This window comes from Pseudomonas sp. NGC7 (assembly GCF_047159675.1).
GTDB classification, from domain to species: Bacteria; Pseudomonadota; Gammaproteobacteria; order Pseudomonadales; family Pseudomonadaceae; genus Aquipseudomonas; species Aquipseudomonas kermanshahensis.
The window spans coordinates 1,132,259-1,244,963 of the sequence record NZ_BAAFZY010000001.1; the positions used below are offsets into that span (position 1 = coordinate 1,132,259).

Annotated in this window: 97 protein-coding genes and 1 pseudogene (2 of these 98 cut by a window edge); 39 read left to right on the forward strand and 59 right to left on the reverse strand. The window is 62.8% G+C overall.

The window, feature by feature from the left end:
* From ACMCNM_RS05155 to ACMCNM_RS05165, 3 genes are all read right to left on the reverse strand, one after another.
* Positions 1-353, reverse strand: the beginning of a protein-coding gene (locus tag ACMCNM_RS05155) for a glucose/quinate/shikimate family membrane-bound PQQ-dependent dehydrogenase (RefSeq protein WP_412764043.1). The gene continues 2,059 nt to the left of window position 1, outside the view; the window shows 353 of its 2,412 coding nt (coding positions 1-353); the start codon lies at positions 351-353; the stop codon falls past the left edge of the window.
* A 31-nt stretch (positions 354-384) separates the two neighbouring features.
* Positions 385-1,719, reverse strand: coding sequence for a carbohydrate porin (locus ACMCNM_RS05160; protein ID WP_186702549.1), 1,335 nt, complete (start codon positions 1,717-1,719; stop codon positions 385-387).
* 320 nt (positions 1,720-2,039) lie between these two features.
* Positions 2,040-4,085: a TonB-dependent receptor gene (locus tag ACMCNM_RS05165; protein ID WP_412764044.1), complete on the reverse strand. Its 2,046-nt coding sequence runs from the start codon at positions 4,083-4,085 to the stop codon at positions 2,040-2,042.
* Between the two features lie 164 nt (positions 4,086-4,249).
* Between ACMCNM_RS05165 and ACMCNM_RS05170 the strand changes: the two genes are divergently transcribed.
* Both ACMCNM_RS05170 and ACMCNM_RS05175 read left to right on the forward strand, forming a co-directional pair.
* Positions 4,250-4,471, forward strand: coding sequence for a VF530 family DNA-binding protein (locus ACMCNM_RS05170; RefSeq protein WP_027594165.1), 222 nt, complete (start codon positions 4,250-4,252; stop codon positions 4,469-4,471).
* Position 4,472: 1 nt separating this feature from the next.
* Positions 4,473-5,114, forward strand: coding sequence for a Pr6Pr family membrane protein (locus ACMCNM_RS05175; protein ID WP_186677498.1), 642 nt, complete (start codon positions 4,473-4,475; stop codon positions 5,112-5,114).
* Positions 5,115-5,285: 171 nt separating this feature from the next.
* On the opposite strand, the gene ACMCNM_RS05180 is transcribed toward ACMCNM_RS05175, so the two are convergent.
* From ACMCNM_RS05180 to ACMCNM_RS05190, 3 genes are all read right to left on the reverse strand, one after another.
* Positions 5,286-6,047, reverse strand: a complete 762-nt coding sequence (locus tag ACMCNM_RS05180; protein ID WP_085273569.1) for a siderophore-interacting protein — start codon at positions 6,045-6,047, stop codon at positions 5,286-5,288.
* Entirely contained in the window at positions 6,040-6,585 is a 546-nt protein-coding gene (locus ACMCNM_RS05185) for a PadR family transcriptional regulator (protein ID WP_027594168.1), read from the reverse strand. The genes ACMCNM_RS05180 and ACMCNM_RS05185 overlap by 8 nt, the downstream gene beginning before the upstream one ends.
* Positions 6,586-6,672: 87 nt before the next feature.
* On the reverse strand, positions 6,673-9,810 hold the full coding sequence (locus ACMCNM_RS05190; protein WP_027594169.1) for a transglycosylase domain-containing protein: 3,138 nt from the start codon (positions 9,808-9,810) through the stop codon (positions 6,673-6,675).
* Between the two features lie 418 nt (positions 9,811-10,228).
* On the opposite strand from ACMCNM_RS05190, the gene ACMCNM_RS05195 reads away from it, so the two are divergent.
* Complete coding sequence (locus ACMCNM_RS05195) at positions 10,229-11,647, forward strand: amino acid permease (protein ID WP_099455156.1); 1,419 nt, start codon at positions 10,229-10,231, stop codon at positions 11,645-11,647.
* 38 nt (positions 11,648-11,685) lie between these two features.
* On the opposite strand, the gene ACMCNM_RS05200 is transcribed toward ACMCNM_RS05195, so the two are convergent.
* Both ACMCNM_RS05200 and ACMCNM_RS05205 read right to left on the reverse strand, forming a co-directional pair.
* Positions 11,686-13,305 carry an FMN-binding glutamate synthase family protein gene (locus tag ACMCNM_RS05200; protein ID WP_412764045.1) on the reverse strand — a complete coding sequence of 540 codons (1,620 nt, stop codon included), beginning with the start codon at positions 13,303-13,305 and terminating at the stop codon, positions 11,686-11,688.
* Positions 13,306-13,415: 110 nt separating this feature from the next.
* Positions 13,416-17,696 carry a DEAD/DEAH box helicase gene (locus tag ACMCNM_RS05205; RefSeq protein ID WP_412764046.1) on the reverse strand — a complete coding sequence of 1,427 codons (4,281 nt, stop codon included), beginning with the start codon at positions 17,694-17,696 and terminating at the stop codon, positions 13,416-13,418.
* A 127-nt stretch (positions 17,697-17,823) separates the two neighbouring features.
* On the opposite strand from ACMCNM_RS05205, the gene ACMCNM_RS05210 reads away from it, so the two are divergent.
* Entirely contained in the window at positions 17,824-18,237 is a 414-nt protein-coding gene (locus ACMCNM_RS05210) for an NUDIX domain-containing protein (RefSeq protein ID WP_339551352.1), read from the forward strand.
* On the opposite strand, the gene metR is transcribed toward ACMCNM_RS05210, so the two are convergent.
* Entirely contained in the window at positions 18,221-19,138 is a 918-nt protein-coding gene (gene metR / locus ACMCNM_RS05215) for a transcriptional regulator MetR (RefSeq protein WP_027594174.1), read from the reverse strand. The two genes, ACMCNM_RS05210 and metR, sit on opposite strands and share 17 nt — an antisense overlap.
* Positions 19,139-19,334: 196 nt before the next feature.
* Here metR and ACMCNM_RS05220 point away from each other — a divergent pair, with 196 nt between their 5' ends.
* Positions 19,335-20,330, forward strand: a complete 996-nt coding sequence (locus ACMCNM_RS05220; protein WP_412764047.1) for an alpha/beta fold hydrolase — start codon at positions 19,335-19,337, stop codon at positions 20,328-20,330.
* Between the two features lie 36 nt (positions 20,331-20,366).
* Here ACMCNM_RS05220 and ACMCNM_RS05225 read toward each other — a convergent pair whose 3' ends face one another.
* The 6 genes from ACMCNM_RS05225 to ACMCNM_RS05250 all read right to left on the reverse strand — a co-directional run bounded on the left by ACMCNM_RS05225 (position 20,367) and on the right by ACMCNM_RS05250 (position 26,873).
* Complete coding sequence (locus tag ACMCNM_RS05225; protein WP_412764048.1) at positions 20,367-21,695, reverse strand: sigma-54-dependent transcriptional regulator; 1,329 nt, start codon at positions 21,693-21,695, stop codon at positions 20,367-20,369.
* Complete coding sequence (locus tag ACMCNM_RS05230) at positions 21,692-23,596, reverse strand: sensor histidine kinase (RefSeq protein ID WP_186702556.1); 1,905 nt, start codon at positions 23,594-23,596, stop codon at positions 21,692-21,694. Before ACMCNM_RS05230 ends, ACMCNM_RS05225 begins: the two co-directional genes overlap by 4 nt.
* A 67-nt stretch (positions 23,597-23,663) precedes the next feature.
* Positions 23,664-24,398 (reverse strand): amino acid ABC transporter ATP-binding protein, encoded by a 735-nt coding sequence (locus tag ACMCNM_RS05235; RefSeq protein ID WP_027594178.1) that lies wholly within the window; start codon positions 24,396-24,398, stop codon positions 23,664-23,666.
* Positions 24,395-25,066, reverse strand: a complete 672-nt coding sequence (locus ACMCNM_RS05240) for an amino acid ABC transporter permease (protein ID WP_027594179.1) — start codon at positions 25,064-25,066, stop codon at positions 24,395-24,397. The genes ACMCNM_RS05235 and ACMCNM_RS05240 overlap by 4 nt, the downstream gene beginning before the upstream one ends.
* Positions 25,067-25,813: an amino acid ABC transporter permease gene (locus tag ACMCNM_RS05245; protein WP_027594180.1), complete on the reverse strand. Its 747-nt coding sequence runs from the start codon at positions 25,811-25,813 to the stop codon at positions 25,067-25,069.
* 142 nt (positions 25,814-25,955) lie between these two features.
* The gene (locus ACMCNM_RS05250; RefSeq protein ID WP_027594181.1) at positions 25,956-26,873 is read right to left on the reverse strand and encodes a glutamate/aspartate ABC transporter substrate-binding protein; all 918 of its coding nucleotides are present in this window, start codon (positions 26,871-26,873) and stop codon (positions 25,956-25,958) included.
* Positions 26,874-27,192: 319 nt separating this feature from the next.
* Here ACMCNM_RS05250 and ACMCNM_RS05255 point away from each other — a divergent pair, with 319 nt between their 5' ends.
* Complete coding sequence (locus ACMCNM_RS05255; RefSeq protein WP_412764049.1) at positions 27,193-31,590, forward strand: NEL-type E3 ubiquitin ligase domain-containing protein; 4,398 nt, start codon at positions 27,193-27,195, stop codon at positions 31,588-31,590.
* Positions 31,591-31,629: 39 nt separating this feature from the next.
* Here the strand turns inward: ACMCNM_RS05255 and glpD are convergent, their stop codons facing one another.
* The 4 genes from glpD to ACMCNM_RS05275 all read right to left on the reverse strand — a co-directional run bounded on the left by glpD (position 31,630) and on the right by ACMCNM_RS05275 (position 36,968).
* Positions 31,630-33,168, reverse strand: a complete 1,539-nt coding sequence (gene glpD, locus ACMCNM_RS05260; protein ID WP_186677483.1) for a glycerol-3-phosphate dehydrogenase — start codon at positions 33,166-33,168, stop codon at positions 31,630-31,632.
* A gap of 451 nt (positions 33,169-33,619) precedes the next feature.
* On the reverse strand, positions 33,620-34,375 hold the full coding sequence (gene glpR / locus ACMCNM_RS05265; protein ID WP_186677481.1) for a DNA-binding transcriptional repressor GlpR: 756 nt from the start codon (positions 34,373-34,375) through the stop codon (positions 33,620-33,622).
* A gap of 190 nt (positions 34,376-34,565) precedes the next feature.
* Positions 34,566-36,065: a glycerol kinase GlpK gene (glpK, locus tag ACMCNM_RS05270; RefSeq protein WP_339551345.1), complete on the reverse strand. Its 1,500-nt coding sequence runs from the start codon at positions 36,063-36,065 to the stop codon at positions 34,566-34,568.
* A gap of 51 nt (positions 36,066-36,116) precedes the next feature.
* Positions 36,117-36,968, reverse strand: a complete 852-nt coding sequence (locus ACMCNM_RS05275; RefSeq protein ID WP_027594186.1) for an MIP/aquaporin family protein — start codon at positions 36,966-36,968, stop codon at positions 36,117-36,119.
* A 303-nt stretch (positions 36,969-37,271) separates the two neighbouring features.
* Between ACMCNM_RS05275 and ybaK the strand changes: the two genes are divergently transcribed.
* Complete coding sequence (gene ybaK, locus ACMCNM_RS05280; protein ID WP_054899441.1) at positions 37,272-37,742, forward strand: Cys-tRNA(Pro) deacylase; 471 nt, start codon at positions 37,272-37,274, stop codon at positions 37,740-37,742.
* 224 nt (positions 37,743-37,966) lie between these two features.
* Here the strand turns inward: ybaK and ACMCNM_RS05285 are convergent, their stop codons facing one another.
* Positions 37,967-39,076, reverse strand: coding sequence for an ABC transporter ATP-binding protein (locus ACMCNM_RS05285; RefSeq protein WP_186682767.1), 1,110 nt, complete (start codon positions 39,074-39,076; stop codon positions 37,967-37,969).
* Positions 39,073-39,993 (reverse strand): ornithine carbamoyltransferase, encoded by a 921-nt coding sequence (gene argF / locus ACMCNM_RS05290; RefSeq protein WP_085273557.1) that lies wholly within the window; start codon positions 39,991-39,993, stop codon positions 39,073-39,075. Before argF ends, ACMCNM_RS05285 begins: the two co-directional genes overlap by 4 nt.
* Positions 39,994-40,357: 364 nt before the next feature.
* Between argF and ACMCNM_RS05295 the strand changes: the two genes are divergently transcribed.
* Together ACMCNM_RS05295 and grxD are read left to right on the forward strand one after the other, a co-directional pair.
* Positions 40,358-42,466 (forward strand): molybdopterin-dependent oxidoreductase, encoded by a 2,109-nt coding sequence (locus ACMCNM_RS05295; RefSeq protein WP_412764050.1) that lies wholly within the window; start codon positions 40,358-40,360, stop codon positions 42,464-42,466.
* Between the two features lie 91 nt (positions 42,467-42,557).
* On the forward strand, positions 42,558-42,893 hold the full coding sequence (grxD, locus tag ACMCNM_RS05300) for a Grx4 family monothiol glutaredoxin (RefSeq protein WP_012313029.1): 336 nt from the start codon (positions 42,558-42,560) through the stop codon (positions 42,891-42,893).
* A gap of 56 nt (positions 42,894-42,949) precedes the next feature.
* On the opposite strand, the gene bfr is transcribed toward grxD, so the two are convergent.
* Positions 42,950-43,423, reverse strand: a complete 474-nt coding sequence (gene bfr / locus ACMCNM_RS05305) for a bacterioferritin (protein WP_027594191.1) — start codon at positions 43,421-43,423, stop codon at positions 42,950-42,952.
* 200 nt (positions 43,424-43,623) lie between these two features.
* A complete protein-coding gene (locus tag ACMCNM_RS05310) occupies positions 43,624-43,842 on the reverse strand; it encodes a bacterioferritin-associated ferredoxin (RefSeq protein ID WP_099455144.1) in 219 nt (72 codons plus the stop codon).
* Positions 43,843-44,052: 210 nt separating this feature from the next.
* Between ACMCNM_RS05310 and ACMCNM_RS05315 the strand changes: the two genes are divergently transcribed.
* Positions 44,053-44,655, forward strand: coding sequence for a peroxiredoxin (locus tag ACMCNM_RS05315; protein ID WP_027594192.1), 603 nt, complete (start codon positions 44,053-44,055; stop codon positions 44,653-44,655).
* A 177-nt stretch (positions 44,656-44,832) separates the two neighbouring features.
* Here ACMCNM_RS05315 and rnt read toward each other — a convergent pair whose 3' ends face one another.
* Complete coding sequence (gene rnt / locus ACMCNM_RS05320; RefSeq protein ID WP_371097688.1) at positions 44,833-45,444, reverse strand: ribonuclease T; 612 nt, start codon at positions 45,442-45,444, stop codon at positions 44,833-44,835.
* 59 nt (positions 45,445-45,503) lie between these two features.
* The gene (gene pyrC / locus ACMCNM_RS05325) at positions 45,504-46,550 is read right to left on the reverse strand and encodes a dihydroorotase (protein WP_186682762.1); all 1,047 of its coding nucleotides are present in this window, start codon (positions 46,548-46,550) and stop codon (positions 45,504-45,506) included.
* A 130-nt stretch (positions 46,551-46,680) separates the two neighbouring features.
* Here pyrC and ACMCNM_RS05330 point away from each other — a divergent pair, with 130 nt between their 5' ends.
* Positions 46,681-47,637, forward strand: a complete 957-nt coding sequence (locus ACMCNM_RS05330; protein ID WP_186702564.1) for an OmpA family protein — start codon at positions 46,681-46,683, stop codon at positions 47,635-47,637.
* A 295-nt stretch (positions 47,638-47,932) separates the two neighbouring features.
* Positions 47,933-49,150, forward strand: a complete 1,218-nt coding sequence (locus ACMCNM_RS05335) for an argininosuccinate synthase (RefSeq protein WP_027594196.1) — start codon at positions 47,933-47,935, stop codon at positions 49,148-49,150.
* Between the two features lie 69 nt (positions 49,151-49,219).
* Here the strand turns inward: ACMCNM_RS05335 and ACMCNM_RS05340 are convergent, their stop codons facing one another.
* Complete coding sequence (locus ACMCNM_RS05340; protein WP_186682757.1) at positions 49,220-49,654, reverse strand: hypothetical protein; 435 nt, start codon at positions 49,652-49,654, stop codon at positions 49,220-49,222.
* A gap of 368 nt (positions 49,655-50,022) precedes the next feature.
* Here ACMCNM_RS05340 and ACMCNM_RS05345 point away from each other — a divergent pair, with 368 nt between their 5' ends.
* Positions 50,023-50,649, forward strand: a complete 627-nt coding sequence (locus ACMCNM_RS05345) for a response regulator transcription factor (protein ID WP_027594198.1) — start codon at positions 50,023-50,025, stop codon at positions 50,647-50,649.
* 43 nt (positions 50,650-50,692) lie between these two features.
* Here the strand turns inward: ACMCNM_RS05345 and ACMCNM_RS05350 are convergent, their stop codons facing one another.
* The 7 genes from ACMCNM_RS05350 to metG all read right to left on the reverse strand — a co-directional run bounded on the left by ACMCNM_RS05350 (position 50,693) and on the right by metG (position 56,385).
* Complete coding sequence (locus ACMCNM_RS05350) at positions 50,693-50,869, reverse strand: PA3496 family putative envelope integrity protein (protein ID WP_027594199.1); 177 nt, start codon at positions 50,867-50,869, stop codon at positions 50,693-50,695.
* A gap of 104 nt (positions 50,870-50,973) precedes the next feature.
* The gene (gene nth, locus ACMCNM_RS05355) at positions 50,974-51,612 is read right to left on the reverse strand and encodes an endonuclease III (protein WP_027594200.1); all 639 of its coding nucleotides are present in this window, start codon (positions 51,610-51,612) and stop codon (positions 50,974-50,976) included.
* Positions 51,613-51,616: 4 nt separating this feature from the next.
* Positions 51,617-52,141, reverse strand: a complete 525-nt coding sequence (locus ACMCNM_RS05360) for an Rnf-Nqr domain containing protein (RefSeq protein WP_412764051.1) — start codon at positions 52,139-52,141, stop codon at positions 51,617-51,619.
* Entirely contained in the window at positions 52,134-52,733 is a 600-nt protein-coding gene (locus tag ACMCNM_RS05365; protein ID WP_412764052.1) for an RnfABCDGE type electron transport complex subunit G, read from the reverse strand. Before ACMCNM_RS05365 ends, ACMCNM_RS05360 begins: the two co-directional genes overlap by 8 nt.
* Entirely contained in the window at positions 52,730-53,713 is a 984-nt protein-coding gene (locus ACMCNM_RS05370; RefSeq protein ID WP_412764053.1) for an RnfABCDGE type electron transport complex subunit D, read from the reverse strand. Before ACMCNM_RS05370 ends, ACMCNM_RS05365 begins: the two co-directional genes overlap by 4 nt.
* The gene (locus tag ACMCNM_RS05375; protein ID WP_186682751.1) at positions 53,710-54,258 is read right to left on the reverse strand and encodes an Rnf-Nqr domain containing protein; all 549 of its coding nucleotides are present in this window, start codon (positions 54,256-54,258) and stop codon (positions 53,710-53,712) included. The genes ACMCNM_RS05370 and ACMCNM_RS05375 overlap by 4 nt, the downstream gene beginning before the upstream one ends.
* An 87-nt stretch (positions 54,259-54,345) precedes the next feature.
* On the reverse strand, positions 54,346-56,385 hold the full coding sequence (gene metG / locus ACMCNM_RS05380; RefSeq protein ID WP_027594205.1) for a methionine--tRNA ligase: 2,040 nt from the start codon (positions 56,383-56,385) through the stop codon (positions 54,346-54,348).
* A 158-nt stretch (positions 56,386-56,543) separates the two neighbouring features.
* Here metG and apbC point away from each other — a divergent pair, with 158 nt between their 5' ends.
* Complete coding sequence (gene apbC, locus ACMCNM_RS05385; protein WP_412764054.1) at positions 56,544-57,638, forward strand: iron-sulfur cluster carrier protein ApbC; 1,095 nt, start codon at positions 56,544-56,546, stop codon at positions 57,636-57,638.
* Positions 57,639-57,780: 142 nt separating this feature from the next.
* On the opposite strand, the gene ACMCNM_RS05390 is transcribed toward apbC, so the two are convergent.
* A complete protein-coding gene (locus tag ACMCNM_RS05390; protein WP_027594207.1) occupies positions 57,781-57,990 on the reverse strand; it encodes a cold-shock protein in 210 nt (69 codons plus the stop codon).
* Between the two features lie 340 nt (positions 57,991-58,330).
* On the opposite strand from ACMCNM_RS05390, the gene dcd reads away from it, so the two are divergent.
* On the forward strand, positions 58,331-58,897 hold the full coding sequence (gene dcd, locus ACMCNM_RS05395; protein ID WP_012313046.1) for a dCTP deaminase: 567 nt from the start codon (positions 58,331-58,333) through the stop codon (positions 58,895-58,897).
* Between the two features lie 95 nt (positions 58,898-58,992).
* Entirely contained in the window at positions 58,993-59,220 is a 228-nt protein-coding gene (locus tag ACMCNM_RS05400; RefSeq protein ID WP_099455137.1) for a hypothetical protein, read from the forward strand.
* Positions 59,221-59,232: 12 nt separating this feature from the next.
* On the opposite strand, the gene pdeM is transcribed toward ACMCNM_RS05400, so the two are convergent.
* The 10 genes from pdeM to ACMCNM_RS05450 form a co-directional block, all read right to left on the reverse strand.
* Positions 59,233-59,886, reverse strand: coding sequence for a ligase-associated DNA damage response endonuclease PdeM (pdeM, locus tag ACMCNM_RS05405; protein WP_027594209.1), 654 nt, complete (start codon positions 59,884-59,886; stop codon positions 59,233-59,235).
* The gene (locus tag ACMCNM_RS05410; protein WP_412764055.1) at positions 59,883-62,336 is read right to left on the reverse strand and encodes a ligase-associated DNA damage response DEXH box helicase; all 2,454 of its coding nucleotides are present in this window, start codon (positions 62,334-62,336) and stop codon (positions 59,883-59,885) included. Before ACMCNM_RS05410 ends, pdeM begins: the two co-directional genes overlap by 4 nt.
* Before the next feature lie 67 nt (positions 62,337-62,403).
* Complete coding sequence (locus ACMCNM_RS05415) at positions 62,404-63,519, reverse strand: succinylglutamate desuccinylase/aspartoacylase family protein (RefSeq protein ID WP_027594211.1); 1,116 nt, start codon at positions 63,517-63,519, stop codon at positions 62,404-62,406.
* Positions 63,520-63,617: 98 nt separating this feature from the next.
* Entirely contained in the window at positions 63,618-65,276 is a 1,659-nt protein-coding gene (locus tag ACMCNM_RS05420; protein WP_412764056.1) for an ATP-dependent DNA ligase, read from the reverse strand.
* A complete protein-coding gene (locus ACMCNM_RS05425) occupies positions 65,273-66,289 on the reverse strand; it encodes a ligase-associated DNA damage response exonuclease (protein ID WP_027594213.1) in 1,017 nt (338 codons plus the stop codon). The genes ACMCNM_RS05420 and ACMCNM_RS05425 overlap by 4 nt, the downstream gene beginning before the upstream one ends.
* Before the next feature lie 174 nt (positions 66,290-66,463).
* On the reverse strand, positions 66,464-68,905 hold the full coding sequence (locus ACMCNM_RS05430) for a penicillin acylase family protein (protein WP_412764057.1): 2,442 nt from the start codon (positions 68,903-68,905) through the stop codon (positions 66,464-66,466).
* A 428-nt stretch (positions 68,906-69,333) separates the two neighbouring features.
* Positions 69,334-69,537, reverse strand: a complete 204-nt coding sequence (locus ACMCNM_RS05435) for an SEC-C metal-binding domain-containing protein (RefSeq protein WP_033694179.1) — start codon at positions 69,535-69,537, stop codon at positions 69,334-69,336.
* 7 nt (positions 69,538-69,544) lie between these two features.
* Positions 69,545-70,021, reverse strand: coding sequence for an LEA type 2 family protein (locus tag ACMCNM_RS05440; RefSeq protein WP_186682779.1), 477 nt, complete (start codon positions 70,019-70,021; stop codon positions 69,545-69,547).
* Positions 70,022-70,023: 2 nt separating this feature from the next.
* On the reverse strand, positions 70,024-70,500 hold the full coding sequence (locus ACMCNM_RS05445) for a YchJ family protein (protein ID WP_027594220.1): 477 nt from the start codon (positions 70,498-70,500) through the stop codon (positions 70,024-70,026).
* Positions 70,501-70,502: 2 nt separating this feature from the next.
* Positions 70,503-70,997: a DUF6231 family protein gene (locus ACMCNM_RS05450; protein ID WP_264311890.1), complete on the reverse strand. Its 495-nt coding sequence runs from the start codon at positions 70,995-70,997 to the stop codon at positions 70,503-70,505.
* A gap of 159 nt (positions 70,998-71,156) precedes the next feature.
* On the opposite strand from ACMCNM_RS05450, the gene ACMCNM_RS05455 reads away from it, so the two are divergent.
* From ACMCNM_RS05455 to ACMCNM_RS05465, 3 genes are all read left to right on the forward strand, one after another.
* On the forward strand, positions 71,157-71,849 hold the full coding sequence (locus tag ACMCNM_RS05455) for an OmpA family protein (protein WP_027594222.1): 693 nt from the start codon (positions 71,157-71,159) through the stop codon (positions 71,847-71,849).
* Between the two features lie 181 nt (positions 71,850-72,030).
* Positions 72,031-72,306, forward strand: coding sequence for a DUF1145 domain-containing protein (locus ACMCNM_RS05460; protein ID WP_027594223.1), 276 nt, complete (start codon positions 72,031-72,033; stop codon positions 72,304-72,306).
* Complete coding sequence (locus ACMCNM_RS05465) at positions 72,299-73,057, forward strand: hypothetical protein (RefSeq protein WP_099430253.1); 759 nt, start codon at positions 72,299-72,301, stop codon at positions 73,055-73,057. The genes ACMCNM_RS05460 and ACMCNM_RS05465 overlap by 8 nt, the downstream gene beginning before the upstream one ends.
* A 34-nt stretch (positions 73,058-73,091) precedes the next feature.
* Here the strand turns inward: ACMCNM_RS05465 and ACMCNM_RS05470 are convergent, their stop codons facing one another.
* A complete protein-coding gene (locus ACMCNM_RS05470) occupies positions 73,092-73,556 on the reverse strand; it encodes a CopD family protein (RefSeq protein ID WP_186682740.1) in 465 nt (154 codons plus the stop codon).
* 97 nt (positions 73,557-73,653) lie between these two features.
* On the opposite strand from ACMCNM_RS05470, the gene dinG reads away from it, so the two are divergent.
* From dinG to pdxH, 5 genes are all read left to right on the forward strand, one after another.
* Positions 73,654-75,798 carry an ATP-dependent DNA helicase DinG gene (gene dinG / locus ACMCNM_RS05475; protein ID WP_027594226.1) on the forward strand — a complete coding sequence of 715 codons (2,145 nt, stop codon included), beginning with the start codon at positions 73,654-73,656 and terminating at the stop codon, positions 75,796-75,798.
* An 81-nt stretch (positions 75,799-75,879) separates the two neighbouring features.
* On the forward strand, positions 75,880-78,117 hold the full coding sequence (locus ACMCNM_RS05480) for a beta-galactosidase (RefSeq protein WP_412764058.1): 2,238 nt from the start codon (positions 75,880-75,882) through the stop codon (positions 78,115-78,117).
* Positions 78,118-78,237: 120 nt separating this feature from the next.
* On the forward strand, positions 78,238-79,383 hold the full coding sequence (locus ACMCNM_RS05485; protein ID WP_085273542.1) for a serine hydrolase domain-containing protein: 1,146 nt from the start codon (positions 78,238-78,240) through the stop codon (positions 79,381-79,383).
* A 99-nt stretch (positions 79,384-79,482) separates the two neighbouring features.
* Complete coding sequence (locus ACMCNM_RS05490) at positions 79,483-80,469, forward strand: OmpA family protein (protein ID WP_027594229.1); 987 nt, start codon at positions 79,483-79,485, stop codon at positions 80,467-80,469.
* A gap of 19 nt (positions 80,470-80,488) precedes the next feature.
* Positions 80,489-81,136, forward strand: a complete 648-nt coding sequence (gene pdxH, locus ACMCNM_RS05495; RefSeq protein WP_027594230.1) for a pyridoxamine 5'-phosphate oxidase — start codon at positions 80,489-80,491, stop codon at positions 81,134-81,136.
* Positions 81,137-81,276: 140 nt separating this feature from the next.
* On the opposite strand, the gene ACMCNM_RS05500 is transcribed toward pdxH, so the two are convergent.
* Positions 81,277-81,510, reverse strand: coding sequence for a hypothetical protein (locus ACMCNM_RS05500; RefSeq protein ID WP_412764059.1), 234 nt, complete (start codon positions 81,508-81,510; stop codon positions 81,277-81,279).
* A 151-nt stretch (positions 81,511-81,661) separates the two neighbouring features.
* Here ACMCNM_RS05500 and ACMCNM_RS05505 point away from each other — a divergent pair, with 151 nt between their 5' ends.
* Complete coding sequence (locus tag ACMCNM_RS05505; protein ID WP_027594232.1) at positions 81,662-82,126, forward strand: glycine zipper 2TM domain-containing protein; 465 nt, start codon at positions 81,662-81,664, stop codon at positions 82,124-82,126.
* 78 nt (positions 82,127-82,204) lie between these two features.
* On the opposite strand, the gene nhaA is transcribed toward ACMCNM_RS05505, so the two are convergent.
* The 8 genes from nhaA to ACMCNM_RS05545 all read right to left on the reverse strand — a co-directional run bounded on the left by nhaA (position 82,205) and on the right by ACMCNM_RS05545 (position 91,280).
* Positions 82,205-83,380 carry a Na+/H+ antiporter NhaA gene (nhaA, locus tag ACMCNM_RS05510; RefSeq protein WP_339550789.1) on the reverse strand — a complete coding sequence of 392 codons (1,176 nt, stop codon included), beginning with the start codon at positions 83,378-83,380 and terminating at the stop codon, positions 82,205-82,207.
* A 325-nt stretch (positions 83,381-83,705) separates the two neighbouring features.
* Positions 83,706-85,319: an NAD(P)/FAD-dependent oxidoreductase gene (locus ACMCNM_RS05515; RefSeq protein ID WP_186682734.1), complete on the reverse strand. Its 1,614-nt coding sequence runs from the start codon at positions 85,317-85,319 to the stop codon at positions 83,706-83,708.
* Positions 85,320-85,422: 103 nt separating this feature from the next.
* Positions 85,423-86,097 (reverse strand): COG3650 family protein, encoded by a 675-nt coding sequence (locus ACMCNM_RS05520; RefSeq protein ID WP_027594235.1) that lies wholly within the window; start codon positions 86,095-86,097, stop codon positions 85,423-85,425.
* Between the two features lie 237 nt (positions 86,098-86,334).
* Entirely contained in the window at positions 86,335-87,036 is a 702-nt protein-coding gene (locus tag ACMCNM_RS05525) for an ABC transporter ATP-binding protein (protein ID WP_085273538.1), read from the reverse strand.
* Positions 87,037-87,804, reverse strand: a complete 768-nt coding sequence (livG, locus tag ACMCNM_RS05530; protein WP_027594237.1) for a high-affinity branched-chain amino acid ABC transporter ATP-binding protein LivG — start codon at positions 87,802-87,804, stop codon at positions 87,037-87,039.
* Positions 87,801-89,057, reverse strand: a complete 1,257-nt coding sequence (locus ACMCNM_RS05535; protein WP_085273537.1) for a high-affinity branched-chain amino acid ABC transporter permease LivM — start codon at positions 89,055-89,057, stop codon at positions 87,801-87,803. Before ACMCNM_RS05535 ends, livG begins: the two co-directional genes overlap by 4 nt.
* Complete coding sequence (gene livH, locus ACMCNM_RS05540; RefSeq protein WP_008097482.1) at positions 89,054-89,977, reverse strand: high-affinity branched-chain amino acid ABC transporter permease LivH; 924 nt, start codon at positions 89,975-89,977, stop codon at positions 89,054-89,056. Before livH ends, ACMCNM_RS05535 begins: the two co-directional genes overlap by 4 nt.
* A gap of 187 nt (positions 89,978-90,164) precedes the next feature.
* Positions 90,165-91,280 (reverse strand): branched-chain amino acid ABC transporter substrate-binding protein, encoded by a 1,116-nt coding sequence (locus ACMCNM_RS05545; RefSeq protein ID WP_085273536.1) that lies wholly within the window; start codon positions 91,278-91,280, stop codon positions 90,165-90,167.
* 360 nt (positions 91,281-91,640) lie between these two features.
* On the opposite strand from ACMCNM_RS05545, the gene ACMCNM_RS05550 reads away from it, so the two are divergent.
* Positions 91,641-91,952 (forward strand): DUF2288 domain-containing protein, encoded by a 312-nt coding sequence (locus ACMCNM_RS05550; protein ID WP_027594241.1) that lies wholly within the window; start codon positions 91,641-91,643, stop codon positions 91,950-91,952.
* A 205-nt stretch (positions 91,953-92,157) separates the two neighbouring features.
* A complete protein-coding gene (locus tag ACMCNM_RS05555; protein ID WP_027594242.1) occupies positions 92,158-93,045 on the forward strand; it encodes an NAD(P)-dependent oxidoreductase in 888 nt (295 codons plus the stop codon).
* Here ACMCNM_RS05555 and ACMCNM_RS05560 read toward each other — a convergent pair.
* Both ACMCNM_RS05560 and rapA read right to left on the reverse strand, forming a co-directional pair.
* Positions 92,945-95,209 carry a putative bifunctional diguanylate cyclase/phosphodiesterase gene (locus ACMCNM_RS05560; protein ID WP_412764060.1) on the reverse strand — a complete coding sequence of 755 codons (2,265 nt, stop codon included), beginning with the start codon at positions 95,207-95,209 and terminating at the stop codon, positions 92,945-92,947. The two genes, ACMCNM_RS05555 and ACMCNM_RS05560, sit on opposite strands and share 101 nt — an antisense overlap.
* Before the next feature lie 281 nt (positions 95,210-95,490).
* Positions 95,491-98,337, reverse strand: a complete 2,847-nt coding sequence (gene rapA, locus ACMCNM_RS05565; RefSeq protein ID WP_027594243.1) for an RNA polymerase-associated protein RapA — start codon at positions 98,335-98,337, stop codon at positions 95,491-95,493.
* Between the two features lie 151 nt (positions 98,338-98,488).
* Here rapA and ACMCNM_RS05570 point away from each other — a divergent pair, with 151 nt between their 5' ends.
* From ACMCNM_RS05570 to ACMCNM_RS05605, 8 genes are all read left to right on the forward strand, one after another.
* Positions 98,489-99,184, forward strand: a complete 696-nt coding sequence (locus ACMCNM_RS05570) for a M949_RS01915 family surface polysaccharide biosynthesis protein (RefSeq protein WP_027594244.1) — start codon at positions 98,489-98,491, stop codon at positions 99,182-99,184.
* A 61-nt stretch (positions 99,185-99,245) separates the two neighbouring features.
* The gene (locus ACMCNM_RS05575; protein WP_085273530.1) at positions 99,246-99,575 is read left to right on the forward strand and encodes an aspartate-semialdehyde dehydrogenase; all 330 of its coding nucleotides are present in this window, start codon (positions 99,246-99,248) and stop codon (positions 99,573-99,575) included.
* Positions 99,576-99,642: 67 nt separating this feature from the next.
* Positions 99,643-99,804, forward strand: coding sequence for a hypothetical protein (locus ACMCNM_RS05580; protein ID WP_077068735.1), 162 nt, complete (start codon positions 99,643-99,645; stop codon positions 99,802-99,804).
* Between the two features lie 135 nt (positions 99,805-99,939).
* Complete coding sequence (gene ccoM / locus ACMCNM_RS05585) at positions 99,940-100,056, forward strand: cytochrome c oxidase subunit CcoM (RefSeq protein WP_003254862.1); 117 nt, start codon at positions 99,940-99,942, stop codon at positions 100,054-100,056.
* A gap of 181 nt (positions 100,057-100,237) precedes the next feature.
* Positions 100,238-102,226 (forward strand): FUSC family protein, encoded by a 1,989-nt coding sequence (locus ACMCNM_RS05590; RefSeq protein WP_412764061.1) that lies wholly within the window; start codon positions 100,238-100,240, stop codon positions 102,224-102,226.
* Positions 102,213-102,419 (forward strand): DUF1656 domain-containing protein, encoded by a 207-nt coding sequence (locus tag ACMCNM_RS05595; protein ID WP_186682724.1) that lies wholly within the window; start codon positions 102,213-102,215, stop codon positions 102,417-102,419. Before ACMCNM_RS05590 ends, ACMCNM_RS05595 begins: the two co-directional genes overlap by 14 nt.
* Before the next feature lie 35 nt (positions 102,420-102,454).
* Positions 102,455-103,324: an HlyD family secretion protein gene (locus ACMCNM_RS05600; protein WP_027594248.1), complete on the forward strand. Its 870-nt coding sequence runs from the start codon at positions 102,455-102,457 to the stop codon at positions 103,322-103,324.
* Positions 103,325-103,484: 160 nt separating this feature from the next.
* Positions 103,485-103,805: a DUF2025 family protein gene (locus tag ACMCNM_RS05605; RefSeq protein ID WP_186682722.1), complete on the forward strand. Its 321-nt coding sequence runs from the start codon at positions 103,485-103,487 to the stop codon at positions 103,803-103,805.
* A 45-nt stretch (positions 103,806-103,850) separates the two neighbouring features.
* On the opposite strand, the gene ACMCNM_RS05610 is transcribed toward ACMCNM_RS05605, so the two are convergent.
* Positions 103,851-106,439 (reverse strand): EAL domain-containing protein, encoded by a 2,589-nt coding sequence (locus ACMCNM_RS05610; protein ID WP_186682720.1) that lies wholly within the window; start codon positions 106,437-106,439, stop codon positions 103,851-103,853.
* Positions 106,440-106,495: 56 nt separating this feature from the next.
* Complete coding sequence (locus ACMCNM_RS05615; RefSeq protein WP_412765902.1) at positions 106,496-107,569, reverse strand: diguanylate cyclase; 1,074 nt, start codon at positions 107,567-107,569, stop codon at positions 106,496-106,498.
* 130 nt (positions 107,570-107,699) lie between these two features.
* Between ACMCNM_RS05615 and ACMCNM_RS05620 the strand changes: the two genes are divergently transcribed.
* Positions 107,700-108,794, forward strand: coding sequence for an MBL fold metallo-hydrolase (locus ACMCNM_RS05620; protein ID WP_412764062.1), 1,095 nt, complete (start codon positions 107,700-107,702; stop codon positions 108,792-108,794).
* A 3-nt stretch (positions 108,795-108,797) separates the two neighbouring features.
* On the opposite strand, the gene ACMCNM_RS05625 is transcribed toward ACMCNM_RS05620, so the two are convergent.
* Complete coding sequence (locus ACMCNM_RS05625; RefSeq protein ID WP_186682716.1) at positions 108,798-109,694, reverse strand: formate/nitrite transporter family protein; 897 nt, start codon at positions 109,692-109,694, stop codon at positions 108,798-108,800.
* A 638-nt stretch (positions 109,695-110,332) separates the two neighbouring features.
* Here ACMCNM_RS05625 and ACMCNM_RS05630 point away from each other — a divergent pair.
* From ACMCNM_RS05630 to ACMCNM_RS05640, 3 genes and pseudogenes are all read left to right on the forward strand, one after another.
* Positions 110,333-111,976: an acetolactate synthase large subunit gene (locus ACMCNM_RS05630; RefSeq protein ID WP_186681032.1), complete on the forward strand. Its 1,644-nt coding sequence runs from the start codon at positions 110,333-110,335 to the stop codon at positions 111,974-111,976.
* A gap of 164 nt (positions 111,977-112,140) precedes the next feature.
* Positions 112,141-112,427, forward strand: a pseudogene (locus tag ACMCNM_RS05635) (FAD-dependent oxidoreductase); the annotation flags it as partial.
* 173 nt (positions 112,428-112,600) lie between these two features.
* A protein-coding gene (locus tag ACMCNM_RS05640) for a nitrilase family protein (protein WP_412764063.1) crosses the window boundary here: on the forward strand, positions 112,601-112,705 show its start. It continues 792 nt past the right edge of the window; only the first 105 of its 897 coding nucleotides appear in the window; the start codon lies at positions 112,601-112,603; its stop codon lies off the right edge, out of view.

The following is a 112,705-nucleotide window of genomic DNA, read 5'->3' on the forward strand; positions in this document are numbered from 1 at the left end:
GCCGGGCCGATCAGTGGGCGACGTGCCCAAGGCAGCAGCAGGACCACGCCAATGGCGAACCAGATGGCCAGGCGCGGCACCAGTTGCCACCAGTCCAAGCCCACTTCCAGCAATGCCCAGGCGGTGCTGCCGAGCAGCACCAGGCCGTACAGCCCGAGGGCGATGCGGCGCTGGGCCAGCAGCAGGATACCGGACAGGGCAAAGCCGATGCCGGCGATCAGGTAATACAGCGACCCCCCCAGCTGGCTCAGCTTGATGCCGCCAGCCAGCAGCGCCAGGCCCATCAGCAACAGCAGCACGCCCAGAAGGCGCGGTAGCCAGCGGGTTCCATTCTTGGCACTGTCAGTGCTCATCGTAGGTTCTCCGTTATGTCAAAAAGTTGATTCAGAAAGTGCTTTGGATCTTCAGGCCGCCGATCAGCGCATCGTCAACCTGCGACACCCCGCCCGGGTGGCGGATGTACTGCAGGTTGGGGCGCACTGTGAGCCAGTCGGCCAAGTGAATGCCGTAGTACAGCTCGGCGCTGTACTCCGTGTCCTGCACGGGCAGGAAGCCAGGGTTGTCGTAGTCGTCGAGGCCGGCGGCCTGGTTGGCCAGGCGGGCGTTCTTGCGGTAGGCCGGGTTGACGTGCACGCGGGCGAGGGCGAAACCGATGTCGTCCTTGGCGCGGGCATCGAAGGGCCCTTTGTATACCAGTCCTGCCTGAACATAGTTGTCGATGGCATTGGTCTTCTTGTCGTGCAAGGTGGCGTTGGCGAACAGGCTCAGGCCACGCGACTGGTCGGATGCCAGCGAGGTGACCTGCTGCTGGGCGCCGAGCCACATGCCGTGCTTGCTCGAACGGCTGCGGTAGGCGGCGCCACTGAGCGCGGCCGGCTGGCCGTTGCTGTCGTCGAGCACATCGTGTGCCTTGGCATTACTGTAGTAGTAGCCGGCGCGATATTCCCCTTTCAGGCCATTGACCTGTGGGCTCCACACCAGTTCGACCGGCAAGATGGCGCCCTGGGTGCCGCTGCCACTGAGCTTGAAACCGTTACCCGACTCCAGGTTGGAGGGGTTTTGCTCGTACACGCCGACCTGGGCATAGAGTGCGTCGGTGAGGTTGTAGCGCACGCGCAGGGCCCATTGGCTGACAGGCCAGTTGTACCAGATGCCGCCCACCCAGTTGCCTACCTGCGAGCCACAGAAGGCCAGGTTCTGGAAATCGCAGGGGAAGCTGTTGAAGTCTTCGCCTTCGCCGAAACGGCCGAATTTGACGTCCAGCGCGCCGTCGAAGTACTTCTGCTTGACCCACAGTTGCGTGAGCCGCCAGGTTTCACCGCGACCCCAGACTTCCTGAGCAGAAGTGAAGCCGCCGACACGCGGGTCGTTGATGCGGTCGTTGCTGATGTTGTCGCCGTGGCGCTCGGTGAGGGTCAGCTGGAATTCGGTGTCGTTCCAGCCGAGGATCTTTTCCAGGTCCAGGTGGCTACCGAAGGTGAACTGATCGCTGTAGCGCGCGGTACGGTCGTGGTCGAAGCCGCCGTGCAGGTTGCTGCCCATCTCGCCGGTATAGCCGAGGGTGAAGTCGTAACCTTTTGCCAGTAATTCACTGCGGGTGCCGCCCCAATCGCCCAGCATCCACGGGGAATCGCTGGCGAACATTTCGCTGGCGCTGGCAGGGGTTGCACAGGCGGTGAGGGCAAGGCCGATGAAACAGGTTTTGGGCAGCTGGAACATGAGATAGCGCTATCTTTTGATTATTGAACAAACGACAAGGGCATCGAAGGGCGGGCCCTTCAATGGAGTAGACAACAAGGTGGAGTCGATGAAGCGATTCAGCTTGCGGCGGGGAGGATATAGGGGAAGTTGTAAGAAAAAAAGACAAATTGTCGCAGTTGATTGTTGTCGATCCGGTAACAGTGCCGTTTGTAGGAGCAGCCTTGTGCTGCGAAGAGGCCGGTGAAATCAGTGAAGATTTGCTGTGTTATCTCCGGCCTCTTCGCAGCACAAGGCTGCTCCTACACGCGAATGGGGGCGCAGGGCGCCCCAATGGCAGCTCAAAACGTCGTACGCAGCCCCACTTCCACACTGCGCCCCGGCGCTGGCGCAATATCCCGCAGAATCGAACTGGCATAGCGCACCGTCTGATCCGTCAGGTTTTCACCCCGCACGAAGGCCAGCCACTCGCTTTGCCCGATGTCGAAGCGATAGCCCACACTCGCGCCCAGCGTGGTGTAGCCATCGGTGCTGGTTTCGTTGGCCGGTGTGCGATGTTGCGACGCGGCATGCTGCACATCGACCCGCGCCTGCCAGCGGTCCAGCGCCCAGACCAGGCCGCTGTTCAACCGCAGCGGTGCGATTCGTGGCAATGGCTCGCCACTGTCGAGGTTCTTGGCCCGGGTGTAGTCGCCCGACAGCTCCAGCGCGAAGCTGCCATAGCGGTTCTCGACCAGTTGCCAGCGGTCTTGCGCCTCGATGCCATAGAAGCGCGCCCGCACGCCCTGATACTGGTATTCCGGGAAGCCGTCATGGTCGTGATCATGATCGTGGTCATGCTCGCCATGGTCGTGGTCATGGCCCTCACGCAGGTTGCCTGTGCCGATCAGGCCAATGTAGTTGCGAAAGTGGCTGTAGAAGACCCCGACGCTGCCTTTGTGGGTGCCGTTGTCGAAGCGCAGGGCCAAGTCACCGGAAATGGCCTTTTCCTTGTTCAGGCTGGCATCGCCCACCTCGTAAGCCCCGGTGGCCACATGCGCACCGTTGGCATACAGCTCATAGAAGGTTGGGGCGCGCTCGGTGTAGCCAAGGTTGGCGGCCAGTGCCCAGACCGGGTCGAGCTGGTACACCGCCCCGGAGGACAGGCTGAAAGCATTGAAACTGCTGGCGCTGTCGGCCGCGGCAAACGTCTCGTTGCCCTTGGCATCCGGGTCGACGCGGGTGTGCTCCAGGCGCGCGCCCAGGCTCAGGTTCAGGCGCTCGGTGGCCTGCCATTGCTCAAGCATGAACAGCGCCAGGCTGTCGGTATCGGTATGCGGGACGAACGCTTCCTCCCCCAGTGCCGAGAACTCGTTACGGCTGACCTGGGCACCGATCACCCCTTCAACCGGCCCGAGGGGCTGATGGCGCGCCTCGATGCGTGCCTCGTAGCCCTTGTTCTTGAAGGTGGTGTGCACCTCGCCTTCTTCGATTTCGCTGTGCTCGTAGTCGGTATAGCCGGCATCGACCTTGACCGAGCTGAACGGGCCTTCGAGGTCACGCAGTTCAGAGGCGAATGCGTAGTGGTCTTGCTGCATGTCCAAGCGTACGCCGGGTTCGGCCACCGAGCCGTAGTTGCTGTCGTAGCGGCTGTAGGACAGGCCGGCATAGCCATGGTCCCACTGGTAAGAGCCGCCGACGGCGCCCCCGTCCTGACGCCCGTCGCTGTTCTCCAGGCGGTGTTTGCTGCCCGGCTCGTCGGCGTCACGCACCTTAGAGCTGCGCGCGTAACCAGGGATGCGCAAATCGTTGAACTGGCGGCTGTTGGCGTCCAGGTGCAGGGCGAAGGCGCCGTTGCCGGCTTCCAGTTTACCGGCGCTGCTGCGGGTGGTGTCGGCGCCGCCATAACGCAGCTCGCCCGCCCCGTGGATGCCTTCGATCGGCGCATCGGGGATGCGGTTATCGAAGGTATTGACCACACCGCCAATGGCATTGCCGCCGTAGAGCAGGGCAGCGGGCCCGCGGACGATTTCGACCCGCTCCACGGTTACCGGGTCGAGCGGTACGGCGTGATCGTAGGACAGTGACGAGGCATCCAGTGCACCGACGCCGTTGCGCAGGATGCGGATGCGGTCGCCGTCCAGGCCGCGGATTACCGGGCGGCTGGCGCCAGGGCCGAACCAGGTAGAGGCGACGCCGGGCTGTTTGTTCAGGGTTTCACCGAGGCTGCCGTGTTGCTGTTGCAGCAGGTTGTCACCTTCGAGGACCGTGCTCGGGGCGGCCAGTTGGCGATTGCCCAGCGGGTTGGCAGTGATGACCTGTGGTTCGAGTTCAACGGCCTGGCTGGGTGATGAGGCCAGCCACAGCGCGACGGCGAGGGGGGAGAGGCGGAGCGGGATGTACAGCATGGGGATGGGGCGTTCCTTGGCAGAGGCTTTTGTATTGTTACTGTATAACATTTCTATTTCAGCATAAGGCTTTCGCCTCTGGCCAGCGGTTTTTCAAGCGACCTGAGTCCCCTGGCCACTACACTCGTGTAAGGTGCGCACCTTTCCCACGCTGGAGCACTGGCATGAGCACGGCCCAACACAACGCGCTGCACGGCAAGACCCTGGAGCAGATCCTCACCGAACTGGTGGCTCACTACGAATGGCAGGGTCTTGCCGAGCGCGTCGATGTGCGTTGCTTCAAGAGCAACCCGACCATCAAGTCGAGCCTGACTTTCTTGCGCAAGACGCCTTGGGCGCGGGAGAAGGTCGAACAGCTGTACGTAAAGCTGCAGCGCAAGGCCTGAGGTGCGGCGCCATCCGTGGCTGAGCCTGGCCGCCGTGCTCGGTTGGTTCGGCCTAGCGGTGCAGGTGTATCTGGTGCTGTTGGCGCGCTGGCAGGAGCAGGCCAGCCTGATTGGCGGCCTGGTCAACGTCTTTGGTTATTTCACCGTGCTGACCAACACCCTGGTAGCAACGGTTTTGAGCTATGCCGCGTTTGGCCGGGAGGGCAGCGCCAGGCGCTTCTTTCTGTTGCCGTCGGTCAGCTCCGCCGTGGCGGCCAGCATCGTGCTGGTGGCATTGGCCTACAGCGTGCTGCTGCGCCACTTGTGGCAACCTGAGGGCTGGCAATGGCTGGCAGACGAGTTGCTGCATGATGTGATGCCGGCGTTGTTCGTTCTGTACTGGTGGTGCGCGGTGCCCAAGGGCCATTTGCGGCTGTGGCACCTGGCGGGCTGGGCGCTGTACCCGGCGGGGTACTTTGCCTATGCGCTGTGGCGGGGCAGTGAGATTGGTGTGTATGCCTACCCCTTCATCGATGTGGCGAGCCTCGGGTATGGGCGGGTGATGCTCAATGCCCTCGGGGTGTTGGCGGGGTTCTGGGGTATCGGGCTGGTGTTGCTGGGGTTGGACCGCTGGCGCGGCCGGCAGTTGGCGGTCAGCGTGTAGGAGCAGCCTTGTGCTGCGAAGAGGCCAGTGGTACCTCTGAAGAACTGGGGTGATGCTACTGGCCTCTTCGCAGCACAAGGCTGCTCTACAGAAAGCTGAGCTGCGCCCCAGATGTTGGGCACCCGTCCATTATCTGGGGCGAAGCTCGAGCGCGTTAGGCGAGAGCGGCGCTTACTCGTCGTCCGCAGTACCGTCCGCCCGCCAGTAGGCTGCTGCCTTCAAGGCATCGTCAGGCACGCCTTTTTCCAGCAGCAACGCCTTGGCCTGGCGGGTCAGGGCTTTTTCCAGCGCCACCCAGCCGTACAGCCTGCCTTGTGGCAAGGTCAGGTTCTTCAGCAGGGCGAGCAGGTCCTCTTCCTGGCGCCGGACCCAGATCACATCTACCTGCGCCTTGCTTGGCAGCGGCTGGCGTTCCTGTTCGTCTTCGATCTGGATTACCGCCAGCACGTGCCGGCCCGCGGGCAGTTCTTCAAGGCGGCGGCCGATAGCGGGGATCGCCGTCTCGTCACCGATCAGCAGGTAGCTGTCGAAGATATCCGGTACCACCATCGAGGCCCGTGGGCCGGCGATGTTCAGGTGTTGGCCTGGCGCAGCCTGGGCGGCCCAGGTGGAGGCAGGGCCATCACCGTGCAGGACGAAGTCGATGTCCAGTTCGTTGGCCACCAGGTCAATGCGCCGTGGCGTGTATTCGCGCATGGTGGGCCGTGCGCCGCCGTCGCGGCCCAGGTTACGGGCGTCGATGGCCTGCTGTTGTGCTGGCGTTTCGGCAAACAGCAGCTTCACATGATCGTCGGTACCGACGCTGGTAAAGCCCGCCAGTTCCGCACCGCCCAGGGTGATACGGCGCATGCGTGGGGTCAGGTCGGTGACGCGCAGCACGTCAAGGCGGCGCTGGCGGATTTCGTGGTTGACGCGGTGAATAGTGTCACTCATGGGTGTTCTCCGTAACGGCATCGTCCGGCCCGGAGGCAATGGCCTTGGCCGTGTTGTTGAGCAGGTCGCGGACCCGTTCGATTTCTTCTGGTGTCCAGCGCCCGCTGTGCATGTGCAGCGCATGGCGCAGGTTGCCGACCGCTTCGTGGATCTCGGGTGGGCGGTCGTGCCCGCGCAGGGCGCGTTTGCTGACTTCAATGCGCATGCGCACGCCGTCGAGGGCGACCGCTTGCTCGGCCAGGGCGGTGCGGCCGGCATCGGTGATGGCGTACAGGCGTTTGCTGCCCTGGACCTGGCCGCTGATCAGCTCGGCCTCTTCAAGGAAGTTGAGGGTCGGGTAGATGACGCCGGGGCTTGGGCTGTAGCTGCCGTCGAACAGGTTCTCGATCTGGCGGATCAAGTCATAGCCGTGGCCAGGTTGCTCAGCCAGCAGGGCCAGCATCAGCAGCTTGAGGTCGCCGGGGGCGAATACGCGAGGGCCGCGTTCGCCGCGGCCGGGGCGGCGTTCAAAAGGATCGTGGGGTGCAGGGTCGCGCATCAACATGGGCTCCGTCTTGTGCGATATATCTTAAGATATTACTCAAGATATATCTAAAGACAAGCCTTTAATGCCAATGATTATCATCTAAATGTTAGATGAGTCACTTCCGTGCATCGCAACCTGCGGCGCTTTGCATTCATTCGGATTGCCCGGCTGCAGGTACGGCATGAGGATCGGCGCCATGCCCTTGAGCACTTGCACGGGCAGCGCCGAGGTGAATTTGAACGCTTCAGCCGAGCGCCCCGGCACGAATGCGGTCAATGTGCCGAAGTGGTTATCGCCCAGGAAGAACACGAAGGTGGCGGTGCGGTTCAGCGAACGCGAGCCGATCAAGCGACCCCCGGCACCGAAGCTTTCGATGCGGTTGTCGCCGGTACCGGTCTTGCCGCCCATCACCAGCGGTGTACCGTCCTGCAGCTTGAAGCTGCCAGAAATACGCCGGGCAGTCCCCGCGTCGACCACTTGCGACATGGCGCCTTTGAGGGCCCGCGCGACCTCTACCGGGAGGATCCGCTGGCCGCGATCGGGGTCACTTACCAGCTTGGTCTCGTAGGGGGTGTTAGCGGCGAAGTGCAGGGTGTCGATGCGCAAGGTCGGCAGGCGCACGCCGTCGTTCTGAATGATGCCGACCAGTTCGGAAAGGGCGGCGGGGCGGTCACCCGAGCTGCCGATGGCGGTGGCCAGCGACGGCACCAGGTGGTCGAACGGATAGCCCACGCGCTTCCAGCGCTGGTGAATGTCGAGGAACGCTTCAATCTCGACCATGGTGCGGATACGGCTGTCGCGTGCGCCCTGGTGGCGGCTCTTGAACAGCCAGCCATACACCTCCTGGCGTTCGAAGCGGCTGGCATTGACCATTTCGGTCAGCGTGGAGCTTGGGTGCTTGAGCAGGTAACCGAGCAGCCACAGGTCCAGCGGGTGGACCTTGGCGATGTAGCCCTGGTCGGGCAAGTCGTACTTGCCCGGGCCGTAGGCGTCGTACATTTCCGACAGGCGACCGTCGGTGAGTTTGCCCAGGGCACTCTTGTCGTCCTTGCTGTGCGCGCGTACGAAGGCGTTGAAGGTTTCCTGGCCGGCTTCGGGGAACAGGTAGCGGTGCACCGCCGCCAGGCGCTGCGGGGTCACGCGCATGCTGTCGAGGAAGGTGTCCAGGCGTTGTTGCGAGGTTTTGCGCTGGTACTTCTTCCAGAAGCGCATCAGGTAGTTGGTGCCCTCCTTGTCGGCGAAACGGGCCAGGTATTCCTGGCGGCGGGGGTCGGCGTCGTCCTTGAGCAGCGGTACCCGATTGAACGGCTGTTGATAGGTGACGTAGCGCACCAGGTCGCGCATCAGGCGGATGAACGGCAGGTTGATCGATTCGCGCAGGGCGATCTTCAGCGTTGGGTTGCGGCTGTTGTCTTCCTTGCGGAAGTTGTTGAACACGTGCATGCCACCCCCGGTGAAGAAGGCTTCGCCGGTGTTGGCCGAATACTTGCGTTCCAGGGCGGCGTCGAGCATGGCATCTAGGTTCTGGTCCTTGCTGTTCTGCATCAGCCATTCCAGTGACCACTGGGTGATGCGGTCCAGTTCGGCCACCTCGACCTTCTTCAGTTCGGCAGCGGGCTTGCCGGCATACTTGTCGTGCAGCTCGGCGATGATTTCCAGGTAGGTGGTGAGCACCCGCAGCTTGGCCGTCGAGCCCAATTCCAGCTTGCTGCCTTCGTTGATGTCGAACGGCTGGTCGGTGCTGTCGGTCTGCACCCGCACCCTCGAGCCATCGGCGGTGCGCTCGAACAGTGTGAAGCTGTAGCGCACCTGGTCGGTGGTCTTGGTGGTCAGCAGGCGTTCGCCGATCAGCCCGATCTGCGCCGCGAACTCAGGGTCCGAGAGGTTCTTCAGGTACTGGCTGACCTGCATCTGCAGGTCGGCCTGCAGGGTGCTGGTGGCCGACAGGTCGAGGCGGTCGAGGTCGTACAGCGGGCGGTTGAGCATGGCCGCCAGGCGATTGCGGGCCAGGCTGATGCCCTTGTTGGTGATGATCGGCACGATGGTCGGTTGTGCCACCCAGTCGCGATACACCGCCTTGCTGGCCAGCGCCGCATCGGCCAGCGGCTGGTCGATGACTTTGTTGGCGGCGAGCACACGCACATGGGAGTCGGTGAGTTCGGCCAGTTCGACCCGGCCTTTGGACAGGTAATGCGAGGGGCGGCGCTGGGCGATCATCAGCGACAGTACCTGGCGCAGGGCAAGGCCACGCGCGGCCAGGCTTTCGGGGTCGCTGGCGGTCGACAGCAGGGCCTGGTTGACCTGGTCGAAATCGGCGCCGTACCACACCCGCAAGCCTTCAGCCATGCCATGCACTTCACCGTGGCCGGGCACCGCCGAGAGCGGCACGCTGTTGAGGTAGTCGCGCACGATGCGCTGCCGGGCCTCGGTGGTGTCCGGGCCGCCCTGGTAGGCACGCACGCTGGCGGACACCATCTGGCGGATCTTCTCGGCGCCGGACACGGTCAGGCCGTCCGGCGAGTGGCGGTACTTCTCCAGCTGCGTCGCCAGGGTACTGCCACCGGCCGACTGGCCGGGCAAGGCAAAGTACTTGGCCACCTGGCTGTAGGCGGCCTTGGCGAAGCGCGGCCAGTCGACGGCCGGGTTGTTGCGCGGGTCGGTGGTGTCGAGCAGGTCGCGGTTTTCGATGAACAACAGGCTGTTGACCATCACCGGCGGGATCGCTGCAAAGTCCGGGTACAGGTGTTGCGGGTAGTTGTACTGGTAGAGCGTGTCGCCACGGCAGTCGGTAATCGACAGGCCAGCCTGAATTTTCTCGATATAGGGGGCGAACAGGCCGTGATCGACGTAGTCCATCAATGCGGGCGAGAACTGCACCTGTTCGCTGATCAGGTAGTCGCGTTTGAGCAGCCGCGGCAGGAATTCGCCCAGCGCGCTGTAGCCCAGGCGTTTGTCGAACGGGCCTTCACCGGGGTAGACGATGGCATCGCTGGGGCCTGGCTGCAGCGAGTAGGTCAGGGTGGTGGCGAGCTTGCTGAACTCCCGCGATTGCAGGTTGGAGGTGCGGAATTCGTCATAGGCGGCAAAGCCCAGGGCGATGAGGGCCACCAGCAGGATCAGAATGATCAGCCGCCACCAGAGCCGACGCTGACGTGGGGACTTTGCAGGTGGCGTCTCGGCCGGAGGGGTTGCGGGTGCTTCCGTTCTGGTTGGTTCCGATTGCCACAGTGCGCCCATAGTCTTCAATCCGGCCAGGTATTTTCGTCTTGCTTGTCTGAAGCTTAGACGTTGACCGGGTTAGGTGAAAAATTTGTAGGAAGGCGAGAAAAGTGGCGTAGGGATATGCGGCTTTGGTGTGGGTTTCGGGGCCAGGTGATGTTGATAAGGTGTCGCCCTGAGTCTGCGGCGTGTAACAGCCTCAGAACCCTATCAGCGGTGAAATAGACCCGAGATTTCTCGCCAAATTTCCCCGTTTATACAGTGAAAATCCCTACAGGTAGCTTCCTATACTGCTCGCCCCTTCGGCCTGCCGGACGCTCTACTTCGGCACACGGGCCGGCCCACAAGGCCAGCCCGGCCAGTCACCGCCCCGCCTATCGGCGCGGCAGTTGCGGCACGAAGGTCAAATCCAATAACAAAATGAGGTTGTATTGCTATGCCAGTCGGCAACCACCCTGCCCATGCCGAGACCGCACAAGGCGGCCCTCTCAAGCGTGAACTGGGCGAACGGCACATCCGTCTTATGGCGCTGGGCGCCTGTATCGGTGTCGGTCTCTTCCTCGGTTCGGCCAAAGCCATCGAAATGGCCGGCCCTGCCATCATGCTTTCCTACATCATCGGTGGCCTGGCCATCCTGGTCATCATGCGCGCCCTCGGTGAGATGGCCGTGCACAACCCCGTTGCCGGCTCGTTCAGCCGCTACGCCCAGGACTACCTTGGCCCATTGGCCGGTTTTCTCACCGGCTGGAACTACTGGTTCCTGTGGCTGGTGACCTGCGTGGCGGAAATCACCGCGGTGGCCATCTACATGGGCATCTGGTTCCCCGACGTACCCCGCTGGATCTGGGCCTTGGCAGCGCTGGGCAGCATGGGCGCGGTCAACCTGATTGCGGTCAAGGCATTCGGTGAGTTCGAGTTCTGGTTCGCCCTGATCAAGATCGTCACCATCATCGCCATGGTCCTGGGGGGCATCGGCATCATTGCCTTCGGCTTGGGCAACGACGGCGTGGCAGTGGGTATTTCCAACCTGTGGAGCAATGGCGGCTTCATGCCCAACGGCGTGACCGGTGTGCTGATGTCGCTGCAGATGGTGATGTTTGCCTACCTGGGCGTGGAAATGATCGGCCTGACCGCCGGCGAAGCGCGCAACCCGCAAAAAACCATCCCGCAGGCCATCGGCTCAGTGTTCTGGCGCATCCTGCTGTTCTACGTGGGCGCGCTGTTCGTGATCCTGTCGATCTACCCATGGAACGAAATCGGCAGCCAGGGCAGCCCGTTCGTGATGACCTTCGAGCGCCTCGGCATCAAGACTGCGGCCGGCATCATCAACTTCGTGGTCATCACGGCGGCCCTGTCGTCGTGCAACGGCGGTATTTTCAGCACTGGGCGCATGCTCTACAGCCTGGCGCAAAATGGCCAGGCCCCGGCGACCTTTGCCCGCACCTCGAAAAACGGTGTGCCGCGCAATGCGTTGCTGCTGTCGATTGGCGCGCTGTTGCTGGGCGTGCTGGCCAACTACCTGGTGCCGGAGAAAGTCTTCGTCTGGGTGACCTCGATCGCCACTTTCGGCGCGATCTGGACCTGGGTGATGATCCTGCTGGCGCAGCTCAAATTCCGCGCCGGGCTGTCGACTGCCGAGCGCAAGGCGTTGAAATACCGCATGTGGCTGTGGCCGCTGAGCTCCTACCTGGCACTGGCTTTCCTGGTGCTGGTGGTGGGGCTGATGGCGTATTTCGAGGATACCCGCGTGGCGCTGTACATCGGGCCGGCGTTCCTGGTCTTGCTGACCGCCTTGTACTACACCTTCCGCCTGGCGCCGAAGGAGGCGCAAGGGGTAGCGAGCACCGCATCCTGATGTGAACTGGCTGGGGCCGCAGAGCGGCCCCAGCCATGTCAGGCTGCCACCTCACTGTTCGGCTCGAAGCTGTCCGCCCTGGCCAGCTGCCACATCCGCGAATAAAACTGCCCATTCACCTCGCCGGTCAGCAACTCGCCCGGCTTGAGGAATATGTGCATTTGCGAGAACAGCTTGATCTCCGTGGCCGAAACGCGCCGCACCAGGTGCTTGGCCTCCAGTTGCGCGGGGTGGTCCAGGCCGGCCGCTGCCAGCATTTCGGCCAGGGCGCGCAGGGTGTTGTGGTGGAAGTTCAGCACCCGCTGGGCTTTGTCCGGCACCACCAGCGCACGCTGGCGCAACGGGTCTTGCGTGGCCACGCCAGTCGGGCACTTGTTGGTGTGGCAGCTTTGCGACTGGATGCAGCCAATGGCGAACATGAAGCCGCGCGCCGAGTTGGCCCAGTCGGCGCCGATGGCCAGCACGCTGGCGATATCGAACGCGCTGACGATCTTGCCGCTGGCGCCGAGCTTGATCTTGTCGCGCAGGTTCAGCCCCACCAGGGTGTTGTGCACGAACAGCAGGCCTTCGCGCAGGGGGACGCCGATGTGGTCGGTGAACTCTACCGGCGCAGCGCCGGTGCCGCCTTCCTTGCCGTCGACGACGATGAAGTCGGGCAGGATGCCGGTTTCCAGCATGGCCTTGGCGATACCCATGAACTCCCACGGGTGGCCCAGGCAGAACTTGAAGCCGACCGGCTTGCCGTCCGACAGCTCACGCAGTTGGGCGATGAACTGCATCATTTCTATCGGCGTGGAGAAGGCGCTGTGGCGTGACGGCGAGATACAGTCCTCGCCCATGAGCACGCCGCGGGTTTCGGCAATCTCCTGGGTCACTTTGTGCTTGGGCAGGATGCCGCCGTGGCCTGGCTTGGCGCCCTGGCTCATCTTGATCTCGATCATGCGCACCTGCGGGCTGCGTGCCTGGGCGGCGAAGCGCTCGGGGTCGAAGCGCCCGTCAGGCGTGCGGCAGCCAAAGTAGCCGCTGCCCAGCTCCCAGACCAGGTCGCCACCGTGTTCCCGGTGGTAAGGGCTGATGCTGCCTTCGCCGGTATCGTGGTGGAAGTTGCCCAGCTTGGCGCCCTGGTTGAGGGCGCGGATGGCGTTGGCGCTGAGTGAGCCGAAGCTCATGGCGGAAATGTTGAAGATCGACGCCGAATACGGCTGCCGGCACTGCGGCCCGCCGACGATGACGCGGAAGCTCGCCGGGTCGGTCAGCGGTGCCGGGCGCATGGAGTGGCCGATGAATTCGAAGCCGGACTCATACACGTCGATCAGGGTACCGAAGGGTTTGTCCGAGGCTTCGTTCTTGGCCCGGGCATAGACCAGCGAGCGTTGCGCGCGGGAGAAGGGCAGGGCGTCGCTGTCGGCTTCGAGCAGGTACTGGCGAATCTCTGGGCGAATGCCCTCGACCAGGTAACGGATGTTGCCGAGGATCGGGTAGTTGCGGCGTACAGCGTGGCGTTGCTGCAGCAAGTCGAACACACCGATCAGGCTGAGCACGGCAGTGGTCAGGGTGAACGGCCACAACCATTCATGGTGGGTGAACGGCAGGCTCGCCAGGGTGAACAGTACACAGGCGGCGAAGAAGGCGTAGCGGCTGAGAAGTGACAGGCTCATACGGGGTCCTTGCGATGGCGCGGTCAGGCTCAGGGCCTGGGGCAAACCCCGACCATAGCCCGGTTGGGCGATGCTGAAAATGAAAATCGGGGTATCGAAAATCATTCGCTTCAGCGTGCATCGCTCAACAACCTGCGGCGCCAGGTGTCCTGTTCCTCCACCGAGGCCTCGATGAGGAACTGGTAACGCCCGGCGACTCGCACCGCCACCGGCACGCCATCGCGGTACAGCAAGCGGTTACCGCTCACCGCGGGTAGTTTCGCCCCCGGCAGCAATGACCCGACCACATTGAGCGGGTCGCTGGCGCTGACCATCACCAGTGCTCCCTCCGGCTCACGCCGGCGCACTTGCCGCAAAAGGCCCACAGCCTCTGGCAAGGCGAACTGCTCACCGGCCAGCCCAGCAATGAAGCGCCCACCCCGGATTTCGCCGCGGGCCTCCAGGCGGTGATAGCAACGCAGCAATTCGCGCCAGGGCGGCAATACATCACTTTCCCGCTCCAGCAGCCGCCAGCAGATCACCCCATAGCGGCGCAACAGGGCGCGGGCGATGTGCTCCAGACGCTGGCTGTCGTCTATTGCAGCAGTGCCCCTGCGCAACAGCGCCCAGCGGCCGGCGTGGGCCATGCTGGTGGAGAGGGGGGCATGGCCGCGCCTGCTGTTGCGCGAGGTGCGTTTTGCCGCTGGCGTGATCAGGCTGCGCAGCCCGATAAAACTGTCGGCACCCACCAGGCCAAAGCCCACCAGTGCCTGCAATGCGGTTTCCAGTTCGCTGGGCAGCAGGTGGGCTTCCTGCGTCAGTTCATCGAAGAACAACGCCCCATGCCCCTGCAACACGTCATGCACGCGTTGCGCCCGCGGGCCGAGCTCGTCTACTGCCGGTACGGGCGCCAGGCTGCGCCAGAGGCCCAGGTGTTCGCGCGGCAGCAGCACCAGCGGTGTACTGGCCAAGGTCGTGCTGGCCACCGTGGTCGCCAGCCGGCTCCAGGCAAACTGCCCGCTGCGGCAGGTGTCGTCGAGCCAGTGCGGGCTGTAGTCCTGGATGCGTGCCGGCAGCAGCTCCGCCTCCCAGGCGCCGGCCGCAGCGGGGAAGCCCTGCAACTGTGCCAGCACTTCAGCTACGGCCTGTGGCCCGCGCAGGCGCTCATCTGCGGCCAGGTGCTGCCAGTCGAACAGAAAACGCATGAAGTCTTGCAGGCTGACCGGTTCGATCTCCCGGCGCAGGCGTTTGACCGTGTAGCGGTGGATGCGCGCCAGCAAGTGCCGTTCGCACCACTGCAGCTGTTGTTCCGCAGGCCTGAAATAGCCGCGCAACACGTAGCCCTCGGCCTCCAGGCGGGCCAGGGCCTGTTCGATGTCTGGCTGCGGCTTGCCTAGAGGGGTGGCGATCTGCGCCACGGTTTGCGGGCCGTGGCCACTTAAGCGGGCACGCAGCAGTTCGCTTAGCGCATCGTCCGCCTCGATGGCCTGCTCGAAGCCTGGCAGCACGTTCAGCGCAGGTTCGGTGACTGAACCTGAATACACACGTTGCAGCAGGCTCAGGCGTTCACGCGCGAGCCACAGCTGTTGATCCGGCAGGCGCAGGGCGCGCCCCGCTTTGGCCAGTTGCCGAAGCAGCAAATCCCAAGGGGCGTTGGCCTGCACTTCATGGGCAGTGATGGCCCCCAGGCTCATCAACGCTTCGTGCATCTCGTCGGCGTTAGCCGCTTGCGGCCAGGCCTCGCTCTCTACGGCGGCGATGGCATCGGTGTCCAGCGCGCCCAGCTCATCCGCGCTGTGCAGTTCGTTCCAGCGCCGGTTGAGCACGGCCTGGGTGCGTCGCTCTTCCAGGGGCGCATCGTCAAGAAAGGCGTAGGGCCTGGCGTTGAGGATGGCCGAGGCCAGTGGCGACGGGGCCGGCAGGTCACGGCTGAGCAAGCGCACCTCACCGCCTTCGATGCGGCGCAGCAAGGCCAGCCAGCCTTCGCTGTCCATGGCTTCGTGCAGGCAGTCGTCGAGGGTCTGCTCGACCAGCGGATGATCCGGAATCTGCCGTTCGCCGGCGATGTTTTCCAGGCAGGCGATCTGGTCGGGGAACACTGAAGCGATCAGGTCCTCGCTTTTCATCCGCTGGAGCTGCGGGGCCACCTTGCGCCCACCGACGAAGCGCGGCAAGGCCATGGCCACGGCAGCGTTCCAGCGCCAGCGCACGCCGAACAAGGGCGCATCGAGCAGGGCCTGGATCAGGAGCTGTTCGGCGCTGCGGCTGGACAGGTAGCGCCACACCTCATCCAGCGTAAAACTGTGGCTGGTGGACAGCGACAGGACGATGGCATCTTCGCTGGCCGCCGCCTGCAGTTCAAAATTGAAGGTGCGGCAAAAGCGCTTGCGCAGGGCCAGGCCCCAGGCACGGTTGATGCGGCTGCCGTAGGGCGAGTGGATGATCAGCTGGGTACCGCCGGACTCATCGAAGAAGCGCTCCATGATCAGCGTCTGCTGCGAGGGCAGGGCGCCCAGCACGTCGCGGGTGCGCCCCAGGTAATCGAGCAACTGGCTGGCGCTGTCTTCGCCCAGTTCGAAGGTGCGCTGCAGCCAGCCCTGCACGGCGGTACTGTCGGCGCCGGGCAACCCCAGTCGCTCATCGATGCGTGCCTGCAGCCGAGCGACCGCGGCGGACAATTCGTCACTGCGCCCCGGTGCTTCGCCCAGCCAGAAAGGGATGGTCGGCGGCAGGCCGTGGGCGTCTTCTACCCGCACCCGGCCCGATTCGACGCGCAAGATCCGGTAGGAGGCGTTGCCCAATTGGAAAATATCGCCGGCAATGCTTTCCACGGCGAAGTCTTCATTGACGCTGCCAATGTTCAGTGCCTGCGGCTCGAGTAGCACCGCGTAGTCGGCGGTTTCGGGGATGGTCCCGCCACTGGTCAGCGCAGTCAGTTGGCTGCCGCGGCGGCCGCGCAAGGTGCCGCTGACCGCGTCGCGGTGCAGGTAGGCGCTACGGATGCCCTGGCGGCCGTTATAGCCTTCGGCGAGCATGCGCAGCAGCGCCTGATAATGGTTGACGTCGAGTTCGGCGTAAGGCGTTGCCTGGCGCAGGCAGTCGAACAGCGCTTGTTCCTGCCAGGGCTGATTACTGGTTTCGGCGACAATCTGCTGGGCCAGCACGTCGAGGGGCGCAGTGGGAATGTGCAGTTGGTCGAGCTCCCCGTGGCGCACGCAGTCCAGCAGGGCGATGCATTCGATCAAGTCGTCGCGCGAAGTGGGGAACAGGCGCCCTTTGGGGATGCCCTCGACCTGGTGCCCGGAGCGCCCAACGCGTTGCAAGAAGGCCGCGATCGAGCCCGGTGAGGCGATCTGGCAGACCAGGTCGACATCGCCGATGTCGATGCCCAACTCCAGTGACGCCGTGGCCACCAGCACCTGCAACTGGCCGGTTTTCAGGCGCTGTTCCGCATCCAGGCGCAGTTCCTTGGCCAGGCTGCCGTGGTGAGCGGCCACCGCGTCCTTGCCCAGGCGGTCGCTGAGGTGACGGGTCAAGCGTTCGGCCAGGCGCCGGGTGTTAACGAACACCAGCGTGGTGCGGTGCTCGCGGGCGAGGGTTGCCAGGCGGTCGTAGACCAGGTTCCACACGTCCGTGGCCATGACTGCGCCTAAGGGCACGGGCGGCACCTCGAGGGCCAGGTCGCGCTGGCGGGCGTGGCCGATGTCGACGATCGCGCAAGGGCGCTGATGGCCGACCAGAAATTGCGCCACGCGCTCCACCGGCCGCTGGGTGGCCGACAGGCCAATGCGACGTAACGGCCGCCCGCTCAGCGCCTGCAGGCGCTCCAGGGTCAGTGCCAAGTGTGCCCCCCGTTTGTTGCCGGCCAGGGCATGGATCTCATCGACGATCACTGTGTGCACGCTGGCAAGGCCCGCGCGGCCCGAGGCCGAGCCCATCAGCACATAGAGTGATTCCGGCGTGGTCACCAGGATATGCGGGGCCAGCTTGCGCATGGCTGCACGTTCTTTTTGCGGTGTATCGCCGGTGCGCACTGCGGTGCTGATGCGGGGCGGCTTGAGGCCCTGGTCTTCCAGCGCCTGGCTGATGCCTTCGAGCGGCGCTTGCAGGTTCAGGCGAATATCGTTGGACAGCGCCTTGAGCGGCGAGACATACACCACTTGAGTGCACGCGGGCAGTTCGCCGCCGTGTTCGAGGCCTTGGCAGAACAGTTCATCGAGCACGGCCAGAAAGGCGCTCAAGGTCTTGCCGGAGCCGGTCGGTGCGGCCAGCAGCATCGACTGGCCGCCGTGAATCAATGGCCAGGCACGCGCCTGGGCGTCGGTGACCGTGGCGAAATGGCGACGGAACCAGGTGCCGACGGCGGGGTGGAACAGCGCCAGCACCGGGTGCTGTTGGGCGGGTAGGTTCATGTGTTGGTTATGGCGGGTGGGCGGCGGATTGGCAAGGGGCCGTTCGTCTGTGAGGGCAGGCTGCACCGACCTTGTCAGGCGATCAACCCCATGGGATCCTCTCAGGCTTTTCCAGCGAGCCCATCCCATGCCCAACACCCTTCGCATCGCCGCCGCCCTGCTGATCGACCCCCAGGGCCGCACCTTGCTGGTGCGCAAGCGCGGCACCGTGGCCTTCATGCAGCCCGGCGGCAAGATTGATGCGGGTGAGTCGCCGGTAGAGGCGCTGGTGCGTGAGCTGCATGAGGAACTGGGCCTGCGCATCGACCCCGCCCAGGCCATCCACCTCGGCCAGTTCAGCGCGCCGGCTGCCAACGAGCCAGGCTACCAGGTGCAAGCCGAACTGTTTCGCGTCGACAGCGCCGAAGCCGTGACCCCGGCGGCGGAAATCGAAGAAGTGGTGTGGCTGGCGGCGGACCAGGCGCCTGCGCTTGAGCTGGCGCCGCTAACCCGCGACCTGATCCTGCCGTTGTACCGCCAGGCTGTCAGCGTACCGCGCTGACCCCATCGAGGGTGGCGAACGAGGTGTCCTTGGCGGTCAGCAAGAAATCGCGCATGTACGGCGCATCGAGCATGTCGGTGCGCACCGCCGCATAAAGTGTGGCGAACAGGCCCTTTTCGCCCAGGCGCTTGCCTTTCACGTAGCCCCGCGAGCTGTACTCGTGCAGTGCCCAGTGCGGCATGCCGCACACGCCACGGCCGCTGGCGACCAATTGCATCATCATCACCGTCAGCTCCGAGGTACGCACGGCGGCTGGCTCGATGTCGGCCGGCTCCAGGAAGCGGGTGAAGATATCCAGGCGATCGCGTTCCACCGGGTAGGTGATCAGGGTCTGGTCGAGCAGGTCTTGCGGCACCATGTAAGGCTTGCTGGCCAGCGGGTGCTGGTTGGCCACGGCGAGCATGGCTTCATAGGTGAACAGCGGCACATAGGTGATACCGGCCAGGTCCAGCGGGTCGGAGGTGACCACCAGGTCCAGGTCGCCACGGGCCAGCGCGGGCAGGGGAGCGAAGGCGAAACCCGAGGCCAGGTCCAGCTCGACTTCCGGCCAGGCATCGCGGAACTGGTCGATGGTCGGCATCAGCCATTGGAAGCAGCTGTGGCATTCGATGGCCATGTGCAAGCGCCCGGCGGTGCCACCGGCCAAGCGCGCGATGTCACGCTCGGCGCCGCGCAGCAGCGGCAGGGTGGCATCTGCCAGTTGCAGCAAGCGCAGGCCGGCACTGGTGAAGCGGATCGGTTTGCTCTTGCGCACGAACAGCGGCAAGCCCAGGCGCTCTTCCAGCTCTTTGAACTGGTGCGACAGCGCCGACTGTGTCAGGTGCAGGCGTTCGGCGGCCTCTACCAGGCTGTCGGCCTCGCGCAGGGCATGAAGGGTTTTCAGGTGGCGGATCTCCAGCACTGCTGACTCCGAGGGTTGTATGCCAAAGGGAAAGAATTGAGTTGAGTTTCGCTCATGTTGCCCAGGCTGTCGACTGGACCGTTGGCCACACCACTCAGCGGGGGTCATCAAACTGTCACTGAACTGTGGCAGCGCGCCCGACAGAAATTCATCAAACTCGCGCTCTACTGGGGATTTGCATTCTGGTGTTTCTTTCATGCGGGCTTTGCTGCTGTTTCTCTTCTTCCTTTTCAGCGTGCCGGCGAGTTTCGCCGACCAACGCTGTGACACGCAGGTAGCGGTACAACGGGCTGAACTGGGTGATTTGAGCCTGGTTTACCAAAGCGTCGGTGCGCCGCGAGACCCTGCATTGCTGCTGGTCATGGGCCTGGGCGGGCAACTGATCCATTGGCCTGACGACGTGGTCGAGGCTCTGTGCCGCCAGGGTTTTCGGGTCATACGCTACGACAACCGCGATGTCGGCCTGTCGCGCTGGAACCAACTGCCACCCTCGGCCAACCTGACGGTCGAGCTGCTGCGCTACAAGCTCGGCCTGCCGGTTTCCGCCCCCTATACGCTCACTGATATGGCGGGGGATGGGCTGCGCTTGATGGATTCATTGGGCATACGCCAGTTTCATGTGCTGGGTGTCAGCATGGGCGGGATGATTGCCCAGCACCTGGCGGCAATGGCACCGGAGCGGGTCCGTAGCCTGACGCTGGTGATGTCCAGCTCAGGCGCGGCAGGGCTGCCCGCGCCGGACCCTGCCCTGGTGCAGCTGTTGGCCCGGCGCAGTGCGCCCAACCGTGAGGTAGCGATCGAGCAGCAGGCTGATTTGCTGGCGGCACTGGGCAGCCCGCAGGTGCGTGATGATCGGGCCGTCTTGTTGCAGCAGGCGGCGGTGGCCTATGACCGGGCATTCAACCCGGATGGCGCCAAGCGCCAGATCATGGCGATCCTGGCCGAACCGAGCCGGGTGGCGTTGCTCAACCAGCTGCGCGTGCCGACGCTGGTGGTGCATGGCACGGCCGACCCGTTGTTGCCGGTGATGCATGGGGTGCACTTGGCGGCGCATATCCAGGGCAGCCAGCTGCGTTTGATACCGGGGCTGGCGCACCGCTTTCAGGAGCCGTTCAAGGCGCCGTTGCTGGGGGCGGTGCTGCCTTACCTGCAATCGCATCGGCAGGATGTGACGCATATTGCGGGTCTGTGAGATTGGCATTGCCCGCGAAGCAGGCGCCGCCGTTTTTCAGCCCAGCCCGTACTTTTTCACTTTGTCGAACAGCGTGGTCTTGGCCATGCCCAGCTCCTGGCTGGCCTGGCTGAGGTTGCCGCCGGTGCGTTGCAAGGCATCGCTGAGCAGGTTGCGTTCAAACGCCTCCACCGCCTCGGAAAAGCCCAGGCCCTGGCTGGCGCTGCCACTCGGGCCCTTCTTGAAGGCCGGTAAGCCCAACGCATGACGCTCGGCAACGTTGCGCAGCTCTCGCACGTTGCCCGGCCAGTCATGGGCCATCAACCGCGACAAGGTCTGGCTGTCCAGCGTCGGTGCTTCACGGTCGAAGCGCAAAGCCGATTGCTGCAGGAAGTGTTCGAACAACTGCAGGATGTCTTCGCGGCGCTCACGCAGGGGGGGGAGCTCCAGCGTCACCACGTTCAGCCGGTAGTACAGGTCACTGCGAAACTGCCCGTTCTGCCCCATGGCATCGAGGTCGGACTTGGTCGCGGCGATTACCCGGCAATCCACCGCGATGCTCTGGTTCGAGCCCAGCCGCTCCAGTGTGCGCTCCTGCAACACCCGCAGCAGTTTGATCTGCAGGTTGATCGGCATGCTCTCGACCTCGTCGAGGAACAGCGTGCCGCCATTGGCGTGTTCGATCTTGCCGATTCGGCGTTTACCTGCGCCGGTAAAGGCGTTGGCTTCGTGGCCGAAAATTTCGCTCTCGAACAGGTTTTCGGGTAGGCCGCCGCAGTTCAGCGCCACGAAGGGTTGGCCCTGGCGGCGGCTGAAATCGTGCAGGCAGCGGGCGACCAGTTCTTTGCCGGTGCCGGTCTCGCCTTCGATCAGCACGTTGGCCGAGGTGTCGGCGACGTTGGCGATCAGTTCCCGCAGGTGCTCCATGGCCGGCGAGCGGCCAATGATGCGGCCCTCCAGGCTGCTCTGTTCGGCCAGCTGGCGGCGCAAGGCAACCACCTCGCGGGACAGGCCGCGCTGTTCGAGGGCGCGGCGTACCACGTCGACCAGGCGCTCGGGCGAGAAGGGCTTCTCCATGAAATCGTAGGCGCCGTTGCGCATGGCGCCTACCGCCATGTCGATATCGCCGTGGCCGGTGATCAGCACCACTGGCAGGCTGCGGTCGCGGGCCTTGAGGCGGTTGAGTAGCTCAAGGCCATCGATGCCTGGCAAGCGAATGTCGCTGACGACGATGCCGGCAAAGTCGTCGCCGATGCGTTCCAGGGCCTGTTCGGCGCTGCCGACCCCTTCGCAGGCAATGTCTTCCAGGGCCAATGCCTGCTGGCAGCCGAGCAGCACATGCGGGTCGTCTTCGACAATCAGGACGGTGAGAGGCGCTTGGTTCATGGGTGCTCTGCCGGTTCGCTAGGGGGGGATACCAGGGGCAGGACAAGCACAAAGGCCGTGCCGCCACTGACAGGATGCTCGACGTTCAGGCTGCCCTTGGCAGCGGCGGCAAGGCTCGCCGACAAGGTCAGCCCCAGGCCCAGGCCATGTTCGCCCGGTTTGGTGGTGAAGAAGGGTTCGAACAGATGCTTGCGTGCCTCGGCGTCGATGCCATGGCCGTTGTCGCGCACCCGCAGGCGATACTTGTCACCCTGCAGTTCGCCTTCGAGCCACAGCTCTGGTAGGGGCTGGGTCGCCATGGCGTCGATGGCGTTGCCGATCAGGTTGACCAGGATCTGCTCCAGGCGGGTCTGGTCGATGGCCAGTTGATGGTCTTCGAACTGGTTGTGCAATTGCAAGTGGCAGCCACTGATGCGGTTGGCCAGTACTTGCAGGGTGGCGTCCACCGCCTTGGCCAGCGAGGCCTGGCCACCGTCGTCGCCACGGCGGGCGAATGAACGCAGGCTGGCGGTGATACGGCCCATGCGGTCGATCAGGTCGTTCATGGTACGCAGGTTGGTGCTGGCCGTTTCCAGCGCACCACGCTCGAGGAAGCGTACGGTGTTGCCGGACAACGTGCGCAGCGCGGCCAGCGGCTGGTTGAGTTCGTGGGCGATGCTGGTCGACATCTGCCCGATGGCAGCCAGCTTGCCCGCCTGCACCAGCTCATCCTGGGCATGGCGCAGGGTTTGCTCAGCATGCCGGCGCTCGCGGATCTGCCCCTTTAGCCGCTCATTGCTGGCGCGCAAGTCGGCGGTGCGTTCGGTGATGCGGCGTTCGAGTTGGCTGTTGGCTTCCTGCAGCGCCTCACGGGCAGCCAAGCGGGTGGCGATGACTTTGCGGCGTTCGTTCCAGGCGATGCCCAGGATGGCCAGCAGGGCGAATGCCACCCCGACCAGGATGCCTTGCACCATCGATTCTCGGCGCAGGTCTTGCAGCGGGGTCAGCAGGGTGAAATGCCACGGGGTGTCGACCAGGCGGCGGGTCTGGGCCAGGTAGGCCACTTCATGGGCCTTGCCTTGCGCTGTTTCGCTGTTGGCCGGGAAGGTCAGCTTTTCAACACCATCGGCGAGGGTTTCCCGCGCCAGAGGTTGCAGCTCGTTCAGCGGCCACCAGTAATACTGCAGGCTACGCGCCAGGCGTTCCTTGATTTGCGGGGTCAGCGGGCGCACCGACTTCAAGCGCCGGGCCGGGTCACTGGACAGAATGATGATGCCGTTCTCATCGCTGACGAACGCTTCCAGGCGTGCACGCTGCCAACGTTCTTCGAGGGTGTCCAGGCGTACCTTGATCACCGCAACGCCTATGATCTTGCCGTGTTCTTCCAGGCCATGGGCCAAGTAGTAGCCGGCCTCGCCGGTGGTGCTGCCGATGCCATAGAAGCGCCCGGGTTCGCCGCGCACGGCAGTCTGGAAGTAGGCCCGGAACGACAGGTCCTCACCCAGAAACGAATCGGCATCGCGCCAGTTGCTGGTGGCCTGCACCCGGCCGTTGGTGTCGAGCACGAAGATTGCCCGGCTGCGGCTGCGCCGGTTCAGGCCTTCGAGGTATTCGTTGACCGCCTGGCGGGAGCCGCCATCGGGCTCGGTGAGCAGGTGCGAGACGCTGTCTTCAAGCTCCAGCAGGCTGGGCAGGTAGGTGTATTTGCTGATCTCGCTCTCGACCGTGCGCGCGTGCAGCTCCAGCTGACGCTCGCCGTTTTCGCTCAGGCTGCGGATGCCATTGCTCTCGCTGACCAGGTAACCGGCCATGCCGAGGCCGACCATAAGCAGAATGATCAGGGGGGGTAACAGCAATTGACGAATCAGGCGGGAATTCACGGCAGGTCTGGCAGGGAGAAGAAGCGAAGGATCGCATTTCATCACAGTGGCCTTGTCACGACCAGCGTCCGCTGCCCGATGGGGGCGGGCAGCGGACGCTGAGGCCGGCTTAGTGTTGCAGGATCTTGCTGAGGAAGTGCTGGGTGCGTTGGTCGCGGGCGTTCTGGTCGCCGAAGAACTCTTCCTTGGTGCAGTCTTCGATGATGCTGCCTTTGTCCATGAAGATGACCCGGTTGGCGACCTTGCGGGCAAAGCCCATCTCGTGGGTCACGCACATCATGGTCATGCCTTCGTTGGCCAGCTGTACCATCACATCGAGCACTTCACTGACCATTTCCGGGTCCAGTGCCGAGGTGGGTTCGTCGAACAGCATGACGATTGGGTCCATGGCCAGGGCGCGGGCGATCGCCACCCGTTGCTGCTGGCCGCCGGATAGCTGGCCGGGGTGTTTCTTGGCATGCGCGCTGAGGCCGACGCGATCGAGCAGGGCCAGGCCTTTCTTGGAGGCTTCTGCCTCGCTGCGGCCGAGCACCTTGCGCTGGGCGATGGTCAGGTTTTCGGTGATGGTCAGGTGCGGGAACAGCTCGAAGTGCTGGAACACCATGCCCACCCGCGAGCGCAGTTTCGGCAGGTTGGTCTTCGGGTCGGCAATCGAGGTGCCATCGACCACGATATCGCCCTTCTGGAACGGCTCCAGCGCGTTGACGCACTTGATCAGGGTGGACTTGCCCGAGCCCGACGGCCCGCACACTACTACCACTTCACCCTTCTTGACGTCGGTGCTGCAGTCGGTCAGTACCTGGAAGTCGCCGTACCACTTGTTGACGTTCTTGATGGAAATCATACGGTGATCCTTTTTTGCAGGCGCTTGACCAGCCACGAAGCGGAGAAGCTGATGATGAAGTAGACGACCCCGGCGAAGATCAGGAACTCATGCGAGCGCCCGATGATGTCGCCGTTGGAGCGTGCCGAGTTGAGGAAGTCGACCAGGCCCACGGTGTATACCAGCGAGGTGTCCTGGAACAGGATGATACTTTGCTGCAGCAGCAAAGGGGTCATCTTGCGGAAGGCCTGGGGCAGGATGATCAGGCGCATGGTCTGGGCGTAGTTCATGCCCAGCGCTTGCGCGGCGCCCATCTGCCCTTTGGAGATCGACTGCACACCGGCACGGACGATTTCGCAGAAGTAGGCCGCTTCGAACATCATGAACGCGACCACGCAGGAGGTGAACGCACCGACGGGTGTGTCTTCGCCGGTGATCCAGCGCAGCACGAACGGCACCGCCAGGTAGAACCAGGTGATCACCAGCAGCAGCGGGATCGAGCGGAAGTAGTTGACGTAAGCGCCCGCGACCCGCGACAGCAGTTTGCTCGACGACAGGCGCATCAGCGCCAGGAGGGTGCCGAGTGCGATACCGCCGACCACGCCCATGACCATCAGTTGCAGGGTCATGATCATGCCTTCCCAGAGGGCGGGCAGGGCGGGGATGATTTCGCTGAAATCCATGTCCATTTACTTGCCCCCCACGGAAATCAGGCCAGGTACTGCGACTTTTTTCTCGACCAGGCGCATGAGCAGCATCAGGCCCATGTTCAGGGTGAAGTAGATCAGCGTGGCCAGGGTGAACGCCTCGAACAGGTTGGCAGAGAACTCTGCGGTCTGCTTGGTTTGTGCCAGCAGCTCCATCAGGCCGATCAGCGAGGCCACCGAGGAGTTCTTGAACACGTTGAGGAACTCGGACGTGAGCGGCGGAATGATGATCCGGTAGGCTTGCGGCAGCAGCACGTTGGTATAGATCTGCGGCAGGCTGAAGCCCATGGCGCGGGCTGCGGATTCCTGGCCGCGGGGCAGCGCCTGGATGCCGGTGCGCACTTGTTCGCAGACACGGGCCGCAGTGAACAGGCCCAGGCACACAACCACGCTGATCAGCGCCGAGGTGGTCGGGTTGAGGTCCTGCTTGAACCATTCCTGGAGGCCTTCGGGCAGCAGGTCCGGTACCAGGAAGTACCAGATGAACAGCTGCACCAGCAGCGGCACGTTGCGGAACAGTTCCACATAGACAGTGGCGATGCCCGATACCAGGCGGTTCGGCACGGTACGCATGACGCCAAGGACAGACCCCAGCAGCAGCGCGATGATCCAGGCGGTGATGGCGATGGCGATGGTCCAGCCCAGGCCGGTGATGTACCAGTCCAGATAGGTTTCGCTGCCCACGCCGGTGGACTTGAAGAACACGCCCCAGTCCCAGTTGTAATTCATCGGGATTTCCCCTCAGACGGTTGTTTCACGGGCACCTTCGAGCATCCGGGGGCGCTTGGCGCCCTCGGATGAAAGGTTAGACACTAATGAGTGGCCTGCAGAATTGATTCGTGCGCATGCGCACCAGGCCACTATCTGAGGATCAGGACTTCTTCTCGTCCGCCGCTTTGTCGGTCGGCTCGGCGATCAGTTTTTTCAGCTCGTCGCTCATCTGGAACTGCAGGTTCAGACCCTTTGGCGGGATTGGCTGCATGAACCACTTGTCGTAGCTCTTGTTGACTTCGCCCGACTTGAAGTAAGCCACGATGGCCTCGTCGACCGCTTTCTTGAACGCAGCGTCTTCCTTGCGCACCATGCAGCCGTAGATTTCGTACGACTGAGGGGTACCGGTGATAACCCAGTCGGCCGGTTTGCGAGCCTTGGCCATTTCACCGGCCAGCAGGGCGTCGTCCATCATGAAGGCCACGGCGCGGCCGCTTTCGAGCATGTTGAAGGCTTCACCGTGGTCCTTGGCGGAAATCACGTTCATCTTCATTTGCTTGTCGGCGTTCATCGCCTTGAGGATGCGCTCGGAGGTGGTGCCGGCGGTGGTCACCACGTTTTTGCCAGCCAGGTCCGGGAAGTCTTTATAGGAAGGCTGACCGTCCTTGACCTTGGTCAGCAGGCGGGTGCCGACTTCGAAGATGCCGACCGAGAAACCGACTTGCTGCTGGCGCTCGACGTTGTTGGTCGTGGAGCCGCACTCCAGGTCGACGGTGCCGTTTTGCACCAGCGGGATGCGGGTCTGGGAGGTGACGAGGTTGTATTTGACCTTGATGTCGGTGCCCAGTTGTTTTTTCAGGGCCTCGACCACGGCCAGCTGGATGTCGTGGGAGTAGCCCACGGGCTCCGGCTTGCCTGCCAGGTAGGAAAATGGAATGGAGGAGTCGCGGTGGCCCAATGTGATGGTGCCCGAGTCCTTGATCTTCTTCAGGGTGCCGGTCAGCTCCTCGGCCATGGCCGGCGAAGCGATGACTGCAGCCGCGATAGCGGCGCCCAGCAATTGACGAACGATACGCATCAAATTTTCCTCGACATGTTTGTTTTTTTTATGGAGCCGTTGGCGGACTCTTTCGTTCAACGAATACAACATGAAGCGGGTGCATTCGGCTAAAGAGTGTAGAGCATGAGTCGTGCCAAGCTTCCTTCTTGATCATAACGCCCCGAAATTACGGGGTATCGATCTTTTTTGACAGTAAATCGACAGCATGTGTTGTCCGTGATTCCGAATGGGTTGGCTTTTGGTGTTCGGAAACCCGAATGAATGGTGCCTTGATTTAGTTACCGCAGGTGACGGTTTGCCGTGTGGTCTGTTAGCGGTTTTTACGGATCTCACTGCCATGACCCATTCTGCCGATGAAGCGCCTGCTTCGATTGACGCCCTGATTTCTCAACGTTTGCCGGCCTGGCTCACGTCTGCCCCGATCGAACAGCAGCGTGCGCTTCACCAGGCCCTGCGCCAGCAGCAGGACAGTGCCGAGCGTGTCCGGCAGGTGTTAAGCCGCATTCCGCCCCTGGATGATTTTGCTGCGACGTTGCTGCAAGAAGCGTTACGACAGCGTTTTCGGGTAAACACTGATGTACGCAAGGCAACGCTGCGCAAGGTGGTGCAGATCATTCTGGCGATGCCCATTCCGCCGACCCCATCGCCGAACATCACCCGTATTTCGACTCAACCCCTGTTGACGACGGCACTGCACAATTTCACCCAGGCGCAAACCAAGCCAGGCCCGTTCACGCAGGTCTCGTTGCGTGACGTGTCCGGCGTCACCCTGGCGGTATCGTTCGAGCGCTTCGCCAAGCTGTGCCGCACGCTCGATCTGGGTGGCCGCTACCAGGTCTTGCTGCGTGAGCATCTGTTACCAAAAGATCGGCCAGGGGATGAAGCTGGCCAGGCCCTTCGCGAGGTCGAGGCATTGCTGGAGGAGGCCCTGCGCTCATCGATGGAAGCGGCTGTACGCCTGGCAGCCCTCAAAGGCGAGATCAGCCATGCCCACTTCCTGCAAACGCTGCCGATCTTCGCCAAGCCAGCCGTAGTACCTGCCTACCCAGTAGTGTTGAGTACCCGCCAGGTGTACCTGTTGGGCAAGTGCCTGCACGGGGTGGTGGCCATCGAGATCCAAGACCGGGATCAGGCTATTCTGCGGGGCATCATGCTCTGGATTCCCGGGGACCCCTTGCAACCCGTGCAGGTATTCGAAACCTGGTGGGCGTTTTATCAGGCCATGGGGCTGCGCCTGCGCGACCCTCACTATGCGGCGTTTATTGCGCGGTTCATCGCCGAGCGCGACCGGGTCGCATTTTTTGGCACCTTGAGGCGCTTACTGTCGTCGAGCACCGAGGGCGCAGTACTGAAGCTCGATGGTCGTGACTTCGCCATCACTCAACCATTGTTTGCCTTTTTACGCGCCGCGCGCATCGAGAAGATGCTCGACGATGCCCGCGTGTTGGCCGTTCCGACGGCCGATGAGGACAGCGCGGCGCGGGACGAGCGGCTCAAGGGGTATCAGCAAGCGGGGCTGACGTTATTGAACCTGGCCGGGTTGTTCATGCCGGTAGTGGGGGAACTGATGCTCGCGGTCGCTGCCGTGCAGATTGCCGATGAGGTCTACGAGGGTTACCAGGATTGGCAACTGGGCGATCGCCAGGGGGCGCTGGAACACGTGTTCGGTGTCGCTGAAAGCGTCGCACTGGGGGCCGCGATAGGGGCTGGCACTGCAGTGGCGGGGCAAGTGCTCAAGCGTATTGCGTTTGTCGATGAACTGTCGCCGATTTGCACCGATGCCGGTCACGTCAAGCTCTGTGCCCATGACCTGGCTGCCTACCGGGTAAAGGAGCGGGGCGTGACGGTTGGCGAGCTGATCCCGGAGAATGACCAGTGGCAGTTGAAGTTGCACGAAGCCAGTTTTCAGTTGGCGGGCTACAAGGATGGCGAGCACCTGTTCATCCGTCATCCTCAGCGCAGCGAGGCTTTTCAGCCGATGCTCGAGCATAACGGCACTGGCGGCTGGCGGCATGCGCTGGAACGTGCAGAAGAGTGGGCGGAGCCTGCGCGCTTGATGCGGCGGTTGAGCGCTGAACTGGCCGACGTCAGCGATGAAGAAGTACGCAGGGTGCTCGACAGCACGGGCCTAGATGACGCACAGCTGAGGCGTCTGCACCTGGAAAATGCCCCACCTCCCGCACGGTTGCTCGATGCCTTGGAGCGCTACCGCTTGCATGAGCAATTCCCCACCGTGCAGGGCGAAGCGTTCGAGTTTCTGGTCAGCACATCGCAAGACAATGAGGAATTGGCCAGTGTCGTGCTGCGTCGGGACTTTCCTGGCCTGTCGCAACGCGGAGCCCATGAAATTGTCCAGCAGGTCGACAGCCAGCAGGTCGAGCAGATGCTCGCCAGTGATCGCGTCCCCTTGGCCTTGGCTGAACGCGCGCGCTGGTTTTTACGTGACAGCCGCCTTGACCGTGCCTGTGCAGGTTTACGTCAGGCTTCGGCAGCCAATGCCGACACCGCGAAATTGGCCGTTGGCCTTATCGAACATTTGGCGCCGTGGTTGGAGCCGTATGCCGTCGAAGTGCGAGCCGACAGCCGCACAGGGGCGGTATTGGCACACGCGGGCCCGGATACCGCCGCTCAGCGGTTCAGTATCGTCAAAAACCCAACTGGCTACAGCGCCTATGCTGCGACGGGCGAGCCGTTGGCAGGCTCTGCTCCAACTGACAGCCTGCTGCAGGCACTTTCGTTGACTTTGAGTGAAGCGCAAACAGGCGCACTGGGGACCCGCACGCTGGACACGCAAACATTGAGCGACCTGCTGGCCGAACACGCCCGCAGCCATCGCGACTTGGCCGCGCAGTTGATCGGCCAGGCGCCGATAGGCGGTGGCGTGCGGCCACCGGTGCGGTGGGGCGACGGGCGCCTCGGTTACCCTCTGAGTGGCCGGGGCGAAAGCCGCGGGCAGGCCAGCCGGCGTGGGATGCGGCAAATATTCCCAACCCTCGGCGAGAGCCAGTTGCAACGCTATCTGGTGGACCTGATTGCGCGCGGGGTCGACCCATGGCAGCACTACAGTGAACTCAGCCAGCACTTGTCGGGCCTGCGCCAGGTCCTGCGGCGATGGCGCATGGAACACTCTGGCGTGCTGGACCTGCTCCGGCGTGGCCGGGTAGCCAATAGTATCCGTCGTTGCTGGCGCTGCAAGACAGGCTTGCGCAGCGATGGTACTTACGCGCTGGACATTCGCGGTGAGCGTGTCGGCAGCTTGCCAGTACTGGAAGGGGGAGTCAGTTTCCCACATGTCACGCGCTTGACCCTGCGCGACATGGATTTGTCAGACATTGACCCCGACTTCCTCGCTCGCTTCCCTAATTTGCGCGAGCTTGACCTGCGCGAGAATCATCTTGCCGCCATCCCGCCGGGAGTAGAGCGCCTCACGCAACTGCGGGGGCTGCAGTTGGACCACAACCGGATCATCATGGACGTCGCCGGCAACCGCCGGCTCAATACCTTGACCCATCTACAAACGCTGGAACTCAATTACAACCCACTTGGGTTTGCCCCCGATGTCCGTGGGTTGATTCACCTCAGGCCCTTGGGGCTGCGTTCGACTGGCATCAGAGCATTCCCGTCGCGCCTGCAGCAGGTGCCGTTGCGGGGCATCGCCGACCTGCGCAACAACCAGATTCGCCAGGTCAATCGGGACTTGCACGGCCTTCGCCAACGTCTGCAACGCATGGCCCTGCATGACAACCCCTTGGATGAAGCGAGCGAGCATTACCTGGAGCAACTGCCTGGCCCATCAGGTAGCCACCATCACGAAGTCGTACATAGCCCGTCGTTCCGTCATCATCTAGTGCAGGCAAACGAACGCGAGCAATGGTTGCTCGGCTCGACGGGCATGCAGCGCAGCGAGCGCGAGATGCAGTGGCGTAACCTGCAATTGGAAAGCACGCCCCGGCCTTTCTTCAACTTTATCCGCGACTTCGCTCGATCCTCCGACTTCGCGCAGCGGCCAGCCTATTACCGGGCCAGGGTCTGGAACATCATTGAGGCCTGCGAGCAGAACACTGAGCTGCGTGAACAGTTGTTCATCATGTCGGGCGGCAACGCTTCCTGCCAGGACCGCCTGTTGTGGCTGTTCAGCCAGATGGAGGTGAGGGTGTTGATCCACCGGCACACCTCGGGGATGTCCATTGCGCAAAGTGAGGTTGAGCTGATGCGCCTGAGCCGCTCACTGTTCCGTCTGGACGCGCTTGACGAGATCGCGACGCGGCGTATCCAGGGGATTCGCGCAGCAGGGCACGACGTGGACGATATCGAAGTCTACCTCACTTACCGTGTGCGGTTGGCGGGCCCGCTGCGCTTGCCAGCCCAACCTGCAGCCCTGCATTACGAAGCCTACGCCGGTCTAACACCTGCCGACCTGAATAACGCCAGGATCGAGGTACTGCGCGCAGAGACCCCAGAACGGTTGACTCAGGCGCTGGCTGATCAGGCGTTTTGGGAACATTACGTGCGAGACCGCTACGAGCGCCGCTTCACAGCGCTGGTGGACGCGTTCCGGGCTCCAGAGGAGGCCTACCGCGAGCGTGCAGAAGCGGGAGAGGTCACTGAGGAGCAGTATCTGACGTACTGCGAAGGTATCGTGCAAGCCATACAGGAGGGCGAGCGCAGCTTGATTCTAACGTTGGCCCGTGAGGCGTTTAACCGTTGGTTCAGCATCGGCGGTTTATTACCGTGAGCGGGTGCCGCTAAGGCGGCACTGGCTTCAACGTTGGCTTCAAGCGGCCTTGAACGATATCTGGCTTGCTGGTGCTTTCTCCAAGTAGTCGTGCAGCGCCTGCTGTTCCGCCGGTGATGTGAACAGGCCCAATTTAGTGCGGCGCCACAGGATGTCGGCGGCATCTACAGCCCACTCTTCGCTGCGCAGGTAATCGACCTCGCGGCTGAAGAGACCGCCGCCAATGGCCTGGCCCAGGTCTTCCGGGCCCTGAATACCATCAAGCAGGCGCCATACGCGGCTGCCGTAGGTCACTGCCCAGCGTTTGGCGATGTCCACCGGCAGCCACCCGTACTGCGCCAGAATGGCGTCAGTCAGTGCCTGCGCAGTCGTCATATCTTCCCCGCCTGGCAGCGGCGCTGTAGCGGTCCAGCTGGCGCGCATCTGGGTGAAGTATGGCTTGAGCTCGGCCATGGCCGATTCGGCCAGCTTGCGGTACGTGGTGAGCTTGCCGCCGAACACCGACAGCAACGGCGCCTGGCCTTCACCTGCCGACAGCGCCAGGGTGTAGTCGCGGGTCACGGCCGACGGGTTGTCCGACTCGTCGTTACACAGCGGGCGTACGCCGGAGTAGGTGTGCAGGATGTCGGCTCGGCTGAGCTGATGATTGAAGTGCGCGTTGACCACCTTGAGCAGGTAGTCGGTCTCGGCTTCGGTGATTTTCACCTGGGCCGGGTCACCGCTGTATTCACGGTCGGTGGTGCCGATCAGGGTGAAGCGGTCCAGGTAAGGGATGCAGAACACGATGCGCTGGTCTTCGTTCTGCAGGATGTAAGCGTGCTCGCCTTCGTAAAGGCGCGGGACGATCAGGTGGCTGCCCTGAATCAGGCGGATGCCGTAAGGCGCATCCAGCTTGAGGTCATCCTTGATGAAGCTGGCTACCCACGGGCCAGCAGCATTGACCAGGGCGCGGGCACGAATGCTCTGCAGGCTGCCGTCGGCATGCTGCAGTTCGACCTGCCACACGCCATCGACACGCTCGGCACGCAGGCAGCGGGTGCGGGTGACGATGTGCGCACCTTTTTCGCGGGCTGCCATGGCATTGAGCACGACCAGGCGGGCGTCGTCCACGGCGCAGTCAGCGTATTCGAAACCGCGGGTGATGGCCGGTTTGAGCGGGTAGCCAGGGCCAAAGCGCAGGCTGCGCGAAGCGCCCAGGCGCTTGCGCTTGCCCAAGTGGTCGTAGAGGAACAGGCCGGCACGGATCATCCAGGCCGGGCGCAGGTGCGGGCGATGGGGCAGCACGAAGCGCATCGGCTTGACAATGTGCGGCGCCTTGGCCAGCAGGACTTCGCGCTCGGCCAGGGCTTCGCGCACCAGGCGGAACTCGTAGTGCTCCAGGTAGCGCAGGCCACCATGGATGAGCTTGCTGCTCGCCGACGATGTGTGCTGCGCCAGGTCGTCCTTTTCGCAAAGGAACACCTTCAGGCCGCGCCCGGCGGCGTCGGCAGCAATGCCCACACCATTGATGCCACCGCCGATCACGGCGAGGTCATAGCAGTCGGTGAGGGGGGGCTGGGACGAAACGGACTGGGACACGGGCAAGGCCTCCTGGGGCTGTTCACATCGAATATGAACATTGATGTTCGTTTTCGAAAATACTAGCGCAAAAAGAGTCCGGTATCCAGTCAGTCTTTATAGAAAATACTGATCGGATGACAATAAAGTGAACATTTCCGAAAATTCGGGTGTAGGGCTTGATTCATTAGGCGTTGTCGAAATCGAGCGCCGCCCGCGCGGCGCATCGCGAGCAAGGCTCGCTCCTACGTTTGTTTCCGGCCAATTATTCCTGAGGTATTAGCGCGCGGCCCTTTGGCGCCCGCCTCAATGTCGCGTCGGACCAACCAGGCGGTCGCGCGCGCTGGCACAGGCGTGACTGGCCCGAAACAAACGTAGGAGCGAGCCTTGCTCGCGATGCGCCGCGCGGGCGGCGCTCGATCTTGAGAGCGATAAAAATCTCAATCCATACGCTTCAGTCCCACAATCTGCTTCACACCACGTCGAGGCGAATCTTGTACTGGTTAAGCAAGTGGGCGAGGGCAGGCGTCGGCGTCTGGTCGGTCACCAAGCAGTCCACCAGGCTGATCGAGCCCAGGCGAACCATGGCATTACGCCCGAACTTGCTGGAGTCGGCGGCCAAAATAACCTGGCGTGCATTGGCGATCAGGGCCTGGGAAACCCGTACCTCCTGGTAATCGAAATCCAGCAGGCTGCCATCTTCGTCAATGCCGCTGATGCCAACCAAGGCGAAGTCGACTTTGAACTGGTTGATGAAATCGACGCTGGCCTGGCCGACCACACCGCCATCGCGGCGCACCGTGCCACCTGCCACCAGTACTTCGAAATCATCCTTGGCCGCCAGGATCGAGGCCACGTGCAGGTTGTTGGTAATCACCTTGAGGTGGTTATGGTTGAGCAGTGCGCGGGCGATCGATTCGGTCGTTGTGCCGATGTTGATGAACAGCGAGGCATGGTCGGGAATCTGCGAGGCTACGGCTTCGGCGATGCGCTGCTTCTCGTCGCGCATCTGGTCGGCGCGCATGGCGTAGGCGGTGTTCTCGATGCTCGAGTCATACGCGGCACCCCCGTGGTAGCGGCGCAGCAGGTTGAGTTCGGCGAGCTGGTTGATGTCGCGGCGGATGGTTTGCGGGGTGACGACGAACAGCTGCGCCATTTCTTCGATGCTGACGTAGCCGCGTTCGCGGACCAGCTCGAGGATTTGTTGTTGGCGAGGGGGCAGATTCATGGGCGGTCCTTATGGGCTGCCGGACAAATTCTGCAATGATGCCGTAGGAAGCGGATGACGGCCAGTAGACGAATGTGCAGGACGCGTGTAGGCGCAGCCTTGTGGTGCGAAGAGGCCGGTGTTAGCAGCGAATATTCACTGTGTGATCACTGGCCTCTTCGCAGCACAAGGCTGCGCCTACATGATGACGTCAGGCTTCGTGATCTTCCCAGTCACGGGTACGGTCGACGGCCTTCAGCCACCCGGCGTAAAGCTTTTCTTTCTGCGTCTCGTCCAGCTGCGGGCTGAACTCGCGCTCGATGATCGCCTTGTCGCGCAACTCATCCAGGCTGCTCCAGAACCCACAGGCCAGGCCTGCCAGGTAGGCGGCGCCGAGAGCTGTGGTCTCGCGCATTTTCGGGCGCTCCACGCAGGTGCCGAGGATGTCGGCCTGGAACTGCATGAGGAAGTTGTTGGCCACCGCACCGCCATCCACGCGCAGTTCGGACAGGCGATAACCGCAATCCTGTTGCATGGCGTCCAGCACGTCACGGGTCTGGTAGGCGATCGATTCCAGCGCTGCACGAATGATGTGGTCGACCTTCACCCCGCGCGTCAGGCCGAACAGGGCGCCACGGGCATAAGGGTCCCAATAGGGTGCGCCCAGGCCCGTGAAGGCGGGCACCAGGTACACCCCGTTGCTGTCTTTGACCTTGCTGGCGAAGTATTCGGTATCGAGTGCGTCGTTGACGATCTTCAGCTCGTCACGCAGCCACTGCACGGTAGAGCCACCATTGAACACGGCGCCCTCCAGTGCATAAGCCACTTCACCCCGCGGGCCGCAGGCGATGGTGGTGAGCAGGCCATGGGACGAGTTGACGGCCTTGTCGCCGGTGTTCATCAGCAGGAAGCAGCCGGTGCCGTAGGTGTTCTTGGCCTGGCCGGGCTCGACGCACATCTGGCCAAACAGCGCAGACTGCTGGTCGCCAGCGATGCCGGCGATGGCAATGCCGCTCTTGGTGTGGCCGTAGACTTCGGAGGAGGGGCGAACCTCGGGCAGCATCTGGCGTGGGATGCCGAGGATTTCCAGCAGTTTTTCGTCCCATTCCAGAGTGTGAATATTGAACATCAGCGTGCGCGACGCGTTGGTGTAGTCGGTGACGTGCACCTTGCCGCCGGAGAATTTCCAGATCAACCAAGTGTCGACGGTACCGAACAGCAGCTCGCCACGTTCGGCGCGTTCACGGGCGCCTTCGACATTGTCGAGGATCCACTTTAGCTTGGTGCCGGAGAAGTACGGGTCGGTGACCAGGCCGGTGGACTCGCGGATGTAGTCTTCATGGCCATCACGCTTGAGCTGCGCGCAGATTTCGGTGCTGCGGCGGCACTGCCAGACGATGGCGTTGTAAACCGGGCGGCCGGTTTCCTTGTCCCACACCACCGTGGTTTCACGCTGGTTGGTGATGCCCAGCGCAGCGACCTGGGCGTGGCTGATGCCCGCCTGTGCGAGGGCCTCGACCAAGGTGGCGCTCTGGGTGGCGAAAATTTCCATCGGGTCGTGTTCGACCCAACCCGCCTGCGGATAATGCTGGGCGAATTCACGCTGGGAGGTGCCGACCACATTGGCGTCGCGGTCGAAAATGATGGCCCGCGAACTGGTGGTGCCCTGGTCCAGGGCGATGATGTAGTGCTTATCCAGGGTGTCTGTCATGGTCGTAGGCCTTGCAAAAATGGGAAGTCAGGGCTTGGGCGTGAGGCCACATCAGTTGACTTGAGTATCGCCCTGGCGATTGTCGTTTGTCTCAGCGCTTGCGGTTGGCGCGACTGGCAGGTTGCGGGCGATCAGGCCGCGATACGCTGCGGCGCCCAGGCATGCGCCAAGGATCGGTGCGAACACCGGTACCAGGAAATAAGGAATGTCCCGTCCGCCAGTGAAGGCGATTTCGCCCCAACCGGCCAGGAAAGTCATCAATTTTGGCCCGAAATCGCGGGCTGGGTTCATCGCAAAGCCGGTCAGCGGCCCCATGGCGCTGCCGATCACGGCAATCAGCAGGCCGATGAGCAGCGGCGCCACAGCGCCACGTGGTAGGCCATTGTTGTCGTCGGTCAGGGCCATGATCACGGCCATGAGGATGGCGGTGATGACCACTTCCACCAGGAACGCCTGGCCAGTAGACAACGAGGGGTGCGGATAGGTGGAGAACACCGACGCCAGCTCCAGGCTTTCGCTGCTGCCTCGTAGCATGGCGTGGGCTTGTTCGAAATCGAAGAACAGGTTGCTGTACAAGGTGTAGACCAACGCTGCGCCGCAGAAGGCGCCGCATACCTGGGCCAGCATGTAGAACGGCAGTTTGCGCTTGTCGAAGCCGGCGAACAGGGTGAGGGCGATACTCACGGCCGGGTTCAGGTGCGCGCCGGAAACACCAGCGGTGAAGTAGATCGCCATGCTCACGCCGACGCCCCAGATAATGCTGATTTCCCACAGGCCGAAGCTGGCACCCGCGACTTTGAGCGCGGCGACGCAACCGGTGCCGAAAAAGATGAGCAGGGCGGTGCCAAGAAATTCGGCCAGGCATTGGCTGGACAAGGTGGGTTCGCGTAGAGCAGTCGTCATGTATGACCTCGTTTTTTTTGTTGTGAGGCGCGTGGCGCTCGACAGCAAAGCCCGGAGTCGATCCCCATTGACCCCAGGCAGATACAGGAAATGCACCTTAAATGTGCACCATTTCTTCAGAAACGAAAAAATATAGACAAGAAACGCTTATGTCAAAGGTCGAAAGTGAACGGTCAGTCACGTTTTGGACGTAGTGTGGGGTCGCGAAACCGCACGCTAGACAGGTGCGTAGCCTCCGAACTGGCTGGGATGTGGGATATGTCCTAAAGTAGCCGCCGACTTGTCCCTGACCGGAGCCTGCGCATGACCCCCGCCCTAGACCTGTTGAAAAAAGCCCGCGCCGAGCATCGTGTGCACAGTTATGAGCACGATCCTAAATCGGCCTCCTATGGTTTGGAGGCAGCGGAAAAGCTCGGGCTTGATCCGCAGCAAGTGTTCAAGACCTTGCTGGCGAGCAGTGAGAAAGGTGAGTTGCTGGTGGCCGTGGTGCCGGTGGTGGGCACCTTGGACCTCAAGGCACTGGCCCATGCGGCGGGTGTGAAGAAGTGCGAGATGGCCGACCCGGCGGCGGCCCAGCGGGCTACGGGGTATCTGGTCGGTGGCATCAGCCCGTTAGGCCAGAAGAAGCGCTTGCGCACCTTTATTGATGACTCGGCGCAGAACTTTGCAACCATCCATGTCAGCGCCGGGCGGCGTGGGCTGGAGGTGGAGTTGGCGGCGGCGGTGCTGGCTGAGCATACCCAGGGCACGTTTGCCGGTATTGGCAGGGGTTGAAATCGCAGGGGCCGCTGCGCAGCCCATCGCCGGCAAGCCAGCTCCCACCCGAACTGTGTAGCCTCCAAGTCTAGCGCCGCACCTGTGGGAGCTGGCTTGCCAGCGATGAGGCCAGACAAGCACCACAAGACAGTTGCTGGAACGGTACCACTTTCAGGGTTAGCACTGTACCTGTGGGAGCCGGCTTGCCGGCGATGGGCCGCTAACGCGGCCCCAGTTTTCGGTCAGGTCGCCGAGCTGTAGCGGCGAACGCCATTTTCCTGCCGTGGCAACTGCGCCGCGACACTGCCCGGCACTGGGAACAGCACCAGGTGATCGGCCGCCACGGCAATCCCTACACCCTCACCGACCTGATGATCGATATGGCTTGGGAAAATCGCCTCCAGTTGGCTGCCGGTTGGCAGTTGCAGGCGATACAGGGTCGAAGCCCCCAGGAAGCTCTTGCCCACGATACTGGCGCGCAGCAGGCTGTCTGGCGCATACACGATATCGTCAGGGCGCAGCAGCACATCCACCGAGCTGCCTGGCGCCATGATGTAGGCGCGGTTACCGCGCAATTCGCCAAGTTCGGTATTGACCGCCTCGTGGCTGCTCATCTGGCCGCGGATGAAGTAGCCCTGGCCAATGAAGCTGGCCACGAACGGCGTCTGCGGCTCGTGGTAGAGGTTGTAAGGCGTATCCCACTGCTCCAGGCGACCTTCCTTGAACACACCCACCTGGTCGCTGACGGCAAACGCTTCCTCCTGGTCGTGGGTCACCAGAATGGCGCTGGTACCCCGGCTCTTGAGGATGTCGCGCACCTCATGGCTCAAGCGGCGGCGCAGTTCCACGTCGAGGTTGGAGAACGGCTCGTCGAGCAGCAGTAACTGAGGCTCTGGCGCCAACGCGCGGGCCAGGGCGACCCGTTGCTGCTGCCCACCGGACAGCTCGTGCGGATAGCGACCGCCCAAGCCGCCCAGCTTTACCAGTTCGAGCATCTCTTCGACCACCTCACCCTGGCGCGGGTGCTTGGCGATGCCGAAGGCGATGTTCTGGGCCACGGTCAGGTGCGGGAACAGGGCGTAGTCCTGAAACACCATGCCGATGCGGCGTTTTTCCGGAGCCAGGGTGAAGCCGGCACGGGAAATGACCTCGCCCGCCAGTTGGATCTCGCCTTCATGGATAGGCTCGAAACCGGCGATGGCGCGCAGGGTGGTGGTCTTGCCGCAACCGGATGAACCCAGCAGGCAACCAATGTCGCCTGCGTTCAGGTGCAGGTTGAGGTTCTGGACGATGCGCTGGTCGCCGTAGCCGCAGGCGAGGTTGCGCAGGTTGAGCAGTAGGGGTTGACTCATGCGTGGTGGTAAGCCGGTTCTACAAGGAATTCGAGAAGGGCCTTCTGTGCATGCAGGCGGTTTTCAGCCTGGTCCCAGGCGACCGAACGAGGGTCGTCGAGCAGGTCATGGCTGATTTCCTCACCACGGTGGGCGGGCAGGCAGTGCATGAACAGGGCGTCGGGTGCCGCCAGGTCGAGCAGTTCGCGGGTGACCTGGTAAGGCGCGAAATGCGCCAGGCGGCGTGCAGTTTCCTCCTCCTGGCCCATGGAAGTCCAGACATCGGTGGTCACCAGGTGGGCGCCGCGCACGGCTTCCTTCGGGTCGCGGATGATCTGCACGCGATCACCGCCCAGCGCCATGAAGCGTGGGTCCGGGTCGTAGCCTTCTGGGCAGGCGATGCGCAGCTGGAAATCGAACTGCTGGGCGGCTTCGATATAAGAGTTACACATGTTGAAGCCATCGCCGATCCACGCCACGGTCTTGCCCTGGATCGAGCCACGGTGTTCGACGAATGTCTGCATGTCGGCCAGCAGTTGGCACGGGTGCGACTCATCGGACAGGCCGTTGATCACCGGTACGCGCGAGTTGGCGGCGAACTCGGTGAGGGTGCTGTGGGCGTGGGTGCGGATCATCACCACGTCGACCATGCTCGACAGCACGATGGCGCTGTCGCTGATTGGCTCGCCACGGCCCAGCTGGGTGTCGCGAGGTGACAGGAAGATGGCCTGGCCGCCGAGCTGGATCATGCCTGCCTCGAACGACACGCGGGTCCGGGTCGAGGACTTTTCGAAGATCATGCCCAGCACGCGGTTTTTCAGCGGCTCGAACAGTACGCTTCGCTTGCGCAGGTCCTTCAGCTCGATGCCGCGGCGGATCACCCCGAGCAATTCGTCGGTGGTGAAGTCCAGCAGGGAGAGAAAGTGCCTAGCGCTCATGTTTGACTACCTTATCTGCAACGGTATGCAGGTCGACCGTATGGTTTTTTTTGACAACGGGAGTGACCTGCGGCGTAAGCCGCACGGGGCGGACGAAATAGGGAAAGGCGCAATACTATAATTAAATGTCGCCTGAAACCAAGAGGGGAAACAGCAGCTCTGTTGCAAAGGGTGTCGTTACCCCTTGAGCGTGCGCTGTTTTTTATTTGCTACAGAGGTTGTACACGGCTTGCCCGCAATTTGGCAAATACGTGTCGCGAATCGTTTGCCTGATGTCGGGGAATTCACAGCGCAAAGTGCGCTGGCGAGGGCCGTAGGCCGGGCGCATAGTCGTGATCAGACCCATGACAACGCAGAGGCGGCCATGACCAAGACCCTGCATCACCGTGCCTGTCACCTGTGCGAAGCCATTTGCGGGCTGAACATCGAAGTCAGCCATGAAGACGATGGCCGGGCGCTGATCAGCTCGATCAAGGGCGACCCCGATGACCCGTTCAGCCGTGGCCATATCTGCCCCAAGGCGGTGGCCTTGCAAGACATCCAGAACGACCCCGACCGCCTCCGTCAGCCGCACCGTCGGGTTGGCGAACGCTGGCAGGCGATCAGCTGGGACGAGGCCTTCGCCCTGGCGGCCGACAAGCTGTGGGCCATCCAGCAGGCGCATGGTCGCAACGCGGTGGCGGTGTATCAAGGCAACCCCAGCGTGCACAACTACGGGCTGATGACCCACAGCAACTATTTCCTCGGCTTGTTGAAGACCCGCAACCGGTTTTCGGCCACCTCGGTGGATCAGTTGCCCCAACACCTGGCCAGCCACCTGATGTACGGCCACGGTCTGCTGTTGCCGATCCCGGACATCGACCACACCGACTTCATGTTGATTCTGGGCGGCAACCCGTTGGCATCCAATGGCAGCATCATGACCGTGCCAGATGTGGAGAAGCGCCTGAAGGCCCTGCGTGCCCGGGGCGGTCAACTGGTGGTAGTGGACCCGCGGCGCAGCGAAACCGCGGCCATGGCTGACCGCCACGTGTTCATCCGCCCCGGCGGCGATGCAGCATTGCTCAGTGGCCTGCTCAATACCCTGTTCGACGAAGGCCTGACCCGCGCGTCGCACGTGCCGGTCAAGGGTGTTGATCAGGTGCGCAACGCAATTGCCCCGCTGACCGCTGAAGCCATGAGCCCGCTGTGCGGGATTGCCGCTACCGATATTCGCCAGCTGGCGCGTGATTTTGCGGCTGCCGACAAGGCCGTCTGCTACGGCCGCATGGGCGTATCGACCCAGGCCTTCGGCACCGTGTGCCACTGGCTGGTGCAACTGATCAACCTGGTCACCGGCAACCTGGATCGCGTGGGCGGCGCCCTGTGTACCGAGCCTGCAGTCGACGTGGTGGCGAGTACCTCGGGTGGGCATTTCAATGCCTGGCAAAGCCGGGTTTCGGGGCTGCCGGAGTACGCCGGCGAGCTGCCGGTGGCTGCACTCGCCGAAGAAATGCTCACGCCCGGTGACGGCCAGGTGCGGGCGCTGGTGACCGTGGCGGGCAACCCGGTGCTGTCCACGCCCAATGGTCGACAGCTGGACGAGGCGCTGGAGGGGCTCGAGTTCATGCTCAGCATCGACCTTTACATCAACGAGAGCACCCGCCATGCCGATTTGATCCTCCCTTCCACGTCGGCGCTGGAGAACGACCACTACGACAGCACCTTCAACTTGCTGGCGGTACGCAACGTGACACGCTTCAACCGCGCGATCCTCGCCAAGCCAGAAGGCGCGTTGCACGATTGGGAGATCTTTGTCGGCCTGGCCAAGGCCTTTGCCGAGCGTGCGGCATTGGAGCTCAAGCCGACCCTGCCCCCGGCGCAGATGATCGATTGGGCTTTGCGCAAGGGGCGCTATGGTGATGAATCGGCCTGGAAGCTCTCGATCGAAACACTGGATCGACACCCCCACGGGCTCGATCTGGGGCCGCTAGGCGCCAATCTGCAAGCGCGCCTGCGCACCGCCAGCAAGGCCATCGAGGCGGCCCCTCAGGTGCTGCTCGACGACTTGACCAGGGTTGCTCGACAGGCACCGTTGGCCGCTGGGGCGTTGTTGTTGATTGGCCGCCGCCACGTGCGCAGCAACAACTCGTGGATGCACAACTTCCACCGGCTGGTCAAAGGCAAGCCGCGCCACCAGCTGTTAATGCACCCTGATGACCTGCTGCAACGGCAACTGCAGGATGGCCAGCGCGTGCGCATACGTTCGCGTACCGGCACCCTTGAGGTTGAAGTGCAGGCGTGTACCGACATGATGCCGGGCGTGGTCAGCCTGCCACACGGCTACGGCCATGGGCGCCAGGGCGTGCACCTGCAGGTCGCCCAGGGGCAACCCGGGGTCAGTGCCAATGACCTCACCGATGAGCGCTTGCGCGATCAGGTGTCGGGCAATGCCGCCCTCAATGGCGTGCCTGTGCACGTCGAGGCCGCCTGAGCAACGGCAAGGCCGAGCATACCGCTCGGCTTTCCGATACAATGCGTCACCGTGCCGACCATCGAGTCGGAAAGTTCAGACGAGGTGTTCCATGGATATCATCGAAACGATCAAAGAGCAGATTGCCAACAACACCATTCTGCTTTACATGAAAGGCTCGCCGAATGCCCCGCAGTGCGGGTTCTCGGCCAAGGCATCGCAAGCTGTGATGGGTTGTGGCGAGAAGTTCGCCTACGTCGACATCCTGCAGAACCCGGAAATCCGCGCCAACCTGCCCAAGTACGCCAACTGGCCAACCTTCCCGCAACTGTGGGTAGCAGGCGAGCTGGTCGGCGGTAGCGACATCATGCTGGAAATGTTTGAAAACGGTGAGCTGCAAACCCTGATCAAGGATGCTGCTGCCAAGGCGAAGGCTTCTGAAGCCTGATCCTCGAACGCCCATAAAAAAACCCGCTCATGGCGGGTTTTTTTATGGGCCGGATTTTACTCTTCGCCCATCTGCGACTGCAGGTAGTTCTCGATGCTGATCTTGTCGATCAGGCTCAGCTGGGTTTCCAGCCAATCGATGTGCTCTTCCTCGGACTCGAGGATGTCTTCGAGCATTTCACGCGAACCGAAGTCGCCAACGGTTTCACAGTGAGCGATGGCGGCTTTCAGGTCGATCAGGCCTTTCTGTTCGATCTTCAGGTCGCACTCGAGCATTTCTTTGGTGTGCTCGCCGATCAGCAGCTTGCCCAGGTCCTGGACGTTCGGGATGCCTTCGAGGAAGAGAATACGCTTGATCAGTTTGTCAGCGTGCTTCATCTCGTCGATGGATTCCTTATACTCGTGCTTGCCGAGTTTGTTCAGGCCCCAATCTTCGTACATGCGTGCGTGCAGGAAGTACTGGTTGATCGCGACCAGCTCGTTTCCGAGGATCTTGTTGAGATGCTGGATGACGCTTACGTCGCCTTTCATGACGGGTTCCTGCCCTGTAGAAGTGTGCCAATACAGAGAAGTTTGAGCCTGATACTTAGGGCTGTCAAACCTAAGTTATTGAATAATAAGTGAAAATGAATAGGAATAAGAATGTTTGTGAAGCGCGTTGGAGTGCTAAGTTATTGAATTGCGGGCATAAAAAACCGGACGCTAGGTCCGGTTCTTCAAAATAGGGGGGTTCAAGCGGCGGTAAATTCTACCGGATAGGGCAGGGCAGCCTGGCTGACCTGAAGATCGGTCAAGGTCTCGCGGACCACTTGCTTGGCAAGGCAGGCACATTTACCGCATTGGCTGGCGACGTTGGTCGCGGCTCGAACTTCCTTGTAGCTGCAGCATCCGTCATAGATCGCATCGCGGATCTGTCCGTCGGTCACGCCGACACAAAGACACACATACATAAAGTCGGACCATCGCTGGTTGAGATGGTCTGGAGCTTAATGGTAATGAGAATGCTTGTCAAAAGTCTTTCTGAGAGGGGTGTGCTTGAGCGACCGGCGGTTGGATTCGGTCTGTCATGAGAAGCCGTGTATGATGGTCGGCCTTTGTTGGATGTCGGGCAAGCCCGTCTGGCCCGGCAAACGGTTTTTCACCCTCATCAGGAGATAACAATGAGCGTACTCGTTGGTAAACAAGCCCCCGACTTCACCGTTCCCGCTGTACTGGGCACTGGCGAAATCGTCGACAGCTTCAACCTGGCCTCGGCCATCAAGGGCAAGTACGGCCTGGTGTTCTTCTACCCGCTGGACTTCACCTTCGTCTGCCCGTCCGAGCTGATCGCCCTGGACAACCGCATCCCAGACTTCCAAGCTCGCAACGTTGAAGTGATCGGCGTTTCGATCGACTCGCACTTCACCCACAACGCCTGGCGTAACACCCCGGTCAACAACGGCGGCATCGGCCAGGTGAAGTACACCCTGGCTGCCGACATGACCCACGAAATCTGCAAAGCCTACGACGTCGAGTCCGAAGGTGGCGTGGCCTTCCGTGGTGCCTTCCTGATCGACACCAACGGTGTTGTCCGTTCGCAGATCATCAACGACCTGCCACTGGGCCGTAACATGGACGAACTGCTGCGTCTGGTTGACGCCCTGCAATTCCACGAAGAGCACGGCGAAGTCTGCCCTGCCAACTGGAAGAAAGGCGACAAAGGCATGAACGCTTCGCCAGAAGGCGTTGCTGCATACCTGAGCGAGAACGCTGGCAAGCTGTAATTGCCAAGCGCATAAAAAAACCGGCCCTGGTGGCCGGTTTTTTTGTGCCTGGAATTTGAGTCTTCCAGTGTCTGTTCTGCTCTCATCGCTGGCAAGCCAGCTCCCACAGGTACCCCACAATATTCAAGCCTGTGGTAATCCTGTGGGAGCCGGCTTGCCGGCGATGAGGCATTCAACTCAGTCGTTGAAATCGCGCCAGCCGCCCATTTCCTTCCAGCGGTTGACGATGCCGCAGAACAGCTCGGCCGTCTTCTCGGTGTCGTAGCGCGCCGAATGCGCCTCACGCCCGTCAAAGTCGATGTCGGCACTCTGGCAGGCCCGCGCCAGCACGGTCTGGCCATACGCCAGGCCCGCCAGGGTGGCGGTGTCGAAGCTGGAGAACGGGTGGAAGGGGTTGCGCTTGAGGTCGTTGCGGTTGACCGCGGCATTGAGGAAGCCCAGGTCGAAGCTGCTGTTGTGGCCGACCAGGATTGCGCGCTTGCAGCCGTTGGCCTTGAGCGCTTTGCGCACGCCGCGGAAGATATCGGTCAGCGCGCTTTCTTCACTCACTGCCATGCGCAGCGGGTGGTCCAGCTTGATGCCGGTGAACTCCAGTGCGGCAGCCTCGATATTAGCCCCCTCGAACGGCTCTACCCGGTGGAAGTAGGTGTGTTCGGGGAACAGGAAGCCTTTCTCGTCCATGCCGATGGTGACGGCGGCAATTTCCAGCAAGGCATCGGTGGCGCTGTTGAAGCCGCCGGTCTCGACATCCACCACCACTGGCAGGTAGCCACGGAAGCGCTCAGCCATCGGGTGGCGCGAGCCGCTGCCGGCCTGGCCGTCCTGATCGTCTTCGTAGAGGTCTTCGCTCACGCGTTTTCCTCCAGCAGGCGCCAGCGCAGCGTCTCGCCGGCACGCAGCGGTATCACGGTCTGCTCGCCAAACGGCAGGCTTTCAGGGGCAGTCCACTCTTCGCGGACCAGGGTGATGGTGTCGGTGTTCGCCGGCAGGCCATAGAAGGCCGGGCCGTGCAAGCTGGCGAAGCCTTCGAGTTTGTCCAGCGCGTTACGCTGCTCGAACGCTTCGGCGTACATCTCGATGGCCGCGTACGCGGTGTAGCAGCCGGCGCAACCGCAGGCCGCTTCCTTGGCGTGACGGGCGTGAGGGGCCGAGTCGGTGCCGAGGAAGAATTTCGGGCTGCCACTGGTGGCAGCATCCAGCAGCGCCACCTGGTGGGTGTTGCGCTTGAGGATCGGCAGGCAGTAGAAGTGCGGGCGGATGCCGCCAACCAGCATGTGGTTGCGGTTGTACAGCAGGTGCTGGGCGGTAATGGTGGCACCGACGTTGGCCGAGGCCTCGGTGACGAACTGCGCGGCATCGCTGGTGGTGATGTGTTCGAACACCACTTTGAGCGTCGGGAAGCGTTCGACCACACGGCGCATGTGCTCGTCGATGAAGCGCTTCTCGCGATCGAACACGTCGATCTCGCTGCGGGTCACTTCACCGTGCACCAGCAGCGGCATACCAACGTCGGCCAGCGCTTCGATAGCGGGGAAGATGTTGTCGATGCTGGTCACGCCTGAATCGGAGTTTGTCGTGGCGCCGGCCGGGTACAGCTTGGCGGCGTACACGATACCGCTGGCCTTGGCCGCGCGGATGTCCTCGGGGCTGGTGCGGTCGGTGAGGTAAAGCACCATCAGCGGTTCGAAGCGGCTGCCGGCCGGGCGCGCGGCAAGGATGCGCTCACGGTAGGCGCCAGCTTCGACAGCATTGCGCACCGGCGGTACGAGGTTGGGCATGATGATGGCACGGGCGAAGGTACGCGCCACATCGCCAACGGTATGGGGCAGGACGGCACCATCGCGCAGATGGATGTGCCAGTCGTCGGGACGCAGGAGGGTCAGGCGATCGGACATTGGGGATTCCAGGCGGGTCGAACTCAAGGCCCAATGCTACCGGAAAACCCTGGGCCGAGCACGGCTATCAAGTTTTTCAGGTGGCGTCCGATACCCTGCAGGTAAGCCGTCAGAATTTGTGGAGCCGCCCGTGCGCCAGCGTTACCTAGCCCTGTTGACCCTGTTCGCCAGCCTGCCGGCCGGTGCACTGACTTTCCAGACGCGCATGGAGAACATTGCCTGGCAAGTCGAGGGCGACCAGTTCCAGTGCCGCCTGATCCAGCCGATCGACGGTTTTGGCAGTGGCGAGTTCGTGCGCCGGGCCGGTGAGCTGCCGGTATTCCAGCTGCGTTCGTACAGTAACGCGCTGGGGGCTGGGTCTGCGACGTTGCTGGCCGCGGCGGCGCCTTGGCAGCCGGGGCGTGGTGATATCAACCTGGGTGTGGTGCGGATGGCGCGTAGCGGCGTGCTGTTCAGCTCGTCCCAGGGGCAGGCCGGCCGACTGATCAATGGTTTGCTCGATGGCCGCAGCACGGTGGTGCGCAATTACAACGGTGAGGCGGGGCGGGCCATGGAGGTGCGAGTACTGCCGGTGAGTTTCGCCAAGGCCTACAGTGACTACCAGGCCTGTGCCAGCAAGTTGCTGCCGATGAATTATGACCAGGTGAGGCAGACGCAGGTGGGCTTCCCGGGGGGTGGCATCGATCTGGACGATTCGGCTCGGTCCCGGCTGGACGTTGTGCTGGATTACATGAAAGCCGACCCGACGGTTAACCACATCCAGCTCGATGGGCACTCCGACAACAGTGGAAACCGCCTGACCAACCGTGACCTGTCGCGCCGCAGGGCAATGGCCGTGGCGGACTACTTCAAGGCCCATGGCGTGCCCGAAGCGCAAATCACCGTGCGCTTCCATGGCGAGCGTTACCCATTGGCGAAGAACAACAATGCCGCTAACCGGGCCCGCAACCGGCGGGTGAGTATCGAGCTGGACCGGGTCGCGATGGTTGAAAAACCGGTGGAGAAGCCGGTTGAGCAAACCGTGCCAGCTGCTGCTCCGGCGCCAGCTAGCCCGGCTGCCGTGGCGCCAGGGGCGAAGCTACCCTGAGGTCGTGGGGGCATGGCAGGTGATTGCTTCGGGGCCATTGGGGGTTCGCCACAGCATATTCAGCGCCTGTGAGATCGAGCGCCGCCCGCGCGGCGCTCGATCTGACAGGCGCTACACCTCTCAAGCCATGCCCCCGCATGCCCAGACCGCAATACCTCCCAAGCATCCATTCAGGCAACGTCGCGCCCTCGACAATTACTGTCGCTTTGTCGTCAGAAGCTGTCGCCCCACTGTAAATTTTTCCATAACGCCGTTAGAATCGACCCCTTTCCGTACAACCCCGTGGAGTGATGGCATGGCGGACGTAAATAAGGTCGTACTGGCGTATTCCGGCGGCCTTGATACTTCGGTGATTCTCAAGTGGCTGCAGGATACCTACAACTGCGAAGTGGTGACCTTCACCGCTGACCTGGGTCAGGGCGAAGAGGTCGAGCCGGCCCGTGCCAAGGCACAGGCAATGGGTGTGAAAGAGATCTACATCGACGACCTGCGCGAAGAATTCGTGCGTGACTTCGTGTTCCCGATGTTCCGCGCCAACACCGTCTACGAAGGCGAGTACCTGCTGGGTACCTCCATCGCCCGTCCGCTGATCGCCAAGCGCCTGATCGAAATCGCCAACGAAACCGGCGCCGACGCCATTTCCCATGGCGCGACCGGCAAAGGCAACGACCAGGTGCGTTTCGAGCTGGGTGCCTACGCGCTCAAGCCGGGCGTCAAGGTCATCGCCCCATGGCGTGAGTGGGACCTGCTGTCCCGCGAGAAGCTGATGGACTACGCCGAGAAGCACGGCATCCCGATCGAGCGTCATGGCAAGAAGAAATCGCCGTACTCGATGGACGCCAACCTGCTGCACATCTCCTACGAAGGCGGTGTCCTGGAAGATACCTGGACCGAGCACGAGGAAGACATGTGGCGCTGGAGCGTCTCCCCGGAGAACGCCCCGGACCAGGCTACCTACATCGAACTGACCTACCGCAACGGTGACATCGTTGCCATCGATGGTGTCGAGAAGTCTCCGGCTACCGTCCTGGCTGACCTGAACCGCATCGGTGGTGCCAACGGCATCGGCCGTCTGGACATCGTCGAGAACCGTTACGTCGGCATGAAGTCGCGTGGCTGCTACGAGACCCCTGGCGGCACCATCATGCTGCGCGCCCACCGTGCGATCGAGTCGATCACCCTGGACCGCGAAGTCGCTCACCTGAAAGATGAGCTGATGCCGAAGTATGCCAGCCTGATCTACACCGGTTACTGGTGGAGCCCGGAGCGCGTGATGCTGCAGCAGATGATCGACGCTTCGCAGGTCAACGTGAACGGCGTGGTACGCCTGAAGCTGTACAAGGGCAATGTCACCGTTGTCGGCCGCAAGTCGGACGACTCGCTGTTCGATGCCAACATCGCGACCTTCGAAGAAGACGGCGGCGCCTACAACCAGGCCGACGCTGCGGGCTTCATCAAGCTCAATGCACTGCGCATGCGCATTGCCGCCAACAAGGGCCGTTCTCTGCTCTAAGTACTGGCAAGCGTTGCACGAACCCCGGCTCAGGCCGGGGTTTTTTTTTGCGGCGTCATGCAACTGGCCTCAACCCCTGTGATTGACGACGTCCTCTTGGAGCGCACTGATAGACAGGCGTGCGCATTGGCGCTTGTCCAGATTAAGGAATTGCCACGTGCGTGTTGATTCAGGCGCGTGTGCGAGTGCCACGAGGATATGCTGTTCCAGCCTTTGTTGTGCATCGGGGCCAGTAAAGATAACGGTCACAGGTTCAGGCGATTCAGTTTCTGGGTGGTCGGTTTTTACTTTTTTTATGGCAGGGTTATAGAACGACTTGTAATTGAAGTTCAGGGTTAGAAAGAACAGTGCTGTAAGGAAAAACGGAAAGCCGACCAGAAACCAGGTATAGAGACTCTGGCTGGATTCGCTGAGAAACGGCAGCGTTGCAAGGGCGGATGCTTCGATGATCCCCGCGAAGATAGCAATGATCGTCAGCGGGGCGACAGGTTGTACGTCGGGCATGATGGCTGTCTCCTGCGGTTTTGCTCATCATTACCGTACTGTTATGCTCAACTAAAGGCTGTAGTGTTTCCCGACTGTGCCTTGCTGGCGTAACAGCGGGTGTCTGATTTTTTTCGCGCATTTAAAGTGGAGTATTCGTCGCGCGGAAGTTTGTTTTCAACTGGTTCAGTCGATTGGGTCAGTGCTACGTTTCTTGCGAGACATGAATACTCACGATTAGCGTGCTGCAGGGTTTTGTGTAGGAAATTTCTGTAAGTGTTGTAGGGCTCGTCTATTCATGAGTTTCATTGACAAATCGCCGCGCCATTAAGCGTTCTGTCGGTTATCGTGGCGTGCCACAGCAAAAATAATGAATGAATGGATATCACATGAATAAAGTCCTTATCGTGGATGACCATCCGGTCATACGCCTGGCCGTGCGCATGCTGATGGAGCGGCATGGGTATGACGTCGTTGCGGAAACCGATAACGGCGTGGCTGCCTTGCAACTGACGCGTGAGCACCTGCCGGATATCGTGGTGCTGGATATCGGGATTCCCAAGCTCGATGGCCTTGAGGTCATCGCCCGCATGGCGGCATTCAGCCCAAGCAGCAAGGTGCTGGTGCTGACCTCCCAGGTACCTGGGAACTTCTCGATGCGTTGCATGCAGGCGGGTGCGGCGGGTTATGTGTGCAAGCAGCAGGAGCTGACCGAGCTGCTAAGCGCCATCAAGGCGGTGTTGTCAGGCTACAGCTATTTCCCTAATCAGGCCTTGCATGCCTCGCGAGGCAGGGGCAGTGGTGGCAGCGAGACGGACATGGTCAACCGTCTCTCGGCCCGGGAGATGACCGTTTTGCAGCAGCTGTCGCGCGGGCGCTCGAATAAGGAAATTGCCGACAGCATGTTCCTCAGCAACAAGACTGTCAGCACCTACAAGTCCCGTTTGCTGCTCAAGCTCAACGCCCGGTCGCTGGTAGACCTGATCGAGCTGGCACAGCGCCACGGGTTGAACTGACCGCTGCGCTGCAAAGCCTCCCGCTGGGAGGCTTTGCAAGGGTCTATAAGTCGTAGTCGAAATCGGCCAGTTGCTTCTGCAGGCGTCGCTCTTCCAGCAGGTTGTCGATGGTGCGACGTTTACTGAGGTTGGTCTTTGCAGTCTCTACCTGGGGCTCCGCTTCATCATCTGCGGCAACAAAATCATCTTCGATTGACAGGTCGTCTTTATCAGCACTCATGAGTCGCTCCAAGCCAAGGGGCCGTTGGCCGTCCTTATAACCAGAAAGCTGACGCTGGTAAAAAAGATTTTTTCAATCGCCCAGGGTGGTTTTTAACTATCGGCTCAATCGTCAGACGTCTTGTGCTTGTATTCGCACAGGTCTTCGATTCGGCAGCTCCCACAGCGGGGCTTTCGCGCCTGGCATACATAGCGCCCATGAAGGATGAGCCAGTGGTGGGCATCGAGCAGGTAGGGCTTGGGTACGAACTTGATCAGCTTCTTCTCGACTTCCAGCACGGTTTTACCGGGTGCGATACCGGTGCGGTTACTGACCCGGAAAATATGCGTGTCTACCGCCATGGTCGGCTGCCGGAACGCCGTGTTGAGGACCACGTTGGCCGTTTTGCGGCCCACACCGGGCAGTGCTTCCAGCGCTTCGCGGGTTTCAGGCACCTGGCTGCCATGGCGCTCGATCAAAAGCCGGCAGGCTTCGATCACATTCTTGGCTTTGCTGTTGTAGAGCCCGATGGTCTTGATGTATTCGCTCAGCCCTTCGACGCCCAGGGCGTAGATGGCCTCCGGGGTATTGGCGACCGGGAACAGCCGGGCGGTGGCCTTGTTGACGCCTACGTCGGTGGATTGCGCTGAAAGGGTCACGGCGACAAGCAACTCAAATGGCGTGGTGTAGGCCAGTTCCGTTTTCGGGTCAGGGTTGTCTTCGTGCAGCCTGCGAAAGATCTCCAGGCGTTTTGCGGCATTCATGGACTCAGGGCTTTCCTTGACGACGTGGGTGGGCAGGGCCCGGACGCAGGTGATTGTACAGGGCCAACAGCACTCCGAGCAGTAGCAGTGCACCCGGGGCGAGGTTGGCAAGTTGCACGCCCAGCGCTTCGTCCAGCCCTTGGCGACAGGCGCCGAGCACAAGGTATGCAGCCAGCAGGCCACCCAGGTGCAGTAGCAATGAGCGCCATCGACCTGCTTCCGGCAGCAGCCGGTCCATTGCCAGGCACGTCAGGCACAACAGGGCGGGGTACGGGCCCAAGAGCAGCGCCATGGGCAGCAGCCAGGCACGCAGGGCCAATTGCAGGCAACTGGCCAGGCCAGCGAGTATCAGCAAGCTTGCCAGCACGTAGGCCGCCCCATGCAGGCGGTTGCGCAATGGCATCAGCAAGGCTTGATGCAGGCCAACCATCAACACCGCGCACCCGCCCATGACAGCCGCCATGGGCAGCGTTTGCGTCGTCCCTAACAGCGGGGCGAGGGCGGCGACCAGCACGTAGTCCCTATTCATGGGGGAAGCCCTCAAGGAGTGCGTGACGATGCTCATCGAAGTAGCGCAGGGCATCTTGCAGCGCCTCGATCACTGCCCGCGAGGTGACTGTTGCGCCTGCCAATTGGTCGAAGTCGCCTTGGTCACGCTTCAGTGCCCAGTGATCACCCAGGCTGCGATTGGCAAACTGCGTCAGCCAGTGCACCTGCGGGTCGGCAAGGCGCCCGCCGAGCCCGGGGCTTTCCTGCTGCTCGACCACCTGGCTGCCCAGCAGGCGCCCGTCAGGCGTGATGGCGATGGTCAAGACGATCGGCCCAGCATAGCCCTGGACCTGGGTGATCAGGACGACCGCTGCAGGTGTGCCCGCCAGCGTTGCCCGATAGGCCGACACGATGCGGCTGTGCGCAAGTTGTGCGTCGGGCGTTGGCAGGGGGGTATCCAATGGGTGATTGTCGTAACTAGCCTCGGGGAGCACTGCCAGCCGCTGGCGGCTCTGCAGCTGTTTTTCGGCTTCGCCGATAGTGGGCGTGGTCCATGTGCGCCAGATCAGCGTCGTCGACAAGGCCAACGCCGCTGTCGCGAGCAACACTGCCGCCTGCGCGAGGGGCTTCATCGGGCAGCCTCTTGGCGGCGCAAGGCCAGCCGTTCAAGGCTGGGGACCATGAGGTTCATCAGCAGGATGGCGAACGCCGTGCCATCGGGGTAACTGCCCCAGGTACGGATCAGGTAGATCAGCAGGCCTGTGCCAAAGCCGAACAGCAGCTTGGGCCACTCGCTTTTGGGGCTGGAGACAGGCTCGGTGGCAATGAAAAAAGCCGCCAGCATGGTCGACCCAGAGAACAGGTGCAGCAAGGGCGAACCGTTGGAATCGGAGCCTGAGCCGTTCCAGCCCAGCAGGCTGAACAACAACAGGCCAGCCAGCAAACCCACTGGCGCGTGCCAGCTGAACACTTTGCGCTGGAGCAGAAACAACCCGCCCAGCAGAAACGCCAAGTTGACCCATTCGCTGCCGCGCCCACCGATGCTGCCGAACCCGGGGTGGCTGGCGAACAGTTCATCGATGGTCAGGCTGCGGTTGTGGCGCAGGCCGTCCAGTATTGTCGGTTGTGCCCAGGCATCAATGTGCTCGCCGCCGCCCACTACCTGTTGCAGGCTCTCGAGCAACCCCGGCGCGTGCCCTGGCCAATGGTTCATCTGCAACGGGAAACTCAGCAGTACGAAGGCGTAGCCCACCATGGCTGGGTTGAACAGGTTGCGGCCGACACCGCCGAAGGCCTGTTTGCCAACCCCGATCGCCACCCCAGCAGCGACCATGGGCAGCCACCAAGGGGCCAGCGCAGGAAGGGCGGCCGCCAGCAGCACCGCAGTGACCAGCGCACTGCCGTCGCTCAGCGTCGCACCTACAGGTTGGCCGCGCAGGGCCAATAGCAGCGCTTCGCAGAGCAACGCTGCACTGGCACACAGCAGCAGGTTGCACAGCAGCCCCCAGCCCTGCACCCACAGCAGTGCTAGCAAACCGGGGGCACAGGCCAGTAGCACCAGGCCCATGCTGGTACGCAGGCGTGGGTCAGGCTTTGCCTTGGTCGGGGTCATTGCGCAAAAAGTCCGTTGAAACCGGAAAATGCCAAGGCCATGATGCCCGCACCGAGCAATTCGACTGGCAGGCCGCGCAGGGCAACAGGTATGTCGGCATGGGCGCTGCGCTGGCGCAGGTCCGCGAACAGGGCCAGCGCAAGCCACAAGCCCACGCCGGCCAGCAGGCCTTTGCTCAGCGTCGCGAGCCAGGCCGTGCCAGCGCTTGTCTCCTCCAGGGCCAACCCCAGCACGGCGACGTTGCTCAGCAGCACTGCAGGCAGGTCTGCCACGGGCCAGTCGGCGCGTAGCCTGGCCAGCGCCGATGGCACGCCGTAGGCCAGCAATGCCAACCAGGGCAGCAACAGGAACAGGCTCAGGTCGTGGAGCTGCCAAGGGTCGAGCACCAGCCACCTGAGCAGGTGAGCGCCGATCATGGCGAGTGCCACGGACAAGGCGCAGGCCAGGCCGAGCACATGCACGCGCAGCCACGATATTGGCTGTTGCTGCAGGCACAGGTGATTGATCAGGGTGGCGCTGATCAGGACCAGAAGGTAGTCACTCATGACATGACGATAGCCGGGAATCGTGTCGATTGTCCGGCATTCAGCGGGTGATAGAACAGCCCCGGCACAGAGGCCGGGGCTGGGGGCTTACTTGATGCGTTGGCCTGGCTTGGCGCCACTGTCCGGGCTGAGCAGGTAGATTTCTTCACCGCCAGGGCCGGCAGCCATGACCATGCCTTCCGACACGCCAAAGCGCATTTTCCGAGGCTTGAGGTTGGCGACCATCATGGTCAGGCGGCCTTCCAGCTTGGACGGGTCGGGGTAGGCCGACTTGATGCCGGAGAACACGTTGCGGCGTTCGTCACCGATGTCCAGCGTCAGTTGCAGCAGCTTGTCGGCACCGGGTACGGCCTCGGCCTTGACGATCAGGGCCACGCGCAGGTCGACGGCGGCAAAGGTATCGAATTCGATTTCCGCCGACAGCGGGTCCTTGGCCAGTTCGCCATTGCCGGCCGGCGCCTGGGCTTCGGCGGCCAGCAGGTCTTCTTTGCTGGCAGCGACCATGGCTTCGACCTTGGCGGGTTCGATACGGCTCATCAGTGCCTTGAAGGCATTCAGGCTGTGGTTTTCCAGGCGCGACTGGTGGTCGTTCCAGGTCAGCGGCGCGACATTGAGGAAGGCCTCGGCGTCGGCAGCCAGCACCGGCAGTACCGGCTTGAGGAAGATCACCAACTGGCGGAACAGGTTGATGCCTTGGGCGCAAATGGCCTGGACTTCGTCCTGCTTGCCTTCCTGCTTGGCCAGCGACCAGGGCGCCTTGTCGGCGATCCAGGCGTTGGCGCGGTCGGCCAGGGCCATGATTTCACGCATCGCGCGGGCGAAGTCACGGCTCTCATAGGCTTCGGCGATGGACGGCGCGGCTGCCAGGAAGGCTTCGGTCAGCTCGGGTGCGGCATCACCGGCCACCATCACGCCGTCGTTGCCTTTGTGAATGAAGCCTGCGCAACGGCTGGCGATGTTGACCACCTTGCCGACCAGGTCGGAGTTGACCTTCTGCACGAAGTCTTCCAGGTTCAGGTCCAGGTCATCGACGCCACGGCCCAGCTTGGCCGCGTAGTAGTAACGCAGGTATTCCGGCTGCAGGTGATCCAGGTAGGTACGGGCCTTGATGAAGGTGCCGCGCGACTTGGACATCTTGGCGCCGTTGACGGTCAGGTAGCCGTGCACGTTGACCGCAGTTGGCTTGCGGAAGCCCGCGCCTTCGAGCATGGCTGGCCAGAACAGGGCGTGGAAGTTGACGATGTCCTTGCCGATGAAGTGGTACAGCTCGGCGCTGGAGTCTTCCTTCCAGAAAGCATCGAAATCCAGCTCTGGGCGGCGCGCGCAGAGGTTCTTGAAGCTGGCCATGTAGCCGATTGGCGCGTCCAGCCAGACGTAGAAATATTTGCCCGGCTCGCCCGGGATCTCGAAGCCGAAATACGGCGCATCGCGGGAGATGTCCCACTCTTGCAGGCCCGAGTCCAGCCATTCGGCGAGCTTGTTGGCGACGGCATCCTGCAAGGTGCCGCTACGGGTCCACTGCTGCAGCATGGCCTGGAAATCAGGCAGCTTGAAGAAGAAGTGCTGGGAATCACGCAGTACCGGGGTGGCACCGGAGATGGCCGACTTGGGGTTCTTCAGCTCGGTCGGGGCGTAGGTTGCGCCGCACTTCTCGCAGTTGTCGCCGTACTGGTCTTCGGCCGCGCACTTGGGGCAGGTGCCCTTGATGAAGCGGTCGGCCAGGAACATGCCCTTTTCGGGGTCGAAGTACTGGGTCACCGAACGGGTGGCAATGTGGCCGGCGTCACGCAGGCGCGTGTAGATCAGGCTGGACAGCTCGCGGTTTTCTTCGCTGTGGGTCGAGTGGAAGTTGTCGAAATCCACCAGGAAGTCAGCAAAGTCGCCGCTGTGCTCGGCCTGGACATTGGCAATCAACTGCTCGGGGGTGATGCCTTCCTTCTCGGCGCGCAGCATGATGGCCGAACCGTGGGCGTCATCGGCGCAGACATAAATGCACTGGTTGCCGCGTAGTTTCTGGAAGCGGACCCACATGTCTGTCTGGATGTACTCGAGCATATGGCCAAGGTGGATCGATCCATTGGCATAGGGCAGGGCGCTGGTGACGAGAATCTGACGTGGCTCGGACATGGTGGCTCGGCTACTTATCTGGCTACGGGGTAAAAATGAGGGTGATCGGCCACTATAAAGGGCTGGCGAAGATATTTCACCCCACAGACGCACCTGCTGACGATTGACGGGTTAGGATAGGCGCCTGTTTTACATTCAGTTTGCCAATGGGAGTCTCCATGAGTGCCGTCACCCGTGCCGCCGTCGAAGGCGTGCTTCGCCAGTACACCGACCCCTACCTGAACCAGGATCCGGTCAGCGCCGGCTGCGTGCGCGCCGTGGATATACGGGGCGGGCAGGTCAGTGTGCAGTTGCAACTGGGGTATGCCGCTGGGTTGTTCAAGAACGGTTGGGCCCAGGTGCTGCAGACCGCGATCGGCAACCTTGACGGCGTCAGCAGCGCCCAGGTGTCGATCGACTGCGTGGTCGCCGCGCACAAGGCCCAGGCCCAGGTGCCGGCCATGGCCAACGTCAAGAACATCATCGCCGTGGCCTCGGGCAAGGGGGGCGTCGGCAAGTCGACCACTGCTGCCAACCTGGCTTTGGCCCTGGCCCGTGAAGGCGCCCGGGTCGGCATTCTCGACGCGGATATCTATGGCCCTAGCCAGGGCGTGATGTTCGGCATCGCAGAAGGCACCCGGCCACAGATTCGCGATCAGAAGTGGTTCGTGCCGATCAAGGCGCACGGTGTAGAAGTCATGTCCATGGCGTTTCTCACCGACGACAACACGCCAATGGTGTGGCGTGGCCCGATGGTGTCGGGTGCGCTGTTGCAGTTGGTGACCCAGACCGCCTGGGATGACCTTGATTACCTGGTCATCGACATGCCGCCAGGCACCGGCGACATTCAGCTGACCCTGGCGCAGAAAGTGCCGGTGGCGGGCTCGGTGATCGTCACCACCCCGCAGGACCTCGCCCTGCTGGACGCCAAGAAGGGCGTGGAGATGTTCCGCAAGGTCAATATCCCGGTGCTGGGCGTGGTCGAGAACATGGCCGTGCACATCTGCTCCAACTGCGGCCATGCCGAGCACCTGTTCGGCGAAGGCGGCGGTGAGAAGCTGGCAGCCCAGTACGGTGTCGACCTGCTGGCCTCGCTGCCGTTGTCGATGCTGATCCGCGAACAGGCCGACAGTGGCAAGCCGACGGCAATTGCCGAGCCGGAAAGCCAGATCGCCATGGTGTATCAGGAGCTGGCCCGCCAGGTCGGTGCGCGGATCGTGCTGCAGGAAGCCGCAGCGCCGGCGATGCCGAGCATCACCATCAGCGAGGATTGACCTGAGAAACCCCCTCCTACAGGTACACCTCAGGCCTGTAGGAGCGGGTTTCCCCGTGAAGACGCCAGCACCGGTTTCAGCCAGGCATAAAAAAACCCGCCAGAAGGCGGGTTTTTTTGAAAGCTAGAAAGCTGAGATCGACTTAGGCGATCTGAACTTCTTCAGCCTGCATGCCTTTCTGGCCGCGGGTAGCGACGAAAGTAACAGCCTGGCCTTCTTTCAGGGTTTTGAAGCCGTCAGCTTGGATGGCTTTGAAGTGCACGAACAGGTCGTCACCCGACTGAGGGGTGATGAAGCCGTAGCCTTTCTCGTCGTTGAACCACTTAACAACACCGTTTTGGCGATTGGACATGTTTCTGTCTCCTTGGACAAAGTTGATTACGGTCAGGAAAAACCCTGCCCGGGACTGAGTGCAAAGAGAGCAGAAAATTCAGATATGGGCCGATCAGGATCGTGCGTCAAACTAGAGATTCTCGGTGTCACGTGCAGCACAGTGGCGTCACCTTAACCCACTTTCCGCAACCTGCCAATGGCCAGAGGCCGCTTTACTGAAATTCAGATCGGTGGCAGCTGTAGGCCCCGCCTGGCGGGGATTGTAGCAAGAATGCAGGATGGAACTTTGAAGAGGGCGCTGGGACCGGTAAGATGCGCCTCACGATTTTCACCTCGCAACTCTTCAGGACACCCCCGCCATGAGCATCAAATCGGACAAGTGGATTCGCCGCATGGCGCAGGAACACGGCATGATCGAACCGTTCGTCGAGCGCCAGGTGCGCGGCGAGCACGACAGCCGTGTCATCTCTTTCGGCGTCTCCAGCTACGGCTACGACGTACGTTGCGCCGACGAATTCAAGGTGTTCACCAACATCAACTCGGCCACCGTCGACCCGAAAAACTTCGACGCCGGCAGCTTCGTCGACGTCAAGAGCGACGTCTGCATCATCCCGCCAAACTCCTTCGCCCTGGCCCGCACCGTGGAGTATTTCCGCATTCCACGCAACGTGCTGACCATTTGCCTGGGCAAAAGCACCTATGCGCGCTGCGGCATCATCGTCAACGTCACCCCGCTTGAACCCGAGTGGGAAGGCCACGTGACCCTGGAATTCTCCAACACCACCACCTTGCCGGCAAAAATCTATGCCAACGAGGGTGTGGCGCAGATGCTTTTCCTCGAGTCCGACGAAGAGTGCGAAGTGTCCTACAAGGACCGCGGCGGCAAGTACCAGGGCCAGCGCGGCGTCACCCTGCCACGCACCTGAGCCGACGAGCGCGGGGAATTCCCCGCGCATTTGGTACTCCAACGAGTAACTTGCCGATGTGCACGATGCGTGTCGGCTCTCGTCAGGAGCTGCCAATGAAACTCCATCCCGCAATCAGTGCCAAGCTGGCTGGCCTGCAGCCTAACCAGGTCGGTATGTTGCCATGGTCACTGCTGGCGCATCCGCTGCCAATGCAGGCAGGCGGCGTGCCTCACCAGCCTGATCCCGATACCCCACAACCGCCGCAGCCGGGTGAAACGCAGCCCATGGAGCCCGGTGAGCCGACCTTGCCCGACGAACCACCTCCCGCGCCCGTCGCCTGAGTGGGCGCTGCTTTAGAGCGCCCATACCCGCCCGGCGCCGGCCAAAAACACGCGGTTTTCGGCGTCGGGTTGCACGCGCCAGCCACCGGTGAATTCACCGAAGGCCGGTAGCAAGCTGATCGCGTCACCCATCAGGAAGCAGGGCAGGCGCAGACGTTGTCTGGCCCGCCCTTGCAACACGAACACCGGGTGGACGTGGCCCGCCAGCACCGGGTGCTGGGGGTGAGCGACAGGCTCGTGCTGCAAGGCGAAAGGTGCCAATAGCCATGGCTCTTCGACCACCTCGATGTCCAGCGAATGCGGTGGGTCGCCCGCGTGGCGATCATGGTTGCCAAGCACCAGCACGATGCGCAGTCCGGCATGCCGTTCCCGCCATGTTTGCAGCTTGGCCAGCGTTGCCGGTGCGCGCGCGGTTTTGGCATGCAGGAAATCGCCCAAAATGATCAGCATCTGGCACTCATGGCTTGTCAGCAGTTGGTCTAGGCGCGCCAAGGTGGCCTCGGTTGTGCCCCGCGGCACGGGCTGATGCAGGGCGCGATAGCTGGCAGCTTTGCCAATATGCACATCCGCTACCAGCAGGGCCCGGCGGGCAGGCCAGTACAGCGCTTTGTCCGGCAGTAACCACAGGGTTTCGCCGCAGTGCTCGATGGCCAGGTGATCATTCATGCGTTGTTACCCGCCACTTTTTCCAGGTCTGCCACCATCCGCGCAATGCGGTCTGCGAGTTTTTCTGTGCTCAAGGTTTCGCGCATGCCTTCCACCAGCAGGGTAAAGGCCAGTGGCCCTGGGCGGCGTAATTCACGCAGGTCCAGCTGCAGTTGGCCCAGCTTCGCCAACTGCCGGTGCAACCGCTCGATTTCCAGTTCTTCGCGCAATACTTCGTCCCGTGCCTGGCCCAGCAGCAGGTTGTCGGCATCGTGCTTGCGAAACACCTCGTAGAACAGCCCGCTCGACGCCTGGATCTGCCGGGTGCTCTTTTGCGCCGCCGGGTAGCCGCCAAACACCAGGCCGGCGATCTGGGCGATCTCGCGAAAGCGCCTTAGCGCCATCTCGCCTGCATTCAGGCTGGCCAGTACATCCTCCAGCAGGTGCTCGGTCGAGAGCGCGCTGGGCAAATGCCTGGCCCAGTCCACGGCGCTTGGGCTGAGCAACTCAAAGCCATAGTCACTGACCGCAATTGAGACCGAAAGCGGTTGCACCTGGCTGACCCGCCAGGCAATCAGGTTGGCCAAGCCGAGGTTGGCCATGCGCCCGGCGAACGGGTACAGAAAAAGGTGCGAGCCTTGGCGAGATTTTAACGTTTCGGCCAGCAGCGTGCGGGTAGTCGGCAGTGCAGACCAGCTTGCCTGCAAGGCCAGCAATGGGCGCACGGCGCGCATTTCCGGGCCTTCGTAACGCTGGTGGGCGGCGGCATCGAGTTGCTCGACCAGGGCATCGGCCAGTTCGCTGGACAGCGGCATGCGCCCGCCATTCCAGCGGGCCACAGCGGCCTTGCGCGAGGTGCTGCGGCGGACGTAAGCGGTCATGTTCTCGACGCGCACCAGTTCCAGCACGCGCCCTGCGAAGACCAGGCTATCACCGGGCCGCAGGCGGGCGATGAACGCTTCCTCGACACTGCCCAGCGACTTGCCACCGCCGCCTTTGCTCCAGTACTTGAGCTGCAGGCTGGCCTCGCTGACGATGGTGCCGATGCCCATGCGGTGGCGCCGTGCCAGGCGCTCGCTGGCAACCCGCCAGACCCCGTCGGCGTGGGGTTCGACACGTTGGTAGTCAGGGTAGGCGCTGAGCGAGTTGCCGCCGTGGCAGACGAAGTCCAGCGCCCACTGCCACTGGCTGTCGCGCAACGCGCGGAAGGCCCAGGTGCTGCGTACCTCGGCCAGCAACTGCTCGGGGCGAAAGCCACTGCCCAAGGCCATGCTGACCAGGTGTTGCACCAGCACATCCATGCACAGCTGTGGTGAGCGCCGGGCCTCGATCTGCCCGGCGAGCAGGGCATGCCGGGCCGCAGCGGCCTCCACCAATTCCAGGCTGTGGGTGGGCACCAAGGTTACCCGCGAGGGGCGCCCCGGTGCGTGCCCGGAGCGACCGGCGCGCTGCATCAGGCGGGCGATGCCTTTGGCCGAGCCGATCTGCAGCACCCGCTCCACGGGCAGGAAATCCACGCCCAGGTCCAGGCTGGAGGTGCAGATGACGGCTTTAAGCGTCCCTTGCTTCAAGTTTCGCTCGACCCAGTCGCGGGTGTCGCGGGACAACGAAGCGTGGTGCAGGGCGATCAGGCCGGCCCAGTCGGGGCGTGCCTCGAGCAGCGCCTGGTACCACAGTTCGGCCTGCGCGCGGGTGTTGGTGAAGACCAGGCTGCTGGCGCTGCTGTCGAGCTCCCGGCTGACCTGATCGAGCATCTTCAAGCCCATGTGTCCTGCCCAGGGGAACCGCTCGATCGCGTCGGGCAGCAGGGTATCGACCTGCAGTTGCTTGTCTTGCCGGCCTTGCACCAGCAACCCATCGCCTGGCAACAGCACGTCGCGTGCGTGCTGCAGGTTGCCGAGGGTGGCCGAGAGGCCCCAGGTCAGCAGCGGCGGGTGCCAGTGGCGCAGGCGTGCCAGGGCCAGTTGCAATTGCACGCCACGCTTGTTACCCAGCAGCTCATGCCATTCATCCACCACCACCAGGCGCAGGTTGGCGAAGTCGTCACGGGCCTGTGCCCGGGTCAGCAGCAGGGTCAGGCTCTCGGGGGTAGTAATCAACACGCTGGGCAGGCGCCGGGCTTGTCGCGCGCGTTCGGCGCTGCCAGTGTCGCCACTGCGCACGCCCACGCTCCAGTTCAGGCCCAGCTCATCGAGCGGCGCTTGCAAGGCACGCGCGGTGTCGGCGGCCAAGGCGCGCATGGGCGTCACCCACAGCACCTGCAAGGGGGCCGGCTGGCGGGCTGAGCTGGCAACGGCGAACGCGCGCAGGGCCGCCAGCCAGACGGCGTAGGTTTTGCCGGCGCCGGTACTGGCGTGCAACAGCCCGGACTCGCCGCGTTCGACGGCCGCCCAGACACGGCGCTGAAAGGCGAAGGGTTTCCAGCCGCGCAGGGCGAACCAGGCGGTGGCGAGGTCGGTGGAGGCGGCCATGGGGCGGGTGATCCTTCGAAGGCTGTGCTTCTACTGACCGCCCGCCAGGGGCATTGGTTTTACCGGATCAGTTCCCCAGCAGGTAGCCGCTGCGGCACACCTGCTCGCCCGCCACATGGGCGATGACCATGCCTGCCGTCGCCATGCGGCGCACGCTACGGGCGTACAGCAGGCCGGGTTGGCTGTTGCGCACCGCAGTCACCCGGTCGTTGAGCGGGTCGATGACTTCGGCGATCAACTGGTCGGCTTGCAGGTGCTGGCCTGGGCGCGCGTGGTACACCAGCAAACCGCCAAGCGGCGTCGACACGGGCTCTACGGCCGCCAGGGGCGTGGCCGCGCGGGGCAGTGGAGGAAGGGGGGCGCAGGTGCCTTCGATGACGCCGTTGTGGGTCAGGAAGTCGAGGATCGCCTGGCAGTCTTTGCCGGCCAGGTCATGGCTCACATCCGCCTGGCCGCGCAATTCGACAGTGACCGAGCAACAGCCCAGCGGAATCGGGAAGCGCTTGCCAAAGCGTTGCTGCAACTGCCACCAGACCAGGCTGAAGCATTCATCGAACGATTGGCCGCCTGAGTCAGTGGCCAGCAGGCTCGCCTGGGCGCCCAGGTAGCGGGCCAGTGGCTCGATCTGTGGCCAGGCATCGGGCGTCGTGTACAGGTGCTCGACGGCTTCGAAGTCGCAGTGCAGGTCGAGTATCAGGTCGGCGTCGCAAGCCAGGCGTTGCAAGATCAGGCGTTGGGCCTGGAGTGGGGTGCGTGCGGGGTGGGCGTCCAGCCCGCGGCGCAGGTATTCGCGGATCAAGGCGACGTTGTGTGCGGCGTCCTGGGTCAGGTGCTCTTCGATCTGATCGCCGATCGAATCGGACAGGTCGACGAAGTTGCGATTGAAATTCTCGCCACTCTGCAGTTCGAAGCGCCCCAACGGGGCGTCCAGCAGCACCTGTTCGAGACCGACCGGGTTGGCCACCGGCACCAGGATGATTTCCCGCTGCAGACGGCCCTGTTGTTCCAGCTCGGCCAGCCTGCGCTTGAGGTGCCAGGCCACCAGCATGCCGGGCAGTTCGTCGGCATGCAGCGAGGCCTGGATGTACACCTTGCCGCCACCGCGTGGGCCAAAGTGAAAGCTGTGCAGTTGGCGTGAAATGCCCGGTACGGGAGAAAGCAGGTCGTGGGTCGAATGGTGCATGGTAGTCCTGGCTACGTGGCGAATACGGTCTGCGACACGGGTCGGCACAAAGATAGAAGCATAATTTTTGCGTCTGCGCCTGTGCGAATTAGGCACTGTCAGATCAGCAGCGCCTGCAGTGTCGCGAGGTCGTCGGCTTCTTCGACCGGTTTGTCCAGGCGCCAGCGCAGCATGCGTGGAAAGCGCACGGCGATGCCGCTTTTATGGCGTTTGGACAGGGCAATGCCTTCGAAACCCAGTTCGAACACTAAGGTCGGGGTCACGCTGCGCACCGGGCCGAACGTTTCCAGTGTGGTTTTGCGGATGATCGCGTCAACCTTGCGCATCTCTTCGTCGCTCAGCCCTGAGTACGCCTTGGCGAAGGGCACCAAAGCTCGCCCGGCCGTGCCGGGGGGCGCGTCCCAGACGGCGAAGGTGTAGTCGCTGTAGAGGCTGGCGCGGCGGCCGTGGCCACGCTGGGCGTAGATCAACACGGCATCGACGCTGAACGGGTCGATTTTCCACTTCCACCAGGTGCCCATGTCTTTGGTGCGACCCACGCCATACAAGGCCTCGCGCTGCTTGAGCATCAGGCCTTCCACGCCCAGGCTGCGCGACTGCTCGCGCTGTTCGGCCAGCTCGGCCCAGGTTTGCCCTTCGAGCAAGGGCGACAGCAGCACAGGCGCTAGCGGGTAATCTGCCACCAGGCGTTGCAACTGTTGACGACGTACGTGCTGCGCCTGGTTGCGCCAATCCTCGCCCTGCCATTCCAGCAGGTCATAGGCCTGCAGCACCACGGGCGCGTCGGCCAGCAGCTTCTTGCCCAGGGTCTTGCGGCCCAGGCGTTGTTGCAACAGGGCGAAGGGTTGCACGGCCAGGGCATCGTCCGTGGCCCCTGGTTTCCACACCAGGATCTCGCCATCGAGCACAACACCGTCCGGCAGTGTTTGCGCCAGGCTGTGCAGCTCGGGGAAGCGATCGGTGACGAGCTCTTCGCCACGCGACCAGACCCACAGCTGGCCGTCGCGCTTGACCACCTGTGCGCGGATGCCATCCCACTTCCATTCGATCTGCCAGTCGCTCGGCGGGCCGAGTTGCGCATCAAATTGCTCGACGGGCGCCTGCAGCGGGTGGGCCAGAAAAAAAGGATAGGGCTGACCGCCACGCTGGCGGTGTTCATCCGCCGACTCGGCAGCGATCAACTGCTGGTAACTGGCGGCGGTAGGGCGGTGGCTGATGTCGGTGTAGCCGACCAGGCGCTGGGCCACGCGCTTGGCGTCCAGGCCGGCCAGTTGCGCCAGGGCGCGGGTGACCAATAGCTTGGACACGCCGACGCGAAAGCTGCCGGTGATCAGCTTCAGGCACAGCATCAGGCTTGGCCGGTCGAGCTGCGCCCAGAGCGGCGGCAGGCGCTGGCGGATCACGTCGGGCGGCAGGCCACGAAGGGGCAGCAGGTGTGTCTCGACCCAGTGGGCCAACCCCTCGTCGCTGCCATGGCTGTTCTCGGGCAGCAGCAACGAGATCGTTTCGGCCAGGTCGCCCACGGCTTGATAGCTCTCTTCGAACAGCCATTCAGGCAGTTCTGCCAGCTCAGTCGCCAGTTCGCGCAGCACACGGGTTGGCACCAGTTGCCGCGGGCGGCCGCCGGCGAGGAAGTACACGGCCCAGGCCGCATCCTCTGCAGGCGCCTGGGCAAAGTAGTCGCGCAAGGCGTCGAGCTTGGCGTTGCTGGAGGTGGTCGCGTCCAGGCGCAGGTACAGTGCGGCGAAGGCTTTCATGCCTCGGGCTCCGAGGTCGCGGGCTCGTCTTCGTCGCCGTATTCGGTGGCGAAGGCGCGAGCATCCAGGCCCTGTTCGTTCAAGTAGCGCACCAGCACGTTAACCGAGCCATGGGTGACCATCACGCGCTCAGCGCCGGTCTGGCCAATGGCCCACAGCAGGCCCGGCCAGTCGGCGTGGTCCGACAGTACGAAGCCGCGGTCGACGCCACGCCGCCGGCGTGTGCCGCGCAACAGCATCCAGCCGCTGGCGAAGGCATCGCTGTAATCGCCGAAGCGCCGCATCCAGCTACTGCCCCCGGCAGAGGGCGGGGCCAGGACCAAGGCTTGGCGCATTAATGGGTCGTTGCGCGGGATGTCGCCGGCATAGCGGGTTTCCGGCAGGTGCACGCCAGCTTCGCGGTACACCCGGTTCAACGGCTCGACCGCGCCGTGTACCAGAATCGGCCCGATGCTCGCGTCCAGCCCGTGGAGAATGCGCTGCGCTTTGCCGAAGGCGTAGCAGAACAACACGCTGGCCTTGCCCTGTGCGCAATTGGCGCGCCACCAGGCGTTGATACCGGCGAACACCTGAGGCTGGCGGGGCCAGCGGTAGATAGGCAGGCCGAAGGTCGACTCGGTGATGAAGGTGTGGCAACGCACTGGCTCGAACGGGGCGCAGGTGCCATCGGGTTCGACTTTGTAGTCGCCCGAAGCGACCCAAACCTGGCCTTGGTATTCCAGGCGTACTTGCGCCGAGCCCAGCACATGGCCGGCGGGGTGCAAGCTTAGGGTGACACCGTGGTGGAGGATGCGCTCGCCGTAGGCCAAGGTTTGCAGGTTGATGTCCTGGCCCAGTCGGCTGCGCAGGATGCCCGCGCCGGGCGCGGCGGTCAGGTAGTGATTATTGCCGGTGCGGGCGTGGTCGCCGTGGCCGTGGGTGATGATGGCACGGTCCACCGGCCGCCAGGGGTCGATGTAGAAATCACCGGGCGGGCAGTACAGGCCTTCGGGGCGGGCGATAACGAGGTCCATGGCACGGGCGCCGGTGGTGGGTTACCAGTTAGGAGCGCGGTGGGCGATGGGAAGTTCGAGTGAGTTCGTCGTGGGGGTTGTGGCGCCTGTGAAATCGAGCGCCGCGCGGGCGGCGCTCGATCTCACAGGCGCTATAGGGAGGCGTCATGCACTCACGGCATCACACCATCCCCTTTACCGACCCGGCACCAAGGTCAGCCGCTGGCTCCCATAGGCCCGCCCAAAGTTCTGCGGTTGCAGCGGCAGGCTCATGAAACGCCCCTTGAACCAGGTATCCAACCCGTCGCTGTAGTGCGGGCTTGCCGCGTTGCCGGACTGGCCACTGCTGGTCAGCACCTGCAACGGTTCGGCCTGGCCGAAATCGACGACCATGCGTGCCGACGCTGGCAGGCGGGTGTCGAAGTCACTGCCCCAGGCGTAGGGGGTGAGGGCCAGGGTACTGAAGTCGCCGCCGGCAGCCAGCGGTGAACGGCTGAGGGCATCACCCAGGCCATGGTAGGCCGGTGCCGGCCAGCGGTACTGGTGCAGCTTGCCCCACTGCCAAGCGCGGCGGTCGGCGCCGAGTTGCGCAGTGCCGGCATCCACCGCAGCGGCCAGGCTGCGGGCGAGAATCACCGGTTTGTCTTCTTTCTGCGGGGTGCTGCGGTCATCCCAGAACGGGCTGTCCTCGCGGCCCAGCAGGTGGTCGGCCTGTGCCGAGTAGGAGAGCCGCGCATTGCTGACGAAGGCCTGCCAGGCAGGGCTGGATTCTGGCCCGAGGTCGTCGAGGAAGGTTTCGCGGGCGAAGGCCTGAAGGAACAGCTCGTACAGCGCGGCATCTGCCGACACCGGGCTCAGCCGGCCATCGAATGCCTTGAGCCGGGCCAAGGCGTCGCGGGCCTTGTCACGCTGTGCAGGTGGCAGGGCATCGATGGCTTGCTTGAGCGGTTGAGCCATACCCGGTGCGTCGAACATCTGCTTGAGCTTGTCGGCCAGCAGGGTGACTTGATCGTTTTGCAGGGCCATCAGGCTGCGGCTGTCGTGACGGCCGTTGCCTGCCAACTGAGCCAGGCGCTCGGCGCGCTCGGGGTAGTACCAGGTGTTGGATAACTGCATGCCGTAGCCGCGCGGCAGGCTGCGCTGGTTGGCGTGGCCGATCCAGCCAGCCGGCGGGTCCTGATCGTAAGGGTGCAGCATCGGGTCAGCGTAGCCGTCCCAGTCGTAACGGCCGTCCCAGCCGGGCGAAGGCAGCAGGCCCTGGCCTTCGCGGCGGTTAGGGTAGCGCCCGCTGACTTGCCAGCCGATGTGCTCTGGCTCGGCGAAGACGAAGTTGAGCGCCGCGGCGGCGACTTCGCGGGTGCTGTCGAATGCCCGTTCGACGGTCTTGGCGCGGGTCAGGTCGAACAGCGCGTCGAGGCTGCGGTCGCCCTTGAATTGAGGCAGGTTCAGGGCCAGGCCCAGGCTGGCGCTTGCCGGCTGGGCAAGGAGGGTGCCGTGGCGCGTGTCGTACATGACCTCGCGCAGCGGGCGTTGACCACGCACGAAGAAGGTTTCGCTGCGTGCCCGTGCTGGCAGCCATTTGCCGTCGGCCAGGTAGCTCAGTTGGTTGCCTTGGCGGCGCAGTTGCTCCAGGTACAGGTCCTGGTTGTCGGCCATCACGGCGCTGCTGCTCCAGGCGATCTTGCCGTTGTAGCCGGCCAGCACAATCGGCAGGCCCGGCAGCGACAGGCCGGCGACCTGGTACTTGCCAGTGTGGATCTGCACCGGGCTTAGCGCCCAGGCGGCCTGGCTGTCGCTGGCCAGCAGGCTCTTGCCGCTGCGGCTGCGTTGGCCTGCCAAGGCCAGGTTGGCCGAGCCTGGGCTGCCGAGCAGGTCGAAGTCGGCGAGCTTTTGGCTGGCTGCCGCCAGGGCGGGCAAGCCGGGTAGCTGGCTGGCGAGGTTGAGGCCCTTGAGCTTTTCCACTTCGCTGTCGGCCAACGGTTCGTCCGGTGCGCCGGGCAGCAGCCAGGCCAGCTTGTCGCTGCCGACCTTCTGCGCCAGGGTCAGGGCGCTGAGTTCTTCTTGCAGGTTCACCGATTGGCTGAAGGCGTACAGGCTGAAGATCAGCGCCGAGTCTTCTGGCTTCCAGTACTCAGGGCGATGGCCGCTGCTGGCCAGGCTGGCGGGCAGCTTGTCGCGGTAGCGGAACAGGTAGGCGTTGACGCCGCGGGCGTAGACCTCGAAGAAGCGCTTGAGCCGTGGCGAGGCGTCGGCGTATTGCTGGGCGGCGCTTTGCTTGAGGTTGGCGGCGCGCATCAGGCGGTCGATGTCGAGGGCATCGCTGCCGGCAAGTTCGGCGAGGCGGCCTTGGGCGAGCAGGCGCATGGCGACCATCTGCTCGATGCGATCCCCGGCGTGTACGTAACCGAGGCTGAACAGCGCGTCATGGAAGTTGCCGCTCTCGATCAACGGCGCGCCCATGGCATTGCGCCGTACCGAGACGTTTTGTGCCAGGCCTTTAAGCGGCTGTACGCCGGTGGTCGGTGGCACGCTGTCCTGGTAGCCGCCCATCTGGCAACCGGCGAGTCCAAGCATGCCGAGCAGCGTGGCAGCGGTCGTGAACCGCGGGCGGAAGGGAGGAAAGGCGGGGGCGGCCATGACAAGGCTCCTGCAAGGCGTGGCGGGGGTTTGGAAGGCGCTAAGGTAGTGAGCACGCAGGCGCGGTGCAAGGTGCTGAGGCGGTTTATTTACGAATGGTATGTGGGAGGGGCGTGCAGGTGTAGGGCTTTAGTGAAGTGGTGTTCTCGAGATCGAGCGCCGCCCGCGCGGCGCATCGCGAGCAACGCTCGCTCCTACGTTTGTTTCGGGCCAATTTTTCCTGTGGCATTGGCGCGCGGTCCCTTGGCGCCTGACACGATATCGAGTCGAACAAACAAGGCGGTCGCGCGCCTCTCTCACAGGCTTTACTGGCCCGAAACAAACGTAGGAGCGAGCGTTGCTCGCGATGCGCCGCGCGGGCGGCGCTCGATCTTGAGAGCATCACATCACTCAAGCCCTACACCCAGGCCCTCAGCACAACGTGCCGATCAAGCGCCGTGGCACTTCTTGAACTTCTTCTCGCTGCCGCAAGGGCAAGGATCGTTGCGGCCAACGTCCTTCAGGGCGTTACGAACAGGTTCCTGATGGCCGTGGTTGCAGTGCGGGCCGTGCACATGGCCGTGGTCGTGATCGTGGTGGTGATCATGATCGTGGTTGCAGTCAGGGCCATGAACATGAGGTTGCTGGGTCATTGCAAAGTTACTCCGGTATGAAATCACCGGGGATTATCTCACCACTGCGCGACAAGTGCAGGTCCCGGTGAAACAGCAACCCGGTGGCCAGCTCGCCCTGCAAGGTGTAATGCAGCGGTTGCTCGCTTTTAAGCAGCTTGGCCAGCGGCTTCAGGTGCTGCCACAGGTTGGTCCGCGCGGTGATCTTGAAGGTGCGCCGGGCATGGCCGCCGACGCTGCGCCACACACTGGTCTCATCCTGCACCAGCAACAGGTCGTTGAGCCGTATCGAATACGCCAGGCTGCGGATGAACAAGCGGCTGTCATTTGGGTTGTCGACGCGCAGGTGCAGCACGAACTCCTGCTCAAGTAGCCTGGCCTTGACCGTTTCGACCCTGACCAGGTGCACCTCAGGTTCGCGCCAGTCGTCGCCGCCCCAGCTGACGCAGCCCGCGAGCAGTGCCAGCAGGGCGCCGAGCAGCAGTACGCGGGCCTGGGCGATCATGCTCAGCTGGCCACGTAACTGGCACAGCATTTCTTGAACTTCTGACCGCTGGCGCAAGGGCAAGGATCGTTGCGCCCGGCCTTCAGCCCAACCGTGGGGTCGATGAAGTACCAGCGCCCCTCATGCTGGACGAACGCCGAGCGCTCGCGGTGCTGGTGATCGCCGTCCTCATCGTGCCAGCGCGCGGTGAAGGTGACAAAACCGTGCTCGGGTTGGCCACCCAGCACCTCGGCGCTTTCCACCTCCAGCCCCAACCAGGTGCTTTGGGCGCTCCAACTGGCCATGGCGCCGCGGTCCAGCGCCGCTTGCTGGGCCGGCAGGGTGGTGCTCACCAGGTAGTCGATCAGGCCCAGCACGTAAGCGCTGTAGCGCGAGCGCATCAGCGTCTGGGCATCCGGCGCCGGGGTTCCGGCATGGTAGTGCCCGCAGCAGGCGTCGAGCAGGTTGCCACTGCCGCAAGGGCAGACCGAGACACTCATCATCACCACCAGTACTTTCCAAAATTTTCAGGGTTGGCCCAGAATCGCGCATTGAGCCAGTCCGGGACTTGCTTGTAGTCATGTAGATCATAGGTGAAGAGGCTCAACACCTGCCCTTCACGACGGAATTTTTCGCTGGCAGACAAGGCCAGGGCGAAAAAGTCGGTGTCTTGCCAACCGCAGGCCGAGAGGTCGGCCAGCACCGCAACCCGGCTGGCATTAAGGTTACGGATGCCGCCCAGCAGTTCCAGGCCGGTACGCTTGGGCAGGTGCTCCAGGCAGTCCACCAGCACCGCCAAGTCGAAGCGTTGACTGGCAAGGTCTGCCGGCAATGGGCCGGGTGCAGTCGTTGCGATGGCCACCTGCGGGTGTGCCTCGGCAAAGGCGTCCAGTGCGGGGAAGCGCGTGCCTACCAGCAACAGGCGTTGAGGGGTAAAACGCTCGAGCAGGGCCGCCAAGGCCTGCTGGGGCGTGCGCTGGGAAAAACCGTCGGTCATTGCCAATCCTCGTTCAAGTCATCCAAGACTAACGGGCCGCAGCGCCTGGGCAAAGCGGCATGTGACCGCGTCGTGGCTTATTGCTGGCAGGGATGGATTGCGCGGTCTTTACTCCCAGAGATCGGCCTTATGCCGATTCCCCTAGGAGAAGCAACGAAAATGAGCATAGTACGCACAGCGATACCCCTGGTACTGCTCACCAGTGTGTTGACTGGTTGTGCAGGTTTGCAAAAAACCGACTGGCCGAAGTGTGCTGCCGTCGGGGGCGTAGGCGGCGCCGCCTTGGGTGCCATCGAGAGTTCCAGCTGGGCTGGCTGGGGCGCGTTGTTGGGCGGTGGCCTGGCGGCGGGCTATTGCTGGGCCCATGGCGATGGCGACGAGGATGGTGACGGCGTGCCGGACAGCCGTGACAAGTGCCCCGGCACCCCACGCGGTGTGCAGGTCGATGCCAATGGCTGCCCGCCAGAACCGGTCGCGGTGGTCGAGGAAGTCGTGGTGCAGAAGGAAGAAGTCATCGTCATCCGCGATGTGCACTTCGAGTTCGACTCTGCGCGTCTGACCGCCAAGGATAAAGAGCGGCTGAACACCATCGCCACCCGCCTCAAACAGGAAGCACCGAGTGCCCGCCTGAGTGTCAGCGGCCATACCGACAGCGTGGGCTCTGACACCTATAACCAGAAACTGTCCGAGCGCCGTGCCCATTCGGTGACCGATTACCTGGTCGAGAGCGGTGTGCCGCGCAGCAGCTTCGTCTCGATAGTGGGTGCCGGGGAAACCCAGCCAGTGGCTGACAACGCCACGGCCGATGGGCGCGCCATGAACCGTCGCACCGAGATCAAGATCCAGCGGTGACGGCCAGCACCAGCGTCCGCGCCTGGAGCAGTGGCGCGGGCGCAGGCTGCTGGGCAGTTCGATCCGACAAGCGTCACTGCAGGGCCTCTGGCGCACGCCTTGGCATTACAGGTACTGTTGGTCGCACGGCTCGCTCGAACGGGCCGCTTCGACATAACAATAAATGTAGAGGGGCGGGGCTATGAAGTTCATCCTGGGCCTGGGCAAGGTCCTGACCGTTATCTTCTGGGGCGTGGCGCTGTTCAATCTGTTGATGCCGCAACCCTTGCCATTCAATCTTCTGATCAACGCGGCAGGCATTGTCTTGCTGAGCCTGCATGTGCTCGAGGTGTTGTTCTTCAACGCCAGCCTGCGTGGGCGCAGCCACCGTTGGTTCGACCGCTTGCAGATCCTGCTGACGGGGATCTTCCATGTCATGTCCATTCCTCGTGCGCAGGAGGCGCCGCGCAATGCGTAATCTGATGTTGCTGGCGGTGTTGGCCGCGCCCTTGGCCCAGGCCGAAAGCCTTGAGGTGGCTTCCAATTCCATGCTGCGCTTGCCCGACAAGTCGGCCAGCGTGCACCTTGAGTCTCTGCGCGTGGCCGACTCGGCGACGCTGCTTTTGCCTGCCACGCTCACCGAGTTGAAGGTCGATCACCTGCAACTGGGGCGTGAGGCGCGTATCGCCATTGCCCCCGCTGACCACCCGCTGCGGATTGAAGCACGCAGTGCCCGGCTGGGTGAGGGCAGCCAGATCAGTGCCCCGGGTGCGCCAGGCACCTACCAGCGTGCGGCCCGTTCCGGGCGAAGCCTGGACTTGAAGCTGGATGAGTTAGAGGCCGAGCAACTGTCGATCGATGCCCGAGGCGGCGCCGGCGCGCCGGGTTATGCAGGCCTCGATGGTGCCAACGGCCAGGCCGGGGGCTGCACCTGGGGCCAAGCCAGCCGCGGCGCCAATGGCGATGATGGCGGCAACGGGCATGACGGTGCGGCGGGTGGGCGAATTCGCCTGAGTGTGCCGCAGGGCTTTGCTCAATCGCGCATTGTGGTGCGCCTGGATGGCGGTGCCCCGGGCCAGGCCGGCACAGCGGGCAAGGCAGGCAAAGGCGGGGCGAGTAAAGGGTGTTTGGTCTATCGCACCGATGCCGGTGCCAGCGGGCGGCCGGGGCAGCCGGGCCAGCCAGGCCTGGCCGGTGCCTCGGGTGAGTTGATCCTGCAGCGCCTTTGACCCGCGCGGGCGGCGCGGCCCAGGGTTGCGTCGCCTACAGCACCCACCGCGAGCTGGCCACGGCCACCACCGCGATGCCCAGCAGCAGGTTGATACCGACCATCCGTCGAATCCTGCCCAGTACTGCGGCCCCCGTCGCCCAGTCCTCGGCCTGCACGGCTGTTTTCAGCTCGGGCAGCAGCAAGGCCTGGATGCGCATGAAGAGGGCGAACATGGCAATGCCGCCACCGATCATCACATGCACGTACTTGGGCGCGGTCTCGAAGCCTGTGAAGCGCATGTGCAACATGCCGATACCGCTGATCGCCAAAATCGCGACAGCCAACCAGACCCATCTGAAGAAGCGTCGGAAAACTTCCACCCACAACCGCAGGCGCGCAGGCCCGTCGAGGGCTGCAACCGTTGCCGGGCGCAGCACTAGCCAGGCGAAGAACATGCCGCCGACCCAGACCAGCGCGGCCAGGACATGCAGTGTGTAGGGGAGGGCAAAGGCAAGCATCCGGATCTCCATGCGGCATAAAGGGCAATAGCGGGGTATGATAGCCGCCCATGCGAAACACTGAAAATATATCCAGCCCTCCGGGCGCCTGCAGACCATGATCAGCAACGAACTCAAAGCCACCATCCAGGGCGCCTACTCGCGTTTTCTCGAAGCCAAGAGCCTCAAGCCGCGGTACGGCCAGCGCCTGATGATCGCCGAAGTGGCCAAGGTGCTCGGCGACATCGCCTGCGACGATGAAGGCCGCCGTGCCGGCGAGCCTGCCGTTGTCGCCGTCGAGGCGGGTACCGGTACCGGCAAGACGGTCGCCTATGCGCTGGCCGCGATCCCGGCCGCCAAGGCTGCCGGCAAGCGCCTGGTCATCGCCACCGCGACCGTCGCCCTGCAAGAGCAGATCGTCTTCAAGGACCTGCCCGACCTGATGCGCAGCAGCGGGCTGAATTTCAGCTTCGCCCTGGCCAAGGGGCGCGGCCGCTACCTGTGCCTGTCCAAGCTCGATGTGCTGCTGCAAGAAGGCCACGCACAATCGGCCACGGCGCAGTTGTTTGAGGAAGAAGGCTTCCACATCGAAGTCGACGAGCGCAGCCAGAAACTGTTCAACAGCATGATCGAGAAACTGGCGGGCAACCGCTGGGACGGCGACCGCGACAGCTGGTCCGAAGCCCTGGAAGACCAGGACTGGGCACGCCTGACGACCGATCACAGCCAATGCACCGGCCGCCACTGCCCGAACTTCCAGCAGTGCGTGTTCTATAAAGCGCGCGAGGGCATGGGCAAGGTCGACGTGATCGTCACCAACCATGACATGGTCCTGGCTGACCTGGCCCTGGGGGGCGGCGCGGTGTTGCCCGACCCACGCGACACCATGTACGTGTTCGACGAAGGCCACCACCTGCCAGACAAAGCCATTGGCCACTTCGCGCATTACTCGCGCCTGCGCTCCACCGCCGACTGGCTGGAGCAGACCGCCAAGAACCTCACCAAGCTGCTGGCCCAGCACCCGTTGCCGGGTGACCTGGGCAAACTGATCGAACAGGTGCCGGAGCTGGCACGGGAGATCCGCACCCAGCAGCAGTTCATGTTCACCCTGTGCGAACAGGTCGCGGACTTCCGCCCCAGCGAAGACACCGAGGGCCGTGAACGCCCGCGCTATCGCTTCGAAGGTGGCGTGGTGCCGGAGCAGATCCGCGAGGTGGGCATCGAATTGAAAAAGGGCTTCGCCCGTCTCAACGACCTGTTCACCCGCCTGGCTGACCTGCTGAAGGAAGGCATGGACGGTGAAGTGAATATCGGTATCGCCAGCCACCAGGCCGAAGAATGGTACCCGCTGTTCGGCAGCCTGGTGACCCGCGCTCAGGGCAACTGGGAGCTGTGGACGGCCTTCACCGCCGAAGACCCCGAAGACAGCCCGCCCATGGCGCGCTGGCTGACCCTGGCCGAAAGTGGGGCGTTGTTCGACATCGAAGTCAACGCCAGCCCCATTCTCGCCGCCGAAATGCTCCGTCGCAGCCTGTGGAGTGTCGCCCACGGCGCGCTGGTGACCTCGGCCACGCTCACCGCACTGGGCAAGTTCGACCGCTACCGCATGCGTTCGGGCCTGCCGCGTGATGCTGTTACCTGCGTGGTCCCCAGCCCATTCGTGCATGGCGATGCCGGCCTGCTGCGGGTGCCCGACCTGGGCGCCGACCCACGTGATGCGGCGGCGCACACCGCCGCCATCATCCGCGAATTACCCAACATGCTCGACGATGCCCGGGGTGCGCTGGTGTTGTTCTCGTCGCGCAAGCAGATGCAGGATGTGTTCGACGGCCTGGACCGGGACTGGCGCAAGCTGGTGCTGATCCAGGGCAACCTGTCCAAGCAGGAGACCCTGAACAAGCACAAGGCGCGGGTCGATGATGGCCAGCACAGCGTACTGTTCGGCCTGGCCAGCTTTGCCGAAGGTGTCGATTTGCCCGGTGCCTATTGCGAGCATGTGGTGATCGCCAAGATCCCCTTCGCCGTGCCCGACGACCCGGTCGAGGCGGCCCTGGCCGAGTGGATCGAAGCCCGTGGCGGCAACCCGTTCATGGAAATTGCCGTGCCGGATGCCTCGTTGCGGTTGATCCAGGCCTGTGGCCGGTTGCTGCGGACCGAGCAGGATCGCGGCGTCATCACCTTGCTCGATCGGCGCTTGGTCACCCAGCGCTACGGCAAGGCTATTCTCAATGCGCTGCCGCCCTTCCGGCGGGAGATTTCCTGACGGCCGGAGCACACTGCTCCGGCTTGTTGTCCATCACTCAGTCTTGGGCTCACGAGGGCCCTGAAGGAGAGCCCTAGCCCTATGGTCCGCCGTACCCTGCCTGTCGTATTCGCCCTGTTGTTCAGCTCGCCCTTGCTGGCCGGGCAGCAGACGCTGTTCAGCTTCGTGCGCCCGGCCTCGGTGGTCAACGTGGTGACCGAAGATGCCGGCATGCCGCAGTACAACGCAGAGCAAACGGCCGGGGGGGAGGTGCTGCGGCGTGTGGTGTTCAACCCGGTCGAGCGGCCGACCCTGCGCCTGAGCCCACAAAGCGGTGCCTGGGACTGGTCGGCCGGGCAGTTCCTGACCTTGCGCCTGCAAAGCGCCATGGATTGGGCGCTGACTGTGGATGTCACTGTGCTGGGCACTGATGGCCGCACGCTGACCAGCCGCATCGACCTGCCAGCCGGGCCGGCCCAGACGGTGATGGTGCCGCTCACGGCCACCTCGCCGTTGAGCCAGGGCATGCGCGCTGGCCCGCCAATGCCGTGGACGTATGCCGGCCAGCGCCTGCTGCTGACCAGTAGCGCGGGCGCGGTAGACCTCAAGCAAGTGGCCTCTGTCAGCCTGACGATCCCCAACCCCAAGGTGGCACAGAGCCTGCTGATCGAGAAAGTGGGTATTCAGGATGACGACCAGGCCTACAAAGCTGCCTACCACGAGCTGATTGACGCTTATGGCCAGTCCACGCGTGGCCAATGGCCTGAAAAAATCGGCAGCGACGAGCAGCTCAAGGCTGCCGATGTGCGCGAACAGCAGCAACTCAAGGGCTGGCTGGCAGAGCTTGGCAAGCAGCCCCTGGACACCTATGGCGGGCTGCTGGACGGGGCGGCGTTCGAGGCCAAGGGCTTTTTCCGAACCGAGAAGCGTGATGGCCGTTGGTACCTGGTAACGCCGGATGGGCACCCGTTCTACTCGCTGGGTGTCAACGCCGTGGCCGCAGATGGCGGGCGCACCTACGTCGAAGGCCGTGACGGCATGTTCAAGGCGCTGCCCGGCGATAATGATCCGCTGGCGGCGTTCTATGGCAAGGGTAACAACGACGACGGCAATGCCTCGTCGCAAGGGCGCAACTTCAAGCAGGGGCGTTGGTTCGACTTCTATGCCGCCAATATCCAGCGCACCTATGGCAAACCTTGCCCGCCCAGCGTTGAGGGGCAGCCTGCAGTAGAGTGCCCGCCATTGGTGCTGGATGCCTCGCGCTGGCAGTCGCACGCGCTCGATCGCCTGCAAGCCTGGGGTTTCAACACCCTGGGTAACTGGAGCGATTCGGCGTTGGGCCAGGCCAAGCGCATGCCCTACACCTTGCCGCTGTCGATTGTCGGTGACTATGCCAGCATCAGCACGGGCATGGACTGGTGGGGCAGCATGCCCGACCCCTTCGACCCCCGGTTCGCCATGGCCACTGAGCGCGCGGTCGCCATCGCCGCCCGGGACCACCGTGATGACCCGTGGCTGATCGGCTACTTCGCTGACAACGAGCTGGCCTGGGCCGCACCGGGCAATGACCCCAAGGCCCGCTACGGGCTGGCCTACGGCACACTGCGCCTGACCACCGACGTGCCCGCCAAGCGCGCCTTCCTCAAGCAACTGCGGGACAAATACCGCAACCAGGAGGGCCTGTCCAAGGCTTGGGGGATTGAACTGTCCGCCTGGGAGCTGATGGAAGACCCCGGTTTCGAGGCCCCCTTGCCCAACCCGGAGCACCCGGAAATCGAACGGGATTACCAGTACTTCCAGCAGGTGTTCGCCGAGACCTATTTCAAGACCATCGCCGATTCGTTGAAGTGGCACGCGCCCAATCACCTGCTGCTCGGCGGCCGCTATGCGGTGAGCACGCCAGAAGCGGTCAAGGCCTGCGCGGAGTTCTGCGACGTGCTGAGTTTCAACTTCTATACCCTCAAGCCTGAGGACGGTTACGACTTCGCCCGCCTTGCCGAGCTGGACAAGCCGGTGCTGGTGTCCGAGTTCCAGTTCGGCTCCCGCGACCGTGGGCCGTTCTGGCCGGGGCCGTTGGAGGTGGCGCGTGAAGAAGACCGTGGGCCGGCCTATGGCAACTTCCTCAAGGCCGCGTTGGCGCAGCCGATGATCGTCGGTGCGCATTGGTTCCAGTACCTGGACCAACCGGCCAGTGGGCGGCTGCTCGATGGTGAGAACGGGCACCTGGGGCTGGTGGCCATCACTGATGTGCCCTACCCAGGGTTCGTCGAGGCGGTGCGTAAAAACAACCAGCAGGCCATTGGTCAGTTGCGCGCGCAGTTGGCCAAGCCGCAGCCGTGAGCCATCGGGGCCGTTAAACGGCCCCTTTACCTGCGACCACCCAGCCTAAGCCAGTTTGCAAAACCGCCAACTACTGAAACAATGCACGCCATTTTCAGAAGGTCGTACGGAGAACAGTGGGTGCAGATCCAGGGTCACTATGAGCTGAAGTTCGAGGCGGTGCGTGAAGCCTTCGCCGAGTTGTTCGATGATCCCCAGGAGCGTGGCGCGGCGCTGTGCATCCAGGTGGGCGGCGAGACCGTGATCGACCTGTGGGCGGGCACCAGCGACAAGGACGGGCAGCAGGCCTGGCACAGCGACACCATCGCCAACCTGTTCTCCTGCACCAAGACTTTCACCGCCGTCACCGCCTTGCAACTGGTAGGCGAGGGCAAATTGGCGCTGGATGTTCCGGTCGCGCGTTACTGGCCCGAATTCGCTCAGGCCGGCAAGCAGTCCATCACCCTGCGCCAGTTGCTCAGCCATCGCGCTGGCCTGCCGGCCATCCGTGAGTTGCTGCCTGCCGAGGCGTTGTATGACTGGCAGGCGATGGTCGATGCCTTGGCCGCCGAAACCCCGTGGTGGGCGCCCGGCACCGAACACGGCTACGCCGCCATCACTTATGGCTGGCTGATCGGGGAGCTGATCCGCCGTGCAGACGGCCGTGGCCCAGGCGATTCGATCGTGGCCCGTACGGCCCGGCCGTTGGGGCTGGACTTCCATGTCGGCCTGGCGGATGACGAGTTTTACCGCGTGGCGCATATCGCACGCGGCAAGGGTAACCCCGGCGATGCCGCGGCCCAGCGCTTGCTGCAGGTGACCATGCGTGAGCCCGAGGCGCTGTCGACCCGTGCGTTCACCAACCCGCCAGCGATTCTCACCAGTACCAACAAGCCCGAGTGGCGGCGCATGCAGCAACCGGCGGCCAATGGCCACGGTAATGCCCGCAGCCTGGCAGGCTTCTATGCCGGGCTGCTCGATGGCAGCCTGCTCGAGTCCGAGCTGCTCGACGAACTCACCCGCGAGCACAGTATCGGCCAGGATCGCACCTTGCTGACCCAGACCCGTTTCGGCCTGGGCTGCATGCTTGACCAGCCCGAGGTGGCCAATGCCACCTTTGGCCTCGGTGCCCGTGCGTTCGGGCATCCCGGCGCGGGCGGCTCGGTAGGTTTCGCCGACCCAGAGCACGATGTGGCATTCGGTTTTGTGGTCAATACCCTTGGCCCGTATGTGCTCATGGACCCAAGAGCCCAGAAGTTGGTCCGCGTCCTTGCCAGTTGCCTTTGATCGGGTAATGCGGGTATTGGCTGACCCCTTTGACTATCCTCAATGTCTACGCGTTAAGTGCGTTGGCAAAATTTCCTTCTATTTCATGGTGTATCGCTGATGTCTTCACATAAAACCTTAGCACTCGCCCTGTGCCTGACCGCCGTTACCGGCTGCGCCAGCCACTCCCCGGACGCCGCGAAGGACAGTGGTTTCAACTGGTGGCCTTTTGGGTCGGACCAGGTTGCCGAGCAGGAAGTGAAGCAAGCCGTCACCGAAAAGGTCGCCAAGGCCGATGCCAAGTCCGAAAGCGCAAGCCGTTGGTGGTGGCCGTTTGGCGGCGACGACACGGCCAAAGGGCCCGTTGTACCCAAGATCGACCAGAAAGCCACCCAGGCCTGGTTGGACGAATACGAGCCCAAGCTGCGTGAAGCCATCAAGGACAGCAAGCTGGAACTGGAGCGCCGTGACAACGTGCTGGCGGTGACCATTCCGGTGGACAGCTCGTACAACCCTGATCGCCCGAACATGCTGCTGCCGATGACCCTGGGCCCGATCACCCGTGTGGCCAAGACCGTCGAGGGCGATTCCAAGACCGCCGTGTTGGTGCTGGGCCATGCCGACAGCAGCGGTGTTGCAGCGGCTAACCAGAAGCTCAGCCTGGAGCGCGCCGCCTCGGTGTCGGCGATTTTCCGCCTCAGCGGCCTGCAACGTGATCGCCTGAGCCTGAAGGGGATGGGGTCGGTCATGCCGCGCGCCGCCAACGACAGCGCCGAAGGCCGTGCACTGAACCGCCGTGTGGAATTGCTGCTGACGCCTCAGAACACCATGGTCGCGCTGCTGGCCAAATACCAACAGGCCGCGCCAGCACCGACCCCAGCGTCGATGGTCGCGGTTCAGGATGCCAAGGCACCTGCCGCCAAGGCTGTCAGCACCAAACCGGCTGCCAAGGCCGCTGCCAAACCGGCCGCGAAAAAGCCTGTCGCCAAAGCCAAGGCACCCGCCAAGACGGCTGCAAAAAGCAAAGCCGCGCCGGCCAAGCCCGCTGCCAAGAAGGCGACCACCGACAAGAAAGTAGCCGCCAACAGCCCTGCGAAGACCAACTGATCGTCAAGGAAACGCAGCCATGACTCAAACCCTGGCCGATATGCGCCGCGACTACACCCGTGATGGTCTGGCAGAAGCCCAGGCCCCGGGGGAGCCGTTCGCTTTGTTCCACCAGTGGTTCGCCGATGCGGTGAAGACTGAACAACCCCCGGTTGAGGCCAACGCCTTGACCCTCGCCACGGTCGATGGCGAGGGCCGGCCCCATTGCCGCGTCTTGCTGCTCAAGGGGCTCGATGACCGTGGTTTTACCTTCTTCACCAACTACGAAAGTGCCAAGGGCCAGCAACTGCAGGCCAACCCTTTCGCCGCCATGACCTTCTTCTGGCCGGCGCTGGAGCGCCAGGTACGTATCGAAGGGCGTGTGGAAAAGGTCACGGCCAAGGAGTCGGACGACTACTACCAGGTGCGACCGCTGGGCAGCCGCCTGGGGGCTTGGGCCTCACCGCAAAGCCAGGTAATAACCGGCCGCGAAGCGTTGGAAGCGCTGGTAAAGGCGACCGAGGCGCGGTTTTGTGACACTCAGCCGCATTGCCCCGAGCACTGGGGAGGGTACCGTCTGTTGCCTGAGCGTATCGAGTTCTGGCAGGGGCGGGCGAGCCGCCTGCATGACCGGTTGAATTACCGCCTGGTCGATGGGCAATGGCTGCGAGAGCGGCTGGCACCCTGAGATCCTGGGGCTGCTTTGCAGCCCATCGCGACACAAGGCCGCTCCTACAGGAGATCGTGTATCCAGCAACTGGCGCGTTCCCCTGTAGGAGCGGCCTTGTGTCGCGATGGGCCGCAACGCGGCCCCAGCGATCGATCAGGTTACCTCGTATAAGCCGCCGCCTCCCGCTCCAACCAACTCGCCAGCGCCTTGCGCTTGACCCTCTCTCTGCGTGCCTGCTCCAGCCGCTGCAACATGTAGTCACGCTTCTGCGCATCCTTCCCGGCCATCGATAGCGCCAGGTCGCGGTCCATCCAGCGGCGCATGCGCACATACAGCCACCCATGGAAGTACAGCCCTGCGACAGTTGTCACCACGACGATGAAGTAATCCATGGCTATCCTTGGTCTCACTTGAAAGGCCCCACGATACAGTCCATGCAGGCTGTACCCAGGCTGAATGAAAACAATTTTATTGCGTCTGCGTCGTGACAGCCGTCAACGCGCAGCGTCTAATGGACACCGATGACTTTTGGAGATTTTACCTATGCGTAAATCCGCTTTGCTGGTGGCGACCTTTACCACCATGTCGCTGTTGCTGGGGGGCTGTGCCTCGAGCCTGACCGGCGATAGCTACTCCCGTGATGAGGCCCGTCGCGTGCAGACAGTGCGTATGGGTACCATCGAATCCCTCCGTCCGGTCAAGATCGAAGGCACCAAGACCCCAATCGGCGGTGGCGCTGGCGCCATTGTCGGTGGCGTTGCCGGCAGTGCAGTCGGTGGTGGCCGCGGCAGCATCGTTGCGGCCGTAATTGGTGCAGTGGCCGGTGGCCTGGCAGGTTCTGCCGCCGAGGAAGGCATCACTCGCACCCAGGGTGTTGAAATCACCGTGCGTGAAGATGACGGCAGCATGCGTGCCTATGTGCAGGCCGTTCAGGAAAACGAGATTTTCCGGGTTGGCGACCGTGTTCGCATCATGACCGTCGACGGTACCAGCCGCGTCTCGCACTGAGCCTTGACCCGGTTGTAGCGCTACAATAAAAAACCCCGACATGGCCACGCCAGTCGGGGTTTTTTAATGCCACTGTTTTTAGCTTGCGAGGGGTTTGCGGCTGGCCATCGCAGTGACGGCATAGCCGATGACCGCGGCGAAGAACGAGCCCGTAAGGATGCCCATGCGGTCCATGCCCGCATAATCGCTACTGCCGGGCACGAATGCCAGCGAGCCCACGAACAAGCTCATGGTGAAGCCGATGCCACAGAGGATCGCCACCCCCAGCAATTGCCCCCAGTTTGCGCCTGCCGGCAACGCGGCCAGGCCAAGTTTGATCGCCACCCAGGTCAGGCCGAAGACCCCTACCGTCTTACCCAGCAGCAAGCCGACAGCGATACCCATCGGTACTGGATGAGTGAAGCTTTCCAGGTTCATGCCTGCCAGCGAAACACCGGCGTTGGCGAAGGCGAACAGCGGCAGAATGGCGTAGGCAACCCAAGGATGCAGGGCATGCTCCAGGGACAGCAGCGGCGACGTTTCGGCGTTGCGGGTGCGCAGTGGGATGCACAGCGCCAGGGCGACACCCGCCAGCGTGGCGTGAACACCGCTCTTGAGCACGCACACCCAAAGCACCAGGCCGATGATCAGGTAGGGCCCGAGTTTGACCACGCCAAGCCGGTTCATGGCCAGCAGCGCTACCAGGCAGGCGCCGGCCAGCAACAGCGAGACGCTCGACAAGGTGCCCGAATAGAACAGGGCAATGACAATGATCGCACCCAGGTCATCGATGATCGCCAGGGTCATCAGGAACAGCTTCAGCGAAACCGGTACGCGCTTGCCCAGCAGTGCTAGCACGCCGAGGGCGAAGGCAATGTCGGTGGCGGTGGGGATGGCCCAGCCGGCGACCGCAGCGGGGTCGTCGCGGTTGATGAACCAGTAGATCAGGGCTGGTATCACCATGCCACCCACCGCAGCGGTAGCGGGCAGGACTATCTGCGAGGGCTTGGAGAGGTGGCCGTCGACCACCTCGCGCTTGACCTCCAGGCCGATGAGCAGGAAGAACAGCGCCATCAGGCCGTCGTTGATCCACAGCAGCAAGGGCTTGGCGATTTCCAGCGCGCCAACTTTGACCGCCACCGGGACATCGAGCAGGCCGTTGTACAGGTAGGACAAAGGTGAGTTGTTGATGACCAGCGCAAGAACGGCCGCGGCGATCAACAGCAGACCGCTGGCAGCTTCGAGCTGAAAGAATCGGGTGAAGAGGCTACGCACGGGCTATGGGCTCTCCCTGAGAGATTAAGGATGGAACGGGCGTACACCCTAGCCTGTGGCGATATGCTTTAAAACAAAAACTATATTCGTTTTTGTTATATGTTATTGCTGCCTGGGCTGTGGCAAGCCTAGACGGTGTTGCGGAAAGCGTGGGTAGGGGGAATCCGATTATCTCTGCAGGCTTTTCTGGCACTGCTGAGCCCCGCAGACTCGATGCCGTGTAGGAGCAGCCTTGCGCTGCGAAGAGGCCAGTGGCAGCACATAGCGCTTCGCTGCTTTCACCGGCCTCTTCGCAGCACAAGGCTGCTCCTACCAGAAGCGGGCCTTATGCGTTCAGCCCGAGCATATCCCGCGCCACCGCCTCGGCAATGCGAATGCCATCGACGCCAGCGGACAGAATACCGCCCGCATAACCCGCACCTTCGCCCGCTGGGAACAGCCCCTTCAGGTTCAGGCTCTGGAAGTCTTCACCCCGGGTAATGCGCAGCGGTGAAGACGTGCGCGTCTCGATACCGGTCAGCACCGCATCGTGCAGGTTGTAGCCTTTGATCTGCCGATCGAATGCCGGCAGTGCTTCGCGGATCGCCTCGATGGCGAAGTCCGGCAGGCTCGGCGCCAGGTCGCCCAGGGTCACGCCCGGTTTATACGACGGTTCGACACTGCCCAGGGCAGTGGACGGCCTGCCGGCCACGAAGTCGCCAACCAACTGCGCCGGTGCCTGATAGTTGCTGCCACCCATCACGTAGGCGTGGGCTTCCAGGCGCTCCTGCAGCTCGATACCGGCCAACGGGCCACCCGGGTAGTCGCGTTCCGGGTCGATGCCGACGACGATGCCGGAGTTGGCATTGCGTTCGTTACGCGAGTACTGGCTCATGCCGTTGGTAACGACGCGGCCGGGCTCGCTGGTGGCTGCGACCACGGTGCCGCCTGGGCACATGCAGAAGCTGTACACCGAACGGCCGTTCTTGGCGTGATACACCAGTTTGTAGTCGGCGGCGCCGAGTTTCGGGTGGCCGGCGTACTTGCCCAGGCGCGCCTTGTCGATCAGCGTTTGCGGGTGCTCGATACGGAAGCCGACCGAGAAGGGCTTGGCCTCCATGAACACGCCCTTGGCGTGCAGCATGCGGAACGTGTCGCGGGCACTGTGGCCCAGGGCCAGGACCACATGGCGCGAATGCAGCTGCTCGCCGCTTTCCAATACCACGCCGGTCAGTTGCCCATCATCGGTCAGCAGGTCGGTGACTTTCTCCTGGAAGCGCACTTCGCCGCCCAGGGCGATGATGTCCTGACGCATCTGCTCGACCATACCGGTCAGGCGGAAGGTACCGATGTGCGGCTTGTTGATATAGAGGATCTCATCGGGCGCACCGGCCTTGACGAACTCTTCCAACACCTTGCGGCCGTGGTGCAGCGGGTCCTTGATCTGGCTGTACAGCTTGCCGTCGGAGAACGTCCCGGCGCCGCCTTCGCCGAACTGCACGTTGGATTCCGGGTTGAGCACGCTTTTGCGCCACAGGCCCCAGGTGTCCTTGGTGCGCTGGCGCACTTCTTTGCCGCGCTCGAGGATGATCGGCTTGAAGCCCATCTGCGCCAGCAACAGGCCGGCAAAGATGCCGCAGGGGCCGAAGCCGACCACGATCGGGCGTTGCTCTACCTCGGCAGGGGCGTGGCCGACGTACTTGTAGGTAACGTCAGGCGCGACGCCGATGTTGCGATCGTCTGCGAATGTGCGAAGCAGCTCGGCTTCGTTGCTGGCTTCGAGGTCGATGGTGTAGATGAACAGCAGTTCGCTGTTTTTCTTGCGTGCGTCGTAGCTGCGCTTGAACAGGTTGAAGCTGAGCAATTGCTCATCGCGGATGCCCAGGCGCTGGACGATGGCTTCGCGCAGGGCTTCGTCAGGGTGGTCCAAGGGCAGCTTCAGTTCGGTGATTCGTAGCATGGCAGGGTCCAATATCCCGGCCATGGGCGGCCGGCGGCTTTACACAAACCGCCAAGTATAAGCTGTTCGCCGCCCTGACTGGCAGGATAAAAGCGCCCGGCGATCAGTTGTCGCGTGCACCACCGTAGTAACCGCAGCCTTGTAGGGTCTTGCCATCGATGCGCAGCTCGGCGCGCAAGTGACGGACTGCTCCGGTCGCGCTGTCCACGCAGCGTTGCGGTGCGACCCAAAGCTCCACGTGCTGGCCGTTGGCTTCGCTGGTCAGGGTCAGGCCGCCACCGGGTACTTCTTCTTCCAGGAACGGCAGGGGCAGCGGCGCCTGGCCTACGCGGTTGACGACCATGCCTTTGCCGCTGGCTTTGATGTCCCAGTCGGGTTCGTGGCCGTTGGCACGCAGGGTCAGCTGTTTGAAGTTGGGGTCTTCGCAGGCCCGGGTCGAGGGCTCCAGGCGGTACAGGCGGCGGACGTCGAGCTGGCCGTCGGTGTTGGCCTGCTTGCTGCCGGTCAGGCGGCCGCGCACGTCGGCGAACAGCTTGTCGCCAGCATCCTTGGCGAGGTTGGCGGCTTCCTGCAGGATGCCAGTGCTGGCGGCGTCGTTGATCACGAAACGGCGGCTTTCATTACAGGGTTTGAACAGCAACTGGCCCCCGGCGGCGCTCAGTTCGCCCTGCATGCGCGTGGTGCCGATGTTCGGGTCGGTCGGCGTGGCAGCCATGAGCTGGCAGCCGGCGAACAGGGGCAGCATGGCGGCGAGCAGCAGGGAGGGGGTGAGGCGCATGGGGCGGGCTCCGGCGATCGTTGCAAAAGAGCTGGCCACGTTACTCAGGGTGCGCGGCGATCACAAGCTTTGTTGATAGCCTGTGCCGGCCTCTTCGCGGGTAAACCCGCTCCCACAGACCCGCAGAGACTTTCAAAGCTGTGCAGTACCTGTGAGAGCGGGGTTACCCGCGAAGAGGCCGGCACAGGCCATAAAAATGCAGCAGGTAGAACAAAGGGCCCGAAGGCCCTTTGCTCATCAACCACCCAGATACGCGTCACGCACCTTCGGGTCACTCAGCAGCGCTTCACCCGTGCCCTGCATCACCACCCGTCCGTTTTCCAGTACATAGGCACGGTCAGCGATCTTCAGCGCCTGGTTGGCGTTCTGCTCCACCAGGAACACGGTCACGCCGTCACGGCGCAGCTGTTCGATGATGTCGAAGATCTGCTGGATGATGATCGGGGCCAGGCCCAGCGAGGGCTCGTCGAGCAACAGCAACTTGGGTTTGCTCATCAGCGCCCGGCCAATGGCGAGCATCTGCTGCTCGCCACCGGACATGGTGCCGCCGCGCTGGATATAGCGCTCCTTCAGGCGCGGGAACAGCTGCAGGACCTTGTCCAACTGCTCCTGGTAATCGCCCTTGTCGGTGAAGAAACCGCCCATGGCGAGGTTCTCTTCGACCGTCAGGCGGGCGAACACGCGGCGCCCTTCGGGGACTACGGCGATGCTCTTGCGCATGATATGCGAGGAGGTCTGGCCGACCAGTTCTTCACCCAGGTACTTGATGCTGCCACTGTGCGCCTGCGGCGAGCCGCACAAGGTCATCAGCAGGGTCGACTTGCCCGCGCCGTTGGCGCCGATCAAGGTGACGATCTCGCCCTGGTTGATTTCCACGTTGACGCTGTGCAGTGCCTGGATCTTGCCGTAGAAGGTGGAAACGTTCTCGAACTTCAGCATTTACGCTTCCCCCAGGTAAGCCTTGATCACATCAGGATTGTCGCGAATCTGCTCCGGCGTGCCGTCGGCCAGGGGGGTACCCTGGTTGATCACCACGATATGGTCGGAGATGCTCATCACCAGCTTCATGTCGTGCTCGATCAGCAGCACGGTAACGTTGTGTGATTCGCGCAGGTAGGCGATCAGGGCCTTGAGGTCTTCGGTCTCTTTCGGGTTCAGGCCTGCTGCCGGTTCGTCGAGCATGATGATCCGTGGCTGGGTCATCATGCAGCGGGCGATTTCCAGGCGGCGTTGCTGGCCGTAGGCGAGGGTGCCGGCGGTGCGGTTGGCGAATTCGGTCAGGTTGACCTTTTCCAGCCAGTACTGCGCGCGCTCCATGGCCTCCTTCTCGCTGCGGCGGAAGCTCGGGGTCTTGAACAAGCCTGCGAAGAAGTTGGTGTTCAAGTGCCGGTGCTGGGCGATCAGCAGGTTCTCCAGCGCGGTCATTTCCTTGAACAGGCGTACGTTCTGGAAGGTCCGTACCACGCCCTTGCGGGCGATCTGGTGGCCGGCCAGGCCCTGGATCGGCTGGCCATCGAGCAAGATGGTGCCGCCGCTGGGCTTGTAGAAGCCGGTCAGGCAGTTGAACACGGTGGTCTTGCCGGCGCCGTTCGGGCCGATCAGCGCCACCACTTGTTTTTCCTTGACGGTCAGGGCCACGCCGTTGACCGCCAACAAGCCGCCGAAGCGCATGCTCAGGCCGCTGACTTGCAGAATTTCGCGGCTCATCGACGCAGCTCCATGTGTGGACGTTGCATAGGCAGCAGGCCTTGCGGACGCCAAATCATCATCAACACCATCAGCGCACCGAACATCAGCATCCGGTATTCGCTGAACTCACGCATCAGCTCAGGCAACAGGATCATCACGATGGCCGCGAGGATCACGCCCAGTTGTGAGCCCATGCCGCCGAGCACGACGATGGCGAGGATGATCGCCGATTCGATGAAGGTGAACGACTCGGGGGTCACCAGGCCTTGGCGAGCCGCGAAGAAGCTGCCGGCGAAGCCAGCGAAGCAGGCACCCAGGGTGAACGCCGAGAGCTTGATCACGGTAGGGTTCAGGCCCAGTGCGCGGCAGGCGATCTCGTCTTCACGCAAGGCTTCCCAGGCACGACCGATCGGCATGCGCAGCAGGCGGTTGATGACGAACAGTGCCAGCAAGGCCAGCAGCAGCGCTACCAGGTAGAGGAAGATGACCTTGTTGATCGAGTTGTATTCCAGCCCGAAGAACTCGTGGAAGGTCTGCATGCCCTCGGCGGCACGGCGTTCGAAGGTCAGGCCGAAGAACTCTGGCTTGGGGATGTTGCTGATGCCGTTAGGCCCACCGGTCCAGTCGGTGAGGTTACGCAGGAACAGGCGGATGATCTCGCCGAAGCCCAAAGTCACGATCGCCAGGTAGTCACCGCGCAAGCGCAGCACCGGGAAGCCGAGCAGGAAGCCAAAAGTGGCGGCCATCAGGCCGGCGATCGGCAGGCAGACCCAGAAGCTCCAGCCCAGGTAATGCGACAGCATGGCATAGCTGTAGGCACCCACGGCATAGAAGCCCACATAACCCAGGTCGAGCAGGCCCGCGAGGCCGACCACGATGTTCAGGCCCAGGCCCAGCAACACGTAGATCAGAATCAGCGTGGCGATGTCGACCGCACCGCGCGAGCCGAAGAACGGCCAGACCAGCGCAGCCACGATCAGCCCCATGATGATCCAGCGCTGGGTCTTGGGCAGGGTCAGGTAGTTGCTCACCGCAGGCGGGACCAGCTTGCGATCCGAGCGGCGGCCCATCACCGAACTCCACTGCTTGTCGAACAGCACGCGCAGGAACATCAGCACCGAGCAGACGGCGATGATGCTGATGGTGAACGACCCTTGGCTGTGCACGGCCAGGCTGATGCCGTCGATGCTCAGTTTCAGGCCGAGCACCGGGAAGGCCACGGCCCAGACCAGCAAGGCGCTGAAGAACGCCTGTTTAAGATTTTTGTTCATACTTTTTCAACCTCCGGGCGGCCCAGGATGCCGGTCGGCCGGAACAGCAGGACAAGTACCAAGAGACCGAATGCCACCACATCCTTGTACTGGTCGCCGAAAATGTCGGCGCCGAAGGCTTCGGCCACACCCAGCACCAGCCCACCGAGCATGGCGCCCGGAATGCTGCCGATGCCACCCAGCACAGCGGCGGTGAAGGCTTTGAGGCCCACCAGGAAGCCGGCGTTGGGGTTGATCACCCCGTACTGCATGCTCAGCAGCACGGCCGCCACCGCCGCCAGTGCGGCACCGATGACGAAGGTGAGGGCGATGATGTTGTTGGTGTTGATGCCCAGCAGGTTGGCCATCTTGATGTCCTCGGCGCAGGCACGGCAGGCGCGGCCCAGGCGGGAACGGGAGATGAACAGGGTGAGCAAGGTCATGGCCACCAGGGTGACGACGAACACCAGGATCTGCATGTAGCTGATCAGTACTTCTTCAGCACCGCCTGGCCCGAAAGAGAAGCTCCCAGGGATCAGGTTGGGGATGGATTTGTCCTTGGAGTCCTGCGAAAGCAAGACGGTGTTCTGCAGGAAAATCGACATGCCGATGGCGGAAATCAGCGGGATCAGACGGTTGCTGTTGCGCAAGGGGCGGTAGGCAACCCGTTCGATGCTGTAACCATAGGCACTGGTGACGAAGATCGTCGCGACGAAGGCGACGGTCATCAGGATCGGCAGCGAATGGATACCCATCATGGCCAGGCCCGCCAGGGCGATGAAGGCCACGTAGGAACCGATCATGTATACCTCGCCGTGGGCGAAGTTGATCATGCCAATGATGCCGTACACCATCGTGTAACCGATGGCGATCAAGGCATAGGTGCTGCCGATGGTCAATCCATTAACCAGTTGTTGGAAGAAATGGTAGATCTCAGGCATTACAGCGCTCCTAAAAACCTGATTTGCATTTCACTGGCAGGGGTACGGCCAGGAAACCGCGGGTGACGGTTTTAAGATTTTCAGGTGGACCGGCCCCCGGATCGCGGGGATCAGGCCCATGAACCTCGTAAAACAAAGCCCACTGCTCGCACAGTGGGCTTCTACGGTCAGCTATTTAGTCACGCAGTTACTGAGGGGAAACTTCAGTCTTCGGCTTGCCGAAGTGCCATTCGTAGACCACGAATTTGAAGTCTTTCAGGTCGCCCTTCTCGTCGTACGACAGGTCGCCGGTAGGGGTCTTGAAGGTGCCAGCGTGCAGGGCTTCGGCAACCTTGGCGGTGTCTTCCGACTTGGCGGCCTTGATGCCTTCAGCGATCAGCTCGACAGCCGAGTAGGCCGGGAACACGAACGGGCCGCTTGGGTCTTTGCCGTCAGCCTTGATGGCGTCGACGATGGCCTTGTTCGCAGGGTCTGCGTCAAACGACTTCGGCAGGGTAACCAGCAGGCCTTCGGAAGCGCCCTGGGCGATCTGCGAAATGGAGTCGTTGCCGACACCTTCCGGCCCCATGAACTTGGCTTTCAGGCCTTTTTCCTGAGCTTGACGCAGGATCAGGCCCAGCTCTGGGTGGTAGCCGCCGTAGTAGACGAAGTCGACGTTGTTCTGCTTGAGCTTCTGGATGATCGAGGAGAAGTCTTTGTCACCGGCGTTCAGGCCTTCGAAGACGGCTACCTTGGTGCCTTTGCCTTCCAGGGTCTGCTTGACCGCGGTGGCGATGCCTTCACCGTACTGCTGCTTGTCGTGCAGGACCGCAACGACCTTGGGCTTGACGTGGTCGGCGATGTAGTTGCCGGCTGCCGGGCCCTGGGCGCTGTCCAGGCCGATGGTGCGGAAGATCAGCTTGTAACCACGGGCGGTGATTTCTGGGCTGGTGGCGGCGGGGGTGATCATGATCACGCCTTCGTCTTCGTAGATGTCGGACGCAGGCTGGGTGGAGCTGGAGCACAGGTGGCCGATGACGAACTTGACGCCGTCGTTGACCACTTTGTTGGCGACTGCCACGGCCTGTTTAGGGTCGCAGGCGTCGTCGTATTCCTTGGCTTCGAGCATCTTGCCATCGACGCCGCCCTTGGCGTTGATGTCTTTGATGGCTTGCTTGGCGCCGATGAACTGCATGTCGCCGTACTGGGTGACAGGGCCGGTCTTAGGCCCTGCGATCCCGATCTTGATGGTATCGGCGGCAAACGAATGGCTGGCTACCCCGGCCAGAACCATTGCGGCGAACAGCTTGGAAATCTTGATCATAGTGCTCCACTCATTCTGTTGTAATTCTTATAGTCCTGGCGGCCAGGGCTACAGACCGGGCGGGATGTGCGGTATGGCCACGCCATACTGCATGCCCACCTTCCCCCGGAACATGTCCCGGAACTGTACCGGTACAGTGTAGAGCGCTGTCCGAGCGCTTGAAAAGCGGTCAAAAAGAGCCTGTTTCCTGGGTTGTCGCTTGATCGACACAAAGATACAGAAAGGCGCCATCAATTTGCCTGTATCTGCGGCCCCACCCCACAAGTTCGGGGCCGATCGACCAAATTACGTATTTGAAACCGGGTTTTTCTGCAAAAATACCGGCCTTTTTTATTGGCCGATTTTTGCGGGTACAAACCCATGACTGATCAAACAAGCACCCTCTATGCCAAATTGCTTGGCGAGACGGCAATCATCGAGTGGAAAGCACTGGAGCGCTTCTGGGCGAAGGGTGACCTGATTTGGGTCGACCCTAGCCTGGACCTGATCGCCGTTGCCGAAGCAATGGCCGAGAATCGCAGCGAGATCTTCGCCAAGTGGCGCAGTGATGGCACTGTGGGGCCGGTGACTGCTGAGCAGGCATTGGACCTGCAAAACCGCGACCCAGAGATCTGGGCGGTGGTGGTTTCACCGTTTATCGTGATTCAAGCGAAGCGTTCGGAATCGGCGTGATCGTTTTTGGTGCGTGAAAATGCGCAGCCCGCCTTAATTTGGTGCTTGAAGGCGATCAGCCGGGTAGAGGTAAGTAACAATTCGGCGTGGCGGTAACAGTTTACGGGATGCGTAATGTGGCCGCTGCGCGCCCCCTCGCGGGTACGCGCGCGCCTTAGGCCCTGATTGCGGCCTCAAAAAATAACAAATGTGCAAGGAGTCGTTCATGAGTTCACAACTACCTTCGCTAGGATTCGCCGGCATTGGCCTGATGGGCCTGCCGATGTGTCGGCGCCTGCTGGCTGCCGGCTACCCCTTGACGGTGTGGAACCGCAGCCCGGACAAATGCGCCGAACTGGTGGCGGCAGGCGCGCGCCTGGCAGCAAGCCCGGCCGCATTGTGCCGCGACAGCGATATGGTGCTGCTGTGCCTGGCTGACACGCCGGTGGTGCGCGAGGTGGTGTTTGGTGAACAGGGCATTGCCCAGGGCGGGCGCAGTGGCCAACTGCTGATCGACTTCTCCAGCCTCGAACCGACCGCCACCCGTGAGATGGCTGCCGAGCTCGCGGCGCTGTGTGGCATGGCCTGGCTGGATGCGCCGGTGTCCGGTGGCACGCCGGGGGCCGAGGCCGGCACCCTGGCAATCATGGTGGGTGGCGAAGCGGCTGACTTGCAACGCGCGCAGCCGGTGCTGCTGACCCTGGGCCAACGTGTAACGCACATGGGCGCCGTGGGTGCAGGCCAGGTGACCAAGGCTTGCAACCAGATGATTGTGGCCTGCAATGCGTTGGTGATCGCCGAAGTGGTGGCGTTGGCCGAGCAATCGGGGGTTGATGCGACACTGATCGCTGAGGCGTTGGCGGGAGGTTTTGCCGATTCGAAACCCTTGCAGATCCTCGCCCCGCAAATGGCCGAAAGCCGCTTCGAGCCGATCAAGTGGCATGTGCGTACGCTGCTCAAAGACCTCGACAGCGCGGTCAAATTTGCCCGCGAGCAGGGTTCGGCGACACCGCTCAGTGGCCTCGCCGCGCAATTGATGCGCTTGCACGGTAGCCAGGGCTACTTGCAAAAAGATCCGGCGACCCTGGTATCGCTGTATCGCAGCAAGGGCTGAGCACGCCTTTGTCGCGCTCCAGCCGCTCCAGGATGGGCCGCAATTCGCCCAACGCCACCGGGCGGCCGAGCAGGTAGCCTTGCAGGTGGTCGCAGCCGTGGGTTTCGAGGAATTCAAGTTGCTCGACGGTTTCCACCCCCTCACTGACTACCTGCAAGTGCAGGGTGTGGGCCATGACGATGATGGCCTGGACGATCTCGCGGTCTTTCTGGCTGCCGGGTACCTCCTGCAGGAAGGTCCGGTCGATTTTCAGCACGTCCAGCGGCAGGCGCTTGAGGTAGGCCAGTGACGAATAACCGGTACCAAAGTCATCAATCGATAAGGCCACGCCGAGGGCGCGCACGCGCTTGAGCAGGTTGACCGTGCGCTGAATATCGCCCATCAAGGCATTCTCGGTGACTTCAAGCTCCAGGTGGCGGGGCGCCAGCGCCGAGTGATACAGCGCTTTCTCCACTTCGCTGGGTAGCTCATCGTGGCTGAGGGTTACCGCCGAGCAGTTGACGGTGACCTTAAGGTCGGCAAAGCCGTGACGGTGCAGTTGCGCCAGGTCGGCGCAGGCGTGGCGCAGCACCCACAGGTCGAGGTCGATGATCAAACCATTCGCTTCGGCGATACCGATGAACCGGTCGGGCCCGAGCAAGCCGTGTTGCGGGTGCTGCCAGCGGACCAAGGCTTCGAGCTTGGCCACCTGGCCATTGCGCAGGTCGAAGATGGGCTGGTAGTGCACGCACAGCCCGCGTTCCTCCAGCAGTGCGATGCGCAGTTCTTCTTCCAGCTGCAGGGCGAGGGTGGCGCGGGTTTTCAGGCTGTCGTTGAAGAAGTTGAGGCTGTTGCGGCCGTTGCCCTTGGACTGGTACAGGGCAAGGTCGGCGTGCTTGAGCAGCTCTTCAGCGGTGTGGCCATCGTCCGGGAAAATGCTGATACCGATACTGGTGGTCATGACCATGCGCCGGCCACCCAGGTCGATGGGTTCCTTCATCCGTTGCATGATGCGCTGCGCCAGGTGACGTGCCTCGTCACGGTTGTTGAGGCTGGTGACCACGCAAAACTCGTCGCCCCCGAAACGCGCCACCAGGTCGTGGCTGCGGGTGGCTGCCTTGATGTGGTTGGCAATCACCTTGAGTAGTTCGTCGCCGGCGGCATGGCCAAGGCTGTCGTTGATCCGCTTGAAATGGTCGATGTCGAGGAACATCACCGCCAGGCGGTTTTGACTGGTGGTCTGTTCGGCGAGGCGTTCGGCGAATACCTGATTGAAACCGCGGCGGTTGATCAGGTTGGTCAGGGCGTCGTAATGCGCGGCCTGTTGCAGCGAGGCCCGTGCCTGGTCCAATTGGCTGAGCAGGATGCTGACCCGGCGCAGGTCATGCTCCTTACTTTGCAGCTTCTTGTCGGCCAGTGCCGCACTGATGCTGGCGCCGCTGATCAGCAGGGTAATGAAGGCAATGGTCAGCCCCAGTTGCAGGCTGTTGTCTGCCGAGGGCAGGCGCAGGGCGGTATCGGCGGGGATGACCAGGGTCATGGCCGACATCGCGGTGAAGTGGGTGGCTACGATGCCACCGGCCATCACCAGGCTGGCGCCGTACTTCAGGGCTTGGTGCAACGTGCCGCTGCCATTGCGGAAATACCGCGCCAACAGCAACGCTGCGAGGCTGGTGAGTATGGCGATGACCACGCAGGCCAGTAACAGCCCGGTCTGGTAGTACTGCCGGGCGCCGGTCTCGAGGGCGGCCATGCCGACAAAGTGCATCAGGATAATACCGGCACCAATCAGCACGGCACTTTGCAGGTAATGCTGCACTCGCATTTGGCTGCGGTTGAGGCTGTTCATGCCCAGCCAGGCAACGATCAATGCAATGAGCAACGAGAGGACGGTCAGCGAGACGTCGTAGTGGACTTCCACCGGCGCCTGGAAGGCCAGCATGCTGATGAAATGCATGGCCCAGACACCGCCGGCCAGGCAACAGGCGCCAAGCACGCGCCACTGGCGTTGTGCGGTGGGGTGTTCGTTGTGGGATTGGCGCTCGGCCATGTCCAGGGTCGCGAAGCAAGCCGCGCAGGCCACGGTAAAGGCGAGCAGAACAAGGAAAGGCTCGTGGCGACAATCGATGAAGATGCGTCCGGTTGCCGGCAGATCGGCGAACAGTTGCAGTCCCAACCAGTCCATTGCGTGCCTCTTGGCCGAGTTTTCACGCGTCTCCGGTACAACGCCTTGGGAGACTGTCCAGAGGCAGTATAGGAAGAGGTGGTTAGGCCTTCCTGACTAATGGCACTTTGATTGCTACGATTTGGTTATGCGTTCAATAGCAGCCAGGAATATGACTGCTTGTGCCGCGCCACGTGTAGGAGCAGCCTTGCGCTGCGAAGAGGCCAGTAGAGCCACAGCATTGGCTGTGTCTGAACTGGCCTCTTCGCAGCGCAAGGCTGCTCCTACAGGGGCGGGGTGTATCAGCCGGCTACCAGCACGCGAATGGCTTCGAGGCGCAGGGCAGCTTTTTCAAGCATCGCCAGGCCTTCTTCACGCTGCTTGCGCAGGGCGTCGATTTCGCTGTCGCGCACGCTTGGGTTGACGGCTTGCAGGGCAACCATGCGCGCCAACTCTTCGTCGGCCTCGGCCTGCAAGCGACGCTGCGCTTCGGCCACCCGCTCGACGTGGGTCGGCATGATCTTGGCTTCACCACCACTGATGCGCTGGGCCAGCACATCACGTTGCGCCTGGACGAACTTGTTGGCGCTGGCGCGCGGCACGCTTTCGAGCTGGTCGTTGAGCGTTTCGAATGCCACGCGCGACGCCAGGTCGTTGCCGTTGGTGTCGAGCAGGCAGCGCAGGGCTGCCGGCGGCAGGTAACGTCCCAACTGCAGGGCGCGCGGTGCTACCACCTCGCTGACGAACAGCAGTTCGAGCAACACGGTACCTGGCTTCAGCGCCTTGTTCTTGATCAGCGCAACAGCGGTGTTGCCCATCGAGCCGGACAAGACCAGATCCATGCCACCCTGAACCATCGGGTGCTCCCAGGTCAGGAACTGCATGTCCTCGCGGGACAACGCCTGGGCGCGGTCGTAGGTGATGGTCACGCCTTCGTCGTCACCCAGCGGGAAGCTGGCGTCGAGCATTTTCTCGCTCGGCTTGAGGATCAGGGCGTTTTCCGAATGGTCTTCGCTGTCGATGCCGAACGCGTCGAACAGGGTTTCCATGTAGATCGGCAGGGCGAACTGGTCATCCTGTTCGAGAATCGCCTCGACCAGTGCCTGGCCCTCACCGGCCCCGCCAGAATTGAGCTCCAGCAGGCGGTCGCGGCCGCTGTGCAGCTCGGCTTCCAGGCGCTCGCGTTCGCCGCGGGCATCGGCCACCAGTGCATCCCAGGCTTTGCTGTCACCGCTTTCGAGCAGCGGCAGCAGGCGAGGGCCGAACTGATGCTGCAGGGCATTGCCGGTCGGGCAGGTGTTGAGGAAGGCGTTGAGCGCTTCGTGGTACCACTGGAACAGGCGCTCTTGCGGGCTGTCCTGCAGGTAGGGCACGTGCAACTGGATGGTGTGCTTCTGGCCGATCCGGTCGAGACGGCCGATACGCTGCTCGAGCAGGTCCGGGTGGGCCGGCAGGTCGAACATCACCAGGTGATGAGAGAACTGGAAGTTGCGGCCTTCGCTACCGATCTCGGAGCAGATCAGCACCTGGGCGCCGAACTCTTCGTCTGCGAAATAGGCGGCGGCGCGGTCACGCTCGAGAATGCTCATGCCTTCGTGGAAGACCGAGGCAGGAATGCCGGAGCGCACGCGCAGGGCGTCTTCCAGGTCCATGGCGGTTTCGGCATGGGCGCAGATCACCAGTACTTTGGTGCGCTTGAGCATCTTCAGGGTATCAATCAGCCAGTCGACCCGAGGGTCGAAACGCCACCAGCGCTCGTCGTCAGTGATGTCGCCCTGCGCCTGGAAGGCGACTTCCGGGTACAGCTCGGCTTTTTCGCCAGGCGGCAGGTCGCGGTATTGCTCCGGCATCGCTACCGGGTAAGCATGCAGCTCGCGCTCGGGGAAGCCCTGAACGGCTGCGCGGGTGTTGCGGAACAGCACGCGGCCAGTGCCGTGGCGGTCGAGCAGCTCGCGGATCAGGCGCGCGCTGGCTTGGGTGTCGCCATCGCTGACGGCTGCCAGCAAAGCTTCGCCTTCGGCCCCGAGGAAACCATGGATGGTGGCGTGGGCCTCCGGCGACAGGCGACCTTCGTCAAGCAGCTCCTGTACCGCCTCGGCGACGGGGCGATAGTTTTCGCTCTCGGCACGGAACGCCACAAGGTCGTGGAAACGGTTGGGGTCGAGCAGGCGCAGCCGGGCGAAGTGGCTGTCCTGGCCGAGCTGTTCGGGGGTGGCGGTGAGCAGCAGCACGCCAGGGATCACCTGGGCCAGTTGCTCGACCAGGCCGTACTCGGCGCTGACCTGGTCTTCATGCCAGACCAGGTGGTGGGCTTCGTCGACCACCATCAGGTCCCAGCCTGCGGCAAACAGCGCGTCCTGGGCTTTTTCGTCGTCAACCAGCCACTCCAGGGCCACCAGCGCGAGCTGGGCGTCTTCGAACGGGTTGCTGGCATCGCTCTCGATGAAGCGCTCGGCGTCGAACAACGCCACTTGCAGGTTGAAGCGCCGACGCATTTCCACCAGCCATTGATGCTGGAGGTTTTCCGGGACCAGGATCAGTACGCGGCTGGCACGCCCTGAAAGCAGCTGGCGATGGATGATCAGGCCTGCCTCGATGGTTTTGCCCAGGCCGACTTCGTCCGCCAGCAGCACCCGCGGTGCACTGCGGTCAGCGACTTCACGGGCGATGTGCAACTGGTGGGCGATCGGTTGTGCGCGGCAGCCACCCAGGCCCCAGAGCGACGACTGCATCTGCTTGCTGGTGTGCTGCAAGGTGTTGTAACGCAGGCTGAACCACGACAGCGGGTCGATCTGGCCGGCGAACAGGCGGTCGCTGGCCAGGCGGAACTGAATGAAGTTCGACAGTTGGGTTTCCGGCAGGGTACGCGGCTGGTTTTGCGCGTCCAGGCCGTGGTACACCAACAGGCCATCGACATCGTCGACCTCGCGCACGGTCAGCTTCCAACCGTCGAAGTGGGTGATCTGGTCACCTGGCGAGAAGCGCACGCGGGTCAGCGGCGCATTGCGCAGGGAATACTGGCGGGTGTCGCCAGTGGCCGGGTAGAGCACGGTCAACAGGCGGCCATCCTGCGCCAGGATGGTACCCAGGCCGAGCTCTGCTTCGCTGTCGCTGATCCAGCGTTGCCCCGGTTGATACTGCTGCGCCATACTGCCTGAACTCCCGCGATGAAAAGCCGGCTATGTTAACGGATCGGCCGGTCAGACCAAAGTGTTGAAGTGCACCGAAGGGTGCCGAAGACCAACAGTCTAGCCGTTTCATCGACCAACACCGTCTTGTAGACGAGGGCCGCGCACCAACATGTCCGCCAAGCACCGCTGGTTGAACGTTTCCCTGGCCGTGAGCAGCCTTGTGCTGCTGGCCGGCTGCGAGCAAAAAAGCTTCGAGACCTTGCCGGCGATTACGCCTGGGCAGCTTGAGGCACTGGGCGTGCAGACGCCGATCAAGAGCGTGCACTTTCGTGACCGCGACGGCGAAGGCCTGCTGGTGCTGAGCCGCACCGACGGCCAGGCCACCGACGCGGAAAACCAGCAGGAAGTGGACAAGGTAGTGCTCAAGGCCACGCTGTATGGGCGCACGGCCGAAAGCGATGCATTCAAGGCACGTTGGCAGATCGAACAGGAAACCACCTGCCCGGGGCTGGACCTGGATGTCGACTTCTATTCCGATGTCAGCGATGTCAGTGACCTGAACAAGGACGGTATCGCCGAACTGACGGTTGCCAGCCATGCCTTCTGCGGCGGCGGCATCGACCCCCACGATATCGCCATCGAAATGCGCGAAGGCCAGGCCATCTACACCATTACTGGCCAATCACTGATCACCCCGGCGGGCGAGGAGCCGATCGGCGGCGAGCGCGAAGACAGCGCCTCGCTCAAAAGCGCGCCGCAGGTACTGCGCGAGCACATGGACGCAGTCTGGCAGCAGGTCTACAAGCGGCCCTGGAGCGAGGCGAGCCCGCCGAGCGATGACGACCCCGATGACGAAGTCGAATAAGCGTTGTCTCTATTCAAGGTAGGACAACGCCCGCCGATACAGGGGTAATAGGAGACTTTCCATGTTGCCGCCGATTATTCCGCTCAGTGCAGCCCCGGTAACCTCGCAACAGGACCCGGTCAAACCTACTCCCGACATCAAGCCGGTGGTCCCCGCGCAGCCGACTTCCGGTGAAAGCGCCATCAACCTCAAGCAGCAGCGCGACCCGCAGGAGCAGGCCTTGATCCTGCGTGATGAACAGCGTCGTCAACAGCAACGTCGGCAAAAAAGCGACAGCGAGCTTTACAGCGCGTTACCAGGTGATGAAGTCAACGCCGACAACACCGTGCCGGTCGCCCCCTTGATGGGCGAGAGCCCTCGCCAGGGGCTGTTGGTCGACATCGAAGTCTGACGCGGGGCTGGTCAGCGTCACTGGCTGGCTTCATCATGCAAGTCTCTGTTGATCGTCGAGCCCACCCATGAGCCAAGACAACCTCATCGATTTTGATGCCGAACGTGCCAAGCGCGTCCACGACCTCAAGGAAAAGCGCCTGAACGAAGTGCGCCAGGCCTTCGAGCAAGCCATGCCCCTGAGCGCGGCAAAGAAAAAGAAGCCCAAGGGCAAGCCCAAGAAGCGCTGAAACTTGACGCAGGTCAACCCTGCGCCCGCCCCGCGTGCCCGGTCCCGGGCACCATTGACCCCGGTCAATTTTCCCCGCCCCCACATTCGTTACCTTGCATCCATCGGACAACGGCAAACGAAGAGGGAGGCCGACATGTTCTTCGACAACGTGGTTATCGCAGGTGTGGTAACGGTTGGGTTGATGGTCGCATTCTTTGCCGGTCTGGGCATTTTCATCTGGAAGGACTCGAACAAGCGCAAGCCGCGCTGACCTTCCGGGTTCACGAGCACGCAAGGCATTTAGGGCGACTTCGGTCGCCCATTTTTTTTGCCTGCGAAATGTCGGGCAGCGCATCTCAATAAAGATGATTAGCTAGCTAATTAATCGTTTCCGCATTATCCTTCGCTTCATTGTCTATCGTTTACCTGATCATCCCCGCAAGGTCCGCCTCGTGCCCATCACTCTCCAGGCCCTGTTCGCACCCAGCAGCCTCGCCCTCAAGTTCGCCATCAAGACCGTGCTCGGTGGCGGCCTGGCGCTTTGGCTGGCGATGCGCTGGGGGTTGGAGCAGCCGTCATGGGCATTGATGACGGCGTTCATCGTGGCTCAGCCGTTGTCCGGCATGGTGGTGCAGAAGGGCCTTGCGCGCCTGGCCGGCACCTTGGTCGGCACGTTCATGTCGGTAGTTTTGATCGGCTTGTTCGCCCAGACGCCAGGCCTGTTCCTGATCACCCTCGCGCTGTGGCTGGCACTGTGCACGGCCGCGTCAACGCAGCTGCGCAGTGCCTGGGCCTACGCCTTTGTGCTAGCCGGCTACACCGCCGCGATCATCGCCCTGCCGGCGATCGACCACCCGTTGCAGGTGTTCGACCAGGCCGTGGCGCGCTGCACCGAGATCTGTCTGGGGATTTTCTGCGCTACCGCCACCAGCGCCCTGATCTGGCCGCTGCGCGTGGAACAGCAACTGGGCGGACAAGCCCGGCAGGCTTGGCAAAATGGCCTGCAGGCGGCCAGTGCCATGCTGGGGGGAGAGGATGAGGCGCGCAAAGGGCTGCTGGAAAGCCTTGGGCGCATCGTCGCCATCGACAGCCAGCGCGAACATGCCTGGTTCGAAGGCAATCGCGGGCGTCAGCGGGCGCGCGCCATTCGCGGCCTGAGCCAGAAGCTGATGGTGCTGCTGCGTATCTCCCGCTCGGTGCGCCGGCAGTGGCGCCAGCTCGATGAAGGTGAAGCTCGGCACCTGGCGCCCTGGCTGGAGGCGGTGCGCGCGCAGTTGGGCGCACCCGACCAACCCGGCCTGTTGCTGTTGCGCCAACGTATCTGGGATGCCGCCCATGATGAGCAGATAAGCGCTGCCGAACATTACTGCCTGGCGCGCATGACGCTGTTGCTGGACTACGCGATGGCTGCGACCCAGGCGTTGGACGACGTCGAAGCGGGCAGGGCGCCCAAGGATGTGTCCCAGGGCCTGGCCGCACACCGCGACTGGTCGCTGGCACTGTTGTTCGGTTCACGCAGCGCGCTGGCGTTTCTGGTGATGAGTGGCTTCTGGCTGGCGACCGCCTGGCCCTCTGCGCCGGGCGGCCTGGTGCTGACCTGTGTGGTCTGCAGCCTGTTTGCCAGCCGCGAAAACGGCGCTCAGATCGGCCTTAGTTTCTTGCGCGGCATCTTTCTGGCGATCCCCGCGGCGTTTCTGGTCGGGCAGATTCTTTTGCCGCAGTGGAGCAGCTTCGCCATGCTCTGCCTGGGCATGGGTGTACCGCTGTTTCTGGGGGCGCTGGGCATGGCCCACCCGCGTACCGGCGCGACCGCGACTTCGTATTGCCTGCACTTCATCGTGTTGGTATCACCGCTCAATGCCATGCAGTTTGGCGTGGCCAGCATGCTCAACAGCGCGCTGGCGATGCTGGTGGGCGTGTCTGCTGCGGTGATGGCCTTTCGTTTGTTGGTGTTCCGTCACCCGGCCTGGCTGGGCAAGCGCCTGCGGGCGGCGACCCAAAGCGACCTGGTGCGCCTGACCCGGCGCGACCTGCGTGGCGCCGACAGCTGGTTTGGCGGGCGAATGGCCGATCGCCTCTTGCAACTGGCGCGGCATGCCGGCGAATTGCCCGAAAGCGAGCGCAAGCGTTGGGATGACGGCTTGCACGGCCTGGACATCGGCGACGAACTGGTGCACCTGCGCATGTGCCTGGCGGTCGCCCAGGCGCCGTTGGGCCGCGCTGAACGTGAGTACCTGCAGCAGGTGGAGGCGGTGCTGGCCAAGGGGCCGGCGCCGGGCCGTGGGCAACGCCTGGACAGCGCCAGTGAGCAATTCATCGCCGCCTTGCGTCGGCTGCCGGCAAGCGACCCGTTGCGCCTGGCTGAAGGTGCAGTGCTGCAGTTGCAGAAGAGCTGGGGCAAATGGTGCCGCTGGCAGGAGGACGTGCATGGGGTTGCGTGAGTGGGCGCTGGGCGGCGTGCTGCTGAGCCCGTTTCTGATTTATGTGCTGCTGGCGCTGGTGCTCACCGGGGTGTTGCGCTTGTTGGTGCACGCCACGCCGTTGGGTCGCTGGATCTGGCATGAAGCGCTGTTCGACGCGGCGTTGTTCGTGTGTGTGTTGTTCCTGGTGGTGCGAGTACTGGGGGCTGCCTAAAGGCTCTTGTAACGATTTTTGTAAGGAGTGATTCAATGCGTGCTGCCGTACGTACCCTGGTAACCCTGTGTGTGGTGGCCCTTGCCCTGTTGGCAGGCTACCAGCTGTGGCAGTACTACATGCTGACACCCTGGACCCGCGATGCCCGGGTGCGCGCCGACGTGGTGGTGATCGCCCCAGACGTATCCGGTTGGGTGCGCGAGCTCAAGGTGCATGACAACCAGCAGGTCAAGGCGGGCGACTTGCTCATGAGCATCGACCGTGAACGCTTCCAGGCAGCCTTCGACCAGGCCAGCGCCGTGACCGAGACCCGCGCCCAGCAGCTGCGCTTGCGCGAGCGCGAAGCGGCGCGGCGTACTGCCCTGGGGCCGGAGGCAATCAGTGCCGAGCTGCGTGAAAATGCCCAGATCAACGCCGCCATCGCCCGCGGTGAACTGCATGAGGCCGAGGCGCAACTGCAAGTGGCCAAGATCAACCTGGCGCGCAGCGAAGTGCGGGCGCCGCGCAGTGGCCATATCACCAACCTGCGCCTGGCCCAGGGCAACTACGTGAACACCGGGGAGTCGGTGATGGCCTTGGTGGACGATTCGACCTTCTATATCCAGGCCTACTTCGAAGAAACCAAACTGCCGCGCATCCGCGTCGGTGACACGGTCAAGGTCTGGCTGATGGGGGCGGGCGAGGCAATGCAGGGGCATGTGGAGAGCATCAGCCGGGGCATCACCGACCGCAACAGTAATCCGGACAGCCAACTGTTGCCGGAGGTGGAGCCGACCTTCAACTGGGTGCGCCTGGCGCAGCGGATACCTGTGCGGATCCGCCTGGACGAGATCCCGCAGGGCATGAACCTGAGTGCCGGCATGACTGCCAGCGTGCAGGTGCACGAGGACCGGGTTACGCAATGAAGGGAATGCCGAACCCTTTTCCGGGGCTGTCGGCGGCTGGCGGAAAACCTTGGCGAATGCGCGGTGACTTGCGTTAGGCTGGCCGCTGCGAGTTGCCCGGCAGAGGCGACCGTTTGCAGCCCGGCGTGCGTCACTTTCGACTTGATTGCGAGGTTACGGCATGGCCATCACTTCCCAGGACATCTGCAACGCGGCGGAGCAGCTCAACGGTTTCGTTGGCTTTCATGGCAAGCGCGGCGTTCATATCGTGCGTTTTTCCGAGGACTCGTTCGGCATGGACGTGGCCGACGACAGTATCACCCCCTGCAGCGAATTCGTCTGGCGGCCCGAGCAAGGCCCGCGCATGGCGTTGTGCCGACAACGCCTGGCACTGCTGCTGGACCAGCATGTGGATGACCGCTTGAACATTGGCGAGCCCTTGCGCGCTTACCTGCGGCGCAGTGATTTGCCCGAGATCGTGGCCGAGCGCAACAAGCGCTGACGCCCTGCTGTTCACGGGGGCAGCCTTGTTCTGCGGAGGCTGCCTTTACAGCAGGCGCCTGGCCGAGCCTGTGGGCGCCTGTTGCAGCAAGGCTTCGAGCGCCTCTTTAGGTAAAGGCCGGCTCAGGAAATAACCCTGCACCTCATGGCAGCCGTCCTTCTCCAGTGTTTTGAGCTGCTGTTCACTTTCTACGCCCTCGGCCGTCACCGTCAGCCCCATGGCTTCACCCAGGTTGATGATGGCTTGCACCACGGCGCGATCATTGCCACTGGTGTTGTTCAGCCCGGCTATGAAGCGTTTGTCGATCTTGATGCTGTCGAACGGGTACGTGCGCAGATAGCCCAGTGATGAGTAACCGGTGCCAAAGTCATCCATGTTCAGGCGAACACCCAGCTCCTTTAGCGAAAGCATGGTGCTTAGCGCGCCTTCGATGTCGTTGAGCATCACGTTTTCGGTGATTTCCAGTTCAAGGCGCTGGGCGGGGAACGCGGTTTCCAGCAGGATCTCGCGAACGTCGGCCACCACGTCGCTGCGCAAGAACTGCGCAGGTGACAGGTTTACCGATATCAGCAGGCCCACCGGCCAGTCGTGGGCCGTGCGGCAGGCTTCGCGCAGCACCCAGCGGCCCAGCGCGACAATGATGTCGCTCTGCTCGGCCAGCGGGATGAAGGTGTCTGGCCCGAGCAACCCCTCCTGCGGGTGCTGCCAGCGCAGCAGGGCTTCGACGGCGACGATGCGCAGGTCGCCCAGGCGATAGCGTGGCTGGTAATGCAACGCGAATTCCTGGTTTTGCAGGGCCCGGCGCAGATCATTCTCCAGTTGTCGGCGGTACTGGATCTGTTTGTTCATTTCGGCGGCGAAGTAGCGCCAGGTGTTCTTGCCCTCCGCTTTGGCCTGGTACAGCGCGATATCGGCGCAGCGGATCAGTTCGCCGGCATCGAAGCCCTGGGTGCGGCTCTGGGCGACGCCGATGCTGGCGCCGATGTGCAGGGGCTGGTTGTCGAAGACGATGGGTTGCTGCAGCAGGCTAATCAGGCGGGCGCAGAAACGGTCGACTTCAGTGCGGTTATCCATGCCATTGAGCACCAGAATGAACTCATCGCCACCCAGGCGCGCCACCAGGTCGACATCGCGGGTGGTGTCGCGCAGGCGTGTCGCCACCTCTTGCAGCACAGCGTCACCGGCGGCATGGCCGAGGGAATCGTTGATCGGCTTGAAGTTGTCCAGGTCCAGCAGCAGCAACGTGAGTGGGGGCGCGTCGCTGCCGCGCAATAACAACTGCTCAAGGTGCCGGGCGAGTTTGTTGCGGTTGGCAAGACCGGTCAGCGGGTCATGCAGTGACAGGTGCTGGATGCGTGCATGGGCGTCGACCTCGTCAGTGATGTCGCTGGCGGTGCCACGAAAACCCGTCGGCTTGCCGTCGTACCAGATCGCCCGTGCCGAGATGCGGCAATAGCGGTTTTGCCCGTTATGGTCACGGTAGGTACAGCGCAGGTTTGCCAACTGCTGTGGGTCGGCGGCGGCCAACGCGTCCAGCCAGGGTGAGAGTGGCGTGGTGTCGCAGGCCAGCAGCTGGTTTACCGGCTGGCCCAGCCAGTCGTCCACCGGGTAGCCGGTGACGCTGACGAAACGCTGTGAAAGATAGGTCAGGCGTTGTTGTCGGTCGGTTTCCCAGATCCAGTCGGATGCGGCTTCGGCGACGGCGCGAAAACGCTGCTCGCTGGCCTCCAGGGCCTGGTTGCTCTGCTGCAGGCGCGCCAGGCTAAGGTCGATGGCGCGGGAGCTGCGCAAGGCGTGGCAGAACAGGTAAAGCATCACTAGGCCGAGTATCAGCAGCGCGCACAGCAGCGGCGGCAGCATCGCCCACAGCAATTGCTGGCCCGGCAGCGGGCTGGTCCAGGCCAGGTGGAAGCCGGTATCGCCCAGCGCGATACGCTGCTGGCCATGCTCGCCGGTAGCGTCTTTCTCGAGGTGCATGCCCGCCAGGCCGGCGCCGGTACCCAACCGTGTGAGTTTGTCGTCGGTCAGCTGGTCGACGAACAGCATGACGGGTGCCTGGCGTACTTCGCTGTCCGACACGTCCTTGTCTGGCCGTACGGCCGCGGCGCTAAGCACGGCGGGCCATCCGTTGAACAGCACGAACCGGGTGATTTGTTCGCGGGCGCTGGCAGCCCCCCGTGCTTCATTGATGATGGGTTGTAGCGGCGCTTCTATATAAGTGCTGGCGCTCGCTTCACTGGGCTTGCCTTTGAACAGGGCGTAGGTGGTGCGCTGGTCGTCCACCACGAACACACCTTCGTAGCCACTGGCGCTGTACAGCGATTCACCGACGTTCTTCTCTTCATAGGCCCACTGCCAGTCCGCCTTGCCGGCCAGGTGTTCAAAGGCGGCATCCCACACGGCATAGCTGGACAGGAACTGGCGTGAGGCAAGCAGCCGTTGCTCGAGCGCTTGCGAGGCATGGAAAGCGCTGCGCTGTTGCTCTTGGTGATCAAGGGTGGCGGCGATGTTGAGCAATGCGCCCAAGGTGACCAGGCAGGCCAGGCCAAAGACCACGCAAAAGCCTGCAATCAAGCGGCGAACTTGAAATCGGGGTGTGGGTAGGGTGGGTGGAAGGTTGGCGGTCCTGGCCATGTGCGGGTGACTCCTTCAAGAACAGCAGCCTCCTGCAAGGCAATCAGGAAGGAGGTTCAGTCAGGATAGGCCAGCCTGAGGCCGGTGGCCTCGCGTTGCGCGAAATTGACCTGGTCGCGGCCAGCGTGCTTGGCGGTGTAGAGCGCCTTGTCGGCCTGTTCGAGCCAGTGCTCGGGGGATTCAAGGTCGGCGTCGAAGGCAGACAGGCCGATGCTGAGGCTGATCCGCAAGTGTGGTAATTGCGGGTTACGGTAGCTCGCCACCCGCTCGCGCAAGCGCTCCATGGCCAGGCAGGCCTGGGCCTCGTTGGTGTCCGGCAGGATCACGCAGAACTCGTCGCCACCGTAGCGCCCGGCCTGGTCGACCTCACGCAGGTTGCGTTTGAGCTCTTCGCTCATCTGGCGCAGCACGCAATCGCCGACTACATGGCCAAACGTGTCGTTGATGGTCTTGAAGTGGTCGATGTCGATCAGGGCGATGACCGCCTGTTGCTGCTGTTGCTGGCAGGTCTGGAACTTGACCAGCAGCAGGTCTTTCCAGGCACCGTGGTTGAGCAACCCGGTCAGGCTGTCGGTAAGGCTGAGCGCACTGAGGCGGCGCTTGTGCTCTGCCAGTTTGATTGCCAGGCGGTAGCAGACCCAGCCAAGGGCCAGCGGGTAGAGGGTCAGCATGGGCAAGCACGCGTAAACCTGCACGGGCGTGGCAGTGAGTTGCAAGCCAGGGCCGAGCACGAGCGTGGCCAGGAGCATGCCGGCAAGCTGGGCCAGCACGCCACGAACGACCAGGCGCTTGCCGCCCGCGGCCACGTTGTTCATGGTCATCATCGACAGCACGGTCACGCTGGGCAGTGGGTTGAAGTGCATGGCGGCGGTCCAGAAACCGCCCATCAGCGAGTCCAGCAGCAGGTTGCGCTGTTCTGCCTGATAAGGCGCTGCCGAGCGCATCGCCCACAGGTAGGCTAAATGCGGCCAGACAATCCCGTTGAACAGCACCAGCAGCCAGACCCAGGTAGGCGGCGATAGCGGCGCCATGGCAGCCATTACACTGAACAGGCCGATGCCCATGCCGATGATGCGCGGCAGGTAGATGCGCTTGACGAAAGAAAGGCCCTTGCCGCTGCGGTTGTCCATCATGGTCATCGTTCTTCTGCTAAGGCGCCGTTTATCGCATAACGCGTGTGAATATTGTTGAACAGTGTTTCATCTATGAAAAATGACCTTACAAGCCAATTCACGGTTGATCTGATCACTGTGGGGTAATATGAAGGCTTTCCTGTTGCTTGGAGTGCTCATGCTCATGGTTCCCATGGCTAACGCTGCCGGCGAGTCGGCGCCTCAACGGGACGGTCGTTTCCATAACCAGGCCCGCCTGCCTCAAGACGGCGTGATGAAAAAGCTGCGCATCGGCCTCAAGTACCTGTTTTTGCGCAAGCCGCCCGACACTCGGCCCTCCACCCCCCTCCATGTGCAGCCCATGACCCGGCAGCAGGTGCTTGATGCACCTGATCACAGCCTGTGGCGCCTTGGCCATTCGACGATATTGCTGAAGTTGCGCGGGCGCTTCTTTATTACCGACCCGGTATTCGCCGAGCGCGCCTCACCGGTGCAGTGGGTAGGGCCGCAACGTTTCCATGCGCCACCGCTTGGCCTGGACGAACTGCCGCCATTGGCCGCGGTGATCCTGTCCCATGATCACTTCGATCATCTGGATGAGCAGGCGATTCGACGGCTTGCCCCGCGTACGGGGGTGTTTCTGGCACCGCTTGGGGTGGGTGACCTTTTGATCGAATGGGGGGTTGCAGCAGACAAGGTGCGCCAACTGGATTGGTGGCAGGACACTGAAGTTGAAGGGGTACGCTTTGTCGCGACCCCAGCCCAGCACTTTTCAGGGCGTGGCCTGTTCGACAGTAACCGGACCTTGTGGGCGTCCTGGGTGGTGATCGATGAACAGCTGCGGGTGTTTTTCAGCGGCGATACAGGCTACTTCGAGGGCTTCAAGCAGATCGGTGAGCGTTTCGGGCCTTTCGACCTGACCCTGATCGAGACCGGGGCCTATAACGTCGCCTGGCCGAGCGTGCACATGCAGCCGGAGCAGAGCCTGCAGGCACACCTCGACCTGCAGGGGCGCTGGATGCTGCCGATTCATAACGGCACCTTCGACTTGTCCACCCATGCCTGGCAAGAGCCATTCGAGCGCATCCTGGCCCTCACTGAGCAAGCGCAGGTGCGGCTATGCACCCCGCAGATGGGCGAGCGGGTCAGCCTGGACTCGCCGCATGCCGGGCAGAACTGGTGGCAGCCCAAACCTGCGCATCAGCGAGAGCGGTCGACAGAGCGCGCTGTGGCGGTGCGCTGAGGGTCATTTTTCAGCGTCTCGCTGGCGAGGTGAGGGCGGCTTCTGGTCGTCCAGTAAACGCGAAGGTGGCTTACCGCTGTCACTGCGCACCTGCGCATGGCTGATCAGCGCGAAGATGAAGCTGCCACCAATGATGTTACCGGCCAGGGTCGGCAGGGCGAATGCCAGCAAGAAGCTGCGCCAGGTCTCTTCACCGGCCCAGACCAGGTAGGACACTTCCACCGAACCGACGACAATATGGGTGAAGTCACCCAGCGCCATGAAGTAAGTGATCATGAGGATGATCCAGATCTTGGCGTGCTCCATCGACGGGATCATCCAGACCATGGTGGCGATCATCCAGCCCGACACGATGCCTTTGGCGAACATCTGGCCGATATCGTTCTTCATTACCTTGCGCCCGACCTCTAGGAAGGCCACGTCGGTCTTGCCGTCGAAGATCGGCAGTTCCAGCATGACCCAGGCGACCAGCAGGGTACCGGCCAGGTTGCCGAGCAATACCACGCTCCATAGGCGCAGCAGGCGACCCAGGTTGGCCAGGGTAGGCGAGGTCATCACCGGCAGCACGGCGGTGAGTGTGTTCTCTGTAAACAGTTGCTGGCGGGCGAGGATCACCGCCAGGAAACCTGCACTGTAGCCAATGCTTGCAATCACCTGGGCGCTGTCGCCCTCGGGGAGGCGGGCATAGAACAACCCCATGGCCATGAGCGAGAGCCCCATCGACAACCCGGCGGCCAGCGCTGACCACCACAGGGCTGCGATCGTGCGCTCAAGCTCTTGGTCGCCCTGGTAGCGAATGATCTCGTGCAGCACCGCTGCCCTTGGCGGCTGGTTATGGCTGACCTCCTGCTCTTCGTCCGCCGACAGGCCTGGCGTTTTCTCGCTTTGCGTCTCGCTCATGGTTGCCGCGCTCCGTGGGGTGTTTATCTACAGATCGGTTGCGTGTTCATTAGTTGCGAAGGCCGGCCAAGTACTGCTGGAAAGTTTTTTCAGATCAGGGTGTTGACTCTGATTTCAAAGCGCGTATTATTCGCCTCCTCGCAGCGATGAACGCTTCGGGGCAAGCGGCAAGTTGTTGAAGTTAAAAGCTTTCGAAAGAAAGCGAAGTTAAAAAACTTCAAAATAAACGCTTGACAGCAAATGAGGAAAGCGTAGAATGCGCGCCTCGGTTGAGACGAAAAGCTCTTAACCAAACGCTCTTTAAGGTAGTGTGGGGTTTCCCCATGTGAGAGTAGGTCATCGTCAAGATTCATTTCGCAAAACCCCTATCTGCGCAAGCAGGTAGGGGTTTTGTCTTTCTGCCGTTTATAGCCGCAGATTCGCTGTCTCCAGGCAAAGATGTTTTGTCCGTCCTGTACCTCTCTAAACGCGCCCAAGGGTGCGACAATTAATCCTGTTCGTGCACGTGACTTTGCCCTGCCTAACCTGCGTCAAGACTTAGGTTCGGGGCACCCTCGCGCCCGAATAGAGCGATGCCAGCGTGCCGTGCTGCGCATTTATGGACTTTCACCGTCCTATCACTTGAGGTAGAGAGCAAGATGGCTAAGGCCGCCGATGTCGTTGTGCAATGCCTGGAAAACGAAGGTGTCGAGTATGTGTTCGGCATCCCTGGTGAGGAAAACCTCGACCTGCTGGAATCCCTGCGCAAGTCGAAGATCAAGCTGGTCCTGACCCGCCACGAACAATCTGCGGGCTTCATGGCCGCCACCTATGGCCGCCTGACCGGCAAGACCGGCGTCAGCCTGTCGACCCTCGGCCCTGGCGCGACCAACCTGGTCACCGCCAGTGCATACGCCTACCTCGGCGGTATGCCGATGATGATGATCACCGGCCAAAAGCCGATCAAGAAGTCCAAACAGGGCCGCTTCCAGATCATCGATGTGTGCGGCATGATGGCCCCCATCACCAAGTACACCCATCAGTTCGCCTCGGCCGACAACATTCCTTCGCGCATGCGTGAAGCGTTCCGCCTGGCTGAAGAAGAAAAACCAGGCGCCGTGCACCTGGAACTGCCGGAAGACATCGCTGCCGAGCAGACTGATGCCATGCCGATCCCACGCAGCCTGCACCGCCGCCCGCTGGCCGAGCACGTGGCCATCGAAGCCGCCATCGAAAAACTGCGCACCGCTCGCAGCCCGATCCTGGTGATCGGTGCCGGCGCCAACCGCAAGATGACCGCCAAGGTCCTCAAGCAGCTGATCGACAAGACCGGCATTCCGTTTGTTACCACCCAGTTGGGCAAGGGTGTGGTCGACGAGCGCAGCCCGCGCTTCCTGGGCAACGCCGCGCTGTCGTCCGGTGACTTCGTCCACCGCGCAATCGAAGCGGCCGACCTGATCATCAACATCGGCCACGATGTGATCGAGAAGCCGCCGTTCTTCATGGTCCGTGGCGGCACCGAAGTCATCCACATCAGCTTCCGCTCCGCCGAAGTCGATGCCGTGTACTTCCCGCAGGTCGAAGTGATCGGCGACATCGCCAACGCCGTCTGGCAGATCGCTGAAGGCCTGGGCGACACTTCGCACTGGGACTTCACCCGCCTCATGGCCATCCGTGAAGCCAACGAAGCGCAAATCGCCGAAGGCGCCGACGACGACCGCTTCCCGGTCTACCCGCAGCGCCTGGTCGCTGACATCCGTCGCGTGCTGCCGTCTGAAGGTATCGTTGCCCTCGACAACGGCATCTACAAGATCTGGTTCGCCCGTAACTACAAGGCCCACAAGCCGAACACCGTGCTGCTCGACAACGCCCTGGCGACCATGGGCGCCGGCCTGCCGTCGGCGATGGCAGCGCACCTGGTGTACCCGGACCGCCCGGTAATCTCGGTATGTGGCGACGGCGGCTTCATGATGAACAGCCAAGAGCTCGAAACCGCAGTCCGTCTGGGCATGCACATCACTGTGGTGATCTTGCGTGACGACGGCTACGGCATGATCCGCTGGAAGCAGGCCAACATGGGCTTCACCGATTTCGGCCTGGACTACGGCAACCCGGACTTCGTCAAATACGCCGAAGCCTACGGTGCCAATGGCCACCGCGTGGAAAGCGCCGAAGGCTTGCTGCCGCTGCTCGAGCACTGCATCAAGACCCCTGGCGTACACGTGATCGACTGCCCGGTCGACTACAGCGAGAACGACCGCATCCTCAACAGCGAGCTGCGTGAGCGCGCGCTGGCGGTGTAAGGCTTAACGGCCTATTCGCGGGGCAAGCCCGCTCCCACAAGTACTGCACAGTTCCTGAGGACTGTGCTTACCTTGGGAGTAGGCACGCCCCCGCGAATGCTTTGCACCTGTCACTCTATGATTCTCCATTCTCAGGTTCCCCAACCCTTGGCGAACACGAGAACATGACGATCGGATCGACTCACAACCACCCCGCACACTTGGCCGTTGAGCCGTCATCCCCAGCCCAGCCATGGGCTGCACGTACCCCAATCCACCCGATCTCTGTGTTGATTAGCCGCATCACCGAATATGCATTATCGGTGCTGGTGTAACGGGTTTGACCGCCGCACGGGAGCTGTTGCGTTGCGGTTTTACCCATATCACCCTGATCGAGCAATCGAAGCGTGTGGGCGGGCGTCATTTGACTGTGGTGAACACGGTTGGGGATCACAAGCACCCCACGACCCCATTACCCGCATTATCAAGTGCGGTAATCAGGGCGTCGGAAATCAATATGTAGGACCCTTCCCTCAATAATTCTTCTTTGTCCCTACGATCTTGTGGGAGCGTCCTGACTGTCGCTCCCAGGCTCAACCCCGCTTTACTGGCGCCCTTCCACAACAAACATAAAAGGAAGCCGCCATGTCTGAACACTGCACCCCTGTCAGCCCCGTGCGCATCGCAGTCATCCAGTATGACCCTCAAGTGGGGGTCGAGCACGGTGATAGCAACGTGAGCAGGGGCCTG

What these genes read in the sequence shown, in the direction of transcription:
- ACMCNM_RS05160 (WP_186702549.1), bottom strand. Translation starts at nt 1,719, where the DNA reads ATGTTCCAGCTGCCCAAAACCTGTTTCATCGGCCTTGCCCTCACCGCC.
- ACMCNM_RS05165 (WP_412764044.1), bottom strand. Translation starts at nt 4,085, where the DNA reads ATGCTGTACATCCCGCTCCGCCTCTCCCCCCTCGCCGTCGCGCTGTGG.
- ACMCNM_RS05170 (WP_027594165.1), top strand. Translation starts at nt 4,250, where the DNA reads ATGAGCACGGCCCAACACAACGCGCTGCACGGCAAGACCCTGGAGCAG.
- ACMCNM_RS05180 (WP_085273569.1), bottom strand. Translation starts at nt 6,047, where the DNA reads ATGAGTGACACTATTCACCGCGTCAACCACGAAATCCGCCAGCGCCGC.
- ACMCNM_RS05185 (WP_027594168.1), bottom strand. Translation starts at nt 6,585, where the DNA reads ATGCGCGACCCTGCACCCCACGATCCTTTTGAACGCCGCCCCGGCCGC.
- ACMCNM_RS05190 (WP_027594169.1), bottom strand. Translation starts at nt 9,810, where the DNA reads ATGGGCGCACTGTGGCAATCGGAACCAACCAGAACGGAAGCACCCGCA.
- ACMCNM_RS05195 (WP_099455156.1), top strand. Translation starts at nt 10,229, where the DNA reads ATGCCAGTCGGCAACCACCCTGCCCATGCCGAGACCGCACAAGGCGGC.
- ACMCNM_RS05200 (WP_412764045.1), bottom strand. Translation starts at nt 13,305, where the DNA reads ATGAGCCTGTCACTTCTCAGCCGCTACGCCTTCTTCGCCGCCTGTGTA.
- ACMCNM_RS05205 (WP_412764046.1), bottom strand. Translation starts at nt 17,696, where the DNA reads ATGAACCTACCCGCCCAACAGCACCCGGTGCTGGCGCTGTTCCACCCC.
- ACMCNM_RS05210 (WP_339551352.1), top strand. Translation starts at nt 17,824, where the DNA reads ATGCCCAACACCCTTCGCATCGCCGCCGCCCTGCTGATCGACCCCCAG.
- ACMCNM_RS05220 (WP_412764047.1), top strand. Translation starts at nt 19,335, where the DNA reads ATGCGGGCTTTGCTGCTGTTTCTCTTCTTCCTTTTCAGCGTGCCGGCG.
- ACMCNM_RS05225 (WP_412764048.1), bottom strand. Translation starts at nt 21,695, where the DNA reads ATGAACCAAGCGCCTCTCACCGTCCTGATTGTCGAAGACGACCCGCAT.
- ACMCNM_RS05230 (WP_186702556.1), bottom strand. Translation starts at nt 23,596, where the DNA reads ATGAAATGCGATCCTTCGCTTCTTCTCCCTGCCAGACCTGCCGTGAAT.
- ACMCNM_RS05235 (WP_027594178.1), bottom strand. Translation starts at nt 24,398, where the DNA reads ATGATTTCCATCAAGAACGTCAACAAGTGGTACGGCGACTTCCAGGTA.
- ACMCNM_RS05240 (WP_027594179.1), bottom strand. Translation starts at nt 25,066, where the DNA reads ATGGACATGGATTTCAGCGAAATCATCCCCGCCCTGCCCGCCCTCTGG.
- ACMCNM_RS05245 (WP_027594180.1), bottom strand. Translation starts at nt 25,813, where the DNA reads ATGAATTACAACTGGGACTGGGGCGTGTTCTTCAAGTCCACCGGCGTG.
- ACMCNM_RS05250 (WP_027594181.1), bottom strand. Translation starts at nt 26,873, where the DNA reads ATGCGTATCGTTCGTCAATTGCTGGGCGCCGCTATCGCGGCTGCAGTC.
- ACMCNM_RS05255 (WP_412764049.1), top strand. Translation starts at nt 27,193, where the DNA reads ATGACCCATTCTGCCGATGAAGCGCCTGCTTCGATTGACGCCCTGATT.
- glpR (WP_186677481.1), bottom strand. Translation starts at nt 34,375, where the DNA reads ATGAATCTGCCCCCTCGCCAACAACAAATCCTCGAGCTGGTCCGCGAA.
- glpK (WP_339551345.1), bottom strand. Translation starts at nt 36,065, where the DNA reads ATGACAGACACCCTGGATAAGCACTACATCATCGCCCTGGACCAGGGC.
- ACMCNM_RS05275 (WP_027594186.1), bottom strand. Translation starts at nt 36,968, where the DNA reads ATGACGACTGCTCTACGCGAACCCACCTTGTCCAGCCAATGCCTGGCC.
- ybaK (WP_054899441.1), top strand. Translation starts at nt 37,272, where the DNA reads ATGACCCCCGCCCTAGACCTGTTGAAAAAAGCCCGCGCCGAGCATCGT.
- ACMCNM_RS05285 (WP_186682767.1), bottom strand. Translation starts at nt 39,076, where the DNA reads ATGAGTCAACCCCTACTGCTCAACCTGCGCAACCTCGCCTGCGGCTAC.
- argF (WP_085273557.1), bottom strand. Translation starts at nt 39,993, where the DNA reads ATGAGCGCTAGGCACTTTCTCTCCCTGCTGGACTTCACCACCGACGAA.
- ACMCNM_RS05295 (WP_412764050.1), top strand. Translation starts at nt 40,358, where the DNA reads ATGACCAAGACCCTGCATCACCGTGCCTGTCACCTGTGCGAAGCCATT.
- grxD (WP_012313029.1), top strand. Translation starts at nt 42,558, where the DNA reads ATGGATATCATCGAAACGATCAAAGAGCAGATTGCCAACAACACCATT.
- bfr (WP_027594191.1), bottom strand. Translation starts at nt 43,423, where the DNA reads ATGAAAGGCGACGTAAGCGTCATCCAGCATCTCAACAAGATCCTCGGA.
- ACMCNM_RS05310 (WP_099455144.1), bottom strand. Translation starts at nt 43,842, where the DNA reads ATGTATGTGTGTCTTTGTGTCGGCGTGACCGACGGACAGATCCGCGAT.
- ACMCNM_RS05315 (WP_027594192.1), top strand. Translation starts at nt 44,053, where the DNA reads ATGAGCGTACTCGTTGGTAAACAAGCCCCCGACTTCACCGTTCCCGCT.
- rnt (WP_371097688.1), bottom strand. Translation starts at nt 45,444, where the DNA reads ATGGCTGAGCGCTTCCGTGGCTACCTGCCAGTGGTGGTGGATGTCGAG.
- pyrC (WP_186682762.1), bottom strand. Translation starts at nt 46,550, where the DNA reads ATGTCCGATCGCCTGACCCTCCTGCGTCCCGACGACTGGCACATCCAT.
- ACMCNM_RS05335 (WP_027594196.1), top strand. Translation starts at nt 47,933, where the DNA reads ATGGCGGACGTAAATAAGGTCGTACTGGCGTATTCCGGCGGCCTTGAT.
- ACMCNM_RS05340 (WP_186682757.1), bottom strand. Translation starts at nt 49,654, where the DNA reads ATGCCCGACGTACAACCTGTCGCCCCGCTGACGATCATTGCTATCTTC.
- ACMCNM_RS05345 (WP_027594198.1), top strand. Translation starts at nt 50,023, where the DNA reads ATGAATAAAGTCCTTATCGTGGATGACCATCCGGTCATACGCCTGGCC.
- ACMCNM_RS05350 (WP_027594199.1), bottom strand. Translation starts at nt 50,869, where the DNA reads ATGAGTGCTGATAAAGACGACCTGTCAATCGAAGATGATTTTGTTGCC.
- nth (WP_027594200.1), bottom strand. Translation starts at nt 51,612, where the DNA reads ATGAATGCCGCAAAACGCCTGGAGATCTTTCGCAGGCTGCACGAAGAC.
- ACMCNM_RS05360 (WP_412764051.1), bottom strand. Translation starts at nt 52,141, where the DNA reads ATGAATAGGGACTACGTGCTGGTCGCCGCCCTCGCCCCGCTGTTAGGG.
- ACMCNM_RS05365 (WP_412764052.1), bottom strand. Translation starts at nt 52,733, where the DNA reads ATGAAGCCCCTCGCGCAGGCGGCAGTGTTGCTCGCGACAGCGGCGTTG.
- ACMCNM_RS05370 (WP_412764053.1), bottom strand. Translation starts at nt 53,713, where the DNA reads ATGACCCCGACCAAGGCAAAGCCTGACCCACGCCTGCGTACCAGCATG.
- ACMCNM_RS05375 (WP_186682751.1), bottom strand. Translation starts at nt 54,258, where the DNA reads ATGAGTGACTACCTTCTGGTCCTGATCAGCGCCACCCTGATCAATCAC.
- metG (WP_027594205.1), bottom strand. Translation starts at nt 56,385, where the DNA reads ATGTCCGAGCCACGTCAGATTCTCGTCACCAGCGCCCTGCCCTATGCC.
- apbC (WP_412764054.1), top strand. Translation starts at nt 56,544, where the DNA reads ATGAGTGCCGTCACCCGTGCCGCCGTCGAAGGCGTGCTTCGCCAGTAC.
- ACMCNM_RS05390 (WP_027594207.1), bottom strand. Translation starts at nt 57,990, where the DNA reads ATGTCCAATCGCCAAAACGGTGTTGTTAAGTGGTTCAACGACGAGAAA.
- dcd (WP_012313046.1), top strand. Translation starts at nt 58,331, where the DNA reads ATGAGCATCAAATCGGACAAGTGGATTCGCCGCATGGCGCAGGAACAC.
- ACMCNM_RS05400 (WP_099455137.1), top strand. Translation starts at nt 58,993, where the DNA reads ATGAAACTCCATCCCGCAATCAGTGCCAAGCTGGCTGGCCTGCAGCCT.
- pdeM (WP_027594209.1), bottom strand. Translation starts at nt 59,886, where the DNA reads ATGAATGATCACCTGGCCATCGAGCACTGCGGCGAAACCCTGTGGTTA.
- ACMCNM_RS05410 (WP_412764055.1), bottom strand. Translation starts at nt 62,336, where the DNA reads ATGGCCGCCTCCACCGACCTCGCCACCGCCTGGTTCGCCCTGCGCGGC.
- ACMCNM_RS05415 (WP_027594211.1), bottom strand. Translation starts at nt 63,519, where the DNA reads ATGCACCATTCGACCCACGACCTGCTTTCTCCCGTACCGGGCATTTCA.
- ACMCNM_RS05420 (WP_412764056.1), bottom strand. Translation starts at nt 65,276, where the DNA reads ATGAAAGCCTTCGCCGCACTGTACCTGCGCCTGGACGCGACCACCTCC.
- ACMCNM_RS05425 (WP_027594213.1), bottom strand. Translation starts at nt 66,289, where the DNA reads ATGGACCTCGTTATCGCCCGCCCCGAAGGCCTGTACTGCCCGCCCGGT.
- ACMCNM_RS05430 (WP_412764057.1), bottom strand. Translation starts at nt 68,905, where the DNA reads ATGGCCGCCCCCGCCTTTCCTCCCTTCCGCCCGCGGTTCACGACCGCT.
- ACMCNM_RS05435 (WP_033694179.1), bottom strand. Translation starts at nt 69,537, where the DNA reads ATGACCCAGCAACCTCATGTTCATGGCCCTGACTGCAACCACGATCAT.
- ACMCNM_RS05440 (WP_186682779.1), bottom strand. Translation starts at nt 70,021, where the DNA reads ATGATCGCCCAGGCCCGCGTACTGCTGCTCGGCGCCCTGCTGGCACTG.
- ACMCNM_RS05445 (WP_027594220.1), bottom strand. Translation starts at nt 70,500, where the DNA reads ATGAGTGTCTCGGTCTGCCCTTGCGGCAGTGGCAACCTGCTCGACGCC.
- ACMCNM_RS05450 (WP_264311890.1), bottom strand. Translation starts at nt 70,997, where the DNA reads ATGACCGACGGTTTTTCCCAGCGCACGCCCCAGCAGGCCTTGGCGGCC.
- ACMCNM_RS05455 (WP_027594222.1), top strand. Translation starts at nt 71,157, where the DNA reads ATGAGCATAGTACGCACAGCGATACCCCTGGTACTGCTCACCAGTGTG.
- ACMCNM_RS05460 (WP_027594223.1), top strand. Translation starts at nt 72,031, where the DNA reads ATGAAGTTCATCCTGGGCCTGGGCAAGGTCCTGACCGTTATCTTCTGG.
- ACMCNM_RS05465 (WP_099430253.1), top strand. Translation starts at nt 72,299, where the DNA reads ATGCGTAATCTGATGTTGCTGGCGGTGTTGGCCGCGCCCTTGGCCCAG.
- ACMCNM_RS05470 (WP_186682740.1), bottom strand. Translation starts at nt 73,556, where the DNA reads ATGCTTGCCTTTGCCCTCCCCTACACACTGCATGTCCTGGCCGCGCTG.
- dinG (WP_027594226.1), top strand. Translation starts at nt 73,654, where the DNA reads ATGATCAGCAACGAACTCAAAGCCACCATCCAGGGCGCCTACTCGCGT.
- ACMCNM_RS05480 (WP_412764058.1), top strand. Translation starts at nt 75,880, where the DNA reads ATGGTCCGCCGTACCCTGCCTGTCGTATTCGCCCTGTTGTTCAGCTCG.
- ACMCNM_RS05490 (WP_027594229.1), top strand. Translation starts at nt 79,483, where the DNA reads ATGTCTTCACATAAAACCTTAGCACTCGCCCTGTGCCTGACCGCCGTT.
- pdxH (WP_027594230.1), top strand. Translation starts at nt 80,489, where the DNA reads ATGACTCAAACCCTGGCCGATATGCGCCGCGACTACACCCGTGATGGT.
- ACMCNM_RS05500 (WP_412764059.1), bottom strand. Translation starts at nt 81,510, where the DNA reads ATGGATTACTTCATCGTCGTGGTGACAACTGTCGCAGGGCTGTACTTC.
- ACMCNM_RS05505 (WP_027594232.1), top strand. Translation starts at nt 81,662, where the DNA reads ATGCGTAAATCCGCTTTGCTGGTGGCGACCTTTACCACCATGTCGCTG.
- ACMCNM_RS05515 (WP_186682734.1), bottom strand. Translation starts at nt 85,319, where the DNA reads ATGCTACGAATCACCGAACTGAAGCTGCCCTTGGACCACCCTGACGAA.
- ACMCNM_RS05520 (WP_027594235.1), bottom strand. Translation starts at nt 86,097, where the DNA reads ATGCGCCTCACCCCCTCCCTGCTGCTCGCCGCCATGCTGCCCCTGTTC.
- ACMCNM_RS05525 (WP_085273538.1), bottom strand. Translation starts at nt 87,036, where the DNA reads ATGCTGAAGTTCGAGAACGTTTCCACCTTCTACGGCAAGATCCAGGCA.
- livG (WP_027594237.1), bottom strand. Translation starts at nt 87,804, where the DNA reads ATGAGCCGCGAAATTCTGCAAGTCAGCGGCCTGAGCATGCGCTTCGGC.
- ACMCNM_RS05535 (WP_085273537.1), bottom strand. Translation starts at nt 89,057, where the DNA reads ATGAACAAAAATCTTAAACAGGCGTTCTTCAGCGCCTTGCTGGTCTGG.
- livH (WP_008097482.1), bottom strand. Translation starts at nt 89,977, where the DNA reads ATGCCTGAGATCTACCATTTCTTCCAACAACTGGTTAATGGATTGACC.
- ACMCNM_RS05545 (WP_085273536.1), bottom strand. Translation starts at nt 91,280, where the DNA reads ATGATCAAGATTTCCAAGCTGTTCGCCGCAATGGTTCTGGCCGGGGTA.
- ACMCNM_RS05550 (WP_027594241.1), top strand. Translation starts at nt 91,641, where the DNA reads ATGACTGATCAAACAAGCACCCTCTATGCCAAATTGCTTGGCGAGACG.
- ACMCNM_RS05555 (WP_027594242.1), top strand. Translation starts at nt 92,158, where the DNA reads ATGAGTTCACAACTACCTTCGCTAGGATTCGCCGGCATTGGCCTGATG.
- ACMCNM_RS05560 (WP_412764060.1), bottom strand. Translation starts at nt 95,209, where the DNA reads ATGGACTGGTTGGGACTGCAACTGTTCGCCGATCTGCCGGCAACCGGA.
- rapA (WP_027594243.1), bottom strand. Translation starts at nt 98,337, where the DNA reads ATGGCGCAGCAGTATCAACCGGGGCAACGCTGGATCAGCGACAGCGAA.
- ACMCNM_RS05570 (WP_027594244.1), top strand. Translation starts at nt 98,489, where the DNA reads ATGTCCGCCAAGCACCGCTGGTTGAACGTTTCCCTGGCCGTGAGCAGC.
- ACMCNM_RS05575 (WP_085273530.1), top strand. Translation starts at nt 99,246, where the DNA reads ATGTTGCCGCCGATTATTCCGCTCAGTGCAGCCCCGGTAACCTCGCAA.
- ACMCNM_RS05580 (WP_077068735.1), top strand. Translation starts at nt 99,643, where the DNA reads ATGAGCCAAGACAACCTCATCGATTTTGATGCCGAACGTGCCAAGCGC.
- ccoM (WP_003254862.1), top strand. Translation starts at nt 99,940, where the DNA reads ATGTTCTTCGACAACGTGGTTATCGCAGGTGTGGTAACGGTTGGGTTG.
- ACMCNM_RS05595 (WP_186682724.1), top strand. Translation starts at nt 102,213, where the DNA reads ATGGGGTTGCGTGAGTGGGCGCTGGGCGGCGTGCTGCTGAGCCCGTTT.
- ACMCNM_RS05600 (WP_027594248.1), top strand. Translation starts at nt 102,455, where the DNA reads ATGCGTGCTGCCGTACGTACCCTGGTAACCCTGTGTGTGGTGGCCCTT.
- ACMCNM_RS05605 (WP_186682722.1), top strand. Translation starts at nt 103,485, where the DNA reads ATGGCCATCACTTCCCAGGACATCTGCAACGCGGCGGAGCAGCTCAAC.
- ACMCNM_RS05610 (WP_186682720.1), bottom strand. Translation starts at nt 106,439, where the DNA reads ATGGCCAGGACCGCCAACCTTCCACCCACCCTACCCACACCCCGATTT.
- ACMCNM_RS05615 (WP_412765902.1), bottom strand. Translation starts at nt 107,569, where the DNA reads ATGGACAACCGCAGCGGCAAGGGCCTTTCTTTCGTCAAGCGCATCTAC.
- ACMCNM_RS05620 (WP_412764062.1), top strand. Translation starts at nt 107,700, where the DNA reads ATGAAGGCTTTCCTGTTGCTTGGAGTGCTCATGCTCATGGTTCCCATG.
- ACMCNM_RS05625 (WP_186682716.1), bottom strand. Translation starts at nt 109,694, where the DNA reads ATGAGCGAGACGCAAAGCGAGAAAACGCCAGGCCTGTCGGCGGACGAA.
- ACMCNM_RS05630 (WP_186681032.1), top strand. Translation starts at nt 110,333, where the DNA reads ATGGCTAAGGCCGCCGATGTCGTTGTGCAATGCCTGGAAAACGAAGGT.